Annotated in this window: 104 protein-coding genes; 28 read left to right on the forward strand and 76 right to left on the reverse strand. The window is 41.0% G+C overall.

Annotation, left to right across the window (positions count from 1 at the left end; translation table 11 throughout):
- The first annotated feature begins 928 nt into the window (after positions 1-928).
- Positions 929-2,653 carry an acetolactate synthase 3 large subunit gene (locus AN394_RS06665; RefSeq protein WP_055021062.1) on the forward strand — a complete coding sequence of 575 codons (1,725 nt, stop codon included), beginning with the start codon at positions 929-931 and terminating at the stop codon, positions 2,651-2,653.
- Positions 2,653-3,150, forward strand: a complete 498-nt coding sequence (ilvN, locus tag AN394_RS06670) for an acetolactate synthase small subunit (protein WP_054551998.1) — start codon at positions 2,653-2,655, stop codon at positions 3,148-3,150. Before AN394_RS06665 ends, ilvN begins: the two co-directional genes overlap by 1 nt.
- A gap of 82 nt (positions 3,151-3,232) precedes the next feature.
- Here the strand turns inward: ilvN and AN394_RS06675 are convergent, their stop codons facing one another.
- The 15 genes from AN394_RS06675 to AN394_RS06745 form a co-directional block, all read right to left on the reverse strand.
- Entirely contained in the window at positions 3,233-3,508 is a 276-nt protein-coding gene (locus AN394_RS06675) for an HU family DNA-binding protein (RefSeq protein WP_004586404.1), read from the reverse strand.
- A gap of 204 nt (positions 3,509-3,712) precedes the next feature.
- Positions 3,713-4,246 (reverse strand): DUF3833 domain-containing protein, encoded by a 534-nt coding sequence (locus AN394_RS06680; protein ID WP_054562353.1) that lies wholly within the window; start codon positions 4,244-4,246, stop codon positions 3,713-3,715.
- Positions 4,239-4,736, reverse strand: coding sequence for a chalcone isomerase family protein (locus AN394_RS06685; protein ID WP_054562354.1), 498 nt, complete (start codon positions 4,734-4,736; stop codon positions 4,239-4,241). The genes AN394_RS06680 and AN394_RS06685 overlap by 8 nt, the downstream gene beginning before the upstream one ends.
- 55 nt (positions 4,737-4,791) lie before the next feature.
- Positions 4,792-5,286, reverse strand: a complete 495-nt coding sequence (locus AN394_RS06690) for a DUF2878 family protein (RefSeq protein ID WP_055021063.1) — start codon at positions 5,284-5,286, stop codon at positions 4,792-4,794.
- Entirely contained in the window at positions 5,264-6,526 is a 1,263-nt protein-coding gene (locus AN394_RS06695) for a cyclopropane-fatty-acyl-phospholipid synthase family protein (RefSeq protein ID WP_055021064.1), read from the reverse strand. Before AN394_RS06695 ends, AN394_RS06690 begins: the two co-directional genes overlap by 23 nt.
- 4 nt (positions 6,527-6,530) lie before the next feature.
- The gene (locus tag AN394_RS06700; protein WP_055021065.1) at positions 6,531-7,280 is read right to left on the reverse strand and encodes a DUF1365 domain-containing protein; all 750 of its coding nucleotides are present in this window, start codon (positions 7,278-7,280) and stop codon (positions 6,531-6,533) included.
- Complete coding sequence (locus AN394_RS06705) at positions 7,273-8,529, reverse strand: NAD(P)/FAD-dependent oxidoreductase (RefSeq protein WP_055021066.1); 1,257 nt, start codon at positions 8,527-8,529, stop codon at positions 7,273-7,275. The genes AN394_RS06700 and AN394_RS06705 overlap by 8 nt, the downstream gene beginning before the upstream one ends.
- The gene (locus AN394_RS06710) at positions 8,526-9,236 is read right to left on the reverse strand and encodes an SDR family NAD(P)-dependent oxidoreductase (RefSeq protein ID WP_054562359.1); all 711 of its coding nucleotides are present in this window, start codon (positions 9,234-9,236) and stop codon (positions 8,526-8,528) included. Before AN394_RS06710 ends, AN394_RS06705 begins: the two co-directional genes overlap by 4 nt.
- The gene (locus AN394_RS06715; RefSeq protein WP_055021067.1) at positions 9,236-9,682 is read right to left on the reverse strand and encodes a nuclear transport factor 2 family protein; all 447 of its coding nucleotides are present in this window, start codon (positions 9,680-9,682) and stop codon (positions 9,236-9,238) included. Before AN394_RS06715 ends, AN394_RS06710 begins: the two co-directional genes overlap by 1 nt.
- Before the next feature lies 1 nt (position 9,683).
- Positions 9,684-11,075 (reverse strand): deoxyribodipyrimidine photo-lyase, encoded by a 1,392-nt coding sequence (phrB, locus tag AN394_RS06720; RefSeq protein ID WP_055021068.1) that lies wholly within the window; start codon positions 11,073-11,075, stop codon positions 9,684-9,686.
- Positions 11,075-12,028 (reverse strand): DUF523 and DUF1722 domain-containing protein, encoded by a 954-nt coding sequence (locus tag AN394_RS06725; RefSeq protein ID WP_054562362.1) that lies wholly within the window; start codon positions 12,026-12,028, stop codon positions 11,075-11,077. Before AN394_RS06725 ends, phrB begins: the two co-directional genes overlap by 1 nt.
- A gap of 10 nt (positions 12,029-12,038) precedes the next feature.
- The gene (locus AN394_RS06730) at positions 12,039-12,689 is read right to left on the reverse strand and encodes a ChrR family anti-sigma-E factor (protein WP_054562363.1); all 651 of its coding nucleotides are present in this window, start codon (positions 12,687-12,689) and stop codon (positions 12,039-12,041) included.
- Entirely contained in the window at positions 12,682-13,305 is a 624-nt protein-coding gene (locus tag AN394_RS06735) for a sigma-70 family RNA polymerase sigma factor (RefSeq protein ID WP_054562364.1), read from the reverse strand. Before AN394_RS06735 ends, AN394_RS06730 begins: the two co-directional genes overlap by 8 nt.
- A gap of 62 nt (positions 13,306-13,367) precedes the next feature.
- Positions 13,368-13,946, reverse strand: coding sequence for an LON peptidase substrate-binding domain-containing protein (locus tag AN394_RS06740; protein ID WP_055021069.1), 579 nt, complete (start codon positions 13,944-13,946; stop codon positions 13,368-13,370).
- Between the two features lie 220 nt (positions 13,947-14,166).
- Entirely contained in the window at positions 14,167-14,445 is a 279-nt protein-coding gene (locus AN394_RS06745) for a hypothetical protein (RefSeq protein WP_054562366.1), read from the reverse strand.
- A gap of 258 nt (positions 14,446-14,703) precedes the next feature.
- Here AN394_RS06745 and AN394_RS06750 point away from each other — a divergent pair, with 258 nt between their 5' ends.
- On the forward strand, positions 14,704-15,333 hold the full coding sequence (locus AN394_RS06750) for a hemolysin III family protein (protein WP_054562367.1): 630 nt from the start codon (positions 14,704-14,706) through the stop codon (positions 15,331-15,333).
- On the opposite strand, the gene AN394_RS06755 is transcribed toward AN394_RS06750, so the two are convergent.
- Together AN394_RS06755 and AN394_RS06760 are read right to left on the reverse strand one after the other, a co-directional pair.
- The gene (locus tag AN394_RS06755; RefSeq protein ID WP_054562368.1) at positions 15,330-15,638 is read right to left on the reverse strand and encodes an MGMT family protein; all 309 of its coding nucleotides are present in this window, start codon (positions 15,636-15,638) and stop codon (positions 15,330-15,332) included. The two genes, AN394_RS06750 and AN394_RS06755, sit on opposite strands and share 4 nt — an antisense overlap.
- Entirely contained in the window at positions 15,622-16,533 is a 912-nt protein-coding gene (locus tag AN394_RS06760; protein WP_055021070.1) for a LysR family transcriptional regulator, read from the reverse strand. Before AN394_RS06760 ends, AN394_RS06755 begins: the two co-directional genes overlap by 17 nt.
- A 117-nt stretch (positions 16,534-16,650) precedes the next feature.
- Here AN394_RS06760 and AN394_RS06765 point away from each other — a divergent pair, with 117 nt between their 5' ends.
- Positions 16,651-17,736, forward strand: coding sequence for an efflux RND transporter periplasmic adaptor subunit (locus tag AN394_RS06765; protein WP_054562370.1), 1,086 nt, complete (start codon positions 16,651-16,653; stop codon positions 17,734-17,736).
- Positions 17,736-20,807 (forward strand): efflux RND transporter permease subunit, encoded by a 3,072-nt coding sequence (locus AN394_RS06770; RefSeq protein ID WP_055021071.1) that lies wholly within the window; start codon positions 17,736-17,738, stop codon positions 20,805-20,807. The genes AN394_RS06765 and AN394_RS06770 overlap by 1 nt, the downstream gene beginning before the upstream one ends.
- Before the next feature lie 68 nt (positions 20,808-20,875).
- Here the strand turns inward: AN394_RS06770 and AN394_RS06775 are convergent, their stop codons facing one another.
- Positions 20,876-21,097, reverse strand: a complete 222-nt coding sequence (locus tag AN394_RS06775) for a hypothetical protein (RefSeq protein WP_054562372.1) — start codon at positions 21,095-21,097, stop codon at positions 20,876-20,878.
- 291 nt (positions 21,098-21,388) lie between these two features.
- On the opposite strand from AN394_RS06775, the gene AN394_RS22030 reads away from it, so the two are divergent.
- Positions 21,389-21,559, forward strand: coding sequence for a hypothetical protein (locus AN394_RS22030; protein ID WP_161805751.1), 171 nt, complete (start codon positions 21,389-21,391; stop codon positions 21,557-21,559).
- 182 nt (positions 21,560-21,741) lie between these two features.
- Positions 21,742-21,930, forward strand: a complete 189-nt coding sequence (locus tag AN394_RS06780; protein ID WP_055021072.1) for a hypothetical protein — start codon at positions 21,742-21,744, stop codon at positions 21,928-21,930.
- Positions 21,931-22,002: 72 nt separating this feature from the next.
- Here the strand turns inward: AN394_RS06780 and rluF are convergent, their stop codons facing one another.
- From rluF to AN394_RS06835, 11 genes are all read right to left on the reverse strand, one after another.
- A complete protein-coding gene (gene rluF, locus AN394_RS06785) occupies positions 22,003-22,947 on the reverse strand; it encodes a 23S rRNA pseudouridine(2604) synthase RluF (protein ID WP_055021073.1) in 945 nt (314 codons plus the stop codon).
- A gap of 89 nt (positions 22,948-23,036) precedes the next feature.
- Entirely contained in the window at positions 23,037-24,128 is a 1,092-nt protein-coding gene (locus tag AN394_RS06790) for an ABC transporter substrate-binding protein (RefSeq protein WP_054562377.1), read from the reverse strand.
- Between the two features lie 43 nt (positions 24,129-24,171).
- The gene (locus tag AN394_RS06795; RefSeq protein WP_082422953.1) at positions 24,172-25,254 is read right to left on the reverse strand and encodes a DUF418 domain-containing protein; all 1,083 of its coding nucleotides are present in this window, start codon (positions 25,252-25,254) and stop codon (positions 24,172-24,174) included.
- Between the two features lie 7 nt (positions 25,255-25,261).
- On the reverse strand, positions 25,262-26,476 hold the full coding sequence (locus AN394_RS06800) for an EAL and HDOD domain-containing protein (protein ID WP_054562379.1): 1,215 nt from the start codon (positions 26,474-26,476) through the stop codon (positions 25,262-25,264).
- 91 nt (positions 26,477-26,567) lie between these two features.
- Entirely contained in the window at positions 26,568-28,106 is a 1,539-nt protein-coding gene (locus AN394_RS06805; RefSeq protein ID WP_054562380.1) for a glycogen synthase, read from the reverse strand.
- Between the two features lie 123 nt (positions 28,107-28,229).
- Positions 28,230-29,531 (reverse strand): glucose-1-phosphate adenylyltransferase, encoded by a 1,302-nt coding sequence (gene glgC / locus AN394_RS06810; protein WP_054562381.1) that lies wholly within the window; start codon positions 29,529-29,531, stop codon positions 28,230-28,232.
- A gap of 18 nt (positions 29,532-29,549) precedes the next feature.
- The gene (locus AN394_RS06815) at positions 29,550-32,072 is read right to left on the reverse strand and encodes a glycogen/starch/alpha-glucan phosphorylase (RefSeq protein WP_055021075.1); all 2,523 of its coding nucleotides are present in this window, start codon (positions 32,070-32,072) and stop codon (positions 29,550-29,552) included.
- Positions 32,065-34,122 carry a glycogen debranching protein GlgX gene (gene glgX, locus AN394_RS06820; RefSeq protein WP_055021076.1) on the reverse strand — a complete coding sequence of 686 codons (2,058 nt, stop codon included), beginning with the start codon at positions 34,120-34,122 and terminating at the stop codon, positions 32,065-32,067. Before glgX ends, AN394_RS06815 begins: the two co-directional genes overlap by 8 nt.
- Positions 34,112-36,349 carry a 1,4-alpha-glucan branching protein GlgB gene (gene glgB, locus AN394_RS06825; protein ID WP_055021077.1) on the reverse strand — a complete coding sequence of 746 codons (2,238 nt, stop codon included), beginning with the start codon at positions 36,347-36,349 and terminating at the stop codon, positions 34,112-34,114. Before glgB ends, glgX begins: the two co-directional genes overlap by 11 nt.
- On the reverse strand, positions 36,349-38,325 hold the full coding sequence (gene malQ / locus AN394_RS06830; protein WP_054562385.1) for a 4-alpha-glucanotransferase: 1,977 nt from the start codon (positions 38,323-38,325) through the stop codon (positions 36,349-36,351). The genes glgB and malQ overlap by 1 nt, the downstream gene beginning before the upstream one ends.
- 8 nt (positions 38,326-38,333) lie before the next feature.
- Positions 38,334-38,633: an isoamylase early set domain-containing protein gene (locus tag AN394_RS06835; RefSeq protein WP_054562386.1), complete on the reverse strand. Its 300-nt coding sequence runs from the start codon at positions 38,631-38,633 to the stop codon at positions 38,334-38,336.
- Positions 38,634-39,843: 1,210 nt separating this feature from the next.
- Between AN394_RS06835 and AN394_RS06840 the strand changes: the two genes are divergently transcribed.
- Positions 39,844-41,766: a bifunctional diguanylate cyclase/phosphodiesterase gene (locus AN394_RS06840; protein ID WP_055021078.1), complete on the forward strand. Its 1,923-nt coding sequence runs from the start codon at positions 39,844-39,846 to the stop codon at positions 41,764-41,766.
- 42 nt (positions 41,767-41,808) lie between these two features.
- Positions 41,809-42,732, forward strand: a complete 924-nt coding sequence (locus tag AN394_RS06845; protein WP_055021079.1) for a hypothetical protein — start codon at positions 41,809-41,811, stop codon at positions 42,730-42,732.
- 9 nt (positions 42,733-42,741) lie between these two features.
- Here AN394_RS06845 and AN394_RS06850 read toward each other — a convergent pair whose 3' ends face one another.
- Positions 42,742-43,890: a hypothetical protein gene (locus AN394_RS06850; RefSeq protein WP_054562389.1), complete on the reverse strand. Its 1,149-nt coding sequence runs from the start codon at positions 43,888-43,890 to the stop codon at positions 42,742-42,744.
- Between the two features lie 71 nt (positions 43,891-43,961).
- A complete protein-coding gene (locus tag AN394_RS06855; RefSeq protein WP_055021113.1) occupies positions 43,962-44,390 on the reverse strand; it encodes an Lrp/AsnC family transcriptional regulator in 429 nt (142 codons plus the stop codon).
- 205 nt (positions 44,391-44,595) lie between these two features.
- Here AN394_RS06855 and AN394_RS06860 point away from each other — a divergent pair, with 205 nt between their 5' ends.
- The 6 genes from AN394_RS06860 (at position 44,596) to AN394_RS06885 (ending at position 51,581) form a co-directional block, all read left to right on the forward strand.
- Positions 44,596-45,801: an aspartate aminotransferase family protein gene (locus tag AN394_RS06860; RefSeq protein ID WP_054562390.1), complete on the forward strand. Its 1,206-nt coding sequence runs from the start codon at positions 44,596-44,598 to the stop codon at positions 45,799-45,801.
- Positions 45,802-45,846: 45 nt separating this feature from the next.
- Complete coding sequence (gene astA / locus AN394_RS06865; RefSeq protein ID WP_054562391.1) at positions 45,847-46,881, forward strand: arginine N-succinyltransferase; 1,035 nt, start codon at positions 45,847-45,849, stop codon at positions 46,879-46,881.
- 18 nt (positions 46,882-46,899) lie between these two features.
- Positions 46,900-48,372: a succinylglutamate-semialdehyde dehydrogenase gene (gene astD / locus AN394_RS06870; protein ID WP_054562392.1), complete on the forward strand. Its 1,473-nt coding sequence runs from the start codon at positions 46,900-46,902 to the stop codon at positions 48,370-48,372.
- A gap of 40 nt (positions 48,373-48,412) precedes the next feature.
- Positions 48,413-49,216 carry a DUF1338 domain-containing protein gene (locus AN394_RS06875; RefSeq protein ID WP_055021080.1) on the forward strand — a complete coding sequence of 268 codons (804 nt, stop codon included), beginning with the start codon at positions 48,413-48,415 and terminating at the stop codon, positions 49,214-49,216.
- Positions 49,217-49,272: 56 nt separating this feature from the next.
- Positions 49,273-50,103, forward strand: coding sequence for a hypothetical protein (locus AN394_RS06880; RefSeq protein WP_055021081.1), 831 nt, complete (start codon positions 49,273-49,275; stop codon positions 50,101-50,103).
- A gap of 260 nt (positions 50,104-50,363) precedes the next feature.
- Positions 50,364-51,581 (forward strand): type III PLP-dependent enzyme, encoded by a 1,218-nt coding sequence (locus AN394_RS06885; protein ID WP_055021082.1) that lies wholly within the window; start codon positions 50,364-50,366, stop codon positions 51,579-51,581.
- 89 nt (positions 51,582-51,670) lie between these two features.
- On the opposite strand, the gene AN394_RS06890 is transcribed toward AN394_RS06885, so the two are convergent.
- Together AN394_RS06890 and AN394_RS06895 are read right to left on the reverse strand one after the other, a co-directional pair.
- Positions 51,671-52,951, reverse strand: a complete 1,281-nt coding sequence (locus tag AN394_RS06890; RefSeq protein WP_055021083.1) for a flavohemoglobin expression-modulating QEGLA motif protein — start codon at positions 52,949-52,951, stop codon at positions 51,671-51,673.
- Between the two features lie 79 nt (positions 52,952-53,030).
- A complete protein-coding gene (locus AN394_RS06895) occupies positions 53,031-53,897 on the reverse strand; it encodes a thioredoxin family protein (protein ID WP_082422954.1) in 867 nt (288 codons plus the stop codon).
- 201 nt (positions 53,898-54,098) lie between these two features.
- On the opposite strand from AN394_RS06895, the gene AN394_RS06900 reads away from it, so the two are divergent.
- From AN394_RS06900 to AN394_RS06925, 6 genes are all read left to right on the forward strand, one after another.
- Entirely contained in the window at positions 54,099-54,359 is a 261-nt protein-coding gene (locus AN394_RS06900) for a DUF3081 domain-containing protein (RefSeq protein ID WP_054554528.1), read from the forward strand.
- 7 nt (positions 54,360-54,366) lie between these two features.
- On the forward strand, positions 54,367-54,666 hold the full coding sequence (locus tag AN394_RS06905) for a hypothetical protein (RefSeq protein WP_055021085.1): 300 nt from the start codon (positions 54,367-54,369) through the stop codon (positions 54,664-54,666).
- Positions 54,667-54,743: 77 nt separating this feature from the next.
- Positions 54,744-56,339: an AbgT family transporter gene (locus AN394_RS06910; RefSeq protein WP_054562399.1), complete on the forward strand. Its 1,596-nt coding sequence runs from the start codon at positions 54,744-54,746 to the stop codon at positions 56,337-56,339.
- Positions 56,340-56,451: 112 nt separating this feature from the next.
- Entirely contained in the window at positions 56,452-57,417 is a 966-nt protein-coding gene (locus tag AN394_RS06915; protein ID WP_055021086.1) for a Solitary outer membrane autotransporter beta-barrel domain, read from the forward strand.
- A 72-nt stretch (positions 57,418-57,489) separates the two neighbouring features.
- Positions 57,490-59,226, forward strand: coding sequence for an amidohydrolase (locus tag AN394_RS06920; RefSeq protein ID WP_055021087.1), 1,737 nt, complete (start codon positions 57,490-57,492; stop codon positions 59,224-59,226).
- A 19-nt stretch (positions 59,227-59,245) separates the two neighbouring features.
- Positions 59,246-59,764 (forward strand): protein tyrosine phosphatase family protein, encoded by a 519-nt coding sequence (locus AN394_RS06925; RefSeq protein WP_055021088.1) that lies wholly within the window; start codon positions 59,246-59,248, stop codon positions 59,762-59,764.
- A 19-nt stretch (positions 59,765-59,783) separates the two neighbouring features.
- Here the strand turns inward: AN394_RS06925 and AN394_RS06930 are convergent, their stop codons facing one another.
- The 25 genes from AN394_RS06930 to dapA form a co-directional block, all read right to left on the reverse strand.
- Entirely contained in the window at positions 59,784-60,290 is a 507-nt protein-coding gene (locus AN394_RS06930; protein ID WP_055021089.1) for an Sbal_3080 family lipoprotein, read from the reverse strand.
- Between the two features lie 25 nt (positions 60,291-60,315).
- Positions 60,316-62,562, reverse strand: coding sequence for a carbohydrate binding family 9 domain-containing protein (locus AN394_RS06935; RefSeq protein ID WP_054562404.1), 2,247 nt, complete (start codon positions 62,560-62,562; stop codon positions 60,316-60,318).
- Positions 62,563-62,771: 209 nt separating this feature from the next.
- Entirely contained in the window at positions 62,772-64,073 is a 1,302-nt protein-coding gene (locus AN394_RS06940) for a DEAD/DEAH box helicase (protein ID WP_054562405.1), read from the reverse strand.
- 67 nt (positions 64,074-64,140) lie between these two features.
- Positions 64,141-64,572 carry a hypothetical protein gene (locus AN394_RS06945; RefSeq protein WP_054562406.1) on the reverse strand — a complete coding sequence of 144 codons (432 nt, stop codon included), beginning with the start codon at positions 64,570-64,572 and terminating at the stop codon, positions 64,141-64,143.
- Positions 64,573-65,403, reverse strand: coding sequence for a MipA/OmpV family protein (locus tag AN394_RS06950; protein WP_054562407.1), 831 nt, complete (start codon positions 65,401-65,403; stop codon positions 64,573-64,575). It abuts the gene before it with no gap.
- Complete coding sequence (locus tag AN394_RS06955; protein ID WP_054562408.1) at positions 65,400-66,626, reverse strand: beta-ketoacyl-ACP synthase; 1,227 nt, start codon at positions 66,624-66,626, stop codon at positions 65,400-65,402. The genes AN394_RS06950 and AN394_RS06955 overlap by 4 nt, the downstream gene beginning before the upstream one ends.
- Positions 66,626-67,351 carry a 3-oxoacyl-ACP reductase FabG gene (fabG, locus tag AN394_RS06960; protein WP_054562409.1) on the reverse strand — a complete coding sequence of 242 codons (726 nt, stop codon included), beginning with the start codon at positions 67,349-67,351 and terminating at the stop codon, positions 66,626-66,628. Before fabG ends, AN394_RS06955 begins: the two co-directional genes overlap by 1 nt.
- Positions 67,348-67,803 (reverse strand): hotdog family protein, encoded by a 456-nt coding sequence (locus AN394_RS06965; protein WP_054554542.1) that lies wholly within the window; start codon positions 67,801-67,803, stop codon positions 67,348-67,350. The genes fabG and AN394_RS06965 overlap by 4 nt, the downstream gene beginning before the upstream one ends.
- On the reverse strand, positions 67,790-68,953 hold the full coding sequence (locus tag AN394_RS06970; protein WP_055021090.1) for a beta-ketoacyl-ACP synthase: 1,164 nt from the start codon (positions 68,951-68,953) through the stop codon (positions 67,790-67,792). The genes AN394_RS06965 and AN394_RS06970 overlap by 14 nt, the downstream gene beginning before the upstream one ends.
- 2 nt (positions 68,954-68,955) lie before the next feature.
- Complete coding sequence (locus AN394_RS06975; RefSeq protein WP_055021091.1) at positions 68,956-69,507, reverse strand: DUF3261 domain-containing protein; 552 nt, start codon at positions 69,505-69,507, stop codon at positions 68,956-68,958.
- Complete coding sequence (locus AN394_RS06980; RefSeq protein WP_055021092.1) at positions 69,495-70,736, reverse strand: NAD(P)/FAD-dependent oxidoreductase; 1,242 nt, start codon at positions 70,734-70,736, stop codon at positions 69,495-69,497. Before AN394_RS06980 ends, AN394_RS06975 begins: the two co-directional genes overlap by 13 nt.
- 3 nt (positions 70,737-70,739) lie before the next feature.
- Complete coding sequence (locus AN394_RS06985; RefSeq protein WP_055021093.1) at positions 70,740-72,959, reverse strand: MMPL family transporter; 2,220 nt, start codon at positions 72,957-72,959, stop codon at positions 70,740-70,742.
- The gene (locus AN394_RS06990; RefSeq protein WP_055021094.1) at positions 72,956-73,474 is read right to left on the reverse strand and encodes an outer membrane lipoprotein carrier protein LolA; all 519 of its coding nucleotides are present in this window, start codon (positions 73,472-73,474) and stop codon (positions 72,956-72,958) included. Before AN394_RS06990 ends, AN394_RS06985 begins: the two co-directional genes overlap by 4 nt.
- A complete protein-coding gene (locus AN394_RS06995) occupies positions 73,474-73,899 on the reverse strand; it encodes a thioesterase family protein (protein WP_054554548.1) in 426 nt (141 codons plus the stop codon). Before AN394_RS06995 ends, AN394_RS06990 begins: the two co-directional genes overlap by 1 nt.
- Positions 73,892-75,436: a histidine ammonia-lyase gene (gene hutH, locus AN394_RS07000; protein ID WP_200910010.1), complete on the reverse strand. Its 1,545-nt coding sequence runs from the start codon at positions 75,434-75,436 to the stop codon at positions 73,892-73,894. The genes AN394_RS06995 and hutH overlap by 8 nt, the downstream gene beginning before the upstream one ends.
- A gap of 1 nt (position 75,437) precedes the next feature.
- Positions 75,438-76,406, reverse strand: a complete 969-nt coding sequence (locus tag AN394_RS07005; protein WP_055021095.1) for an acyltransferase — start codon at positions 76,404-76,406, stop codon at positions 75,438-75,440.
- The gene (locus AN394_RS07010) at positions 76,406-77,143 is read right to left on the reverse strand and encodes a glycosyltransferase family 2 protein (protein WP_054562417.1); all 738 of its coding nucleotides are present in this window, start codon (positions 77,141-77,143) and stop codon (positions 76,406-76,408) included. Before AN394_RS07010 ends, AN394_RS07005 begins: the two co-directional genes overlap by 1 nt.
- A gap of 3 nt (positions 77,144-77,146) precedes the next feature.
- The gene (locus AN394_RS07015; RefSeq protein WP_054562418.1) at positions 77,147-77,500 is read right to left on the reverse strand and encodes a thioester dehydrase; all 354 of its coding nucleotides are present in this window, start codon (positions 77,498-77,500) and stop codon (positions 77,147-77,149) included.
- Positions 77,484-78,842, reverse strand: coding sequence for a class I adenylate-forming enzyme family protein (locus tag AN394_RS07020; protein ID WP_054562419.1), 1,359 nt, complete (start codon positions 78,840-78,842; stop codon positions 77,484-77,486). Before AN394_RS07020 ends, AN394_RS07015 begins: the two co-directional genes overlap by 17 nt.
- Positions 78,829-79,395, reverse strand: coding sequence for a hypothetical protein (locus tag AN394_RS07025; protein WP_055021096.1), 567 nt, complete (start codon positions 79,393-79,395; stop codon positions 78,829-78,831). The genes AN394_RS07020 and AN394_RS07025 overlap by 14 nt, the downstream gene beginning before the upstream one ends.
- Before the next feature lie 8 nt (positions 79,396-79,403).
- A complete protein-coding gene (locus AN394_RS07030; RefSeq protein ID WP_054554554.1) occupies positions 79,404-79,649 on the reverse strand; it encodes an acyl carrier protein in 246 nt (81 codons plus the stop codon).
- 25 nt (positions 79,650-79,674) lie between these two features.
- A complete protein-coding gene (locus AN394_RS07035; RefSeq protein WP_054554555.1) occupies positions 79,675-79,932 on the reverse strand; it encodes a phosphopantetheine-binding protein in 258 nt (85 codons plus the stop codon).
- Positions 79,929-80,714, reverse strand: a complete 786-nt coding sequence (locus AN394_RS07040) for a 1-acyl-sn-glycerol-3-phosphate acyltransferase (protein ID WP_054562421.1) — start codon at positions 80,712-80,714, stop codon at positions 79,929-79,931. The genes AN394_RS07035 and AN394_RS07040 overlap by 4 nt, the downstream gene beginning before the upstream one ends.
- Entirely contained in the window at positions 80,704-81,414 is a 711-nt protein-coding gene (locus AN394_RS07045) for a beta-ketoacyl synthase chain length factor (RefSeq protein WP_152968918.1), read from the reverse strand. Before AN394_RS07045 ends, AN394_RS07040 begins: the two co-directional genes overlap by 11 nt.
- A 106-nt stretch (positions 81,415-81,520) precedes the next feature.
- Positions 81,521-82,435, reverse strand: a complete 915-nt coding sequence (gene dapA, locus AN394_RS07050) for a 4-hydroxy-tetrahydrodipicolinate synthase (protein WP_055021116.1) — start codon at positions 82,433-82,435, stop codon at positions 81,521-81,523.
- A gap of 160 nt (positions 82,436-82,595) precedes the next feature.
- Between dapA and AN394_RS07055 the strand changes: the two genes are divergently transcribed.
- Complete coding sequence (locus tag AN394_RS07055; protein ID WP_054562423.1) at positions 82,596-83,249, forward strand: DUF6058 family natural product biosynthesis protein; 654 nt, start codon at positions 82,596-82,598, stop codon at positions 83,247-83,249.
- A 236-nt stretch (positions 83,250-83,485) separates the two neighbouring features.
- Positions 83,486-87,262: a S8 family serine peptidase gene (locus AN394_RS07060; protein WP_055021097.1), complete on the forward strand. Its 3,777-nt coding sequence runs from the start codon at positions 83,486-83,488 to the stop codon at positions 87,260-87,262.
- Between the two features lie 69 nt (positions 87,263-87,331).
- Here AN394_RS07060 and AN394_RS07065 read toward each other — a convergent pair whose 3' ends face one another.
- A complete protein-coding gene (locus AN394_RS07065) occupies positions 87,332-87,559 on the reverse strand; it encodes a hypothetical protein (protein ID WP_408002938.1) in 228 nt (75 codons plus the stop codon).
- A 249-nt stretch (positions 87,560-87,808) separates the two neighbouring features.
- Between AN394_RS07065 and AN394_RS07070 the strand changes: the two genes are divergently transcribed.
- Together AN394_RS07070 and ykgO are read left to right on the forward strand one after the other, a co-directional pair.
- The gene (locus tag AN394_RS07070; RefSeq protein ID WP_054562425.1) at positions 87,809-88,060 is read left to right on the forward strand and encodes a type B 50S ribosomal protein L31; all 252 of its coding nucleotides are present in this window, start codon (positions 87,809-87,811) and stop codon (positions 88,058-88,060) included.
- 19 nt (positions 88,061-88,079) lie between these two features.
- Positions 88,080-88,217, forward strand: coding sequence for a type B 50S ribosomal protein L36 (ykgO, locus tag AN394_RS07075; protein WP_054554561.1), 138 nt, complete (start codon positions 88,080-88,082; stop codon positions 88,215-88,217).
- Positions 88,218-88,268: 51 nt separating this feature from the next.
- On the opposite strand, the gene AN394_RS07080 is transcribed toward ykgO, so the two are convergent.
- Positions 88,269-88,655: a cytochrome b562 gene (locus AN394_RS07080; RefSeq protein WP_054562427.1), complete on the reverse strand. Its 387-nt coding sequence runs from the start codon at positions 88,653-88,655 to the stop codon at positions 88,269-88,271.
- Positions 88,656-89,001: 346 nt separating this feature from the next.
- Here AN394_RS07080 and AN394_RS07085 point away from each other — a divergent pair, with 346 nt between their 5' ends.
- Together AN394_RS07085 and AN394_RS07090 are read left to right on the forward strand one after the other, a co-directional pair.
- Positions 89,002-91,848 (forward strand): TonB-dependent receptor domain-containing protein, encoded by a 2,847-nt coding sequence (locus AN394_RS07085; protein ID WP_054562428.1) that lies wholly within the window; start codon positions 89,002-89,004, stop codon positions 91,846-91,848.
- Positions 91,849-91,994: 146 nt separating this feature from the next.
- Complete coding sequence (locus tag AN394_RS07090; protein ID WP_055021098.1) at positions 91,995-93,038, forward strand: ABC transporter substrate-binding protein; 1,044 nt, start codon at positions 91,995-91,997, stop codon at positions 93,036-93,038.
- Between the two features lie 36 nt (positions 93,039-93,074).
- On the opposite strand, the gene AN394_RS07095 is transcribed toward AN394_RS07090, so the two are convergent.
- From AN394_RS07095 to upp, 8 genes are all read right to left on the reverse strand, one after another.
- The gene (locus AN394_RS07095; protein WP_055021099.1) at positions 93,075-94,700 is read right to left on the reverse strand and encodes a di-heme oxidoredictase family protein; all 1,626 of its coding nucleotides are present in this window, start codon (positions 94,698-94,700) and stop codon (positions 93,075-93,077) included.
- 43 nt (positions 94,701-94,743) lie between these two features.
- On the reverse strand, positions 94,744-95,895 hold the full coding sequence (locus tag AN394_RS07100; protein WP_055021100.1) for an imelysin family protein: 1,152 nt from the start codon (positions 95,893-95,895) through the stop codon (positions 94,744-94,746).
- Between the two features lie 12 nt (positions 95,896-95,907).
- Positions 95,908-97,311 (reverse strand): hypothetical protein, encoded by a 1,404-nt coding sequence (locus AN394_RS07105; RefSeq protein ID WP_055021101.1) that lies wholly within the window; start codon positions 97,309-97,311, stop codon positions 95,908-95,910.
- Between the two features lie 270 nt (positions 97,312-97,581).
- Positions 97,582-99,351, reverse strand: a complete 1,770-nt coding sequence (locus AN394_RS07110) for a sugar phosphorylase (protein ID WP_055021102.1) — start codon at positions 99,349-99,351, stop codon at positions 97,582-97,584.
- Positions 99,352-99,363: 12 nt separating this feature from the next.
- Positions 99,364-100,584, reverse strand: a complete 1,221-nt coding sequence (locus AN394_RS07115) for a hypothetical protein (RefSeq protein WP_054562434.1) — start codon at positions 100,582-100,584, stop codon at positions 99,364-99,366.
- On the reverse strand, positions 100,577-102,319 hold the full coding sequence (locus AN394_RS07120) for an HAD-IIB family hydrolase (RefSeq protein WP_055021103.1): 1,743 nt from the start codon (positions 102,317-102,319) through the stop codon (positions 100,577-100,579). Before AN394_RS07120 ends, AN394_RS07115 begins: the two co-directional genes overlap by 8 nt.
- A 138-nt stretch (positions 102,320-102,457) precedes the next feature.
- Positions 102,458-103,687, reverse strand: a complete 1,230-nt coding sequence (locus AN394_RS07125) for a uracil-xanthine permease family protein (RefSeq protein ID WP_055021104.1) — start codon at positions 103,685-103,687, stop codon at positions 102,458-102,460.
- 9 nt (positions 103,688-103,696) lie between these two features.
- The gene (gene upp / locus AN394_RS07130) at positions 103,697-104,326 is read right to left on the reverse strand and encodes a uracil phosphoribosyltransferase (RefSeq protein WP_054562437.1); all 630 of its coding nucleotides are present in this window, start codon (positions 104,324-104,326) and stop codon (positions 103,697-103,699) included.
- Positions 104,327-104,518: 192 nt separating this feature from the next.
- On the opposite strand from upp, the gene AN394_RS07135 reads away from it, so the two are divergent.
- Positions 104,519-105,337, forward strand: coding sequence for a hypothetical protein (locus AN394_RS07135; protein WP_152968919.1), 819 nt, complete (start codon positions 104,519-104,521; stop codon positions 105,335-105,337).
- Here the strand turns inward: AN394_RS07135 and AN394_RS07140 are convergent.
- The 8 genes from AN394_RS07140 to AN394_RS07175 form a co-directional block, all read right to left on the reverse strand.
- Positions 105,334-106,305, reverse strand: coding sequence for a Gfo/Idh/MocA family protein (locus AN394_RS07140; protein ID WP_055021106.1), 972 nt, complete (start codon positions 106,303-106,305; stop codon positions 105,334-105,336). The genes AN394_RS07135 and AN394_RS07140 overlap by 4 nt on opposite strands.
- Positions 106,306-106,307: 2 nt before the next feature.
- Positions 106,308-107,255 (reverse strand): phosphotransferase, encoded by a 948-nt coding sequence (locus tag AN394_RS07145; protein WP_055021107.1) that lies wholly within the window; start codon positions 107,253-107,255, stop codon positions 106,308-106,310.
- Between the two features lie 145 nt (positions 107,256-107,400).
- Positions 107,401-109,656, reverse strand: a complete 2,256-nt coding sequence (locus tag AN394_RS07150; RefSeq protein WP_055021108.1) for an acyl-CoA dehydrogenase — start codon at positions 109,654-109,656, stop codon at positions 107,401-107,403.
- Positions 109,657-109,909: 253 nt separating this feature from the next.
- Positions 109,910-111,442, reverse strand: coding sequence for a phospholipase D family protein (locus AN394_RS07155; protein ID WP_055021109.1), 1,533 nt, complete (start codon positions 111,440-111,442; stop codon positions 109,910-109,912).
- A 158-nt stretch (positions 111,443-111,600) separates the two neighbouring features.
- The gene (locus AN394_RS07160; RefSeq protein ID WP_054554573.1) at positions 111,601-111,795 is read right to left on the reverse strand and encodes a (2Fe-2S)-binding protein; all 195 of its coding nucleotides are present in this window, start codon (positions 111,793-111,795) and stop codon (positions 111,601-111,603) included.
- A 679-nt stretch (positions 111,796-112,474) separates the two neighbouring features.
- Positions 112,475-112,972 (reverse strand): CC0125/CC1285 family lipoprotein, encoded by a 498-nt coding sequence (locus AN394_RS07165; RefSeq protein ID WP_055021110.1) that lies wholly within the window; start codon positions 112,970-112,972, stop codon positions 112,475-112,477.
- 70 nt (positions 112,973-113,042) lie between these two features.
- Complete coding sequence (locus AN394_RS07170) at positions 113,043-113,882, reverse strand: hypothetical protein (RefSeq protein WP_055021111.1); 840 nt, start codon at positions 113,880-113,882, stop codon at positions 113,043-113,045.
- Complete coding sequence (locus AN394_RS07175) at positions 113,879-114,124, reverse strand: hypothetical protein (RefSeq protein ID WP_055021112.1); 246 nt, start codon at positions 114,122-114,124, stop codon at positions 113,879-113,881. The genes AN394_RS07170 and AN394_RS07175 overlap by 4 nt, the downstream gene beginning before the upstream one ends.
- Positions 114,125-114,642: the final 518 nt, after the last annotated feature.

The raw sequence follows: 114,642 nt of genomic DNA on the forward strand, positions 1-114,642 counted from the left end.
GAAAACTGGCTCACACTTACTACTTCCTTTACTCGCTCATTTAAAAATACTGCAGGTAAAGAACAAGCAATCACAGCTTATACAAATCACATGAAGCGAAAACGAAAAAGCTCTATAGCTAATAGCTTAGCCTTATTTACTTAGTTACACATTCGACACTAGAAATCAATTTTACAAATCCAATCCTTTTAATTCTAGAAGCATAACAACTATTGCAACTAGCACTGACCAGTGTGTAAAACTAAAAAAATAACTCAGCACATAAGACTGAAATTTAATTAATGACAATGAAAAATCACTATTTTTATAGCAATTCAACTTGTTCTGAATAATTCACATCTATCTTTAGCTGATTCTTATTAAAAATAAGTTGGGTGTCTGGTTAAATATTTAAGTTGGCTGTCTTTTTAAAATTAACCAAACCTTATGGTAGCGAGGTGTTAAAGTGGGTGTCTATTTATAAAAAGAAACCTATTCTGATAGTAGCTAAGTTATGCAAGGCAGTAACGTAAATGCATTATCTATTGGTATAGTTAGCAATTTGCCACACGAACAATTCAATGCATAGTTCCACCCAAAAACAATAACAATTAAGCATGTGGGTGCAACAAAAATATCAAAAAACTTAAATACTGAAAAATTAATGCAAAAAGCCACATTTGCGGTTGACATCAGTTTCCAAAACGCTTAAAAATACTCCTAACATTTTTTAAACAGCAGCCATCTAGTCGGCTGTGCATTTTTTAGAAGAAAATTAAAAAATAATGAATATTCGCCGTCACCTTTTAGTCGTCAACGTTCTCGTACTGGTCTTAGTTACAAGCCCAGCGGGAGGCTATTAAAAGGTGAAAGCACGCTTTTTAAAAAACCCCCGCCATATGCGGGGGTTTTTTTATGCATTTATGCTTGCACACACAGAGGAATGAGGATGAGTACAACTGAATATAATGGATCCGAACTAGTTGTTCGGGCACTTAAAGAATTGAATGTTAAGTATATTTTTGGCTACCCTGGCGGGTCTGTTCTTGATTTATATGACGCGTTATTTCAACAAGAAGATATTGAACATATCTTAGTACGTCACGAACAAGCCGCAACTCATATGGCTGATGGTTATGCCCGGGCTACTGGTGAAGTCGGTGTGGTGCTAGCCACTTCTGGCCCTGGCGCTACAAACTGTGTCACAGGTATCGCGACAGCGTACATGGATTCTATCCCAATGGTGGTGTTATCTGGCCAAGTTCCTACTGGTTTAATTGGTGATGATGCATTCCAAGAAACTGATATTGTTGGTTGTTCCCGCCCTATCGTAAAGCACAGCTATAACTGTCGTAGCGCAAAAGATATTCCAACAATCTTAGCTAAAGCATTCTACTTAGCCAGCACAGGCCGCCCTGGCCCGGTTGTGGTTGAATTACCTAAAGATATGCTTAACCCTGAGCTAAAGTTTCCATTCGAATTTCCAAAAACAACTGAGCTTCGAACTTATAACCCGAACACTAAAGGCCACTCAAAACAAATTCGCAAAGCAGTTAGCGCAATTTTAGAAGCTAAAAAACTGGTTATTTACTCAGGTGGCGGCATTATTCTATCAAATACCTCTGAGCAACTAACTCACTTGGTTGAATCATTAAATGCGCCAATCACTAACACCTTAATGGGCCTAGGTGGTATCAGCGGTACTCACCCTAACTTTATTGGTATGTTAGGTATGCATGGCAGCCTTGAGGCAAATAAAGCCATGGCAAATGCAGATGTTATTTTGGCTTTAGGCGCTCGATTCGATGATCGGGTAACGAATAACGTTAAAAAATTCTGCCCTAATGCCACGATTGTTCATGTTGATGTTGACCCAACCTCTATTTCTAAAACAATTAAAGCGCACATCCCGGTTGTTGGCTGCTTGAAAACAGTGCTTGAGCAGTTACAAACGGCGATTGATAAGAGCCCTATTTCAATTGATCGTTCGGCACAAGAAGACTGGTGGCGTCAAATTATTAGCTGGCGTGAACAAAAATGCCTAAGCTACAGCACTGATGGCGATAAAATCAAACCACAAGCCGTTATCGAAGCAATTTACAAAGCAACCGATGGAGATGCTTACATTAGCTCTGATGTAGGTCAGCATCAAATGTTTGCAGCTCAGTATTATCCGTTTAAACACCCTCGCCAATGGATCAACTCTGGTGGCTTAGGCACCATGGGCTTTGGATTACCTGCAGCAATGGGCGTTAAGCTTGCCTTCCCTGAAAAAGAATCTATCTGTGTAACGGGTGATGGTTCTATCCAAATGAACATTCAAGAGCTATCAACATGTTTACAATACAATTTAGCTGTGAAAGTTGTGTCGTTGAATAACCGCTCACTGGGCATGGTACGTCAATGGCAAGATATGATGTATTCAGGTCGTCACTCATCTTCTTACATGGAATCACTTCCTGATTTCGTAAAATTAGTAGAGAGCTATGGCCACGTAGGTATTCGCGTTGATCATATTGATGAGCTTCAACCTGCTATTGAAAAAGCCATGTCTATTAACGACAGACTGGTATTTTTAGATATCTGTGTAGATGAAAAAGAACATGTTTACCCTATGCAAATCAAGCTAGGGGCAGTCGATGATATGTGGTTACGTAAAGGAGTAAAAGCATAATGCGCCGTATTTTATCAATCTTATTAGAAAACGAACCTGGCTCGTTATCGCGCATTGTAGGCTTATTTTCACAGCGTGCTTACAACATCGATAGTCTGACTGTTGGCACAACTGACGATCATTCTCTTTCGCGTATTACCATTACAACCATGGGTGATGATCGCATCGTTGAGCAAATCACCAAACAAGTGAACAAGCTTGTAGATGTTCTAAAGATTATTGACTTAACCGAAATGGCACATATCGAGCGTGAGCTGTTATTAGTGAAAGTTTTTGCCCAAGATGAAACCACTCGAGCAGCAGTAACGCGTGTTGCTGATGTGTTCCAAGGTGCTATTTTAGATATGGGGCGCCACAGCTACACACTACAACTTGTAGCGAGCACAGAAAAGATTGAATCTTTCCTTGATACCCTGCGTCATGAATCAGACATTATTGAAGTTGTACGTTCAGGCGCGGTTGGTATTGGTCGTGGTGATAAAGCGTTAAAGGCATAAGCCTTTTTCGCTATCGCAACAAAACGCCAGTTACAAAAAAAGGGCTATAAGCCCTTTTTTCAATAATTAGTAAGTTACCCTATTAAGGATTAACTTGGTCTTTAAGACCTTTACCCGCTTTAAAGCTTGGGATAGTTGCTGCTGCGATTTGGATTTCTGCACCAGTTTGTGGGTTACGGCCAGTACGCGCTGCGCGCTCTTTTACTGAGAAAGTACCGAAACCAACTAATGCTACTGAGTTACCTTCTTTAAGAGAGCTAGTAACTGCGCCAGTGAATGCATCTAGTGCACGAGTTGCTGCCGCTTTTGAGATTTCTGCATCAGTAGCAATTTTTTCAACTAATTGAGCTTTATTCATTGTTAGATTCCTATTCGTTATTATTTTGCCTTCGCAAAACCTATCTTTATGCATTTTTGAGAAGTTAGCAACAGCAAATTGCTATTTTTACGTAATTTATTCAAAAATGACTACTATTTAACTATCAATCACAAGGTTAGTGACATCAGTATTAATAAAGACTTAATTTAACTTCCATCACAAAATTTTATGATAGCTAAACCATCATTCAATTTTCTCGATAACCAAGGTAACTTCCCCGACCTCAAAGCCAAACTTATCAATAGCGGTACGGTTTATCAAGCGTGATTGTGTTACCAAGTACATCCAATCATCGAAATTTACCACTAAAGTACTACCATCATATGGAAGCTCGACAGAATATGTCCAATGGAACACGCTTCCATTGCTCTCACCCTTTGCTTCGCCAATCACATCTGATGCTGTCCCTGTGATACTGCCATCATCATTAATGGTGATGTACCAAACACGGGTTTGCGTTTCGCCATCATCATAAACAAATTGCTCGTCAATCACTCCCTGATTGCCATTCCAAGATGCTTGCATGTCTACAACCAGCTTACGTGTTAACTCGCCCTTGTGGTCTTGCACAACGCCGTAGGCTTTGAGCTCACCACTAAAAAACTGCTTAAAGTCAAACTTAGGCTCTGTACCTTGATAATAATCAACATCTGGCGCAGAGCAGCTGGTAATTAACAGTACCATAGCGAAAATAAAGAGTGCTTTGAGCTTAATCATGTTTCCCTCCAATAAGCTGTTTACGAAGTGATGGTTCAGACGTGTCGGCGCTTAACCAAATTGCTAAGAAGTTGTCAGCGAATCTTTTATCATCGATTTGCCCTAGCTCTTTGTCATTAAAGTAAAAAGTACCAATTCCTTGTTCGTTTGTTTGAAACGACAACGAATCGTTTTTTTTGATATCAGGCCAAAGGGCTAGTAACTGTTTGTCATAAACACCTACCATGTCATTGAGCTTTAAATGTTGCCATTGCTCGTTGGTTGCTTTGACGATGTCTTTCGCATCAAAATCCCGCAAATAAGTAAGTGTAAGTTTGCTGGGGTGTTGGCCAAACTGATACGAGCCCGATGGAGTCTCTAATTTAGCGTTATAAACATCCCAAAACAGATACTCCATTTTCGCTTGGCCCACCGTTTTAAAGCCATTTGCATACACTCCCGCAGAGAACAATAACGCAGCAAATAAACTTAAATTAAGTGACTGTTTCATCAAATAATCCTTAAAGTTGTGTTATCAAACACTACGAAAAACCACCTAAAACTGATCATTTAGCCGCTAAAAATCGCCTATTAATAGCGATTATAGCCATAAACATACTTGCCCAACCCAAACCATAAACGAGCCAAAACTGCCACAGAACGAGCTCAGTATTAAGCACTCCAAAGCGCATTCCAGCGTAGTAACTAGCAGGAGCAAATAACGCGCAAACTCCCCAAGCAATATACCAAGGCAGCTTTTGTAAAAACTGCATCGAAGTATTAATGGTTAAAAGTAGTGCAGCCCAAAGTACAGCAAGCCATAAGGGAAAGGGGCTAACTTTAAAGGCAAGTAAGTTTAAGCTGCTGGCAAGCCATTCATAGCCCAGTGCGAGAGGCAAGCCACATAATAGTAGCCAACTATCTTGCTGGCGTTGCTTTGATAGGTAAATCATCAAAGCGACAACAGCTAAAGCGGGTATCAGAGAGTTATGCTCAAGGAGTAAGGCCATAAACCAGACTCCTTGAAACAAAGCAAAATTAATAATCGAGCGCGATATCATCGCCAGAATGGCCAAAACGAGGTTTACGGGCAACTAAATGAACTGTACTGATAGCACGGGTTCTAAACGCACCTTCACAGTAAGCTAAATAAAATAACCATAAACGATAGAATCGCTGGTCAAATTTGACTTTATCTATTTCAGGCCAGCTAGCGACAAAGCGCTCGCGCCAATCAGCCAGTGTTCTTGCATAGTGAACACCAATATCTTTTACACTATGCACAACCATGTCTGTTTGCTGCTTTATTTGCTTATTCATTTCGTCTAAGCAAGGCAAACAACCACCCGGGAAGATGTACTGCTGAATGAAATCGGAATTTTTAAGGTAGTGGCTGTAACGCTGATCAGCTATGGTGATTGCTTGAATAAGCATGGCACCACTGTCTTTTAGTAAAGACTGACATTTTGCAAAAAAGCCAGGCAAATACTCATGACCGACAGCTTCAATCATTTCGATTGATACAAGCTTATCGTACTTGCCCTCTAAGAGGCGGTAATCGTGCTTTAATAAAGTAATTTTATGGTCAAGGTTAAGCTCTTTAACCTTTTGTTCAACATAGGCATATTGCTCATCAGAAATGGTGGTCGTTGTTACATGGCAATCAAAATGTGTTGCTGCATAAATCGCAAAGGCGCCCCACCCTGTGCCAATCTCAATCACCGAATCACCTGGTTGTAAATCAACCTGCTCACAAATCAATGCTAGTTTGTGCTCTTGGGCCTGTTCAAGGCTAGCTTGTTTTGAAGGGTAAACAGCACATGAATACAACATTTCGTCACTTAGAAATGCACTATATAAGTCGTTGCCTAAATCATAGTGCGCCGCAATGTTCTTTTTTGAACCGCTTGCTGAGTTTTTATTTTTAATGTGATTAACTCGGTGCACAATGCCACTCAAAAAGGCGAATTTTTTCTCGAATGCATCTAGCTGATCTTGATTAAGGGCAAATATTTCAATAAGTTTAGTGAGGTTGTCACAATCCCAATAGCCAAGAATATAAGCCTCTCCGGCCCCCACACTGCCAGATAACGCAAATGACTTATACATAGCAGCATCATTTACCGTGACCGTTGCGTGTAAATCACTTGTAATGTCACCGAATTGCTCTTTGTGGTTACCCTCTTTAAGGGTAATGCAACCAACGTTGATACTATTGAATGCACCTATTACCAGTTTTTTATAAAGCTTTGTCATCCAGCCGGTCGTTTGGGCTTGTGTTAAATTTGATACTTTTTCCATCACATCACCTAGTTGAATTCTCTTGTTTGCCCGAGTGGCCAATAAATGGCACACGTTTGCAAAACAACTTCAAAGCATGAAGGTAAATACCTTTAAAAATACTTAACGTCATAGCCGGAAACTGTTTAAGCACGGCGCTAACCTGCTCTTTCGTGAGAGGCTGCTTTTGCAAACGCAGGGTTGCATCAAACAAAAGAGTGTCGTCTTTTTTATTTTCAATATGAATCATGGTGTTATCAGAATTCATTCTAATATGCCAATGATAGTTCATATCTAAGTTCATGAAAGGTGATACGGAGAAAACCTTTTTAAAGTTCACTTTTTTTTCAAGGGGTACGACATAATAATGACGCTCATTCCAAGGCGTATTGCTCACTTCAGCAAGCATGTGAGTGAAATCGCCATGACCAGTTTGAAAGAAGAAAAAATTAACCGGGCTAAAATAAATTCCTAAACAGCGCACCTGTCCGAGCATAAAAACATGGGTAAATTCATCGTCAATGCCAAGCTCTTTAATTTTGTTAAGTGCACGCTGCTTGAGTGGCAACTGCATATCGGTTTGATAATTAAAATAGTCGCTCTGACTAAATTTAAGTGCCTTAAAGCCACTTAAGCCAAGCCAAGGATGAACTCCATTAAGCTCGTCAGGCTTAGCTAAATCAACCCACATCATATAAAGCGGGTACTTAAAGTGATGCTCTTTGACGGCAAAGCGCCTGTGGCGAACATCACCTACATATATGGCGCTATTCAAACTCGACTCCGAGTTGCTTTGCCACATTTACAGCACTTCTTACACCGTCTTCGTGGAAGCCGTTGTACCAGTACGCTCCGCAAAAATAGCTGTTATTTTTACCGTCAATAAGAGACTTTTGCTGCTGAGCGGCAATCGACTGCTTATTAAATACCGGGTGATGATAGGTAAACTCGCGTAAAATTTTATCTTTATTAATGCCATCAAGGTGGTTAAGCGTGACACAAAATTGCGTGTCGCTCTTAATGCCTTGCAGAATATTCATCTGATAAGTCACCACTGCGGCTTTGTCTGTGTTGTTATTTAACAGATAATTCCAGCTCGCCCATGCGGCTTTGCGTTTTGGTAGCAGTGTAGTATCGGTGTGTAGTACCACTGAATTAGCCGTATAAGGTATCGCTGAGAGAACACTTTTTTCGTCTTCAGTCGGATCTAATAACAGTTTTAATGCTTGATCTGAGTGGCAAGCAAACACAACTTTATCGAATGATTCACTGTGACCATCATCGAAATGGACATGCACACTATCATCTTTTCGAGATACCGAGCTGATATTACTATTTAAACGAATTTTATCAGCAAAACCTTGGATCATAGGTTTAATGTATTCGCGAGAGCCACCCGGAATAACATACCACTGCGGGCGATTAGTGATATCCAACAAACCGTGGTTATAAAAAAACTTAACAAAAAACTCTACGCCAACTTGTGCCATCTCTTTAATGCTTGTAGACCAAATAGCAGCGCCCATCGGCAAGATATAATGAAAACGAAAGAACTCGTTAAAGTCATGCTCGTCTAAAAACTCGCCTAGAGTTTGATTTGCTTTATAATTTTTTTCAGCATGTAATGATTTACACACATCATTAAAGCGCACAATGTCTTTTAAAAGTTTCCAGAATTTAGGGCGAAAGATATTGCGCTTTTGTGCGAACAAACTCCAAAAAGTATGGCCGTTATATTCAAAGCCGGTTTGTTCGTTATGCACACTAAAGCTCATTTGGGTTTTCTGACGCTCAACACCCAAGCGCTTAAGTAGTTTTTCAAAATATGGGTAAGTTCGGTCGTTAAAGACAATAAAGCCTGTATCAACAGCGTACTCAACGCCATCAACTTTTACGTCTATGGTTGCAGTATGGCCACCTATGTAGTCGTTTTTCTCAAATACGGTTACATCGTAGTGTTTATGCAATAGGTGCGCACAGCTTAAACCCGCTATGCCAGATCCAATAACAGCCACTTTTTTCAACGTGATAATCCTTTTGCAAGCTTCAGCCAAAGTGGCGTAGGAAGCATTCTTAAAAATTTTAAAATGAAGGTAAAACGGTGCGGAAAGTGCACTTCTTTGCGCCTTTTCGCGACCCCTTTATAAATATAATTTGCCGCTTTTTCTGCACTCACCGCCATTGGCATTGGAAAGTCATTTTTGTCTGTAAGCGGCGTTTTAACAAAACCTGGGTGAACTAAAGTGACATCGATATCTTTTAAATCAACCGCCAAGCTATTGGCTAAATAACTTACACCGGCTTTAGACGCACCATATGCTTGGCTGCGTGGTAACGGTAAATAAGTCACACTAGAGCTTACGATTACAAGCTGACCACCGGGCTTTATTTTTGGTAATAACGCCTCCAGGCAATAGCCCATACTGAGCAAGTTGGTCGTGATCACCCGCTCAAACAAACTGCTGTCAAAATTGCGAGCATCATCAATGTATTCACAATTGCCAGCATTGAGAATAACCCGGTCAAATTGTGTATAAGCCACTGTGCTCGAACGAATATCTTGAAGGTCGGTTGCGTCAAACTGGCAAGACTCTATATTTTGATGCTGGCTCAATTTAGCAAGCTTTTCTGTATTTCTACCGCATGCAATGACCTGTTCATTATTGTCTGCATAAAGCTTTGCTAATGACTCGCCAATACCTGAGGTAGCACCTGTAATTAATGTCGTCATTATGCACTCGCTCTTTTATCGATGTATTTCACAGCCGAGCCAAGCACTGGAATATGCCTATAAAGCATAGCGCCTACATCAAAATAATCGCGGTGATTAATTATTTTATTGCTAGCAAATTTTAAACAGCTATGACCCGCAACCGAGATTGCTTTGCCTTTGTTTAGCTTTGGATGGCGATAATACATGGTCCAATAGATAAACGCAGTGTGGTCTTTGCTCTGAATATTTTCAGTAACATAGCTGTCTTCGATAGCAAATTCGCAAGAAAGCACATTGGCGTAGAGGTTTTTGAAATAGTCACGCAGATCCCCAAGACCATTTACCGCATGCAAGGGATCTGCAAACTGAATATCTGGGTGATAAATTTCATCCAGTAACTGTAAATTGTCTTTATTGAGTGATTGATAAACATCAATAAACCTATCAAGGATCGCCTTGTCCATGTCACACCTTAAATGCGTTTAGCGCTCGCTCTCGCGCGGCTTTATGATCAACAATTGCTGGCCAATAACTGCTCGACTTACCCTGTTTCGCTAAATAATCATGCGGAAAATGGATTTGTTTAGCAGGTATTTTTTCCAGCTCTGGTAAATATTTACGGATAAATTCACCATCTGGATCAAATCGCTCGCTTTGGGTGATAGGATTAAAAATTCGAAAATACGGCTGAGCATCACACCCCGTACTTGCAGCCCATTGCCAGCCACCGTTGTTAGATGCAAGGTCGCCGTCTATGAGATGCTGCATAAAAAAGCGTTCGCCTTTACGCCAATCAATTAATAAGTGCTTAGTTAAAAAGCTCGCGACCACCATGCGTAAACGGTTATGCATCCAGCCAGTTTGCAGTAGCTGCCTCATTGCTGCATCGACTAACGGGTAGCCTGTTTTACCTTCGCACCATGCTTTAAAGTCGCTTTCATCATCACGCCACTTCACGGCGTTGTATTTCTCATTAAAGTTATCGTATTTATTTAGATTTGGATAGATAGCGATAAGATGACGGTAAAACTCACGCCAAATCAGTTCGTTAACCCAACAAAACAAGTTACTTTTACTACTTCGTAGTACATCTGGGTGGCGCTGCTGGATCAGTGCCAATAGTTGATGAACGCTAATAATGCCAAGTGCTAAGTAAGGGCTTAAACCTGAAGTGCCTTTAATGCTTGGGATATCACGCTGGTCTTGATATGTTGCTAGCTTCTCTTCAATAAAGCGCGCGCAAACGTGGCTGAGCGTTTCATCATCGACAGGCCACTTTTCTGAGTTGCCGTCTGAGACTAATAACTCACTTGGCTGCCACTCAATGGGCTCGAACATCTCTGGCGGCTCAGCAAAATAAAAGTGGGTGTCTTGATAAACTTTTAGCCATGCATTTTTAAATGGCGTGAATACTTTAAACATTTCGCCGCTTTGATTCTTGATACTCCCTGGCGGCGCAATTACATCGCCGTCGTATGCGCAAAAAGCAATCCCTTTACTATCAGCGTACTGTAAAAAGGCATTATCTCGGTTTACTTCATTAAGCTCATATTCGTTGTTAGCGTATACATTTTTTACTTGGTGTTGCTCGCAAAATGACGCTAATTTTTCAACACAACCGGCGTAATCAGCTGCATCAATAATATGTAATTCAATACCTTTACTTGCTAAAAGCTTCCCCAAGAAGCTAAGCCTACGCTTTAATAAATCTAGCTGAATATCAGCCACATCATGCTTTTGCCATTGCTTTTCAGTAATAAAAAATACCGCATTTCTGCAACCATTTTCGATTGCCTGATACAAAGCGTCGTTATTAAAAAGGCGCAGATCGCGCCTAAACCAAAATAATGTATTCATTAAATTCCGTAGCGTAGTTTTAATTCGTTCGGATAGGGGTCAAGATACACTTGCTTAGCAAGATACTCGTTTGGGTGCACTTTTAAATGATGCTTAATTAACGTAAGAGGTACGTAAAGTGGCACTAACCCTTGGCGATATTCATCGATGGCATCACGTAGTTCTTGCTTTTCAATCTTAGAAAGCGATTTTTTAAAATAACCTTGCAAGTGCATTAATGTATTAGCGTTATTTTTACGTGAAGCTGGTTTTTTAAGGGCTGTCATTAACCCCAAAATATATTCATCAGCCAAAGTTTGGATATCTTCGCCATCAAAAGTGCCAAGCAGATTTCCTAAGCTACGGTAAGCTTCGTAGTTATGAGCCATCAATAAGTACTTATATTGGGCATGAAACTGAGTCAATCTATGTACTGTGAGTGGTTGTTCGCTTAATGTTTGCCAGTGCTTATAGGTATAAACACGCATTACAAAGTTTTCGCGAAGGTGCATATCATTTAAACGACCGTTTTCTTCGCAAGGTAACAATGGGTTATGTGCCATTATTTGCTCTGCAAAAAAGCCGATACCTTCTGAGGTATTGCCCGTTCCCGCTTCGTTATAAATTTTAATACGTTCCATTCCGCAACTTGGGCTTTTGGCACAAAATACAAAGCCGCTTAAATCTGCAGTTTGCTCTGTCGCAACACGTTTACCGTATTCTGTTAATTTAGGGCCAACATCGCCAGTGCCATCTGGGCGACACACTTTAATAGTATCGCCAACACGCACTTGACGAATAGTTGGTCGAGGGATTGGCAGGCCTACCGCTACTTCAGGACAAAACTTTTTATACTCAACATGGTTAGCCAACTCATCCATGCAAAAATTAGATTTTTTGTGCCCGCTGTCAAAGCGAACTTTGTCGCCTGCTAAGCAGGCGCTTAAACCAATTTTAATTGTCGATTGCTGCATATAAACTCTACTAATAGATAAGATTACCAATTGGGTTCAGTAATTTACTAATACCTTTATTGAAGTGTAGGGCACTACTAACAACTGTAAAGCACAAGCACCCTTCAATCGTTTTAGGTGTGTGATTGTGACGACCATCTAACATCATAAAGTCACCCGGTACATAGTGTCCGTCTTCATCACTAAACTCCCCATCTAATAATAAAGTGAGCTCAAATCCAGTATGAGTGTGCTCAGGTATTTCACCACCCGCATCAATATGAAGCAGGCTTGCTCGTAATGGGCCATCTTCTAAATCAATACGAGAGCGGGCAAGTTTGCCTATTTGCATAAAATTGCTGTGGCCAATGCGTGTAAGTGCTCTAGGTAAAGTGTAGGTTTTATCTTTAACATCAACTGACACCTGTTCTTGCTCGTACACTTCATCAATTGATTCATCAGCGGTGATGGCATCAAAAAGTGTTTTATCGAACATATCATCCAAGTCGGTAGCTGATTCAGTAAAAACATTATCAGCATTTTTCGCTTCAAGCGCAGCGAGTTCGTTTTGACACACAGGGCACATTTCAACATGAATAGCGACTGCAACACTCAAAGTGGCAGGTAGATTACCTTCACTGAACTTGGCAAGCAATTCGTTGCTAGGATGGTGCTTAATCATGGTGATCTCCCATTTCATTGCGTAACTTCTGCAAGGCTAAGCGAAGACGAGATTTCACTGTGCCTACGGGAATATTTAAATGTTCAGCAAGCTGCTCTTGCGACATATCTTGAAAGTACACCCCGCGCACAACTTCACGTTGCGCAAGCGGTAGTTTATCAAGGTACTGTTTGATCTGTTTATCTTCTAAGTGGTCACTGAATTCGTGCTGGCCCGGCTCGGCTTCATCTATCAATGGCCAGATATCTTCACTAATGCACTCTTCTTTGCTGCTCTTCATTTTTCTTAGCATATCGAAAGAGGCATTACGCATTACTGTGTATACCCAAGTTGTCGCTGCACCTTTTTCTTTGTGGTAAAGGTGTGCTTTACGCCAAACTGAGGTTAGTGTTTCTTGAACTAATTCCATCGCTTGTGCTTCAGAACCGAACTGCTTTATTCCAAAACGTTTAATTTTTGGTGAGAAATATTGGAAAAGTATTGCAAACGCACGTTTATCACGGTGCTCAGCAACAGCAAATAAAGCATCAGCAAGCTCTTTGCTTGGAGTATCTGGCATGGCAGAGTATTGACCTGTGTTAGGTTTACAACCTGTTTGAAGTTGTTGACTTACCATCTTTATGTCATCCAATTATTGTCGTTTAAAGTAATACGGCAAATAGTTGATGTTAGATCACATTAATCAGTAAATTCGTTGTTGATTAGAGTATGGAGGAAACTTAGCAAGTTTTCAAAGTTAGATTTATAAGCAAGTTGTTGTTTTTTAACTAACGATATTGGCAAAATTTCAAGCCAACGGGCAACAACCCATGCAAGGTTATCGAATTGTGGGGCTTTATATAGGCCTGCTAAATCCGGCTGATTTGCAAATACAGCACGAAGTGTGTCACTCAATAAAGTGTTTTCGTCATTAATTGGCGTGCTTACGTACCATGAAGGTGACGTAATTATTTCGATGTCAGCATGTCGAAGTTGCTGCTTATCCTGAAAAGCGTTATGCATAGACACTGCATGCTCAGCATAAACATCAATTAATAATTGACCATTATCATCTTGATTGAAGTCGGTTATTTGCACTAAACAACCAATTTCGGGCAAGTTAAGATCTGTATCGTGTTGGTAGGTGCACAGCACAAAACCAGTGTTATCTTGTACAGCTTCTTTGACCATCGTTAAGTAACGCTGCTCAAAAATTCTTAGCTTGGTGAACCCTTCAGGTAAAATAAAAACCGGTAAAGGAAAAATCGCACGCTTCATAAAGTCTACTATTCTAAAACCACATGCCTTTAATTACGTGCGCTTTTAATCCGCCGATCAATATTTCATGAAATCTTAATATCTACTTTGTACCTTAGAAGTTGAACCATTGTGCAACGTTACGAAATAATTCGATAGATGCATATGCACTGAGTAAACTCAAAACCGGTGCAACCATAAGTAAAAATAAGCTGATTTCACTACTCATTGTCTTGTTTCCTTACTGCTTGTTTGTTGCTTTAGGAGCTTGAGCAACTTTTAACTCTTCTTCTTTCGAAGCAATTGCATCTTCACTCATGTAAGTATCTAGTAACTTTTGAGCATCAAACTCAATGCTGTTCATTACGCTTTCCTTCAGCTCGTTACTCGCTTGTTGAACATAGCTTTTAACAGATTGTGTAATTGTGTTGCTGATATCTAATTCAAAGTCAGTAGCACTTGCTTGAGTTGACCCTAATACAAGTAACGCAGCAGTAGTTAATTTAAGTGAGTTATTCATAGTGGTATTCCTTGTCTCTTTAAGTAATTAGTCGTAATTACTTAATCAAAGGTTGTGCCACCCTGAAAATAAATTTTAAATTATTGATTTTTAATGTTTAAATTATTGATTGGTTTTTTAACCTTATTCAGGGTTGGTTAATAAAACCAATGTATTTAAATGTTTTGACCAACATTTAGTGAAAAAATAAGCATTGTAAATTTCAGCGCACACTTGTACACTGAAACTGTTTTATTCACTCATTTTTAGTAGATAGATATGACAGAGCAACTCCCTTATTCACGCCAAGAAGAACAACTTAACGTGCTTACTCACGGCATGGGAGTCCTGTTTGCGGTATATGTACTGTGGGACTTAGTTTCACAATCTAAAGCTGTGTCAGCTACGGTAAGTGCCATCGTGTATGGCTCAAGCCTACTGGTATTATTTTTAGCCTCGACCTTATATCACGCCAGTACCAGAGAGCGTATACGAGCCATTTATAAAAAATGTGACCACTGTGCGATTTACTTGCTTATTGCAGGTACCTACACGCCTTATTTGGTTATTTCGTTATCTGGGGCTTGGGCAATTGCTGCTTTGGTGTTTATTTGGACTTTAGCGCTTGGTGGTGTTGCATATAAATTACTGGTCAAAAACACGAATAAAAAGGTCTCACTCGCTACCTATTTATTAATGGGCTGGTTTGCATTAGCACTTGTTTATCCACTTTATTTGAACCTTGATTTAAGCGCTTTATGGTGGCTGCTAGCTGGCGGGATTGCCTACAGTTTAGGCACTGTGTTTTACAGCGCTAAAACCCGCCATTACAGCCATGCAATTTGGCATGTATTTGTGCTAGTTGGATGTGTTTGTCACTACTTATCAATTAGTTTGTATGTTTATTAGTCCCATTGATGCAGGCGCATATTAATTTTAGCCTTATTAAAAGTAACACCTTCACTGAGTAGTTTTTGTCGTTGCTCAAGGTGTTTATTGCTGCCTTCTGGAAACGATATTTTACCTTGGCTATTAACCACCCGATGCCATGGAATGCTTGAGCCCTCGGGCATCACTTTTAATAACCGCCCCACTAACCTTGAGTTATTAGGATATCCCGCAAGCTTTGCTACTTGCCCATAACTGGCAACTTTCCCCTCAGGAATGGCACAAATAATGGTATAAATTAAATCTTCTTTAGTTGCCTGCTGCACGACTCGACTCCAAATACTGTTTACTGACCTCGCTAAAATCCTGCCAAATGGCTCTTGCAACAGGGCCATGATGAACCGAGTGCTGTCGAAATACACGAATTTCTGCACCAAACTGGTGTTCACGATCGATAATTTTAATTTGTTGTAATAAACCAGCGTCAATTTCCGCTTGGCAATGTTGCAAACTGATCATTGCCCAGCCCGCACCAGAGAGCAAAAACGACTTAACACTGGTTATATCGTCAATTTTCATTAACGCAGAGCCTAGCGTATAAGAAAGCCTATCACTGTCAAAACTCAAGTCACTTTCAAACATGGCTAAACACGGGTAATTTTGAATATCTGCAAAACTGATTTCACTGGGCACTACATCAGGCGCGCTAACTATACCTATATCAAATTTACCAATCGGTAAACTTTCGAGATCCCCTGTTGCATGAAACAAATCAAACCAAGGGCCAATTCCTAAATCAGCCTGATGACTATTAACCTGCTCTAGAGATACAAAGCGCTTACCTGAAGAAATACTAAACTCAGTACTAGCAAAACGTTTGAAGGTTTGGCTGATCACTTGGTTATAACTATTTTGATGGCAAAGTTGCTCGTAACAAATTTTATAATTGGCTTCATTACCTAGTGCCAGCTCTTTAGCAAGTGAGCTTAACTCACTGTTTGCATTAAGTAATTGCTTGGCCTCACGATAAAAAATACGGCCCTTCTCAGTTAAATGTAACCTGTATTGGCTTCGGTCTAGTAACTCAAACCCTAGCTCTGATTCTAGCTTCTTAATAGCTAACGTGAGCGCTGGTTGAGTCTTATGCAATTTAAGTGCGGCTTGGCTCAAACTAGAGCTTTGCACAATAGCATCTAGAATGATTAATTGATTTAAATTCATTAATGGCAAACTATATAAATAAAATTTATGCTGTTTCTAAAATTTAATAATTTTTATTTTATATCTTTGCAGCGTATCCTGCAGCAAATTTATGCTTTCTTATCTATGGAGAAGACAATGAGATTGGCAACCGCCGCGTTAATGAGCAGCATGTTTTTGCTTCTTGCGGCATGTTCAGAGCAAGCACAGCAAGATGAAGCAGAGCCGGTAGTACGTCCTGTTAAACTTTTTAATATTGGCAATAATTCAGAACAAAGCATTCGCAGCTTTCCTGCTGAAGTTGTTGCTAACCAAGGTTCTTATCTCGCTTTTAGAGTAAATGGTGAGTTACTTGAGTTCCCTGCTCTTGCGGGCCAACACGTTGAAAAAGGAGAGCTTTTAGCAAAACTGGATCCTGAAGATTTTCAACTGCAGTATGAAGAGCGTAAAGCACGTTTTGAACTTGCAGCGTCTCAACTTGAGCGGGTGCAAAAGCTTTTTAATCGCTCCATTGCCAGTCAATCAGAGTTAGACCAAGCCCTTGCCAATAAACAGGTTGCTGAGTCAGCGCTAAAAATTGCCAAAACCAACCTAGATAATAGTGAATTACGCGCGCCGTTCGCTGGTACTGTGGCAAAGGTGTTTGTGAAAAACTTTGAAAATATTCAAGCAAAACAAAACATTCTTCGCCTTGAAACCCGCGACCTGATGGATGTGGTTATTCAAGTACCTGAAAAGCTCATTGCACGTATCGATAAAGACGTACATTACCAACCAGAAGTTGTATTTGATGGTTACCCAAACAAGTCATATCAATTAACCATTAAAGAGTTTGATACCCAAGCCGACCCAATTACTTTAACGTATAAAGTTGTGTTTTCATTACCTGTGCCAGAAGATTTTAATCTACTTGCCGGTATGACTGGCCGCGTTGATATAGACTTAAGCAAAATCACCAGCTCACAGTCACCTTATACATTACTGCCTGTTGAGGCGGTATTCTCAGAACCTACTGAGTCTGAAAACAACAACAGCTATGTGTGGCTTTATGACGAAAACACAGGTTTAGTGCACAAGCAAGCTGTTGAAGTTGGCCAATTACACCGTGATGGCATTGAAGTACTCTCAGGTATTAAAGAAGGCCAAATCGTTGTGGCTGCTGGTGTGCACTTTTTAGAAGAAGGCATGAAAGTGCGTCCATGGCAAAAAGAGCGAGGCTTATAATGAGCTTTGCAGCACTCGCTATTGAAAGAAAAGTCATTAGCTGGATGTTCGCGCTGTTTTTACTGATTGGTGGAACCGTCGCTTACTTTGGCTTAGGACAACTAGAAGATCCTGAATTCACCCTAAAAAAAGCCATGGTGATCACCCTTTATCCGGGCGCGTCACCACAGCAGGTTGAAGAAGAAGTCACCTTCCCTATTGAAAATGCAATTCAACAGCTACCGTATGTTGATTACGTAACCAGTATTTCATCACCGGGTAAATCGCAAATTACCGTCGAGATGAAAAGCAATTATCGTAAACAAGACTTACGCCAAATATGGGATGAGTTGCGTCGTAAAATCAATGATCAAGCATCGTCGATGCCCTCTGGTGTTTATCCTAGTAAAATTATGGATGACTTTGGTGATGTATACGGAGTGATGTATGCAGTCACTGGTGATGGTTATTCTTACGATGAGCTTAAAGATTACGTTGATTATTTAAAACGTGAACTGGTTTTAGTCGATGGCGTTAGTAAAGTAACCGTGGGTGGTGAGCAACAAGCACAAGTCATGGTTGAGATTTCAACCCGCAAACTTGCTCAGTTAGGTATTTCGCCTAATCGTATTTATCAGCTTTTACAAACTCAAAATAGCGTGTCGAACGCAGGTAAAGTCCGCGTTGGCGATGAATCAATTCGCTTACACCCAACCGGTGAATTTAAAGACGTAAAAGAGCTCGAAAACCTACTCATTTCAAAACCAGGTGAAAATGAGCTTATTTACTTGGGTGATGTTGCTACCGTTTTTCGTGAGTACGCCGAAGTCCCTAACAATATTATTCGCTATAACCAGCAACAAGCATTACTGGTTGGCGTGTCATTTAGCACAGGCGTTAACGTTGTTGATGTAGGTGCAAATATTGATGCCCATTTAGCGTCACTTGAATATCAACGACCACATGGTATGGAAATAAACAGCGTTTATAACCAACCTGCCGAAGTTGAAAAGTCAGTAAGTGGCTTTATTATCAGCCTGCTTGAAGCCGTTGCTATTGTTATAATCGTGCTTTTAGTCTTCATGGGCTTTAAGAGCGGCGTATTGATTGGTGTAATACTCCTGCTAACGGTATTAGGTACCTTCATTTTCATGAAGTTATTTGCCATTGATTTACAGCGAATTTCGCTTGGCGCCTTGATTATAGCCCTAGGGATGCTGGTTGATAATGCCATTGTCGTAACCGAAGGCATATTAATAAACCTCAAGCGCGGACAAACAAAACTGCAAGCGGCGACTAACATTGTTAATCAAACCAAGTGGCCATTACTGGGTGCTACGGTTATTGCTATTACTGCCTTTGCGCCGATTGGCTTGAGTTCAGATGCCAGTGGTGAGTTTGCTGGCAGCTTGTTCTGGGTGTTGTTTATTTCATTGTTACTAAGCTGGATCACAGCCATTACTTTAACGCCTTTCTTCGCTGATTTAATGTTTAAACAAGCCACTGAAAAACAGCCGCATCACGATGAAGACCCTTATCAAGGTGTTATTTTTAATGTTTATAAAGGCGTGTTGCATACAGCAATGCGGTACCGTAAAACTACGCTACTGCTGATGGTGATCCTGCTTGTTAGCTCAGTTTATGGCTTTAAATTTATCAAGCAATCGTTCTTCCCAGCATCGAATACCCCTATGTTTTATGTTGATTATTGGCATACGCAAGGCGCTGATATTCATACCACTATGGATGGTGTTGCAAAGCTCGAAAAATTCTTACAAGCCGACCCACTGGTTGAAGAAATAACCACAACGGTTGGTCAAGGTGCACCACGTTTCATGCTGACTTACGCACCTGAAAAATCATACCCAGCCTATGGGCAATTGATTATTCGAGTAAAAGACCGCGAAGCTGTTACAACCATGATAAAAAAGGTACGCGATTACCAACACGAACATGTACTTGATGCTCAGCTTAAAGTTAAACGTATGGAAATTGGTCCATCAACAGATGCAAAAATTGAAGCGCGTTTTTCTGGTGCTGATCCTGTGGTACTTCGCCAATTAGCAAAAGAGGCAAAAGACATTCTGCATCAAGATGCGGGGGCATTTAATATCCGTGACGATTGGCGTGCTCGCTCGAAGTTAATTCGTCCGCAATTTAACGAGCAAAAAGCCCGTCGTTTAGGGATTGCTAAATCTGACCTTGATCAACTGCTTTTAACTAGCTTATCGGGTAAACAAGTGGGCGTTTATAAAGACGGCACGCAAATGCTACCAATTATTGCTCGCTCACCTGCAGAAGAGCGCTTAAACGTTGAAAGCTTAAGTGACTTACAAATTTACAGCCCAGTGTTAGGTGTATTTGTACCGGTGACACAAGTGGTTGATGATTTTGTTGTTGAGTGGGAAGACAGCTTGATCATGCGACGTGACCGTAAGCGTACCATCACTGTAATGGCCGACCACGATGTTATTGGCGATGAAACTCCAGCGAAGCTGTTTGCACGTGTTCGCAAAGACATAGAAACTATTGAACTACCTCGTGGCTATGAATTGCAATGGGGCGGCGAGTATGAGTCATCAACAGATGCGCAAAAAGCTATTTTCGGCTCATTACCGCTAGGTTACTTAGCCATGTTCGCTATAACTGTATTGCTGTTCAATTCAGTTAAAAAGCCTTTAGTGATTTGGGCAACAGTGCCACTAGCCATTGTAGGTGTATCAGCTGGTTTATTACTAATGAATGCAGCATTTAGCTTTATGGCATTGCTTGGCTTACTGAGCTTAAGCGGTATGCTCATCAAAAACGGCATTGTATTAGTCGATCAAATTAACCTTGAACTCGATAGCGGCAAAGACCCTTACAAAGCAGTGTTTGACTCTGGTGTAAGCCGTGTTCGTCCTGTAGCGATGGCTGCAATTACCACCATCTTAGGCATGATCCCACTGCTATTTGACGTGTTCTTCCAGTCAATGGCGGTAACCATTATGTTCGGTCTTGGTTTTGCGACAGTGCTGACACTAATTGTTGTGCCTGTGCTCTATACCATGCTGTTTAAGATCAAAGTACCTAAACAGCGTCACGCTAATTAATACAGATTGACTCTCAACCTAAAGCCCTATCAGCAAACTGTTAGGGCTTTTCTTTATTACCTTTTATTTTAATAAGCAAAAAGGTAATAAAATCCGCCACAGCCAGCAAATAAAAATAAACAACACCAAAAATAAAAGCGCACTGGTTCTTGGTGCTTATAAATGGTGCTAATGCTCCCTGTATAACTTCGGCTACCTACACGAATTTTATTCGTTAATAACCCCAACACCCCATAACCAACAAACAATAGGGATGCAATAAAGATAAATGCATTCTGAAAGCTAGCCATTGATAACCCAGTTTATTAGTCGTGAAAATTGGTCAGCTATCAATTTTTAACTTATTTATTATTCTCGGTAAAGTCGGATGCCGAGAGCTCGCCTGTGTCTAGCATAAGTATTTTGTTATTTAAGGTGGGTGTCTAGTTACTTTTAAAGTTAAAGTGGATGTCCATTTAAAGTGGGTGTCCATTTATGGTGGTCTAGCTATGGTTGTGAATAAAGTGGGTGTCTATTTAATGATTAACCTATCTGCTTGTGTGCTAACCTATTGCTGCTGATTTAATACTTGAAGGGCTAAGATGCGTAGAAAAGTACTTTACTTATTGATTGCAATATTCAGTGGTACCTTAAGCGCCAATGAAAATACATACTATCAGCATGAGTCTAATGTAGCTTTTCACGTTGCCGTTGAAAGTTTATCTGATGCTGTTTTAGCAATTGAAGGACAAAATGGATTGATATTTAACTAAAGATGGATTTTTGGGGAAATAGGCACACCAATCGCAGATATTTGTGAAGGGCAACATCACCCGATTTAGAGCTCGGGTGTGATTCTGTTTCAAGCCCGACTGTTGAATCTCATTACGACTTTCCACAAAACAGTCAGGTTGCTCTTTATTTTAGACCTAAGCTAATTGTGAATGGATTCAAATTGATTGAAGCAAGTGTTAAAAACAATAATGTAACACTATTACTATTTGAAGATGACAATACAAAAGAGCTGTTCTTTGTAAGGAAACATCAACTTATCGATATTATTGTGAAAAAACTCGCTAAAAAAGGATTTAAACAGAAAAGAGACCGTCTTGAAGCTGATGCCATTGCCCCTAATAAAGGCTAGGGTTGAAATCAGTATCATTTAGAACCCTGAAGATTACGAGCAAATACTAGTCAGGGTTCTATACTCTGAAGCTTACTTTTTCAGACTTAGTGTGCCTGTGCGTTTAGTACTGCTACGCTTAGTTTGATTTGGTTTTGATGAGTGTGGATTGCCAGCTTTTGATCTTGATTGACCTTGCTTGGCATCATTGCGTGCTTTTTTCACGTATTTAGAAAAGTCGCGCTTTTTTTCTTCTTCATTACGTGGCTTTTGCTTAGCACGAGCTTGCGTTGGCTGTTTGTTTTCATCAATTGAACGCTCTTGTGTTTTACCTGAGTCGGCAATTGAGTTATTGATCTCAGCCATTTCTTGTTCGGTTAAGTGACGCCACTGCCCTACTTTTAAACCCTTTAGGGTCACGTTCATAATTCGTGTGCGCTTTAAAGTCACCACTTCATAGCCTAAATATTCGCACATACGACGTATTTGGCGGTTTAAGCCTTGTGTTAGTACAATGGTAAATTGCTGTGGGCCAGTTTGCTTGACCTTACACTTTTTAGTAACAGTATCGAGGATAGGAATACCGTTTGCCATCTTATTCACGAACTGGCGATTAAGTGGCTTATCAACGGTCACTACGTATTCTTTTTCATGATTATTACCAGCGCGAAGAATTTTATTAACGATGTCGCCTTCGTTAGTTAAGAAAATTAAGCCTTCTGAAGGTCTATCTAAGCGTCCGATTGGGAAAATACGTTCTGGGTAATTAACTGCTTTAACAATATTGCTTTGGATTTTTCGCTCAGTCGTACAAGTAATACCAACTGGTTTGTTATAGGCAATATAAACCAGCTTAGGCTTTGCTTTTAAAGGTTTGCCATCTATAAGTACATCATCGGCGTCACTAACTTTTACGCCCATTTCTGGCAAGTTGCCGTTAACAGTAACACGACCTTCTTCAATATATTTATCTGCCTCACGGCGTGAACAAAAACCTGTTTCACTGATAAATTTATTTAATCGCTTTAACTCTGTCATGGCACACTTCTGTCTGGATTTTAAAGCCGCTAGTTTATACCAGAAGCCTTTACCAAGCTAGGTAGAATCTAGGCTCTTTCACTGCACTTTTAGTGTAGTGCTGCGTTTTTGGGCTTTTCGCTCAATAAACTATGTAGTGTATCAAAATCGAAAGCGTACTCAGTGCTTTTGCTGTTTTGCAGTAAGAAGGTTTCAAAAGGGATAACCGACCAGTCTTTGATGTTTCTTAGCCAGCTGTAACTTTGAATATTGTGCTTTGTGATCACCCCAAGCTGAAACTTAATCGCATCGTGATTTTGCCAATAAGGGTTACCATTATGATGATCGATAACGCTAATTAGTGCCCACGCTCCCATCATAAAATGCCCGCCAACACTGGCTGTGAGTTTTTGTTGTTCTATTAAGTCTAAATTATCATCAAGCCAATCAATGCCACCAATGAAATAGGCTTTATCTTTTTTACCTTTTACTGCTTCTAGGGCACCTTGCGCCATCAAATCAGACGCACACCAAATCACATTCGTATCTGGGTATCGTTGTAATAATCGGCTCACTTTATTCTCGGCTTCTTGCTTATTCCAACTGGCATACACAACTTGCTCAAGCTCAACATCTTGTTTTCGTAAATAATGAACAAGGCCGTCACTACGGGTGTCAGATTCAGTGCCATAATGGCCATTGATAGCGACAAAGTGAGGCGTTTGCTTTGTATTTATTGCCTCATCAAGTAAGGCTTTGCCAAGTTGTTCACCCGCTTTGAAGTTATCGTGAAATACTTCACCTAACCAATACTTAAAGCGCTGACGGGGTTTACCGACTTCGTCTCGCTCTACGCCAACAATCGTTTCTTCGAGAGTGATAAAATTTACTTTGTGTTGTTCAAGCAAGCTCATTGACTGCTCTGCGCCACCTGGGTAATTGATTAAAATTGCGTAATCAGGTTTAGGGTTATATTGCAGGTATTGTTTTAGTTCGGCTAATTGAATGTGGCGATTTCCACCACCATAAATTGTTGTGAGGGAAACATTATTTTGCTTGGCAGCAACCTGCATCACATCAGTCACTTTTTGCCAAAATACATCGCTTTTAACAGAGGGATTAACTAACAGCACAGAGAATTGCTCGCCAGCATAAAGTGGTGAACAGCAAAGCAATGTAAAAACCAACAAGCAAACTCGCATTACCACTCCGCTTTGTTTTTCTTTGATTGTAGTATACGAGGAATTATCTAGACAATTTCCGCCAAATTAATTCACACGGACCATGTGTAAAGTACTGACTATACACTTTACAAAAAAACAATTGAAAAACAAGCACAACAGCAATAACCAACCAATAATCTATGCGATCAAAATTAAGTGCTGCGCTTGGGTATGCGACTTTAAAAAACAGGATAAAAATCACTGTTTGCAGTAGATATAGCGTTAATGACATGCGTCCAGCTTGCTGTAGCAGTAACCAGTTACTGGGGGAATTTTTAACTATTTTCACAATGATGTGGCAATAACAAATGGCCATAGCTAAAGCAGCAAGCCAATTAATCGGTTCAGCAATCGCGTACATGAATACACTTTGGTCAGGCTCTATCATCAACCTTAGAGCCGTAAAACTTATCGCTGCAGCAGTAATCAACTTAAGCTGAGAGTGTGTTAAACCTTTAACAAATACCCCTTGTTTATATAAATAAACGCCCACCAGCATTAACCCTGCAGCCATCCACATAGTGGTAAGCGGCACAGCAATAAGCATTATTATAAAAATCAGAAAGTTACTGACGAATCCTGCAAAATAAGAAGAGTAAGCTCCGTCATACGCCATTAAAAAACTCTCAGAGCTTCTCGTTACAGGGCTAAACTCTGGCTCTATAAAGGAGAGTAAAAATGAAATGAAGGCACCAAGAAGTAAAAACAGCATGCCCATACGCAGTATTTTTTCGTCATCTTGCTGACTAAATTTAAGCGTTAACCAGCCTGCACAAGCATAAATAAACAAAATATCGCCAGCCCAAAATAAAAAACCATGGGCAAGGCCTATACATGCCAAAACTTTTAGCCGCTTATGTTGCTTCTCGACGCTTTGCCAAAGTTGCCATTGAATAACTAAAGACGCACCGAATAACAGGCAAAAAAGGCTTCTAAAACGCCCATCAATAAACACTGTATTTATGGTGTGAATGAGTGAATCTGAAAATGGTGGCGTAGCACTTGGGGTATAGTCATACTCAAACACAGCAAAGGTGTAGATGTTCATAAACATCAAGCCGAGTACCGCAATACCCCGTAAAACATCCATATTTATATTGCGCATAAATCCCTTATAGGTTTTGCCTGCAGCTATCGCTCCAATTTACCGCATTTTCGTATATCTTGGGAAGGTCAGCACTTTCAATACTTAAATAGGCAACAGCCTGTTCAAGTGCCCACCAACTGCCAGTTTCGTAAGCTTTGACAGTTTCTAGTATGTAATAGAGGATATTTTTTTCTTGCATGAGAGCAGCATGAATTTCGTCAGGAAACGGCAATCGATCCAATAGCTTTTCCATTGGCTGATCTAATATGGCATCGAGCAACGAAAACAGTCCCGTTAAAAATGCCTCACCTGTTTGTTGCTTAGCAACACGCTGCGCTATTAATTCGCAAAAGCGCGCTCTAACAACACAAAGCCGAGTAAGCTCGGCTGGTTTTGACTGGGCACTGTGGGCAGTAATAATTAGGCTAACAAACTTTTTCAGTCGTTCATGGCCTAAATATACAAGCGCTTGTTTTAGAGAGCCAATTTTGCTTTTAATAGGAAACACGCCGCTATTAATTAAGCGCAGCAATTTATAAGCAAGTGCGGTATCTAACGAGAACAAGCCCGCAATTTCACTTATATTTGGATCTGGGCGCATGACTTCAGCATAAATTGATAATACCAGCGCGTAGTTGTAATCAATATCGCGATGCTGAATCATTTTGGGTTTAGCAAAGAAATAACCTTGAAAGAAATCAAAGCCCATTTTATAGGCTTTGTCGTAATCATCGGCTGTTTCAAGCTTTTCTGCCAAAAGCTTTATTTTTTTATGTTTTTTAAGCTTATTTACAACAGGGGCAATTTCTTCAAAGGGTGTTTGTTGAACATCAAACTTGATAAGACGAATAAGTTTTAAAAAGCGATCCCACTCAGGTTGGTAGACAAAATCATCCAGTGCCAACTTGTAGTTGTTGTGAAAAAGCTCGCGACAATATTCGTAATTTTCGTCGGTAGGTTCCATAGTTTCGAGTAACTCAATCACCACATCTTGAGTTGGCAAAAACGCGCAAAGGTCCAGCTTCAAAGACTCTGGACCTATGTTAATTAATGCTTTTTTGCCCGACGTAATATGACGGGTACCTAAATTGAGCTGGTTTTCCATAATGAGTCGAGCCGTTGCCGTACTCTCTGACACATCAGGAAAACTATTTTTTAAACTATCTCTAAATAGTAGCTCATAGGCGACAACTTGTTGACGACGATTAAAGACCGCTTGCCTAGCAACAAATACAGCCACTTTACCTACTTTTTATATTTTATCTCACACTAAGTAATTAATAGCTGAAATTGACAAAAAAGTCACTTAATTACCATGAATCACGCATTTTTTATTGATATAAGCCTGATAAATAGCCTTCTGCAACAGATTGCCACGTAAAACGGGCATTTTCAGCCTGTTCACATATTGCACACCATTGTTCTGGTTGTGATTTTTTAAGCTCAAGCGCATCGCTAAAACTAGTAACAAGTTCGTAGCTTTGTGATGCTAAACTCTCACCTTGGAAACTAAAACCACTCACATGATGCTCTACCGTATCACGCAAACCGCCAACACCGTGGACTAAACATGGCTGACCTGCTCGCATTGCTAACATCTGACTGATACCACATGGCTCAAACGAACTTGGCATTAAAAATAAATCGCCTAAGTGATACATATATTCGCCAACAAAATGTGCGTACCCTTTTAAAAATAGCAGGTTTTCTTGGCGAGCCATAACCGATGTCATAATTTGCTCAAGTTCAGCATCCCCTGAGCCTAAAATAATCATATAGCCGTTATGTTGTTTTAAGCGCTGACACAACTCATCTAACACCAGTCCTTTATCAAAAGGCTGGCGAAGTAACAGTGCTTTTTGGTCCGTTAAACGGCCCACACTGGTTACTAATGGCCCAGAAAACGGCTGAGTTTTAAATTTAAGTAAGCGTTGATGCGCTATGTAATAGCTTGAATCTAAAACCGGACTTTTTGCCATCCATTGAAATAATGCATTTTCGGCATGTTGATAAAGGCTCGCTAAACTAATGTCCTCAAGCTTCATTCCAGGGTATTCGCAACCATTAAGAATGCCCACTACGCGGCCTTGTTCATAAGCAGCTTGTAGGTCAGCTTCAAGCCCCTCACCACCAAAGAAGCCTTTTTCTGCATCACTAGGGCGCAATACTTCTTGGCAATACGTTGGCGAAACGAGGTGTACTTTATCAACCAGATTAATTGCTGTACGCATTGGATTAAAGCAATCAAAATAACGCGGATCGCATAATCGTTCGCCGTTATAACCTAAGCTTGGGAACCACGCTTCTAGGCTTGAGCTATCGCCTTTAAAAGGACGTATCCCTTGCAATGCAAGGTTATGTACTGTGTAAGCTAAAAATAAGTGCGATAGTTTCTTATAACGGCTGTCTGTTTTTAGTAATAGAGCAACACAGGCACTGTGCCAGTCATGTAAATGCACAACATCCGGCGTGCGGATAAGCCCTTGTAATAAGGCCTCGCAAACTGCAGCGTTGAAAAGAGCAAACTTACTTGCATCGGTTGCAAATGGGCGGCCTGGTTCATCATTACAATAAACAGCACCATTATGGCGGCTAAATTCCCAATGAGATATAAGTAGTTGCGTTACACCTTCATCACTTTGAGCGAGCTTCCACACATCCAGTTTTTGCATTTGACCTGCAAATGGCACATGTACTACACCTATGTGATGACGCTCTAAATAATCAAAGCCATAATCAGGGATCACCACATCAACAGTAAGGCCTTTTTCTACTAACGCTTTAGGACAATCTCTAACAACATCCGCTACACCACCGACTTTTGCATTCGGTAATGCATCATTCTCTGCAGCTACCATCAATACATGCATGCTTTGCAGTACTCCATAAAACTGTTATACCAATCAGCAATAATACTTAATTAAGCGAATTGGTATTATTCAAATATAAATAAGGGAGGGACATGCCCTCCCTTTTTCATTTAACGCGATTGCTTAAGCAAGTCGTTTATTATCTTGTTCTTGTTGTTTTAACTTTTTTGCAAGTTCATTCAACATATCACGAGTTACCAACACAATCCCTTTTTTCGAGACTCTAAAGCCATTTTCTTTGTCAGCTTTGTGATCGTAGCCAATTTCTAGACCTGCTGGGATCTCACAATTACGGTCAATAATAGCACGCCTAATTCGGCAATTTCGCTGTATTTTCGCACCAGGTAAAATCACAGACTCTTCAATTTCACAGAATGAGTGAACATATACATTCGAGAACAGCAGTGACTTTTTAACTTTAGAGCCAGAAATAATACAGCCACCCGAAACTGTTGAATCAACAGCCATTCCACGTCTGTCATCATCATCAAAAATAAACTTAGCAGGTGGTAACTGCTCCTGATAAGTCCAGATTGGCCATTTTGGATCATAAAGGTCAAGCTGAGGCTCTGGCATTACCAGCTCCATGTTAGCTTCCCAGAATGAATCAAGCGTACCCACATCGCGCCAGTATGGTTGACCATCTGTGTTAGAGTCTCTAAACGGATATGCAAACACGTTATGCTCTTCGATGATAGCTGGGATGATATCGTGACCGAAATCACGGCCTGAGCCTTCCGTTTCTGCGTCTTTTTTCAATTGTTCAAATAAGAACTCAGTATTGAAAATATAGTTACCCATTGATGCTAAGCAGGTTCCTGGTTTACCCGGTACAGACGTTGGCTCAGCAGGCTTTTCATCAAAACGACGGACACGATTACTTTCATCAACCGTCATTACACCAAATGTATCTGCAGCTTCTTCGCAAGGTACTTCAATACAACAAACCGTCATATCAGCACCTGTCTCAACATGTTTTGCCAACAAACCGCCGTAGTCCATACAATATACGTGGTCACCAGAGAGGATCATGACATACTTAGGCAGTTCATGACGGATGATATCCATATTTTGGAATACTGCATCAGCTGTACCGCAATACCACTCGTCACCATATCGCTGAGATGCAGGTAAAATCTCTACAGATTCACCCAATTCTTTCTTAAAGTGACCCCATGCACGGTTTACGTGACGAATTAACGAGTGCGACTTATATTGAGTAGCAATACCAACTCGACGAATACCTGAATTAATACAATTCGACAATGGAAAGTCGATTATTCGGTGTTTACCACCAAAATAGACAGCTGGTTTAGCACGCCAGTCTGTTAATTCATGTAAACGTGAGCCACGTCCACCGGCAAGAATTAGGGCATACGTTTCTCTGGTTAAACTACTTATGTATCGGTTTGCATAACTTGGCATAACTCTCTCCGTCTTAAGCTAGCTGCTTTTCTTCTGTGTGTTTTGCTGTGCACTAGTGTCCAGTAATGGCTCCAAATGCCAGATATCTTCACTGTATTGACTAATGGTTCTATCGCTCGAAAACATGCCACTGGCTGCAGTATTCAAAATACTCATTTTGGTCCAGTGAGCTGTGTCTAAGTAGGCTTGTTCAACTTGCTCTTGTGCTTCTACAAAGCTGGCAAAATCATGAGCAACTAACCATGGATCGTGCGGGCTCTTAATCGCCGCAATAATGTCGTCAAATAAATTAGGCTCAAACAAATTGAAGTGACCGCTCTCAAGTAATTGCATTACTTTATAGAGGCTGTCAGTTTGGTGAATAATCTGCTCAGGATTATAGTGCGCTTTGATATCATCAATTTGCTCTGCACGTGCACCAAATAAGAAGAAGTTGTCAGCACCCACAGCATCACGAATTTCGATGTTAGCGCCATCTAACGTACCTATAGTCAATGCGCCGTTCATCATGAACTTCATGTTACCTGTGCCAGATGCTTCTTTACCTGCTGTAGAAATTTGCTCAGATAAATCCGTCGCTGGGCAAATAGTTTCCATTGCTGTCACGTTGTAATTAGGTAAAAAAGCAACTCTTAAATACGGTTTAGCAAGCGGATCCTTGTTGATCACTTCTGCTACGTTATTAATTAATTTAATAATTTTCTTCGCCATGTAGTAACCTGGTGCAGCTTTGCCGCCCAATAGCACACAACGAGGAACAATGTTTGCTGTATCGCCTTGGCGAATACGGTCGTAAAGGTGAATAACGTGCAATACGTTTAATAGCTGACGTTTATATTCGTGAATACGTTTCACTTGCACGTCAAACATCATTTCGGCATCAAACTCAACACCACAGCGGTTTTTCACTAACTCAACAAGGCGTTGCTTATTGCTGTGTTTTACAGCTTGCCATTGTTTATGGAATTTAGGGTCGTCATATAAACGACGTACCTGACTAACTTTACTAAAGTCTGCAACCCATTCATCACCAATATGTTGATTAAGCAGTTTAGTCAACTCAGGATTACAATGTGCTAACCAACGACGAGGTGTTACACCATTGGTTTTGTTGTTAAACTTCTCTGGCCATAGCTGATAAAACTCATTGAATAGGCCTGCTTTAAGTAGCTCAGTGTGAAGTGCAGCCACACCATTCACCGAATAGCTACCAACAATCGCTAAATACGCCATGCGAATTTGTGGATCAGGGCCTTCTTCGATAAGCGATAGCGCACGTTGTTTTTCAACATCACCTGGCCATGCTAACGCAACTTCAGCGAGGAAACGTGCATTGATTTCGTAGATAATTTCTAAAATACGCGGTAATAATCGGGCAAATAAAGATACTGACCACTTCTCTAATGCTTCAGGAAGTAAAGTGTGGTTTGTATAGGCCATGGTCTTAGTCGTGATAGACCACGCTTCTTGCCAATCTAGCTCATACTCATCAACCAAAATACGCATAAGCTCAGCGACAGCAATACTTGGGTGCGTATCGTTTAATTGAAAAACATGGTAATCAGCAAAATCAGAGAAGTCTTCGCCATGTTTGCTAACCCAAGTGTCAATAATGTCTTGTAAGCTCGCTGATGATAAGAAGTACTGCTGACGTAAACGCAGTTCTTTACCGTTCTCACTGCTGTCATTCGGGTAAAGAACCATGGTAATTTGTTCAGCTAAGTTTTTACGCGCTACTGCTTCTGAGTAACTACCCGCATTAAATTCGCTCAAATCAAATTCGTCTGTTGCTTCTGATTTCCATAAACGTAAAGTATTTACAATATCATTCTTGTAACCCGGAATTGGCACATCATAAGGCACAGCTAAAACATCATGAGTATCTAGCCATTGACGGTGCTCACGACCATATTTATCAGTATAACTTTCAACATGACCAAAGAATTTTACGCGCTTTGATTGCTCTGGTGCACTTAGTTCCCACGGGTGTCCTTCACGTAGCCAGTTATCAGGTTGTTCAATTTGATGACCATTTTCAATAGCTTGATTAAACATGCCGTATTCATAGCGAATACCATAACCAACCACAGGTAATGCAAGGCTTGCACAGCTATCTAAGAAGCATGCAGCTAAGCGCCCTAAACCACCATTACCAAGACCTGCATCATGCTCAGCCTCAGCAACTTGCTCGAGCTCTGTGCAGTATTCTTGTAACGCTTTAGCGACTTGCTCATCTAAGTCTAAGTTCAAAATCGCATTGCCAAGTGCACGCCCCATTAAAAACTCAAGTGATAAGTAAGCTGTTTTACGGCGTTTTTGTTCATGGATTTGCTGTTTGGTCACACGGCAACGAGCAACTAATCGGTCACGAATAGTTAATGCTAATGCATGGTATAAATACAGCTGTGATTTACCCACTTTGTCACGCCCAAGGGTGTAATAAAAATGGCGTGATAAGTCATCATCTAGCGTACTTTCATCAACTGTAGGCGCATCCTGCCAGCCCTTTACAATACATACTTGATCGGCATTTTTAGCCATGATTTAGATCCTCTGAATTGGCGGTAAAAACCCAGCTGCTCATTGCAGCAATCTGGTGTTCCTTATCAACAAATTGTGTTGACATAGGATGAATGCTGGTCAGTGCTAACTGCCACTTTCCTTTTTCTAAACTAGGAAGTTGGCAAGTTACCGGCTCTGCTCCTGCATTTAATATGATCAATAAAGCTTGATTTGTATGCTTGTCGGTCAGGCTGTATATCAACACTTGGCGATCACCTTGATGCCAATCGTCTTGTTGCATATTGGAGCCTGATTCGGTGAACCACGCGACTTCATATCGTGGGTCATTATCGTGAACAAAAAAGCGGTGTTTAAAAATGCTGAACTGCTTACGAATGCGCAGTACATCGTCAATAAATCGAGTTAGAGGATGACTGAATTGTGAGTCTTTCCATGCAAGCCAGCTTGTGCGATTGTTTTGACAATAGGCGTTATTGTTACCGCCTTGTGAGTGTGCCATTTCGCTTCCTAATGAAAGCATAGGCACGCCTTTAGAAAGTAACAAAGTTAACAGCATATTTTTTTGTTGTTGTAAGCGTAATTTGCTCACTTGTGGATCGTTGGTAAATCCTTCGACACCACAATTGAATGAATGATTACCACTGTGGCCATCACGATTTTGCTCACCATTAGCTTCGTTGTGTTTATGCTCGTAGCTAACTAAATCAGCCAGCGTGAAGCCATCATGGCTGGTGATAAAGTTAATACTGTTAAGTGGCCCACGTAGGTTGTGCTCAAACAAGTCAAACGAACCATGTAAACGTTTTGCAAGCTCGCCAATTACGCCCTGCTCTTGTTTCCAAAAGCGTCTTATCGTATCGCGATACTTATCATTCCATTCACGCCAAGGCGCAGGAAAAGCCCCTAATTGGTATCCACCGGGGCCAATATCCCACGGCTCTGCAATCAGTTTAACTTGGCTTAGTACTGGGTCTTGATTAATCGCTTGGAAAAACGCATGTGCCTGATTAAAGCCATTAGGGTTACGCGCTAAAATGGTCGCTAAGTCAAAACGAAAGCCATCGACTCCCATCACTTCAACCCAATAACGCAAGCTATCAAGTACCAGCTGTAAAGAGCGAGGCGAATCAATATTTACGGTGTTACCACAGCCGGTATCATTAATATAATGCTGGGGTTTATCAGCAACGGTGCGGTAGTAACCTAGATTGTCTAAGCCACGTAGCGACAAGATAGGTCCATCTGTGCCCGCCTCTGCTGTGTGGTTATAGACCACGTCGAGTATTACTTCGATATCTGCTTTGTGAAGCGCCGCCACCATTTCTTGAAACTCGCTAATATCATCATTAACCAGATACTCTTTATGCGGTGTAAATAAATTAAGTGTGTTATAGCCCCAGTAGTTTTGTAAGCCTTTGGCTGTTAAAAACTGCTCACTGATAAAAGCATGAACGGGTAATAACTCTAAGCAAGTCACACCAATAGTACGTAAATGTTCTATAAAACTAGGGTGGCTTAAACCTAAAAACTTACCTTGTAACGGTTTTGGGATCTCAGGGTGGCGGCAGGTTGCACCAACCACATGACACTCATAAATTACCGTTTTTCCCCAGCAGTGATTCGGTTTTTTACCTGTGTAAGGTGCCAGTTCACGGACTCGTGATTTTGGCATATCAATGGCATTATTAACCTGACTTAACTTTCCTACAGGCATTTGCCCATAGTGACGTTCACTCCAAGTAAACTCACCATACAAATCTCGGGCATACGGGTCTAACAGCAATTTGTGATTATTAAAAAATAGTCCTTTTTCGGGTGCGTACTCACCATCAGCGCGAAAGCCATACAAGGCGCCACTTTTCAAAGGGCTCACTTTCAGTGTCCAGATGCCACCTTCGTTCATATGCATCGCAAGGGTAAGAACTTCTGAATGACCGCTGCTATCAAATAAGCACAGAGACATATGTTGTGCTTGTGGTGCGTACACAGCAAAGTTTACGCCCTCACCAACAACAGACGCCCCTAAAGGTGAGCTCACACCGACTTCTAGTTCGACACTATGACTCATCGCTCACCTTCTTAAGGTAAATTGTCGCAAGGCCAGGCAAAGAAACACTAATACTTTGATTAAAGCCATGACTTTCTTTCGCTTGGCTTACAATTATTTGCTCTGCATGATTAGTTGCTTCAACGTCGGAACCAAAATAGTCCGCTTTATCGGTATTCAAAATAACTTGATAGGTACCAGCTTTTGGCACACCAATCACGTAGTCGTGATACACCTGCGGCGTTAAATTACAGATCACCACCACAAAGTCTTCAGCTTTTTTTGCATAGCGAATAAAGCTAAACATACTTTGCTCAGCATTATTGCTATCAAGCCACGCAAAACCCGCAGGGCTTGTATCCTGCTCGTATAAAGCTGGCGTGCTAGTGTATACAGCATTTAAATCTTTAATCGTTTGCTGCATACCACTGTGGCTAATATGCTCAAGTAAATGCCAATCAAGCGATTGGTCGTGATTCCACTCTTTACGCTGGGCGATTTCTGCACCCATAAACAATAATTTTTTACCTGGATGCGCCCACATAAAGGCATAGTATGCACGTAAATTTGCAAACTTTTGCCAGTCATCCCCTGGCATTTTTTCAATTAATGAGCCTTTACCATGCACCACTTCATCGTGGCTAAGCGGTAGAATGTAGTTCTCGCTGTAGGCGTAAACCATTGAAAACGTCATTTCATGGTGGTGATGCGAACGGTAAATTGAATCGCGCTGCATATAATGCAAACTGTCGTTCATCCAGCCCATGTTCCACTTATAACCAAAACCTAAACCATCATGGTCAACTTGGCGCGTAACACCTGGCCATGCTGTTGACTCTTCGGCCACCATCATAATGCCCGGATTTTTTGCATAGCAGCGCATATTGACTTGTTTTAAGCACTCAATGGCGCCTAAGTTTTCTCTGCCACCGAATTGATTTGCAACCCATTGCCCTTCTTCACGGCTATAGTCTAGATAAAGCATTGAGGCAACCGCATCCACGCGCAAACCATCAATGCCAAATTCATGCAGCCAGTACATTGCATTCGCAATTAGGAAGCTACGAACCTCTGCGCGGTCATAATTGTAGATATAGGTATTCCAATCAGGGTGAAAACCTTGTCTAACATCGGCATGTTCGTATAAATGGGTGCCATCAAAGCGATGTAAACCGTGAGGATCACTTGGGAAATGACCAGGTACCCAGTCCAGTATGAGACCAATATCTGCTTCGTGACATTGCTCGACAAAGTAAACAAAATCTTCAAAGCTGCCATAGCGACTGGTTGGGGCAAACAATCCAACAGGTTGATAACCCCAAGAACCATCAAATGGGTACTCGCTGATTGGCATTAATTGTAGGTGCGTAAAACCGAGCTCTTTTGTGTAAGGAATAAGATTATCAGCAAGTTCACGCCAAGTGAGATAGCGCTCGCCATCATCTCGTCTTTGCCAAGAACCCGCATGCACTTCATAAATACTAACAGGCGCATCAATACTGTTTCGTTTTGCACGATTTGCTAACGCCTTTTCAGAAAGCTGAATACCTGTTTTTAGCTTTTGTAGCACTGACGCCGTACCCGGTGCTTGTTGCATCTTAAACGCAAATGGATCGGCTTTATCAAGCACTTCTCCTGTTAGAGTGGTGATAGCAAATTTATAGCATTGATGCTCTTTAAGCCCAGGAATAAATAACTCCCATACCCCACTGGCAGGATGAAAACGCATAAAATGACGATTACGCTGCCAATAGTTAAATTCACCAATAACCGATACACTACTGGCATTCGGCGCCCACACTGTAAAGCGAACACCATCAACGCCTTGTTGAGTCACAAAATGTGCACCAAAATGTTGATACGCATGCTCTAAACTGCCTTCATTAAACAGATACATTGCCTGTTCATCTAAGCTGCTTTCAAAGCTGTACTCATCGTATTGTTGATGAGTAAATTCATTGCTATAGCTAACATCTAGCTGGTAGTCAGGCTTAGTTTTTGATTTGATATTTGCGATAAATAAATGACTATCACCTTGTTGCTGCGCAACGATTTTTTCTGTGCCAAGCAGAATCGAAACACTGCATGCGCCAGGCAAAAAGCAACGAATTTCATAGCTGGTAGGGCCACTTTTATGCGCCCCAAGAAAGCTGAAAGGATCTCTAAAACAACCACTGGCTAATGCATCGATTTGTTTTTGATAAATAACAGGTTGTGCACTTTGCTCTTGACGAACACGACTTCGCATTATTGATTCCTTATCGAAATTAAATTGGCTAAGAATGACTGTTGCGCTTCGATAATCTGCGCCGCTGGACGCGACAATAAACGCCGCCAATTTGGGTACTCTTTATCAGTACCGGGGATATTTACAGGCAGTATTTGCTGATCTAAGTCATCTATTTGAATAGTAAATAGCTTTGCTGGTGCTGCCGCTAATGAGGATGCCAACGCTTCATAAACCGTAAAGGCATCTGTTTCTAACGATAAATGCTGATTTGACTCTCGTGCTATAAAATTAAGCATACGATGCTTTTCAATGTTTCTCGCATCGAATTGAGCCCGAGTTTGCTCATCATCAAGCAAACCATATTGTTGTTTAATCGTAATATCATGGCCAATCCACCAGCCTTTGAATGGTGGTACGTCATGGTTGGCTATCATTAAAAGACTATGAGGAGCAAAATGCTCAGCCGCTAAAAACTCACCTTGGTGATCCTTTTCAAAGTAGAACAACCCGTTTGAATAGATTGCACTTGCTTTTAATGCTTCACGCACTTCATTAGGTACCACGCCTAAATCTTCGCCAATAACCACACATTGATTGAGGTGAGATTCAATCTTTAGAATTGCTAATAGTTGTTCAAAGGGATAATAGACATAACAACCATCTTGCTGGGAATTATTTTCAAAACACCACCAAAGTCGGCGTATCGCCATAACGTGGTCAATTCTAAGTCCACCAACATCTTCCATATTGGCGCGGATAAGTGAGCGATAAAACGCAAAATTGTCTTTACTTAACTTCTGTGGATTAAGTGCCGGCAAGCCCCAATTCTGACCATGTTCAGCCCAAGGGTCTGGCGGAGCTCCAACATGTGCATTTTCGGCAAATAATTCATTTTGGCTCTTGAACTCACTGCCATCACCTGCACAGCCAACGGCTAAGTCATTAATAAGGCCAATTGCCATACCACTGTCACGGGCAGCTTGCTGGCAGATATTTAATTGAAGATGAGCTTGCCATTGTAAATAGCTAGCATAATCACGGTCCCCAACCAACATGGTCGACAGGCTGTGTTTATGGGTTTCACAAAAACGAGTGAACTGCTGTTTTCGCTCTGCTGAGCCAAATTCACAAAAGTGTTGATATAAACAGCTAAACACTTGATATTTAAAGTCACTAACTGATGTATAATCAATGTAAGTCGCATCGGTTTGCGGTTTATCCGCTAACAATTTAATAAGTGCATTATTATTTTTTGCGTCTTCGCATAATGACACTGCAATATACAGCGGGTTCAATAACGCTCGGCTATTTGGACTATAGGGACTCGCCCTCTCAGGGCTGTGTTCAAACAGTAAATGCAGTGGATTAAGCAACACATAATCCATGTTTTTAGTCGCGGCTGCTTTAATAAGCTTTGTTAAGTCAGCGAAGTCACCAATTCCTAACCCCTCTTCATTGCATAAGCTATAAAGCTGAATAGATAAGCCCAAACGCTTTTTGTCATCAATAGAGAAGCTTTCTTTAGGTGTGATCCATAGCTGACTGTGAGATTGCTGATCTGCCACAGTAATGAGTGCATCATGATAACCAATTGGCATTTCAGGAACTGGCAATGCAAGCTCAAGATAACGAATACCGTTTAGACCATAATCACCAAGAATAGCTAAACCTTGTAAGTTTTCACAAGTAAAGTGAATATCAAGCGAAGGCACGCTTAGAGTACATGAGCGTGATAATAAACGCTCATCAACGCGTACTTTCAAAATTGGGTGGTGTGCCTCAATAATGCTTGTATGAGGCAACAAATTCAGCCATGTACCTGCATCTAATGCAAAATTAAGTTGGTTAATTGCATCAGTATCCTGAGTATCTACACCACAACAACTAAGTGCCTGCATGCGTGTACTTTCATCGAAAATAACATGCTCACCAGTGTATTTAGTATATTCATAGCCTATGCCATGCAGGTAATATAACTGCGAAAGTGACTGCATCAAAACACCTAAGCGCGTTGGGTATTAACAATGCTGTTATCAGTACCAAAACCGTTAGGAATATAACCATCTGCTTGGTGGTCATTGTCCCATGTTTCGCCATTGATTAAGTAACGGAAGTGAAATTCTTGATCTAGCGGTAAGCGCTGCTTGCATTTGAATACTTGTTCTTTTTTATTAAACTTCATTGGCACTGGCTGCCAATCTGTAAACTCTGCAACTAATTGCACATCATCAGCGTCAGGGTGTTGGAATTCAAAGGTAACTTCTGTTTCGTCTTTAGTTTTAAAAAAACGTTTACTTAGCATAGTGGGCTCCAATTCAACCAATTGGTAAATTAATCCTTGCCACAGTACCGCATTCGACGACTCATTCAGCGGAAGCTGTGCGTTTCAGGTTTCTTAACTTGCTTACTAAAACATCAAGTTTGTATCTAGTAAACCAAACCTATATTTACGCATTATGACAGTGCATCTGTATGTTTTTCGCACCACCATAGTGCATAAAACACACAAAAACTACAACAATCATATTGCTGTATTATTACGAGCAATAACTGAACCAAGTTGATAATAAAATATACTTTATTTTCAGTACCTTTTTTATCAACCTTATTCGCAACTTATAAAAAAGTAGATAACAATTTAGATTGGGTAAAGTGAATAAAATTGAAGTGGAAAGTTAGAGCAATCATACTAAAATAAACACTACTTCTTTCGTCAAAAATAAACTGCCAACTATTTATAAAAACAAGACAAAACAGATTTACATCGTATAGCCCTGTTAAATAAATTAACAAACATGATGGTAATAAAATCTTTATTTTTTGACTGGTTATTAATTTTTTATCACAGGAAAACTTATAAAACGCAACGAAAATTTAATTTTATAAACCAGACGCTAATCCCGCACTACCCAATTAACTTTTTTAAAAATTATCTCAGTGCATATACAAACACAATAAGTAGAAAAGCGTAAATTCGAACGGACTACCAATCCCTGAAAGCATTAACAGTGCTGCTTTTCAGCAATGTTATAACCACTTTTTCTGACCACAAGAATAGCTAGCTTAAAACCTGTTTCGGATAAAACTAGCAAGCCACAGCAAAAGTTGGTATATAACATTTAAAAATTAACAATTAACCGAAAAAATAATAAATTCCACACACAGCCATCAGAGATAATAAAATAAATACAAAGTAGTGACTTATTGTTTAGCTAAACAATAACCATAAACACTATTAGTATGAAAGTATCTAAGCATTTTTGTCGGAAACAGTGCTAAAGTTTGCTCGATGAATAGCAATAATGCAGTATAAAAGTAAGGCTTCAATTAATTAGCATAAGAAAAACATTTTAGAGCATTAACACTAATGACTATGAATTTTCACATTCTATACTCATCCATGCCCCAAAGTATGAGAAAGGTTTTGTCTAATCTAGATACAAACAATATACTCGATGTATTAACTGGTGAGGTTTTATTGTAAAACAAAGACACCACAATGGTAGTAATGTATGGCCAATGCTCTTCGAACTTTATCAATAAGTATTATAACTTTAATAGCTTTTATATACGGCTTAAATATCTTCTTGACTAAACAGGTCAATGATTTGATGTACGCGCCAAAAGGCTTAGAACTACATACCTTTCAAGGTACAGATATTACAGTGGTAACAGCTCCTTGGTACAACCTCGTATTAAGTGGCCAGCATTTAGTTTACGATAATAATATTTCTTATATTGTTATTAATACAACAAATGAGTCAGTCGTAACAGCTGCGACTTCTGATCTTATACTCACTACATTATTCTCACCGGTAAACATTATCATTTTAATCTTGTTAGCATTAGCCATCAGTTGGTTAGTTAACTTAAGATTTCAAAATAATCATGAGAAATACGCTCTCAAGATGCTCAATACTAAATCAATTGAATTACTCAATAGTCTAAACTTAGCCAGTGAATCAGGTCTAAACAAGCATACACAACTTGAACAGTTACAAGTAAATTTTCAAACACTTACAACCCATATAACTAATTACACACGTGAATCTGAAGTCAGTATTTATCAAGATAAGTTAACCCACCTTATTGACCGACATGCCTATATAGAACACCTTGCCAAACAATTGAGACTTGCTGAGATGGATAAATTCAGCTGTGCATTACTATTTATAGATTTAGATGGATTCAAACAGGTAAATGACTCTTTTGGTCACAGTTTTGGTGACGATGTGTTAATTCAAGTAGCAACACGCTTGAGCAGTGTTTTACGCCACCATAAAATAAGTAATATTTCCCCAATTAGTCAACTAGAACAAAACTTAGCGCGCCTTGGTGGTGATGAGTTCTCTATTTTCATTAACTTAAAAGATGATAAAGACAAAGCACTAGAGGTTGCACAAAATGTACTGCACGAAATCGAACGTGATTTTGTTTTAGGTAACAAGCTAATCAAAATTAGCGCTAGTATAGGTATTGCGGTTTACCCAGATAGTGCATCCACCCCACAAGCATTACTGCAAATGGCTGATGTAGCAATGTATCGAGCCAAAACAGATGGTCGTGGTATTTTTAAAGTCTATTCTCCTGAAATGGGTAAAAAGATTAGGCGCTATCATTACTTGCTAGAAGAGATGCGTCTTGCTATTGCTAGCAGCAGTTTTCATTTGTCTTTTCAACCTATTGTACATGTAGATGATTGTGCAATTGACTACTTTGAAGCATTAGTTCGCTGGGATCACCCTGTTGAAGGCTCAATCACGCCTGACGAGTTTATCCCCATTGCTGAAGAGTCTAATCTGATACTAGAACTTGGTGATTGGATCATGCTGGAATCATGTAGACAAATGTCTGCTTGGTATAATGCGGGGATGAAGAAAGTGTCTATTTCTGTGAATATATCTGGCGTGCAATTAAAACATTACGATATTTATGAGTGGATCATGGAGAAGCTTGCCAAAACAGGGCTGCCTGCAAAAGCGCTGATGCTTGAAATAACCGAATCAACCTTAATCAAAGCAAGCAACAAGATTATTCAATCGTTAGAAAAACTCAGAAGCGAAGGGATCACTATTGCGATTGATGACTTTGGTACTGGTTTTAGCTCGTTAAGTACCCTTGCAGATTTACCTATCGATGTGATCAAACTCGATAAACTGTTTGTTGCGCAAGCTAACGATAACCTTAAATATAATGAAATCATGCACTCTGTCAGCGAGCTTGGCCGAAAACTCGGTCTTAAAGTTGTCGCCGAAGGAGTTGAAGAACTCGCTCAATTTGAACTAGTTAAATCGATGGGCATAAACAGTGTTCAAGGCTACCTAGTGAGCCACCCTGAGTCGTCTGTTAATGTTGGCCACAAAGTATTGCAAGATAACATTAACTTTATGTCTGTTACTGGAACAGGGGTTTGGAATATACAGCAACCGCTTTAGTAAGTTATACTAAACACATTATTCAAAGCCATTCCCTTGTTAATGTTAAAAAAAAGCTTACTTACAGTTTTTATCTTGTCAGTCGCCATCATTGGAATACTGGTTGGCTCTTCTATTTATACCCTTTACAGCAAAAAACGTTTAACTGTGGACCCAAAACTGAGAGAAATCTCCGGTATTGAATTTGATAAGTTCAATCGACTTTGGGCCATTAATGACAGCGGTGACCAACCAAAACTATACCGTCTTAATGAAGATGGCTCTATAGCAAAAGAAATTTTAGTAACCAATGCTAAAAACATTGACTGGGAAGATATGACACAAAACAAATTTGGTCACTTCTTTTTGGGGGACTTTGGCAATAATAAAAACGATAGAAAATGGTTAACCATTTATAAAATAGAAAACCCTATCGATATCAAAAGCGACACCACAGAAGCAGAGATAATCAAGTTCACTTATCCTGAAATGGATGGCAGCCCTATTCAACCAGAACAACGTAATTTTGATTTAGAAGCCTTTGTAGCCCTTGGCCGACACCTCTATTTATTTACTAAAAATCGCACTGAGCCATTTGATGGTATTACAAAAGTGTATAAAGTTGGCGATCATGCTGCTAACTTTGATGCACAATTAATAGATTCGTTTCAAACTTGCACCACAATGGAAAAACTTTGTTGGATCACTTCTGCGGCTCTGAGCCCTGATAGAACCAAGTTAGTTCTACTAGATTCAACCAGCATTTGGTTATTTGAAAATTATCAAGGCGATAAGTTTTTTTCAGGGGATGTATCGCGCATTGACTTAGGCATTGTTACGCAAAAAGAAGCAATCACTTTTTACGATGACAACACAATTGTTTTTACAGATGAAGAATTTAAAGGCATTGGCGGTAATGCCTATGTCATTAAGCTCGATGAAGTCGAAAAGAAAGTCATTCGCAAAGCGCCCAAAACCAATCAATGACTAAGTGCGTTATTTAGAGAGCGCTTTTTCGACATCTACACCTAAAATCAGCACTCCCATGTGCTGATTTTCCTTATCAAATATGGGCACGCTAAACTGCACCTGAAAGTGTTTGGTCGACTCATCAAATTCCACTGTATCAATGTAATAGTCATCATCTTGCTGGTACATATTTAAAAATTTGGCTTCATCACCCTGCCAATAGTCTGTTGTGACTTCACTAATAATGACATTTTTACCTTGTTTATCAGTGACAATTATTTCTGTAATGACACCTTGCATCTGCTTTTGCCATACTTGTAAGAATTGTGAACCTTCAAGTTTTAGGTAGCGCTCTGCCAGTATAGATGTATTGTCACGGACTTGTTGCGCCCACTGATGATCAAGCTGTTCGAGATCTTGCTGCGCGAGTGGTTGCTGATTACTTTTAATTACTGCTTGCTGCACCTGTTCTGAATTCGCTAATTGCTGTATTTTTTCTAAAAGCCCTTGCACTAAAGTAAGTTTTTCAATTTTTGACAATACAAAGGGACTTTGTGAGCAACTACTTATGTGACTGTTAAAGGCATTTAAAAAGTCAGGAAACTCCTCGAGTGTTTTATTTGCTGCAAATAAACCCAAAGGCACATAACGATAGAATGTTTGCGTGTATTCATCTGGCTTAATCTGTAACTGCACAGCATTGAACTCAAACTCTTCTAAATCAAGCAAGATTCTATCTACCCGTTGCTTTTTAAATACTTTTATAAGCTCTTGCGTGGTGTTAACTTCGACTTCAATTTTCCGATTTGTTAATTGATACCAATCAGCCTGATGACTCCCTCTTACGACGCCATAACGAAGTTCGTGTTCAGCTATTGAAGCCGAATCTGCGTGGGTAAACCAGTACCAGTTTTCTAAAAACATCGGGGCAGAAAGCTCACCATACTCTTGCATTTGCGATAACAGGTTTGCAGTAAAGTAACCATCGAGCCGATTCAGCTGCACTTCCCTTTTAGCCCTTAACCAAGGTAACTTCTGCAAGTGAAATGGCACATTGATTTGCTTGAAAATACATTCAACATGCGTAATTGCGTTGTGTGGTGCGTTAATTGGTAAGTTAGTACCTAACTGAAAAGGCTGAGCTACAGTGAGTGACAGCAATAATGAAGCAAGCATCAATACAAGCCTAAATAACTAACGAGTAATAGTTATTATAGACAAAAGAAGCGGTTTTACCTGATTAAGGATTAACGCTTAAACTTTGTCTCTAAAATCACAGACGACGTTGTTCGCTCTACGCCATCTAAGTTACCAATGTCATCTAATAGGTGACTCAGCTTTTCAAGGTTTTGTGCTTGCACAACAGCAATCAAATCAAATTCACCACTAATTGCGTAGAGCTGTGAAATAGCATCAATTTGCTTTAGTTCAAGATTCGTTTTGGTGGTCAGTTTTTGCTTCACTTTAATCGAAACGTGGGCAGATACCATTTGGCTCAAATAGGCATCACCATAGTCAACGCTATAGCCTTTGATCACCCCTGTATCTTCTAATTTTAACATTCGGCTTTGAACAGTTGAGCGCGATAAATTAAGCGCTCTCGCTAGGTCAGAAATACTCGCACGCGCGTTGGTTCTTAAGATAGCTAATAGTTTTTCATCTTGTGAAGTTATCACTTTGACTACTCTTTTCGTTAATTTGCTTTTTATTTTAGTCATTTTTCACAAAATAGCACTGCAAATTTAAGTCCCTAACCCAGATAATAAGAAAAAATAGATAAGAAAAATAATCTCATCGTGCTTAATTAGGCAGGAACGGCTTAACTGACCTATTTTTTGCAATTTAACTTTTTTCATACTAAGCCAGATTTAGGTGCAATAAATGCAAGTAACAAGAGAACTTTTTAACGACGTAATGGTACCAAACTACAACCCATCAGAGGTAATTCCTGTTCGCGGTGAAGGCTCACGTGTTTGGGATCAAAACGGTAAAGAATTTATCGATTTTGCAGGTGGTATTGCCGTTAATTGTTTAGGCCATTGTCACCCAGCTCTTGTCAATGCCCTAAAAGAGCAAGGCGAAAAAATTTGGCACTTATCAAACGTAATGACAAACGAGCCTGCACTTCGCTTAGCTAAAAAGTTAACTGACGCTACATTTGCAGATAAAGTGTATTTTGCAAACTCAGGTGCAGAAGCTAACGAAGCGGCATTAAAATTAGCGCGTCGTTGGGCATTAGATGTACACGGCGAGCAAAAGAACCAAATCATCGCGTTTAACAAAGGTTTCCACGGTCGTACATTCTTCACTGTTACCGTAGGTGGTCAAGCTGCTTACTCAGATGGTTTCGGCCCTAAACCTGCTGCTGTTGATCACTGTGATTATAACGATTTAGCTGCTTTTGAAGCGCTTATCAGTGACAACACATGTGCCGTAATGATGGAACCACTACAAGGTGAAGGCGGTATCATTTCGCCAACGAGCGATTTTATCAAAGGTGTTCGCGCATTATGTGATAAACACAATGCTTTACTTATTTTTGATGAAGTACAAACAGGTGTTGGCCGTACAGGTGATTTATACGCATACCAAGGCTTAGATGTAACACCAGATATCCTAACAACAGCAAAAGCGTTAGGTGGTGGTTTCCCAATTGGTGCGATGATCACAACAGCTAGCATTGCAGAGCATTTAAAAGTAGGCACACATGGTTCTACTTACGGCGGTAACCCACTTGCATGTGCTGTAGCAGAAGCGGCTTTTGATACTGTTAATAGTGAAGAAGTACTTGCAGGTGTTAAAGAGCGTGAACAGCTTTTACGCGATGGCTTTGCAGCAATCAACGAAAAATACGACGTATTTAGTGAAGTACGTGGTAAAGGTCTATTATTAGGTGCAGTTCTTAACAGCAAATTTGAAGGCCGTGCACGGGATTTCCTAGTAGCAAGCACTAAACACGGTTTAATGAGCCTTGTTGCTGGTACAAACGTTGTGCGCTTTACGCCATCTTTAGTGATTCCATTAGAGGATATCAAAGAAGGTTTAGCTCGCTTTGAAAAAGCGGTTGCAGACGTTGTAAACGGTTAATCCTAGTTGGCGCATGCTTTAGCATGCGCCATTGGAGTGCACTTAATGCAAGTATTACGTCCTATAACAGCAAATGATTTTGCTGCGTTAAAACAAATTGCTGTTGAATCTGGTCATGGCTTTACCTCTTTACCGGTTGACGACAATTTACTACAAGAAAAAATTGAACGCGCTGAACGCAGTTTTGCAAAAGATATTAATAAACCACAAGACGAAACCTATTTATTTGTATTAGAAGACAGTGAAACGGGTGACGTTATCGGCACAACAGCTATCGAAGCTGCTGTAGGAATGTCGGTTCCTTTGTATCATTACCACCAAGGTAAAACTGTTCACCATTCACCTACTCTCAACGTATATAACACGGTTGATATTCTGAGTATGTGTAATGACTATACGGGTTGCTCTGAAATTTGTACCTTGTTCTTACGTGAGCAAAACCGCAAAGGCTTAACGGGTCGCTTTTTATCACGTTCTCGCTTTTTATTTATGGCCCAGCACAGCGAACGTTTTGCTGACACCATTATTGCAGAAATGCGCGGTGTAAGTGATGAAGACGGTCACTCACCTTTTTGGCAGTGGTTACAAGAACACTTTTTTAGCATTGAGTTTCCGCAAGCTGATCACTTAGTGGGTTTAGGCGATAAAGTTTTTATCAGCGAGTTAATGCCTAAGTACCCTATCTATGCCAACTTACTGAGCAAAAAAGCACAAGCTGTGATTGGTAAGGTTCATGAAAAAACCAAGCCTGCGCTAAAACTTCTAGAAAAAGAAGGGTTTGAGCACCGTGGTTATGTTGACCTATTCGATGCAGGGCCAACTGTTGAAGCAAAGCTTGGCAATATTCGTAGTGTTCGTGAGTCACAAGTGTGCCCTATCACGATTGGTGAGCTTGCGCATATCAATGAGCAAAGCTCAGATACATTAGCTATCTGCAACCATGGTGTGAATGACTTTAGAGCCACATTTACCAAACATGCTCATTATAACCACGCCAAGCACACCTTAATCATCAGCCAAGAAGTGGCAGATGCACTTAAATTAAAACAAGGGGATGCAGCACGGTTCTTCCGTTTGTAACCACTTAAGGAGTTTAAAATGAGTGTCACAACTCAACTTATCGATAATCAATGGCAAGCTGGCCTTGGTCATGATTTTAGTTCAATCAACCCAAGTAATGGCGAGGTTGTTTGGCAAGGTAAAACAGCCACGGCTGAACAAGTCGCTGATGCAATAAAAGCAGCTCGTAGTGCGCAGCTGGGCTGGGCTGATATGACTCTTGAAGAGCGTATCGTTATTCTTGAAAACTTTGCTGCAGAGCTTAAAGAGCACAGCGAAGAGTTTGCAACGATCATCGCCCGTGAAACAGGTAAACCGCTTTGGGAAACACGTACTGAAGTAGGTGCAATGACGGGTAAAATCGCCATTTCAATTAGAGCCTATAACGAACGTACTGGGACCACAGAAAACCCAATGCCTGGCGCTAAAGCGTTTATTCGTCATAAGCCACATGGTGTTGTTGCGGTGTTTGGTCCTTATAACTTCCCTGGTCACTTACCAAATGGCCATATTGTGCCAGCTATTTTAGCGGGTAATACAGTTGTATTTAAGCCATCAGAACTTACGCCTCATGTTGCTGAGTTCACCTTAAAGCTTTGGCTAAAAGCAGGCTTACCAGCTGGTGTCATCAACCTTGTTCAAGGTGAAGTAGACACAGGTATTGCTCTTGCATCTCACCAAGATATTGATGGCTTATTCTTTACGGGTAGCTCAAATACAGGTCACCTATTACATAAGCAATTTGCAGGTCACCCAGGTAAGATTTTAGCGCTGGAAATGGGTGGTAATAACCCACTGATCGTAAAAGATGTCGCAGATGTAAGTGCGGCTGTTCACGACATTATCCAGTCTGGTTTCATTACTTCTGGCCAACGTTGTACCTGTTCTCGTCGCTTATTCATTGAGAACTCGGCAAATGGCGATGCAATTTTAGAAAAATTAATTGCTGCAACAAAAAATATCAAAGTAGCCGACAGCTTCAGCGAAAATCAACCGTTCATGGGTGCAATGATCAGCGAAAAAGCGGCTTTAGGTATGGTTGCAGCTCAGCAGCAGTTACTTGATATGGGAGCAACCTCTCTTGTCGAACTTAAGCTTCTTGAACCGGGTACTGGTTTTGTAAGCCCTGGTATTATTGATGTAACGGCTGTTAAAGATATGCCTGATGAAGAGCACTTTGGTCCTCTTATCAAGGTTTATCGCTACACAGATTTCGATAGCGCGATTAATGAAGCAAATAACACCTCATTTGGTTTATCTGCTGGTTTATTAAGTGATGATAGCGATGACTACCAGCATTTCTTAAAACGTATTCGTGCCGGTATCGTTAACTGGAACCGACCAATTACAGGCGCATCAAGCGCTGCACCATTTGGTGGTATTGGTGCCAGTGGTAACCACAGAGCAAGTGCCTATTACGCTGCTGACTACTGTGCATACCCTGTTGCTTCTGTTGAAGCCGAAAAAGTTAACTTACCACAGACCCTTGCGCCGGGCTTAATTATTGAATAATTGTTTGGCGGCCTCGCCGCCTTAATTGAAGGAATTAAACATGCACACAGATGTAAACGCCCTATTTGAAAACTTATGGGACAACTATTTATCAGTTACGCCATCGGCGGTAAAAGTACATGAGTTACTTGGCTCAACACAAAAAGATGACGTGATTAACGATCACATCGCACTGCGTACTTTTAACCATGAAAAAATCGGTTTAGAAAAACTAGCTGCGCACTTTTTAGCAGTAGGCTACAAAGAATGCGGCGAGTATCACTTCGAAGCGAAAAAACTATACGCAAAGCACTTCGAACATTCAGATCCTAAGCAACCTAAAGTTTTCATTTCTGAATTACTTGTTGAGCAATGCTCAGAAGAATTACAAGCTATCGTTAACGACATGGTTGAACAGATTGACGAAGACGCTGTAACAGCGGATAATTTCCTATATTCAGGTACACACTGGCAAGTAAGTTCAGACACTTACAAAAAGCTGCTAGCAGAAAGCGAATACGCTGCATGGATGTCAGCATGGGGTTACCGTGCTAATCACTTTACTGTGAGCATCAATGAATTGGCTAAATTCGATGATATCGAAAGTGTAAACCAAGCACTTAAAGATGCAGGTTTTGCGCTAAATACATCTGGCGGCGAGATCAAAGGTTCACCAGAAGTATTACTTGAGCAATCTTCGACTCTTGCTGATGACAGCGAAGTTGAATTTAGCGATGGTGTTGTTGCCGTACCGAGTTGTTTTTATGAGTTCGCTCTGCGTTATGCAAAACCAGATGGTGAGCTATACACAGGTTTTGTGGCAGCATCAGCTGACAAAATTTTTGAGAGCACCAATGCTCGATAATTAGCACATACCAATTCGCTAAGTACAAATAAGCGAGTTGGTATACAAGGATATGTATGAGACTAATTGCGTTTATCGTAATTCTATTTACCCTAAACACAGCAAAGGCAACAGAAAAACCCAAGCTTACAATTTTGTCTCATGCATATTTTGCCAGCGAAGCAGATAAACTCAGTATTAACCTCCACCTTGCTGCGGTTATCAATCCAGCCCTTGCTGATGAATTCGATTTAGACGTCGACTTTACTAATCATGCGCGCTTAATGAAGCGCTTATCTAGTGATGAAGCCAGTTGCACCTTCAACGCAATCAAAACCCCTGAACGGGCAGAGTCCATGGTATTTTCTAAAATACCCACCTATATGCATATGCAGCGTCAAGTCTATGCACTTAAGAGCACCTTAAAGTCAGGTTCTGCGCCTATTTCTGTCAATAAGCTTCTCAAAAACAAAGGTAATTTTGGCATTATTGGCTCCACCAGCTACCGTGAACTCGATGATGTTTTTGCTAATAAACAATACAACGTTGCGGCTATTTATGGCGAAAATGCATTTTTACAATTAAGTCGACTATTACTCAATAAGCGTATTGATTACATTGTTGCTTACAAACAAGCACTTGAAGCGCACATACCTGCTCATGAACTAAGTCAACTCACATCAAGACGTATTGCTGAATACCCTGAATTTATTAATGGCTTTTTTACCTGCAGTAAAACCACGGCGGGTTATCGTGCCATTGCACTTATCGATGATTATATGAAAAGCGCAGAAATGGCAGCCTATATTCAGCAATTACACAGCCAAAGTAATCACCCTGATGACGCAAATGCCATGCTTGATATTTATTCAAAACGTTATGGAATACGCTTTGAAAACAGTAACTAAGTGACTATTAATTACTGTACAAAATTAATTCAAAAAATATTTAAAAAATACTTGCGCAAATAAAAAAGCAGATCTATTATCTCGCCGCTTCTTGATGATAGCCAATCCGAGTACATTACAAACCCAGTTTGTAGCAAGGCGATAGAGCAACTATCCAAGAGTGTATTTGATTGCACAGAACATACTGTGCGCTTAATAACACTCAACTGACTCGGACTTCCATTTTTTTCCGAGCAGTTGCTTAATTGCCGGAGAGTAAAATGGCTATTTCAACACTTACACAAGACTTAACAATCAAAGTACCTGCAGCATCGGTTGCTGCAAACGAACCAGTAGCACAACCATCAAACCAATTTATTGAACAGCTCGTTGCACAACATGGCGCGCCATTAATGGTGCTAGATTGTGAATCAGTTCGTCATCAATACCGTGCATTAAGCCGTGCGTTACCAGGTGTTGTTTTACACTTTGCATTAAAGCCACTTCCTCATCCTGCGGTTGTTCGTACGCTTTTAGAAGAAGGTGCCAGCTTTGATTTAGCAACCAGCGGTGAAGTTGACTTAGTCGCCAGCCAAGGCGTACCAAGTGACCGTACGATTCACACGCACCCAATCAAACGTGATCGTGATATTCGTGATGCACTTGAATACGGTTGCAATGTGTTTGTGGTAGATAACATCAACGAACTAGAAAAGTTCATTGCATACAAAAACCAGGTTGAGTTACTTGTTCGCTTAAGTTTTCGTAATGCGGAAGCATTCGCTGATTTATCGAAAAAATTTGGTTGTAGTCCAGCAATGGCCGTTGAAATCATTAGCTATGCGCAACAATTAGGTATTCGTATCAAAGGGTTGTCGTTCCATGTTGGCTCGCAAACAGCAAGCCCAGCTAAATATGTCACTGCCATTGCTGCATGTAATCAAGTGATTAACGACGTAGCCGCATTAGGATTACCTGCGCTTAGTACGCTTGATATTGGCGGTGGTTTCCCTGTGCCTTACAACAAAGACGTGCTGCCAATTGAGGAATTTTGTGCGCCAATCAATGATGCCTTAGCACAGTTACCAGAGACAGTTCGCGTAATTGCTGAACCAGGTCGCTTTATTGTAGCCAGTGCTGTAACCAGTGTTGCATCAGTAATGGGTCAAGCAGAACGTGATGGCAAGCCTTGGTACTATTTAGATGATGGAATTTACGGCTCATTCAGTGGTTTATTGTTCGATGAAGCCTCGTACCCTATCGACTCGTTCAAACAATCAAACGAACGTGTTGAGTCAGTGTTAGCAGGCCCGACTTGCGATAGCATCGACGTAGTAAGTGAGTCAATCATGCTACCAAAATTAAACAATGGTGATTTAATCATCAGCCGTATGATGGGTGCTTACACATTAGCAACCGCAACAGATTTTAACTTCTTCAAACGTGCAAAAGTTATCGTACTGAATGATGTAGTTCATGTTGACGCACTCACCGGTTAATCGTTTCCTCGACTAAAAGCATGTAAGGCAACATGCCTTAACTCTTAAAATGCAGCTGCTCATTCCAGCTGCATTTTTTTATTTCTTTGTTAAAGAAAGAGTGGTTTGTAATCGTTTTCTAATTGTTCAAACGACAAGTTACCAATAAAACGGCCAAAGCTTAGCCAGGTTGCTAGGCCTCGTAAGTCTTTAAAGTGTGGTGGAATAAATTTAGGGTCTTCAATCACACCTAAATCATGTAATTGCGATATCAGTCTAAAATCATCAATTGAGATTTTACCGACCAATAACAAGTGCAATTGATCAATTCGACCTAACTGAATGGCAACTCGTATAAGGTTATACACCAACACAAAACCTTTGATGTAGGCGATGTCTTTAGTAAATGGTAAGCCTGTTGCTGTGCTTCCTCTAAACACCCGTTGAGTAAGCGTATAACTGTCGTCTTTACTCAAACCTTGCGCTACATATTCACGATAAATATCAACGAACTCCGCGCCATCAATAACCTTAGTAATACCTTGAATACGGTTCACTAATTTTGCTAAACGTCGTGGCGTTGACTTTAAAGTAATAATTTCGGTCAATACCGCAAGGCCCTCTTGGGTCACTGTAGAGCTCGGTGTGCCTTTACTTAAACAAGTTAAATATGGCTGAGCAAGACCGTTTTGCGTGGTTCCGACATGGATCCAGCCTTCATGCACCTCAAGAATATCTAGCTCACGCTGAGAAAACTTAACATCTTGATTAAGTTTAATATTATTTGCACCTGCCGCAGCATCACTCACAATACCGTCACTCAGAATAACCTCAACATCGATGCCCGGCATCGTTTGAGTCACTTGCGATGCTAAAATTTTCACTGCATCTTGCGCATCTATGTTTTTTGGATCATCCGGTAAAATATCCGCATCAAGCATATTTTTTAGCGGCTGCTCAAGCATAGTTGCAAGCTCAGAAAGTGAAGGCTCCCCAGCATGGAATAAATCTTTTGGATGACCGAACAGCTCAACAGACAAATCATGAAATTCAGGAGTACCACGATACTCAATCATACTGAGTACTGTTTTATATTCAGTGCACATCTTGCTCATGTATTGGGCAATTGGGTTTAGCTGCCCTAACTGGCTGATGATATCGCGATTTAAATCAGAAAACGCGCGGCGCAACTCGCTTGGTACAAAACCAAGATCACGCTGTTGGTAATAGGCTTGATCAACCGATGGGTTCTTTTGGCATTTATGCTTAAAAAACTCTTCTTTGATTTGTTTATCCCAGTTGATCGCATCAAGGATACGAATGGGTGTTTGCAATGCGATTAATCGGTCAGATAACTCGCGTGTTTTTGCTAATAATGCCTTATCTATCATGCTCTAGGCTCACTGTAAAATGAGCCTTGAGCATAGGCTAAATTTGCATAATTACAAAGCAAAATTAAGCGGTTTTGAGCTAAAATTTAGCATGCTTAGAAACTATTTTTCCATCGTTGTAGAGAAGTAAACTGGGTACTGAATTAATGCCATTTTCGATAAATAAATCATTACCATAATCGATAGAAACCGGCATAGTTGCAGCGAATTTATCAACATATTCTTGCACTGCACTTTGATCAGTCCACAGCTGACTCACTTTAACCTCGACATCAATTCCTTGCTCTGCCAGCTTATTAACATGTTGCTGCGCTAGTACACACTGTTTTGCCATTGCAGGGCGCGTGTCGGCTAAGTACCAGTCGCACCACGTAGCGGTGAACAGCACGGCTTTTTTACCTTTGTTCGGAATTACCAAAGGAGTCGCTTGGCCTTGCTTTTCGCCTAGTAAACGCGCTTTATCAACTTTGCCATTGTGTGATAACAAACGTAATGTGTTATCAAGCGGTTTATCTGCTTCGTGGCCTTGAAAAATCACCTTTTTATCACTATCAATCAACACATGAAACGGGGTGCCCATAAATTCATAATGTTTAGCAACTTGGGCTGTGTGATCAGTAAATAGTGGCATAGTGAGTGAAAAACGCTCTTTAACCTTAGCAACAGCGTCTGCGTCATCATTAAGGTCAATATTAATAGCCACAAATTGAATTTTATCGCCATATTGCTCATATGCATGCTGAAAATGTGGCATTTGCTCCATACATGGCTTGCACCAAGTCGCCCAAAACTTTAAGTAAACGGGCTTCTTGCCTAAGTAACTGTCAAGTTTAACTATTTTCCCCGCTTCATTTTCTAACATCAGGGGAGCTGTATTTGCTGATATGCTTTTGCTTACAAGCAACAAGCTTGTTAGTAGTATCAGGGGTATAAACTTATATTTCATTGTGTGTCCCTCAAATAAAATCTATCTTAAGTTTAAGGTAAGAGAAAATATTGTAAATTTTCGACATCTGCTATCTAAATATGATTTTAGTGATTTATCGCAAAGTAAGGTTTTAAAAACACACAGCACGTTTAATACCTGCATAAAATAGCACTAAACTTTTTATAGATCTGAAACGTATTACTTCAAAAAGGAGTCATCATGAAAAATGAGCTAGACGGTAAATTAATTCTATCTGTGTATGAAAAAATCATTCAACACGGTGAAGATCATGAAGATGGAAAGCTTTATGAGGGTATTTGCGCTTTTTCGGATATCGATGGTTATACGGTATATCTAAAAGGCAGTGGTGTGTTACTGCGCTTTGGCTTTCATAATACCTATCACCTTGACTATCAACATGAAAAGAACAAAGAAGACTTTTTAAAGAAAGTGCTTTATATCGCAGAACAGGAACTGTAAAGAAGCAATGAAACGACGGGTGAAAGCTGAGTCAAAGCAACAGCAGGCATTTATCAACCAAGTTATTAATGAACTAAAATCTAACCCAGGTAAGTTAGATATTATTCGCGAAAACCTTAGCTACTATCGCGAACAACAGTTCCTCAAGCGTGGCTTTTTGCTTGCTATTGAGCGCTTTGATTGGGTATTTGAAGCAAGTAACGATGTAGAGCAAATCTGTGCGCAAATTTTAGCCGATGATTACATTGGCAAACGTTTGCGCCGCTACCCCTTGCTATATAAGGGCGTATTGGAACGTACCTATTAGATATCCCACCGCTAAAACATGATCTGTTCGGTAAAAAATGCTAGGTTAGCGCCATTTTGAAATAATGAGAACTGGACATGTCAAAAACTATAAACTCTCACAACACTCATGAGGGTGGCAATAATGGGTTGTTTAACCGATTTTTAGCCACCGTTGAATTTTTGGGTAATATGCTACCCCACCCTATCACTTTATTTGCAATGTTCTGCGTTGCCATTATAGTTTTTAGTGGCATTGCCGATTGGTATGGTTTAAGTGCTATCGACCCACGCCCAGAAGGTGCTGCTGGTCGCGATCCTGATGGTGTTATTGAAGTTGTCAGCCTACTCAGTGCTGAAGGCCTTCAGCGCATCGTTACTGGCCTTGTTACAAACTTCACTAGCTTTGCACCACTTGGGACGGTACTGGTTGCTTTATTAGGTGTGAGTGTTGCAGAGCACTCAGGTTTACTCTCTGCAGCTATGCGCGGCATGGTAATGGGCGCATCAAAGCGTTTAGTTACTTTTATGGTGGTGTTTGCTGCGATTTTATCAAATACGGCATCAGAACTTGGCTACGTCGTACTAATCCCATTAGCAGCCATGATATTCCACAGTCTTGGTCGTCACCCTCTTGCCGGTCTTGCTGCGGCATTTGCCGGCGTTTCAGGTGGTTACAGTGCCAACTTATTACTCGGCACCATTGACCCGCTACTTGCAGGTATCACTACACCTGCAGCACAAATGATTGATCCGAACTACCAAGTTGGCGCTGAAGCAAACTGGTATTTCATGATGATTTCAGTATTTCTAATCGCTACTCTAGGTACGTTAGTTACAGAGAAAATCGTTGAACCTCGTCTTGGCAAGTACAACCCAGATGAAGCAAGCAATGATTTGCCAAAGAACGACATTGCAGGGCTAACCGATAAAGAAAAGTCAGGTCTAAAATGGGCGGGCGTTTCTCTGTTAGTGGTTTCATTATTACTTGCTTGGACAATTGTTCCTGAAGATGGCATTTTGCGTAACCCAGAAACAGGCCTTGTTGCACACTCGCCATTTTTAAAAGGCATTGTGGTATTTATCTTTGTAACTTTCGGTATTCCAGGCTTTGTTTACGGCCGAGTTGTTGGCACCATGAAAAACGATAAAGATGTCATCGATGCCATGAGTAAAAGCATGAGCTCGATGGGGATGTACATTGTGCTAGTTTTCTTTGCAGCACAGTTCGTTGCCTTTTTTAAATGGACCAACCTAGGAACGATTTTAGCCATTAACGGTGCAGCTCTTTTGCAAGCATTAAACCTAACAGGCCCTGAAGTATTCGTGCTATTCATTTTAATGTGTGCATTAGTAAACTTAAGCTTAGGCTCTTCATCTGCACAATGGGCTGTCACAGCACCAATCTTTGTGCCAATGTTAATGCTAATAGGCTACGCACCAGAAACCATTCAAGCGGCGTATCGAATTGGTGACTCGGTTACTAACCTTATCACCCCAATGATGAGTTATTTTGGCTTGATACTGGCTGTTGCCACTAAGTATAAGAAAGACATGGGTATTGGTACATTGGTTGCGACCATGCTTCCTTACAGCATGATCTTCTTTGTTGGTTGGGTTGCGTTATTCTATTTATGGGTATTTGTTCTGGGCTTCCCAGTTGGCCCTGAATCACCAATTTATTATCAGCCTTAATCTTCTTAGAGAGGTAAAAAGCCAAGCATTAGCTTGGCTTTTTTGTACCTGAGATTGTTGGAAGCTAACTTTATGACTATTATTAAGACATTAATTTTTATTGTTATTTTATATGAAAAAGCTATTAAAGCTGTGGTTTCTATTGCACGCATTAAGTGTATTTAATTTATATGCTAATCCAACTAAGCAACTTGAAACAGCATTTGCAACATCGTTGGTTTTAACGGATGGGGACAGTATAACCTTAGGTATGGGTGATTTTGACCCACAAACACTGTTTGACCCACAACATAGCAGTAAAGATGAAGACAGTATCGCGCTTAGAAAAAAGCTCAGACTCTACAGTATTCCTTATACTTGGCAGCTTGATGAGCCTATTTATCAACACAAACTAAGTTTGACCAGCAGGGTAAGCTATTTGAATCAATCAGATTTCATTTCGCTATTTGATAATGTGGCTGACGACTATATTTCAGAAACTGTATATAACGGCATGATCGGTTTTAATGCCGAAAAAGCACTAGGCTCTAAATGGTCATATCAATTTGGCTTTAACACTCACTACTTACATTACAACAATGACTATGAGTATAACTCTCCCGAGTCTAGACGTAATTTTAAGCCTTTAGCTGAAAATCTTTACACCAACCTCAATAGTAATGCACTGGTGTTAAACCCAAATGCGACCATGATCTATCGCTTACCTAGGCATTGGGGCTATTACGAGTACAAACTTAACTTTAATTATTACTATGGATGGGCACTCTCTCACCCTGATGGGATAAGTAATGCAGCACCCGAAACATGGCGCACACTTAATGGTATAAAAGCTAAATTTAACATGTTCAAAATTGGGCTTTTTGAGCAAGCTTTTTACATTAAAGGACAGCGAATCGATTTAGGCGGCGATAGTCGCGTAGCGTTTGGGACCGATCACTTTTATGAATACGGTATCGGCTTTTTATGGGATAGTAGCAAGTGGACCTCGTGGTTTGACAACTTTGGTATCGGCATCAATATTCACAACGGTAGTAGCCTCGATGGTGCTGCTATTGTCTTGTACTTTAACGAAATTTAATACTATTTTTTAAAGACAAAACTTTTAAACAGACTATATTCTTAGACATAATAAAATTCATGGAAGATTTATATGAAACATCACCTCGCAATCGCTTGTTCATTACTTGCCTTAACGGCTTGTGATAAAACCCCAGAGCAAACAGCTAAAACGCTACCACTGCAAGTAAGTGCAGCAGATACCATTTATTTTGGTGGTGATATTCTTACAATGACTGGCGACAAACCCGAGTATGCACAGGCAATCGCTACCCAAGGTGAAAAAATCATTTTTGTGGGTGATAAAAACAAAGCGCTTGAGCATAAGTTTGGCAAAACAAAGCTGATTGATTTGCAAGGCAAAACCTTAATGCCAGGCTTTGTTGATGGCCATAGCCATGTCTATGGTGTTGGTTTGCAAGCCATGGTAGCCAATGTATTACCTAGTCCAGATGGTGATGCCAATAGTGTTGAGCAAATCGTTAATATTCTCACAGCCGCACAAAATAACCCTGACTACACCACATTTATTAAAAAAACGGGTGCTATTTTAGGCTTTGGTTACGATGATGCTGAGCTTGATAGATACCCAACTAAAATGGACTTAGACCGCGTTAGCACCGAAAAGCCAGTGATCATCATTCATACTTCGGGGCACTTAAGTGTTGCAAACAGTAAAGCCTTAGCCATGGCCGGCATCGACGAAAACACAGACAATCCTGACGGTGGGCTAATTCGTCGTATGGCCAACTCACAAGAACCCAATGGGGTGCTCGAAGAAAACGCGCACTTTGGTTTACTGTTTAAACTCATGCAGTCGTTTGATCCTGACTTACAAGATTTAATGCTGCAAGAAGGGCAAAAACTCTACACAAAATACGGCTACACCACAGCACAAGAAGGCCGAGCAACTCAAGAAGCTTATGATTCGATGGTAAGAGCATCCAAAGCGGATAAGTTTGTCATTGATGTGGTAGCCTATGCCGATATGGCTACCAGCAGCAGTTTTATGGACTCACCCTATAACAGTAAAAACTACACAAATCATTTTCGTATTGGTGGTGTAAAACTTAACTTTGATGGCTCACCACAAGGAAAAACCGCTTGGTTATCTCACCCATACTTAAAAGCACCTGAAGGCCAAGAGCAAGGCTATGCAGGCTACCCTACTTTTAATGATGAACAAGCCTATCAGTATATTGAAACTGCCTTTGTTAATGACTGGCAAGTGATGACTCATGCAAATGGTGATGCCGCTATTGAGCAATTTTTAAATGCTGTTGAAAATGCTAATAACAAGCTTGGTAAAAAAGACCGCCGCCCCATACTTATTCATGGGCAAACAATTCGTCAAGATCAGGTAAACCGTCTTAAAGAATTAGGCATATTTCCATCGCTCTTCCCAATGCATACCTTTTATTGGGGCGACTGGCATGTAAATTCGGTGCTTGGTCATCCCCGCGCCGATTTTATTTCGCCCACCCATGCAGTTCGCAAACAAGGATTAATGTTCAGTACCCATCATGATGCGCCTGTAGCTCTGCCCAATGCACTGCGTGTATTAGATGCAACGGTTAACCGTACAACTCGTACAGATCAAGTATTAGGCCCAGATCAACGTGTTTCTGTGTATACTGCACTACAAGCAATGACAACATGGCCTGCGTATCAACACTTTGAAGAAAGCTCAAAAGGGCAATTAAAACAAGGGATGCAAGCAGATTTAATTATCCTTGATAACAACCCGTTGAAAATAAAGCCCGCAGAGCTACATAACTTACAAGTGATAGAAACCATTAGCCGTGGTGAAACCGTCTACAGCAAAAATTAAACACTTTTCAAGGAGTAACATGAATAAGTTTATACAATTAGCCTGTGCTGCGCTGCTGTCATTTTCAGCATTAGCAGCACAAACAGCTGCTACGAAACTGGATATTTTGAATCTTAAGGCCCAATCTGAGCATGTGCTAACTTCAGGTCAGCCAAGTCAAACCGATTTTGCCAAGCTAAAACAACTTGGTGTTAAAAACATCATCAACCTTCGCGGTGATAATGAAACGAATTGGTCTGAGCAAGAGTTAGTCACTGAGCTTGGTATGAACTATTACCATATCCCTGTGCAATCTAAAGCTGATATTACCATTGAAAATGCTACGAAACTTCAGGCTTTGCTCAATGAGCACCAACAGCAAACCACCTTACTTCACTGCGCGAGCAGCAACCGTGTTGGCGCTCTTGTTGCGCTATACAATGCCATAACCTTGAAAAAGCCAGTTGATGAAGCTGTTGAGATTGGTAAGCAATGGGGCTTAAAAAGCCTTGAAGGAGTGGTAAGAAGTAAAGTAAACGAAGAAGTTGGTCAGCCATAAGCTGACCAACATACTTGCTTTATATTGCCTTTTTCTGGCTTTCTTGTTGTTTCTTGGCTTCAACTTGCTGGAACATTGAATCAACTAATTCGATGATTTTATCGTTTGCATCAATAAACTTATCTAAACCACCACCCGTACGATAGCTTGCCTGAGCAATTGTTTTAGTTTGGTCAACATTAGTGACCCAAATATTGGCATATGCCATATATAGGGCTAAATCCCAATGCCAGTTAGCAACATAAAATGCAATCGCATCACAACCATCTGTGTTAGCAGCTGAAATGTCTGTTTGATACGCTTGGTGTTTCATTACATAATTGGCAGGGATAACACGCGTTTGCACATTATGTTTTGCAAAACCAGATTGTAGTGATGTTACAACACCTTCTTTAACTGCTTGGTGCTCTGCAATACACACGGTTTTTGGTTTTTCCGCTTCAAAACGACTTACATCTTGTTTCGCTGCACAACCCGCAAGTACGGTCGCTGCAACTGCAACAGCTGATATTTTTGCAATATTCATTATGATTTTCCTTTTTATAATTTTTTTAAAGCTGCCATGCATAGCTTAGCTTAGTGAAGAAGGTACGTTGATCACGCTCAAGGTTCTTCAATGAATCATCTTGATAACCTTTATCAGAATACCCTAAATAAAACAGTGTCTGCGAGTTAATCTTGTACGAATACACTAACTGACTGCCATAATCGCGGTTAGTTTGGCTTACATCAAATCGATAAGCTTCATTGTTTCGATCGACATCTTCAAACTGCAAAACGAGTTTCAGCATCGAGCGCATATTAAATTTATAATAAACACGCAGATCCGTTAAATTTGCAGTATAAACACGTTCATTTTGCTCGTTATCTAAATAGCTGTAGCTGTGCTCTAGTTGCACCTGCCAATGATCGTTTATATCCCATGTCATCTCAGGTTCAATGCGAACCATAGTACCTAAAGCTGCATTACTATAATCAATTTTGCTGCCATATTGAGCATACAATAAAAAGCTAATGTCACGAATGGGTCTAAAACCGCCATAGATATAACCTATGTTTTGATTAAAAAACTCGCCGGCATAAAACTCATTACGATGAATAAAGCCAATTTCTGTTTGCGACTGCATCTTACCTTTAAAGGTAAAAAAGCCATCGTATTCTTCTTCGAGTAGGTCGCCATTTTGCGCCCATGTTTTATCCCACTCAACATTGTAGCTGTACTCTGTGATTGCATCATCAGCATCGCGATACCATGTTTGTCCACCGCCTAGTTGTACTTGCTCGTAATCAACTTTAGCTTGATAACCCAAATCTGAGCGGTATTCTTTACCTATATTTTCGTAGCTAGCATAGACTTCGTAATCACGCTTAGTTCTTGTAAATTCAATGGCATAAGCTTGATCTGATTGATTTTTATCAATGCCATAATAATCAACTAAAAATTCTGAGTTAGTGGTATCTGTGCTTGCTACTTGATACTGCAAACTATCTGATTGATTAAACCAGTAGCTGCCATCTAAAGATAACACCGTATTATGATAATCATCATTTTCACGGTGAGTGCTCATCACACCAATTGTGCCTTTTTGGCCAATATCAAACTGATAACGCCCCGCTACTGCTTGCGTTTTATCTGCTAGATTAGCAAAGCCAGAACCTTGATTCGTCGGAAGTAAGACACTGGTATTCTGATCGTCAGCGTACATAAAGCCATAGCTGTGCGCGCCGGTTTTACCTGTTAACTTTAAACCCACATCAGGTTCAGCAATCATTCGCGTATATAAAAGCTCTAGTTGGCTGGTATCAAAATAAGAGGCGCCATCTAAAAAGAATGGACGCTTTTCAGCATAATAAATTGAGTAAGTAGTATTTACATCAAGTTCAAGTGAATCTGCCTCGACCTGCGAAAAGTCAGGATTAATGGTGGCATTAATAACCGCATCTTGCGTCACCCCCCAACGTAAGTCCAAGCCCGCTTCAGTATCAATATCACCATTTTGCCAATCACCCGGCACTGTATCTTTGGTATCATGGCGAAGCGCCGTTAAAGTGGGCGTAAGCTGAATGTTTTGGCTCTCTGTCATGTTGGCAAAGCCTGTGAGTTTATCAAACTGGCAAAAGCTACATTTTACATCTCGGTCAAAACCAACATTCGACATTTGATAATACACATCACGCGGATAATTTCGCCAAACGGCAAAACTCCAGGTTAACTCTGTTTGATCTTTTGGAAAGCGTAGTGCAGTGAATGGAATACGCATTTCAACCACATAACCGTCGTCGGTAATTTGCCCTGCACTGTCCCAAATGGCATCCCATGATGGATCTTCCACCCAATCATCAATATCCGTCATGCGCATATCGCCTTGCGCACCAAGAGGGTTTACATAAAACTCATAGCCGGTTCGTTCATCATTGAAGGTATCAATCATCAAAGCAACATTGTCGTCTTGCCAAAGCGTATCACGATCTCGAAGGGCGGCACGAATTTGCGAAGGGTCATTATCTTTTGCAATAAAACCAACATACAAGTATTTACCATCTTCATACATGTAGGCATCGGTTTGTACGAGCGGCGTGCCTTTTTCGGTTGGCTCATTCTGATATTTTAATGGTACTTTTGTGGCGTATTGCCAATGCGACTCATCCATCACACCATCAACGCTAATAGACTCTTTAATATGGGCAAGGGAGAACTCTGCTTTATCAAATGCATTAGCAGAAAAAGGCATACAGGCAACACTAAGTAAAAAAGTAGGGGCGACTATTTTATTTATTATTCTTTTTATGTACTGCATAAACATCCATTTAGACACTGACGCGTTAGAAACGCTACTTGACTGATTTCAAAGCGATTGTAATTCAGTAAGGTACATTTGTTAATCTAATTTTCGGTTTTATGTCATAAAATTTAACAAAATACTCCATTTGTACTACTAACAGGGCCAAAAAAGCCCCATTGCCAAACAGCAATGGGGCTTTTTTATACGTTTGTTATCGGAATTTATTACTTTTTAAGGCTTAATTTATTGCCTTTCAAAGATTTGCGAACATTTGCGATTCGTGAACGGTTCTTTGCACGCGCTTCACCCGTTGCCTGACCCGAAGCCTTATTTGTACGGCTACGACGTAAATGCGACGGCTTTTTACCAATTTTATCAATTAGTACTTCACGGCTGCTTACTTCGTAACCTGGTAAAACAACACGCTTGATGCGCTGTCCGATTAGCTTTTCGATATCGAATAAAGTGTTTTCTTCCTCACGGCTCACAAACGAAATTGCTTGACCCGGCTTACCAGCACGACCTGTACGGCCGATACGATGCACGTAGTCTTCTGCAAGCCAAGGTAGATCGATGTTGATCACACGTGGCAACCCTTCAATATCAATACCACGAGCAGCTACTTCAGTTGCGACCAGCACGCGAACTTTACCTTCTTTAAACTCGCGTAAAGCGCGGCGGCGGTTACCTTGGGTTTTATCACCATGACAAACAACAGCAGGAATCCCGTCAAGATTAAGCTCTTTTACAAGCTCATCAGCGGTTTCTTTCATGTTTACGAAAACAAGTACCTGCTGCCAGTTTTTCTTACCAATCAATTCAGATAAAAGCTCTTGCTTACGGCGCTCTTCAACTGGATAAACAACATGTTGCACTGTTTCTGCAGTACTGTTTGTTTGATCAACACGAATGATTTCAGGCTGCTTTAGTACTTTACTCGCAAATTGTTTAATTGCCGCCGGGAAAGTGGCAGAGAACAATAAGATTTGACGCGCTTCATCACAACCATTAATAACAATTTGCATATCGTTGATAAAGCCCATGTCTAGCATACGGTCAGCTTCATCAAGCACTAAATGCTTAACATTAGCTAAGCTGATGTTACCTAAACGCAGATGATCAAGTAAGCGCCCTGGCGTTGCAACCACGATGTCGACACCTGCTTTCAAATCGTTAGCTTGACCCGCTAGATTGATACCACCAAACAAGCACACTGTTTTGAGTTCGGTGTATTTTGCAAACGCTTTAAAATTATTAGCAATTTGCTCAGCTAATTCGCGGGTAGGTGCAAGCACTAATGCACTTGGTGCATTATTTTCACTAACCGCTGACTCTGATAATTTTTGGATAAGTGGTAAAGCAAATGCAGCGGTTTTACCCGTGCCTGTTTGCGCACTAACAAGTACGTCTTTGCCTTTTCTTACCGCAGGAATTGCACTACGTTGAACGGGAGTAAGCGTTTCGAAATTAAGCTCTTCTAATGCCTGTAAAAGCTCAGAAGAAAAACTAAATGATTTAAAATTCATGCTGTATAACCTGCGGCCATCATATCAAGGGTCGCAAATTATACAGAAAAAAAATGACTTTAGTTAGTTATAACTTAACTAAAGTGCCTTTTAATGCCACGCCAGCAACAAATGTGCCCGCACCACATTGATATTCGGTTTGGCTAACGAACTCACGTTTTTTGTAATACGACTGAATATTTACAACTGCATTCATGCCTTCACGAACAGCACGCTCTTGTAATGCTTTTAAAGCACTAAGCATTACCCACTCACACGCTTCTCGGTCAGTTTTATTAAATGCGTTGGTTTTCTTGTTGGTGATCACTTCACCATAATTGGTTTTAATGCTGTTATGACTTTGATCAGCGAAATACAGCGGAATATCTAACAGCGCTTGTTTCGCTTTGGTGGTTTCAAGTAATGCTTGTACAGGTAGCGTTTGTATATCATCACGTGCAAAACTGTTTGTTGAAAACAAACAAGCCGCTAAAACACATGCAAGGGTCAATAACTTCATTTAAAAATTCCTTCTATAAAATTTCCATGCAACACCAAAACCAACCGAAACATTATAATCTTGCTTCACGAGTGGGCTTGCATCTTGTTGACTGTTAGCAAGGTGATGATATTTAACAAAACCACCTAACCAATACTTTGGTGTGTCAAAATGTACCCCAATTGATACATCAGCGCCAGAAAAACCTGAACGACTTGAGTATGCTTGGCGAGTTTCATTGCTATGTAAGTCACTCACTCCATAGTAGTAATCAAGGTATTTATCGCTAGCAAAGTTGATATTGCCACGAAACGCTAATGAAAATTGTGAATCCGCTTTTTCGATGATCGGCACTCGATAATACACACTTGGCCCATAACGCCAGCCAATATCATCAATACCTGAGAAATCTGTCGCAATGGCTTTGCGTGCAAACAGGCTTAAATACAAATGCTGTTTAGCGTTTGGTTCACCTATTAGGTAGTAATTAAGTGAAGGCCCTAATTCAAACACCCAATCTAGATCATCCATACCTTCTCGGGCTTTGTTGTCTTCACTGTCAACTGCAAGACCTACGTTGGCAGATAAATCTAAATGGAGATTTTCTTGCTGCCACAAAAAGCCAGTGAAGTTATTACGGTCGATGGCCATTTTATCGCTTTGATAACGAAAATAAGGCACAGGCAATAGGTATTGCTCACTTTCATCTGAACCTAAATAATGCGGGATATCTGCATAAAAAAGGCCTGCACCGAACTCCATTTTTGCAGTGCCCTTTTCTACACTGTCTTGTGCAGCATAAGCATTAAAAGTTAGAATAAATAAAATACTTATGATGCAGCGCTTGATCATGCTTGCCACTTTTTAAAAATTAACGAGGTATTTATGCCACCAAACGCAAAGTTATTGCTCATAATGTAATCTGTTTGCATTTCACGGCCATTGCCCTTGATATAGTCTAAATCAGCACACTCAGGATCGACATCCGTTAAATTGATAGTAGGTGCAAACCAACCATCATTCATCATATTGATACTTGCCCATGCCTCAATGGCGCCACACGCTCCTAAGGTATGACCTAAATAACTCTTTAATGAGCTAATAGGTTTCTTGCCAAGGGCATTGAAAGTCGCCAGAGACTCCGCAATATCACCCCGATCTGTTGACGTACCATGAGCATTCACATAGCCAATTTGGTCGGCAGTAAGCTGTGCATCATTAAGTGCCATTTCGATAGCCACTTGCATAGTTTCTGCGGTAGGTTGCGTCACATGTTGACCATCTGAGTTACAACCAAAACCGACCAGCTCCGCATAAATGGTCGCGCCACGGGCTAGGGCATGCTCATACTCTTCTAAAATGAGCGTGCCTGCACCTTCACCAATAACCAGACCATCACGATTTTGATCGAATGGTCGTGGCGTGCTTTTCGCAGCATCATTTTTTGTGCTCGTCGCGTATAAGGTGTCAAATACCGCAGCTTCTGTGATGCATAACTCTTCTGCGCCACCAGCCACCATGGCTTTTTGGCGACCATACTTAATCGCTTCATAAGCATAACCAATACCTTGCGAGCCTGATGTGCACGCAGAGCTGGTAGTGATCACCCGACCTTTTAAGCCAAAAAAGACACCCACATTCACAGGCGCTGTATGCGCCATCATCTGGATGTAACTGGTGGCCGTTACGCCTGTCATTTCGCCGGTTTCCATCATTTTTGCAAAAGCCAATAATGGTGGCGTTGACCCCGTTGATGAGCCAAAAGCAATACCAGTAGAGCCGTCGGTTAGACTTGAGTGCTCTAATAGCCCAGCTTCTTCTAGAGCAAGCTCTGTAGTACGGGTCGACATCATAGCAACACGCCCCATTGAGCGAACTTGTTTACGCTTATAGTGGCTTGGTTTACTAAAATGAGTAACAGGTGCTGCTAGTCGAGTGTTTAGTTCTGGCGCCACATCCCAGTCAGTCATGTACTGGACGGCATTTTCACCTTTTTGCAAAGCGGTTTTAAATTCACCCCAGGTATCACCTAATGCAGTAATGGCAGACATGCCTGTAACAACAACGCGCTTCATTACACCATACCGCCATTCACAGAAATAACTTGGCGAGTGATATACGCGGCGTCATCTGAACATAAAAACGACACAGTACCCGCGACTTCACTAACCGAACCCATACGTTTTAATGGGATCATTTTTAGCATTTCATCAACCGGTAAATCGTCTGTCATTTCGGTTTCGATTAGCCCTGGAGCTACGCAGTTAACGGTGATCTTACGTTTTGCAAGCTCAAGCGAAAGCGCTTTGGTCGCACCAATAATGCCCGCTTTAGCGGCACTGTAGTTAACTTGCCCGCGATTACCGGCAATCCCTGACACTGACGCCATAGTGACAATACGGCCACCTTTACGACCTTGCACCATTGGCATCACCGTTGGATGAACCACATTATAAAAACCGTCAAGGCCAGTACGGATCACTTTATCCCAATCATCACCTTGCATCGCTGGGAACGCCATATCATTCGTGATACCTGCATTACAGATCACCCCATAATACGCACCGTGCTCGGCAATATCAGCTTCAATTTGTTGTTTTGCAAGCTCTCTATCGCAAACATCAAATTGCAATAAGCTAGCATGACGACCAAGCGCACTGATTTCTTCACAGGTTTGCTCTGCTTCAGCCACACCACTGCGACAATGAACAGCAATATCAAAGCCATCGTTAGCTAATCTAAGTGCGATTGCTTTGCCAATACCACGGCTTGAGCCGGTGACTAAAATACGTTTTGTCATTGATTTTCTCTTATAAACTGCATTGGGTCTTGTGGTTGAAACACATTAATTTTTGCTTCTGCTAAGCATGTTTCATCGCTATGTATTTGACACTCAAATACACTTAACCCTGATTCTTCTTGATATAATTTTGTCACCGAGACTTTAAGCGTTTGCTCGTTTTTAAATACCGGTGCATAGGTTTTATATTTGCGCGTACCAATTAAAAAACCGATTTGTACTTCATTTCCTTTGTCTTTTGCCAGCGCACCCGCATAAGCTGCGATAGTTTGCGCCATATATTCACAACCAATATAACTGGCAACCCCATTTAAGCTCTCGTCATAAAACGGGCTTTGTGAACTAATATCCACTTCACAGCAACCTGACTCTTCGCTGTAACTAGATAGGCGATTGAGCAATATCATTGGCTCACTATGAGGGACTACTTGCTCAATTTTATAGTGATTCATTTAGATGTCCTAGTACTACACTGACATTATTGCCGCCAAAGGCAAACGAATTTGATAAACAGGTGTTAATTTCTGCCGTTTCTGGTTGTGTTATTAAGCCAATTTCAGCCAATGATTCGTCTTTTGCAACCTGATTGCATACTAATTGATTAAACTCTGGGTAAGCCAAATAAAGCCAACATAAGCCCGCTTCTAAGGCACCTGCAGCGCCTAGAGTGTGGCCGGTCAAATGTTTAGAAGAGCTCACTTTAGTATCTTTGCCAAATACCTCACTGATTGCCAGAGATTCCATCGCATCATTTTGCGGTGTGGCTGTTCCATGGGCATTAATGTAGTCGATATCTGAAGGCGTTAAATTCGCGTCTTGCAACGCCGTTGTCATAGCAGCAATTGCGCCAGAACCGTCTGCAATCGGTGCTGAAATATGGTGGGCGTCGGAGCTTTCACCACCACCTAAAAAGGCAATGCTCTGTTTTGTATGCTGCTCTTTACTCATAACAAATAATGCTGCGGCTTCACCAATATTGATGCCTGCTCTGTCGCCACTAAACGGCTTACAAATTTCATCGCTGATAGACGATAACGAATCAAAGCCATTAATAGTGAGTTGGCACAAGCTATCTACCCCACCACAAATTACCACATCGGCTAAATCGGCACTGAGTAAGGCGCGCGCACTAATAAGCGCCTTGGCACTTGAACTACACGCAGTTGAAATGCTGTAACTTGGCCCCTTCGCAGCGAGTTTTTTGGCAATATAATTGGCAGGTGCGACGAGCGCTTGGTCGTAATAATCAAACTCCTCTGGCCACTTTCCCTTAGCTGCATGGGCAATTCGACCTCTTTCACCTTCTTGAATTGCAGCAGTACTAGTACCAATCACCACAGCAATACGGCTGCTCGGAATGTCTATGTTTGCTAATGTGTCAGCAATTTGCCCCAGCGCTAAATCGATTAGCTGATAAAATCGCATTGATGCTGTTAATGGCAGTTCATTAACCAACCCCACAAAAGTTGGGCGCTGCTCAAATGCAAGCGACGTCACCTCTGTGAGTGTTTGTTTAGGTTGTAAGCTGATACTTTGCATTGTTTGTTGATGACCAACCCCCAATGCACTAACAATACCTAAGTCGTTAAGCCAAAATGGCATAATCAATTAACCCTTTGAAATTTAATTTTGTAATCTCGCTGAAAGTTTACAAGTTCTGTTGCACCGTCTAAATAGCGAATTTCACTAATTAACTGTTCACCTTGATATAAACGCCGTGTCGAGCCTTGTTCAACCAAGTTCAAACCATAAAGTTGCGAGTTCAGCACAGTAACCGGCCAGTGTACTAGCATGATATCAGCAAGAATATAGCGAGGATCAACCGCGTTGATAGGGAGCATTTTTTCGCTTTTAATCGGCCCTAGTGGCGCTTTTTCTAACTGAAAGATTGGCATACCTTGAGCCGTCATAACAGCCAAGTTAATACCCGTTTCACTGTTTAAACTCAGCTGCGCTAGTAATGTATGCTGCTCATCGCCATGGTGTACTTCCAGTACTTGCTGCCAATTATCGGCAACTAATGACGGCGGTGGATCAAGCAAATAAATCCCTGCATTTGGCGCTAAATCAACACCCGTTTTTACTGCAAATTCACTGGCGCAACTTACCACTAATATGCTCAAAGATAAGAGCAAAGAGCGTGTTAGTCGCGACATAATTCAACCAGTGTATTTAAGCGTTTGTTGCTTTGTTTTACAAATGGGTTTTGTAAATCCCATGCATAACCAGCAAGAATAGCACTGATCATCTCGCGCACTTGTTGGTTTTTCTCACTGTAAAAAATCACGTCCTGAAATGAGCCATCATACCAAGCACTGACGTAGGTTCTAAAGCAATTAACCCCTTGTTGCAAAGGCTCACTGTAATCGTTTTTGAAATCAACTTGCTCACCACGTAAGTAGCTATCAACTAAAGGAGCGACCAATGAGGCTGATTTTAATGCAATCGTCACCCCAGATGAAAATACCGGATCTAAAAACTCACCAGCATTACCAAGTAGTGCAAAATGCTCACCATACAAGCTCGACACATTAGCCGAATAGCCTTTAATAGCACGCGCTTCACCAATAGCTTCTCGATTGGCTAATAACTCACTTAAATAGCTATCTTGTTCAATAAATTCATTTAAACCAGCGAGTGGTTGTTTATCCTCAAGCTGCTCTGGTTTACCAACGACACCAATGCTTGCCGTACCATCACTAAATGGGATCAGCCAATACCAAATATCTTTTTGCTCTGGGTGAACATTAATTAAGATTTTTTCGCGGTCAAACTGTGTATCGCTAATATTATCTTTAAAATGGCTGAAAAAAGCCCAACGTACTGGGAAATTTGATGCTGACTCTAAATCAAGTAAGCGAGGTAATACCCTGCCAAAACCACTGGCATCAAGTACAAAACGCCCTTTAATTTGATAGCCTTGCTGGTTTTCATCCGTAACATCAAGTAAAGCGCCATCCTCACAATCGGTGAACGCTAACACGCTATGTTGGTAACGAATTTCAGCCCCTTGCTGCATGGCACCATCGGCTAAGCATTTATCAAAGTCAGCGCGTTTTACCTGAAAAGTCGTGCCAGGGCCTTCGCTAAATTTCTCGGTAAAATCGATTGTGGTGTGGTCGCCCCGACGCTGAAACGCCGCACCATTTTTAAACTGAAACCCAAGTGATTGTGCCTGTGCTTGCACCGCTTGCTCAAGGCCTGCTTCTGCTAAAAAGCTCATGCACTGGGGTAATAAACTTTCACCAATCGAAAAACGCGGAAAGGTTTGCTGCTCTAACACCACCACATGCCAACCTTTTTTCACCAGTAAACTGGCAGCCACGGCACCTGAAGGGCCAGCACCAATAATAACAACATCAGCCTGTTGAACTTGATTATTCACCTATTATTTTTCCTTATTTTTAGGTAATGCAATACTGAGCGGCGCCAGGATATAGATACAAACTAGCCCCACTAATACCGTTAATCCGAAACTGAAAATGGCCGGCGTTTTCGAAACGGCCAACATGCCAAATACCCACATCGATGATGCCGCTGACAAGCTAATTGCGAGTACATTGCTCGAGCTTAAATTATTGACCTGATAAAACACCAAGTAATCGATTGCCAACGCTAATATCAATAAACAGCCTAATAAATTAAAAATCGACAGCTGAGATTGCAGCGCACTGCATAGTAGCAGTACAGCCGCGGTTGTTAGTACAAGCACTAACGTTTGTTTACACGCCGTTTTAAAACCAAATTTAACGCTAAAGAGTAATAACGCAAAGGTCATCGCAATGGCCAGTGTCACCAGTAACGAATTTGAGTAATGACTTAAACCTTCGCTTATCATCGCGACTTTATCGTAAACAACTAAATCTGGGTAAGCGTTGGCTAAATCCATCAGCTCGGATTTATTTACACCTGTTACCATAAACCAGCTTGCGGTTAGTGTGTTGTTTGAGATCACTTGGTTAGCGATTAACGGCGCTAACGGTGAATTAAGTGCCGCGTTTAAATCAAGCATTGATGTTGGGAGCTCAACGGGCGTCCCTGTCATTTGGCTAACCACACTCATCGCTTGCTGGGCCGAATGCAGTTGATCGTAGTTTTGCTGTTGTAATTGTTTACTAGGCACTAAGTCACTAAGCATCAAGGCACGGCCATTAAGACCGCGAATAGTTGCTTTTAATGCTTCTTGCTCTACTAATAACTGCTGCGCATTATCAGCAAATAAAATCATGATTTGGCCATTATCTTGACCTAATAAAGACATATGCAACGCTTCGTTTTGCATTAAATCAGCAGGACTTGCATTTAACAGCTTTACATCATCATTAATCACAGGGGGTTTTAGTAAGGCAAAAGCACTCAATAACACTAACGTCAGCATACTGAGTGCGACGCGATAATGCGTTAATCGTTTTAAATAACCACTTAAGCAGTTAGCTAATTGATGCGCAGCAGTGTTAATGGTTAAACCAGCTTGCCAATAAGGCAGTAAAATTCGTGTGCAAAGCCAAGCTGTAACTAGCCCTGCAACAACGAACACGCCCACTTGACTGAGTAACTTCACGGGTGAGAAAAACAAACTCGCGTAACCGAGTGTGGTGGTTAGTAACGACAACAACAGTGCCAGTTTAAGCCCTTGGCTAAAACCTTGTGGCTGCTCAGTTAAATCAAGCATGCCATGAAATGCATAATCAATGGCGATACCAATCAGCGTCACTGCAAACACCATGGTTAATACATGGACTTGACTAAAAATACTGATCAGCGCAATGGTGCCACCAATAGCGGCGCTTATCACGGTTACAGAGGCCAGCCACAATGCATTTATCGAGCGAAACACCCACACCACCATCACAATAAGCGCCAGCAAGCTCACCGAACCAAACAAGGTCATTTCAAATTTGGCTTGCTGCGCATTTGCTGCGGTGTGAAATAAAGCACCGGCATAGCGAATTTGTGTATCTGGATAGCGGCCTTCAAGCTCAGCGATATAGGCAACTATCTCATTGCTCAACGCTATTGATTGATTTATTGAAAAGGCATTGTCAGCACTTTGCACAAATAACATTAAATACTCATCACCTTGATAGTTAATGTTAATTCGGCCATCTTGCAGCTCAAATTGCTGCATGTGTGTCATTGCCTCAGATAAGAACCCTGCTGTAGCAAGTGTTGGGTCTTGGTTGATAGTACTTGAAACAAAAGGATCAGCGACTTTACTCAACTGACTAAAGTAATACTGTTGAAAGCGATTAGCATCGCCAATAGCTTGTTTATATTCCTCGGAGACTAAATGCCCGGCGTACTGACCGTAAAATGCTGCCAATTGGGAGATTTCAGGTAACTTAAAACGAGGCTCAATGTGTTTACTCGCCAGCCACTGATGTAAATCATCATAAGCTTTTACTGCATTCTCACCCCGAAAAGAAAAGCTCAACTGCTGTTTATTAGCTGAAAAAAAGTGTTCTTCGACTTGCTGTAAACGCGGTTCTGACTTTGGCAACAAAGCCAAAATATCATTATTCAACGACGGCTGTTTTAGAATAAAAACAACCACTAAGGCGCTAACTAATAGGCTCAGCCAAGCAAGCGTTAGGCCCCATGCTTTCACTGTTTTTGCTCTTTATGAGGGTAAGCAAAGCGTAACACAGTAAAGTTACCATTTGCTTCTTGAAGACGCACACGGCTCACTTGCTCTGCTGCTTCACATAATTCGAACAGACTAAATAGCTGCTTTAGCAAGTCATCTTTAGGCAATAAAGTCTGACAACCGGGCTCTGCATGCTCTGTCATCGTAAATTGCTCAGCAAGTGCCACTTCATCATGCTTTAAAATTGCTTGCAGTAAATTAACGTAAGGCTCTGCACCTTTTTGTAGCTGCGGCTTATCTTGGTCATCCAGGGTATATACTTGCCCTTGCTTGATTAATAGCGTGCTTTTAACCGGAGATTCAACTTGCCAAGTGAGGCCATCTTCAGCAAGTTCAAACGAACCTGATGAAATAAAAGGCTTACTAAACCCTTTAAAATGCTTTTCTTGGCTAAATGTGCCTTGCTCTGTTACTGCGCTTGATGCAAACACAGGAAAAAAAACGAGCATACTCAGTAACAACACGCTTAATCGCATTAAATCACCTTTTGAAGTTTTTCATGGAGTACAGGCGGCGAAACAAACTGCATTTCTTTTTTCTCTATATCAACCGCAACTTGGATAGTCGTTGCTTTGGTTAACTTTTTACCTGTAGCGCAATCAGTGATTACGTAATCGATACGTAATCGTGTTTCATATTCTTTTAAGTAGGCATCAACGCGGATTTTTTGTGTAAACAATGCTGAGCCGACGTACTTAATATGCATGTCAATAATCGGCCACGCATAGCCAGACTCTTGCATTTGCACATAATCATAATCAAACAAACGCAGTAATTCGCAGCGCGCGACTTCTAAATAGCGCGGGTAATTACCATGCCATACCACATTCATTGGATCGCAATCATGAAAAGGAATTTCAATCTCAACATGAGTACTCAACAACGAGCCACGACTATGCATATAAACTCCAACGTTTTGTTTGAATAGCGTCTACCGTAAAGCGAAGAACAGCCTCTAGAGGACGGTCTTCATCAAGCAGCGGGAAAAACTCGCTAATGTCTTGATACATACTTTGTACATCACTAGTTAAACTAGCGAATTCAAGCTCACCGCTATTAATACGTAAACGCAAACCTTGAATACTCGCAAGCAAAGTACTTGCAACCACTTGCTCAGTTAGCTGTAAGATACGCAAACAATCTCGTGCAGCGATAGTTCCCATGCTCACTTTATCTTGGTTGTGACACTCGGTTGAACGAGAAAACACACTTGCTGGCATGGTCAGTTTTAATGCTTCGGCCGTGTATGCACTGGCGCCAATTTGGACCGCTTTAAAACCATGGTTAATGTAGCGACGCTCATCATTACTCGCCGATAGATTAGAAGGCAAACCATTGTTATAGCGCGTATCAACTAAGGATGCGATTTGTCTGTCTGCTAAGTCGGCTAAATTAGCAACAGCGGTTTTCATGCTATCCATTACCATTGCAATATGACCACCATAGAAGTGACCACCATGCAATACGTGCTCACCTTCGCCATCGATGATTGGATTATCATTTGCCGAATTTAGTTCATTTTCAATCATTTGCCTAAACCACGGCAAACTATCTTGCAGCACACCAATAACATGTGGAGCACAGCGAATTGAATACCTATCTTGTAAGCGGTCAGCATTACGAGGGTGTTCTACATGGTTTAGATCACCACGGATCCATGCAGCTACTTGCTGTTGCCCTGGATGTGGCTTCACTGAAAACAAAATATCATCAAAGTGATGACTGTTACCTTTTAATGCAAGGCTTGCAAGGGCTGTTATACGGCTGGTCAATTTAGCTAAGTAATCTGCTCTATCATAAGCAAGACATGCCAAAGCTGTCATCACGGCAGTGCCATTCATGACTGCCAGCCCTTCTTTCGGGCGCAGTTTTAATGGCTTTAAGCCAAGTTCTTGCATCACCTCTAGACTGTTTTTAATTTCGCCTTTGTAATACACATCTCGCTCACCAACCATAGCACCGGCTACATACGAAAGCGGCGTTAAATCACCACTGGCTCCCACTGACCCTTCTTGCGGGATCACCGGTACGATATTGTGATTTAAAAAGTCACGTAATAAATTCAACATCTCCCAGCTAACGCCAGAATACCCTTGTGAAAGCGAAGTTAAACGAGTCGCTAAAATAGCGCGCCCTTGGGCTTGATTAAACACATCGCCAAGGCCGCAACCATGAAAACGAGTAAGATGCAGTGGTAACTCATTGACTAAATCAAGTGGCACTTTTACGGTTACTGAATCGCCATAACCTGTGGTAACGCCATATATCACGCCATCATCTTCAAGCAACTTATCTAAAAACGCCACGGCGCTGTCTATTTTATTAGCAAATTGACGGTCTGATGTTAACGCAACAGCACCTTGCTCTAATGCAATATGAACAATATCTTCGATTGATAAACGCTGTTTGCCAAAAACGGTAGTCGAGTGCTCTGACACCTTAGTTCTCCTTGTTTTGACTACGAGACACTTGCTCGTCATTTTGCCAAAAATCATAAAAATTAAACCATTGATACGGATAGGCCGCAGCATAAAAACTGAGCCTTTGCGCATAATCGCTAACAATTTGTTGTAATGTTTGTTGCCTCGTTTTACGCGGTAAAACGAGTTTGTCGGCGTATTTTTCAAAAATCACGCGGTAAAATGTTTCGCCATTGGGCTTTTTATCTTTTATACAAAACAGATGAAACACCGGGCAATCTAACAGCGCAGCTAAAATAAATGGCCCTTGTGAAAAGGGGGCTGGCTTACCTAAAAAGTCAGCTTCGATAACTCTTCCTGCGGTGGTGGTACTGGTTCTATCACCGACTATCACCACAATTTCACCCTGCTCGACTTTCTCTTTGAGCATAATTGCCATATCTGGGCCAAGATCGGTTACTTGAATGAGGTTTACTGCAACATCCGGATTAATACTTTTCAGTAATTTATTAAATTCTACAGCATGATGCGTAAACACCAATACATTGATTTTTTTACTGTTTCGGTGTTGGCTAAGGGCTCTACATACCTCTAAGTTACCAAGGTGTGAGCCGATAAAAATAGCCCCTTGCTGTTGCTCATCAAGTTGTTTAAACAGCGCTTCGTTGGTGTAAAGAATATTATGTTGCTGAATTCGTCCAAGCCATGCATCTATTTTGTCAAAGGCGCTGTCAGCGAAGCAGCGAAAATGACGAAAGCTATCGCGCCAAGTAACTGCTTTACTATTGCCATTCACTTTACGCGCTTGGGTTAAGAATGCATGTGACGCTTGGCGGGCAGTTTTGCCAGTTAAAAACAAATAAAACACCACCGGAAACAACACCAACCACAAGCCTTTTCGACCAAATACGCGATAACATACGAGCAATATTTGCATGCCTAAGCGATTGCCACGTTCTTGCATTTTTGACCAATGTTTTACAGCCATTAGCCTGCCACCTTACGCCAAAGCAGCTTAGGTGAGCGTAGCAACATGCCAAAGAATAAACGCGTATGCAGCCACGAAATTCCCACGTTATCGTGTAAGGCTCGAAAATGAGATACGCCATTTTCAGGGTAAATGACCTGGGTTGGCAAAAACGTGACTTTAACACCTTGCCAATAAAGCCTGACTAAAATTTCAATATCAAAGTCCATGCGCTTGCCAAGCGTTTGCTTAGCCATTAATTGTTCAACGGCTGCTAAGGGGTAAACCCGAAAACCACACATTGAATCAACAATATCAAAGCTGAGCGTTTCTACCCAAACCCAAAAATGGGTGATGTAACGACTTAAATAACGGTGCTTAGGCACTGAGCTATCATAAATAGGACAACCACTGATCACCTTGTTAGGTGATGCATTACTTAGTTCAATCAACTTACTAATATCTGCTAACGAATGCTGGCCGTCAGCATCAACCTGAATGGCATGGCTGAACCCTTGCTGATAGGCAGCCATCAACCCAGTTTGAACTGCCCCACCCTTACCTTGATTTTGAGCATGGCTTATCAAGGTTAAAAAATCGTACTTAGCGTTAAGCGTTGCAAATACTTGTTTGGCATCAGCGTCACTGCCATCATCAACCATGATTATCGGCAGCTGTAGCTCTTTTAGCTCATCGAGTACAGCAGCAATAGCATGGGTGTGATTGTAATTAGGAATAACAATACAAAACTGGTTCATGGCTTAATCACAAAATACAATTCGACCAGACGCATGCTGGCCTTTTTCTGATTGATAGCTAAACAAACATTTGCCTTTTGCATTGCGCTCAAGGGTGAGGTTTACCGTCATATCAGGGGTTGTTACTACCTGAAACTTTAACACTTCTAAATCTTGTACTAGTTTGCCAAAACCCAAATATTGCTGAGCATATTTTACTGCCCAATCCAGCTGTACTACGCCTGCTAAAATTGGCGCATCTGGAAAGTGGCCGCGAAAATAATCTAAATCAGCCGCAATGGTTAACGCTAAACTCACGCTAGTTTCTGTTTGTGATAAAACGGCCACCTCTGGGGTCACGTTATTCAGGCTTGGCAAAATACTGCTCCAATGTTTTTAAACTTAATTTAGCTTGGCTGTTAAAAGGAAGTGCATCGATGTAGCGCCATTTACGTGGTAAGCAAATACGTTCAAAGCGGTTTGAGAGGTGTGCTTGTAAAGCGCGGTTAATTGCCAATTTACCCTGTTGTTCAAGCTCTTTATTAGCTTCTTCACTGAGTACAACCACCGCACCAATTTGCACGCGCTTAGCTGGAATAACCACCACTTTTGCTTCTTTTATCCAGTCGTGACTTTGCAGATAACTCTCAAGCTCATCTAGGTTTAAACGTTTTTCTTCAATTTTTATCGTTCTGTCTATACGGCCCAACAGTTTAAATTGACCATTTTTATGAACGAGTGCTCTATCGTCTAAAGGGAAATTCGATTGCTCTAAAATCGCAGAATCTAGCATCAAGCGCCCTTCATGATTCAGCGATAAAAAATTACCATTAAACGGCTGCCATGGTACATCAACCGCCGCCTGTGTAACTTGTCGATAAGCAATACCGCCGGTTTCGGTACTACCAAATACTTGGGTAGCCGGGCGAGCTAACTGGTTAAATAAAGTTTCGGCATGTTCATTGTTGAGTGGTCCGCCAGAGGAAAATAACCACTTAATTTTGTCGCGTTCAGGAATTAACACATTATCAGCACATAAACGACCAAGTTGCGCAGGGCTTGAAACGAGCGCTGCATAACGAATATTTTTTAGTCTTTGCGCAATATGTTCAGGATACTGAATTTGTTCACTATCAATTATATGGCCTTTCGCCAACGGCCAAAGTAAACGAAATAATAAGCCGTAAATATGTTGATGCGAAACGGTTGCTAAAAACGTAAACTGGCTGGGTAAGTCAAATGACATTGAAAGTACTGCAAGCTCTCGATTTAATACCCGCCACGGTTTCACTATCGGTTTAGATTGTCCTGATGAGCCTGAAGTATAAAATATAACCGCTGTGTTTGTTGGCCATTGTAAACGGTTAGTTTGCAAAGGCGTGTGACCAAGACTTTGCTCAAGGTTAGTAAATAGCACATCATCATTGATATTGGTCGCATCGCCGGCAAAAAAAGCAGACTGTGCTAGCAATAAACTTAAGGTTTCGTGCTGACCATTAGGTGGCAAAATAACATTATAACCACTACACGCTAAAGCAAATAAGCGCACTGCAAATTGGTAGGTATCAGGGTGGAATAACACCACATGGCTGCCAGCTTTAAGCGCTGTGAGCTTACTTTGATAAGCCGCAATATCAGCAAAAAACTGTGTTTGTGTTATTGGCTGCCCTGCAACAACAAATGCAGCGTCTGGGTGAAATTTCAGGTTACTCGCTACCATTACTTTTAACCTTTTGTCTTACAAGCCATTCCACAAGGCCTAAGAGAGCTATCAAAATATAGGCTATTAATCCGTTGTACAGAGTCCATGTCTGTAACGAAGTAAATAGGCTAGTGTATAACGCAATACTGCCATTAATAATAAAAAACGCGCACCATACTTTAGTAACTTGGCGCGTGTAATTAACCCCTTTCTCATCAAGATCAGGCTCTTTAATTCGAGCAAAACTTTCAATGACTGTTGGGCCACTTTTCAACGAATAAGCAAAGGTTATGGCCATTACTGTATTTATAATGACTGGGTAAAGCTTTAAGCCCAGATCACTGTTAAAAAACTGCGTTGTTGCTAAAGCGATAATAGCCAAAATAGAGGCTGGCTTTATCCATGGCATAGATGTCAGTAACTTCTTGCTAAGTAAAAGCCTTAAACCTAACAATACCATCAATACCAAGCTCACTTGCCTTAATGAGATATGCTGTAATCCAAAATACACAATAAATGGGTATAAAGATAAGCATACGAAGAGCAATGTTGTGGTTATCGCTTTGAGCATAGTAATGTTTATGAAACGAGTTTTTCTACTTCGTTTACAACATCTTGCACAGTACGCACTTGCTTAAATGCATCTGGCTCAATTTTCTTACCAGTGATTTCGCGTAGTTTTACAACTAAGTCAACAGCATCAATGCTATCAAGATCTAGGTCTTGATACAGGTGCGCATCTAGGCTGATATCATCAGCATCGATCTCAAATTCATCTACTAAAATGCCCTGTAAAACGTTGTAAATGTCAGCAGCGGTTTTCATGCTTATTCCTACTTCTAAGTCTGTATTATGATTGGTGTTGGTTAATAAATTCTGCCAGTGCATCTACCGATGCAAAATGGGCTTTTGTTTGTTCTGAGTTTGCGTCAATCTTAACGTTAAACTCTTTTTTAATGGCTAAGCCAAGCTCAAGCGCATCGATGCTATCTAGGCCTAAACCATCAACAAACAAAGGTTGGTCATTTTCAATATCATCCACGGTAATATCTTCAAGATCTAAGCTGCTAATGATTAATTGTTTTATTTTGTTCTTTAGTTCAGTCATAGGTGCCTGAGTTCCTCTGAAAAGTAATGTTGCAAATCACGGGTTAATTGTCGTGCTTGCATGGCGGGTTGTTCATTATTAAATGTGTCGTTAAACGTAAATGGGTCAGTGGCAAAGCGCATCTCAAAATGCGCTTTTGTTGCAGCAACGCAATACCATGGTGTGCCTTTGGTCAAAGTGCTGGGCTTCATACTAATCAGCACTGAGGTAATTGGAGCTTTACAACGCGCAGCAATATTCGCAGCGCCACGCTTAAATTTTAGCTGTTCACCTGGGGTTGTGCGGGTGCCTTCAGGAAAGATTATCAGATTATTTCCAGCAGCGAGAGATGCTTCACAATCATTCAGTAACTCTTGCGGGTCTTCATTACTAATATAACCTGTGCCTTTAATTACACCGCGCATAAACGGATTTTTAAATAAGTGTGCTTTGACCACGCAGTCAGCATTTTTAATCACAGATATCAGCACCACAACATCAATTAATGAAGGGTGATTGGCAAGAACTAATTGCCCTCTCAGGTCATGAAATTTCTGTTTATCTTGCACAGAAAAATGGATAGCACCGGTGTAATGCATTAAGGCAACAAAGAATTTAAAACTATAGTGAACCGTTAAACGGGCTTTTTGCTTACGTTTCGCTTGGCAAGGTTCAAATAAACGTTGTAGAGGCAAAACCAACAAGGTGAGTACAATACCGCCAAAACCAAATACAGAAAAACAAAACCCGGTTGCCAGTACCCGCCAAATTTTATTCAACTTAATGTAAACGTTAGTCGCCATGGTACTGTAGCATCCAAGCTGATTGTTGATGCGAAAGCAGCGATTGTGATCCTTTGCTTGTTAAAGCAGCTGCTAATTGCAAACTCAGTGGTAAACACGAGTCACTTTGAGTATGTTCTGATTCAGGTAGTTTTGTTAATTCAAAATACGGCTTACCGGTCTGCGCTGTTGATAATACGAACGATACACTATGAGCAATTTGTTGCTCGTCGCTAAATGGTAAGTACTCATCTGGTAATACACTTTCGGCATGAGCAATCAAAATCTGCTGTTCAATACCACTATGAACACGCGCAAAACCATCTATCATGGCAGAAATAATGCTGTCTTGGTCACCAGCAATAGCATTCATCGGGGCTTTATTTTTTGCAATAATCGAAAATAATCCGGTTGCAGCATTATGTACACTCAGACCAAATGCGGTCGGAGAAAGAGGCTCTTGTTCGACAAGTGAATGTAACAGTTGCGATGTTTTTGGTAAGTCGCCATGACGCGATGAAAAATTAACAGCTAGCTGCTGATACTCACCTTGCGCTTGATGCATAGTATGAAGCGCCATTTTCATAAATGGGCTTAAGCGGCGGCGCTGCATCGGTGCAACCCAGCTTAAATCAAGGTCAGCAAGATTGAGATGGCTTAATTCTGCTATTTGTTGCTCGGGTGCAACCCATAAACTCAAATTCTCAACAACAAATTTCACAAATATTATTCTTATAACGCCAAACGATTGCTAATTTTACCTATTAGCTACAAAAAAGTAAAACAATGGTGCTTAATTACAGCCGCAATTAAGCACTCATTCATTTTTATCGTAAAATAACGTCTTTTTCGGTTAAAAGTTGTGCTTTTTCACCTACTATATCAGCAACATCGAGTTCGTTAATGTAACCTAAACCGATTTCTTGCTGAGCACTTGTTAGTGGCACATAAGGAAGACGGAACACAGGATTTACCGCGCCTGTCATCATAAGTGCCGTATTGATTGCAATTGGATTAGGCTCGCAGAATAACCAGCCCATAAGTGGCTGTAGTTTTGCATTAAGTGCATCATTTTGCTCATCCATTAACTGACGGAATAAGCCTGGAATAATATTAGATGTAACCGAGATAACACCGTGCGCGTTATGAATGTGTCTTGCATCATGCGCTTCATCGTCATTACCTGACCAACAAGCAATACCTTGCTGTTCATAATGAGCAATACGCTCATTGCCACCGCACTCTTTTACACCGATAAAGTTTTCGTGCTTCGCGAGTGGCTCAATGATATCGGGTGTTAAGTCTTGGCCTGTACGACCTGCTACGTTGTAGATAAACGCAGGACCAATATCAAGTAAACGATTAAAGTGCTCTTTCACACCCGCCAGCGACGTACGTCCGTAATAAGGGTTAATTTGTAGCGCTGCATCCATACCGGTGGCAAAACCATACTCGGTTGCTTTAATCGCTTCTCGCGTATTGTTGCTACCTGTATTACCGACAATTAATAAACGGTCAGAGAATTTGCTAACACTGTGAGCAATTAGCATTAAGTGTTCTTCCCAATTCATTAATTGCCCTTCACCTGTGGTACCACCGACAATAATGCCATCAACACCAGCTGCAATTTGCTGTTCAACAAGGTCGTCATAACATGCAAGATCAATTTCACCATTGGTTAAATAAGGTGTTTTTATAGCGGTGATCAAACTTGCTTGTTTAATTGTTTCTAGGTTGCGCATAACTTTTTTAATGTTTGGAAAATTTGCGCTAGTTGTATCACAAACACAGGCATTTTCCGAGTAGTGTGCTGCAATAAATAAAAATACTTGAGAAAAAATCAAAGTTAAGCCAAAATAAAATACTGTATAAATTAACAGTGTTTATTGTGAGTATTTGATAATGCAACTTTCAAAATTTTTGGCAACCTACTTTTATACCACCGAAGAGCTGTGCCATACCCTCTCAATTGATGAGGAAACGCTATCGGCATGGCAACAAAGTAGTTTATTTCCAAAGCCGAGTTACTGTTTGCAGAGTCAATTAGAATGCAGTTCATATTCGGGCATTTATCAATGCGAAGAATATCAAGACTATTACCCTCGTGGTGCCACTAGTTGGGGGCAATTAATTATCAAACATGACATAAGCTCATCCTGCCAAGCGTTTAATTATTTTGCTCAGCAATATTCAAATCAACTCAGTAAGCTTGCTGAGCAAGGCTTTGCTATCGATGAAGAATTATTTGGCAGTGAAATTGACGAGCACTTACAGCAAGTTTGGCAGCAGTTTTTATGCAGTAAATACGGTGTGCTAACACAAAATGGCTTAGTTGAAGAAGCCGTACAGCTCGATGTGGCTAAGTTATTGATTGATGATATTACTGAACTACGCACTAAAACAGGTTTAAGCGTGGAAGAGCGCCAAAGCTTACATAAAGCGCTCAAATTAATGAACCGCGCGTTAAGTCATGGAACGGGCAACGAAGGTAAAAACACCTTACGCCATCGTTATATTGATGACGTAGTGGCAAAGTACGATCTATCGGTAAAATAACCTCTCATTTTTGCGCTTAAAATGAAGCGAAACTGAATGACCGCACAAAGTTACAACAGTGTTTATTTTGTTATAAATAGGTTAATACAATTTGCTACCTTTGTTTTGTAGGTTTTCATCTGCTTGATCGATAGATTGGTCTGGTTGAGTTATTGCTCTTGTCATATTTGTTATTTTAACAGCTAGCAATAACTCCTTTCTTCCAAACTAATTACATCAAAATAAAGGATGAAAAGATGAAACCTTTTCCAAGGCTTGGTCGCTTAAAGGCGACCTACTTAGCCATGCTCGGCTTATCGATTGCCCAACCAGCAACCGCAGAAGAATCATTTGTTACACAACAAAGTAAAGCGGATGCCCTTACATTCACTTTGATCACTGGGGACAAAGTATCGGCTGTTGTCAATAAAGACGGCAAGCTAGGCGGCATTCGATTAGTGAATGCAGATAGTTCAGATACATTCACCAGTATCTTTAAACGTGGTAACAACACCTATGTTGTTCCAAACCATGCTCAAGCCTTAGTTGATTCAAATGCGATCGATTTAGAGTTATTTAACATTAATAAGTTATATGAATCGGGTTACGATGATGCATCAACCGACGCGCTCCCCGTCATTGTTGAATACCGCGACGGCACCCTTGCAGGATCTGCAGTCCCAGCAACGCTTGCTGGTATGTCATTAACCGGTGAAATTGAGCTAATCGACAGCGCCGCATTTGCAATCAACAAAGACAAAGCAGCGCAAACTTGGCAAACCCTGGTTGCACAAGCTGACGTTGAAGGTATTTGGCTTGATGCTGTCGTTCATGCTCACAAGGTTACCCAGTCAGAAACACTGACTCCAACAGTCTCACTAACCGGCGCATATGGTGAGTCAGCGATTAACTATAATGGCGAAGGTATTAAAGTTGCCGTACTTGATACAGGCTACGACACCGAGCACCCAGACTTACTAGGTCGTGTCATTGCATCACGTGATTTTACGTATTCGAGCAACGGTGTAGATGACTTAAATGGTCATGGAACTCATACAGCCTCAACCGTTGCAGGCAATGGCCATGAGTCAGCAGGCAAATGGGTCGGTGTGGCACCAGCCGCCGATTTAATTATCGGTAAAGTACTTGGTAATACTGGAGGAGGATCAACCTACGGTATTTTAAATGGCATGCAATGGGCGGTGCTTTCAGAACAAGCTGACATTGTAAATATGTCATTGGGTGGCACAGCAACAACCTGTAGTGGCCCATTGGTTGAGATGGTTGAAGCGCTTAGCGATAAGGCTTTATTTGTTATCTCTGCGGGCAATAGCTTTACCCGTGAAACGATTGGTTCACCGGGCTGCGCGCCAAGTGCATTAACCGTGGGTGCTATTGATCGTGATGGCAATACGGCGTCGTTCTCTTCACGCGGTCCATCGCCAGATGGCCACTCAGCAAAACCAGATATTGCCTCGCAAGGTGTCTCTGTGGTTGCCGCGGCTTCTGGTGGCTTAGGTGATACGGCCTACCGCGTGTATTCAGGTACATCAATGGCTGCCCCGCATGTTGCCGGTGGTGCTGCAATTGTAATGCAAGCTCGCCAAAACCTTACGCCAAAAGAAATTAAAGACGTGCTTACATCATCTGTATTTAGTAGTGATTCTCACGTCCTTGAGCAAGGTGCCGGTGCCATGAATATCGACCGTGCCATTGACCAAGCTATTGTGGCCCCTGCAAACCGTGAACTTGACTACTTTGATAATGCCAATAGTGCATTTACCGAAACACAGATCACGTTAACAAACACCTCTGATGAAAATATTAAATTAAAATTGAAATTAGATTTAATCGGTGAAGATGGCAAAACACAATTACCGGCGACCTTGGCAGGGTTAGATGTTAAATCTGTGACAATCCCAGCCAAAGGTGTTGCTCAAGTCCCTATGTGGATTGACCCTAGTGTGGCACTTAATAACAGTGCTTATGGTGCAATTACAGGTCGTATCACAGGCAAAACCGTTGGCAATACCGACCAACAAGTGACTGTGCCAGTGTCATTTTGGATTGACCAACCTCATTTTAATTTAACTGTTAACCTGACTGATCGCTGGGGTAATCAAGCAGGCTCTCCATCTAAGCTTTACTTAATAAATGAAGAAGATGATTGGGGCAGTCTTGTTAGGCTCACTGGCGGTAAAGCCAATATCGATGTACCTGCTGGTTACTATACGTTGATTGCTAACATTATGACTTACGATAATCCGCAAACCAGCTCTGGTTTAGTAGAATCAGCGGCACAAATGGCTGTATTAAATCGTAAGATTGATGGCAAAACAGAGATTAACTTTGATGCACGTAACGCTCAGCCTGTTACCTTTAAAGCTGACCAGCCTCTTGATCCACAAGGTTATTCGTTTGGCTTTACTTACGCGATTGACGATCAAGAAGTTGCGAAGCTTGCAGCTATCGAAATGGCTCCTGATTACGTAAATGATATGTATGCATGGTCACAAGGTCATGACGATCGCTTTCGCTCATTTATCACCACCCGCGCGGTAGCTCCAGAAACAACCGTCACTATGCAAAACGGAGTTGAACTTGATTACATCAAACAAGGTTTAGCACTGTCTTTTCATGGTGAAGGCTCTGCAGAAGTCGTGCCTGTCGGTGATGCTGGCTACAGCACTGATTGGAGTCAATTTGAGTTAGACGGCAAAATTGCGCTTATTACTAATCCTAATTACCTCACGTCTTACATGGTCGGTAATGCGATGAAAAATGGCGCCAGTGGTGTGATCTTTTATCGTCCTGGTCGTGGCGGTCGATATAAAGGGACAATCACAGGCACACCAAAAGTCCCCGTGATTGGTATTAGTACCGAACAAGGTGAAGCCTTAATGGCAGAAATCGAGGCTGGCAACAATATCGTTAGCTGGTCTGGTATTGCGGCTGAACGCTCACCTTATGCTTATTCAATAAACCATATTGTTGATGGCCGAATTCAATCTGGGCAAATCAATATTGCTGAACATAAAATGCATAAAATAAGTGCGTCTTATCACTCGCAAAATGATGAGCGCCCTGCATGGACTGATGTTATGGCAATGACCAACAGTACCGGGGAGTTCTACTCAACAGGTAGCTCACAGTTAATTATGTTACCTCATCAGCGTGATGAATATTACACAGCAAGTACAAAAAATGCATGGACGAATGTCGTTATGCCAAACTATCAAATTCAAAGTGGTGGCGCTTATTTTGATGGTCCACGCGCAATGACTGAAGGTGCTGAGCAAAACACCACTTGGTTTAAAGGTCCACGTGCTGGTAGCTTGGGCAGCAGTGGCTCGGCGATTATTAGCCGCGATACCAATGTTCTTTACTTTAACCTTGCCTCGTTTGGCGATGCCGCAAACCATGATGGTATTTTTGGCTTTATGGGTAGCTCAGCCTTTGGTTTAAAAGTAAATGGTGAGCCAGCATCTCCGTATCAAGGTACGTTAACTCTTGAGCCGGGCTCTCATCAAATTACCTTAGAAATGCGTTCTTATGCCCGTGGTGTTGGTGAGCGCTCTCCAATAAATGATAAGCTAGGTTCTCTTTACCAAGGTTTCTATACATTTACGGCTGACGAGCAACAACAAGGTGTTCAGCCAATTTTAGTGCCTATGGTTGATTTACCGGTTGATATTAATAACAGCATGAAAGCGGGTGAAGCGGCTCAAGTTAAGTTAACGGGTTTACTAGACGGTGTAGGTGAAGTGGCGCTGGCAGGTGTACAGTTCCAATATGCATACGGCCAAGAATGTACGATTGCTAACGTGCCTGCTTATATCTATTGCCCTGTATCAACGAAGTTCTCAAGCGAAAACTGGTTAGATGCACAAGTTGAACACATTGACGGTGAATGGGTAGCTACGATCCCTAATACTGGAAACGTCGGTGACTTTGTCCATATTCGAACGATTGTTTCAGATTATGGTTCAAGCCAAGCAGAGCAAATTACCATGCGAGCTTACATGTTAGATTAATTAGTTAGCGCTAATCAGCAAAGCCGCCTTCGGGTGGCTTTTTTAATGTAAAAACAACTTGATCAAGTATTAAGAATCTAAATGCTCGTACTGACCACGATACACTTCGAAAGTCTTCACAACGGTGTGTTGCTCTTTACTTAGATTATCAAACCAGGTATCGAAACGCTCATCATCATCTTGTTCACTCAGTGCTAAATACTGTGCTAACAACTCAATAATATCGTTGTGAGTACACGACAAGGTGTCTACATGACTAGCTAAAACAGAGTGGTCTTTATCGCGAAGCGTGTTCATTACATTTTGATCTAGTTCTTCACGGCTAGTTTTATCATTCACTTCCATATCCCTCTTTAAAATAAGCACGCATACCTAGTTATAACAGCCTTATCGACAATATCCAGCTTTTTAAATCTAACTGCTTATTGATTGCTCAGCTTGTACAAAATTAAGACAAACCAATATAAATAAGAATCATTTTTATCTTGACCCAAACAGTCAATCACCCTATGATTGCTACATTATCACATAACAAACAGGTACATTATGAAGCCAAATATCCACCCTGATTACCAGCAAGTCGCGTTTCATGATACAGCGGCAGACAGCTACTTTATTATTGGTTCGACAATTAAAACTTCGCGCACGATTGAACTTGAGGGAAGAACCTACCCTTATGTGCCAATTGACGTATCAAGCGATTCACACCCGTTTTATACCGGTAAGCAAAAAGCCGTTGCAAGCGATGGCCGTGTTGCTGCGTTTAATCGTCGTTTCAAAAACTTAGCTAGCAAGTAGTTGCTATTAAGGAAAGAACATGAAAGTGTTAAGTTCATTAAAAAGCGCGAAGAACCGCCCGGGCTGCCAAATCGTAAAGCGTAAAGGTCGTGTCTATGTTATTAATAAAGACAATCCGCGCTTTAAAGCCGTTCAAGGTAAAAAGAAAAAGCGTTAAAAAAGGTGCCTAGGCACCTTTTTTAAATTAAAGTAATTTTAACTCAATAACTTACTTACCAAATAGCAATTCCCAAAAACCTGGCGGCTCATGTAGCTCATGGTATTTCTTACGTAGCTCATCAATAGATTTAAGCGGCGCTTTTGCAGCTTCAAGGCCACGGGTCGTTGCAAGTTGCTTAGCTTGCTTTGCTTGATTTATGACTTTATCAAGCCCTTCTAAAGACGCCGTTTTATGCTGTTTAAAATCAGCTGTTTTGGCAGTCTCTAACAACTCAATAAATTCATCGATAGCGGTATTAAAGGTAGCTAAATCAGTTGCTCGCACTGAGTTTTTATAAGCAAGCCCCATGTTTTTCATATTGGCCTCAAGATCAATATCGGAGGCGGCACTCAAACTAGAAAAAAACAGCAAAAAAATGACAAGAATTAATTTCATAAGATACTCATGTGTAAAACCTTGTCGCCATTATAAACCGAAAAATGTCACTGGCCTAATACATGAGCTTCTCTTAATTTTCACTAAAATAGTACTATCTAGAAAGCGCATCAAAGAACAATAATTATCATTTATATTACATCAATAATAAATGGTGACAGCACTAACTTAAAACCATATAAATTCATAAGATATTGTAATAGAAAAGCTTATTTATACTACAAATTGCTACGAAGTTTTTATTTGCATAAAATAGGAACAATGATAAAGTGCATCACGTTAACAATTAGAACACTTAGTTAACACCCCAACTCAGGGATAAAACAATAAAGTAACAGGTGAAACAATGATAAAAAATAATTATTTAGGTGCTAGCATAAAGCTTGCTCTATGCTCATCGGCACTTGCCATTTCTAGCCAATCGTTAGCTGCTGAAGAAGAAGGCGCAAAATCAATTGACCGTATCGAAGTAACAGGGTCACGCATTTTACGTGAAGGTGCTATTGCCCCTGCTCCAGTTACAGTGATAAGCGGTGAAGACTTAGTTAATACTGGCGCGGTTAATATTGGTGAGGCACTAAATAAATTACCAGCACTTGGTAATACTTATTCACTATCAAACTCAGGCCGTTTTATCGGTACTGCGGGCCTTAACATTCTTGATTTGCGTAATATGGGCACAGCTCGTACACTTGTTCTTGTCGATGGCAAACGCCATGTTTCAAGTTCTGCTGGTACTCAATCAGTTGACACCAATACAATTCCAAGTGTTTGGGTAGAGCGTGTTGAAATTATCACCGGTGGTGCATCAGCTGTATACGGTGCCGATGCTGTAACAGGCGTAGTTAACTTTATTCTTAAAAAGAATATCGAAGGCTTAAGTGTTAGTGTTACCAAAGGTGCCTCTGAACTAAGTGATTACAAAAACGAAAAAGCAACGTTTTCATACGGTACAAACTTTGATAATGACCGCGGTAATGTTGCCTTTGCTGTTGAATACTCAGGCCAAAATACATTAAATGCGCTTGATCACCCGTGGACTGATGGCTCTTTCTTTAGCTTGCGTAACCCAGCTCAAAATGAAGAGAACAAAGACGATCCAAATTTCCCTGATAAAATTTACACACCAAATGCTGGCTATTATGCGATTAATAATGCAGGTGTTTTTGCATCAAGCAATGGCTATGTTAACTCATTCAACCCAGATGGCAGCCTTCGTGACATTTATATAGGTGACCGAGTAGATGGTCTTGCATGTGCTGACTGTGATTCATTTAACCTTGCTCAATTCAATGAAATTCAGCCAGAATTTGAGCGCTACAACGTAAACTTTAAAGTAAACTATGACGTTGCTGAAGATATGAATGCTTATTTCGAAGCAAAATATGTAAACAGCGAAGGCGAAAGCATTGGCCAGCCAGCATTTTTCTTCTTTAACCCTAATAACAGCATCAAGATTGACAACCCATACCTTGACTCAAGCGTTAAAGATCTAATGGAACAAGAAGGTGTTAGCTCAATCATGGTTAACCGTATGATGACAGATTTAGGTCGTCGTATTGAAAACAACACACGTGAAACAACCCGCTTTGTTGCAGGCTTAAGAGGCACAGTATTCAATGACTGGGAATTAGATGCATCAGTTGTTCATGGCCAAACTGACTTAGAGCGTATTAATGGCGCTAACATGATTATGGCAAACTACTACAATGCTCTTGACGCAGTTGATGATGGCGAAGGTAATGTTGTTTGTCGTAGTGAAGAAGCGCGCGCTGAAGGTTGCGTACCAGTAAACATCATGGGCTTTGGCGCACCAAGTCAAGAAGCGATTGATTACATTAATACAGTATCAACAGGTACTTCTGAAATTACTCAAACAGTAGTAACAGCATCACTTGCAAACTCAGCAATTTATGAATTACCAGCAGGCTATGTTGGTTTTGCTGCCGGTGTTGAATACCGTAAAGAAGAAAGTGAAACTAAAGAGCCTGATAACGCAGTAGGAACGTTCTTTAACGCACTTGGTGAAGACAAAGGTGATTTTGATGTAAACGAGATTTACTTTGAAGCATCAATCCCGCTACTAGCTGACTTGCCACTTGTTCAAGACTTAGTACTAGATACAGCGGTACGTTATGCTGACTATAGCACTATTGGCGATGCAACAAGCTGGAAAGTTGGTTTAGATTGGACTGTGAACGATCAATTACGTGTTCGTGCAACACAATCTGAAGCACTACGTGCGCCAAACATTGGCGAAATTTTCGGTGCAGCGAGCCAAACATTCTACAACGTTGATGACCCTTGTTTAGCAGATAACCTAGATGATTTACAAAACTCAGAAGTTCGCCGTGCAAACTGTGCAGCATTAGGTGTTCCTGCTGGTTTTGAATCAGATTACGATTCACAAACGCTTGAAGGTTTAGTAAGCGGTAACAAAGATGTTAAAGGTGAAGAGTCAACCAGTACTACAATTGGTTTAGTTTACCAGCCATCATTCCTAGAAAACTCAGTTGTTACAATCGACTATTGGAAAATTGAATTAGAAGACGCTATTACAACGATTGCTTCTCAAGAAATTCTTGACCGTTGTGTTGACGCTGAAGGCGGTATTAATAACCAATACTGTAATCTAATCACACGTGATAGCAGCTCACATGAAATTACACTTATCCAAAACTCGGTATTAAACGTTTCTGGACAAGAAGTATCAGGTGTTGACTTTGAGTTAGGTTATGACTTTGATGCTCTAGAAGGCAACTTCTCTACACGCTTAATTGGTACTTACCTAATTGAACGTAAAGAGTTCCCATTCCAAGACGAACCTGAAGATTACATCGAGTACGCAGGTACAACGGGTGAAGCTAAATGGCAAGCTAACTTAACTATCTCTTATAAGCGTGATGGTTTCTTTGCAACCTTTGATACACGTTACCTAGATGAAGTAAGCCTTTACACAGACCAAGAATTAGAAGATAACCCGAATCCAAACAGCTTAATGAAGTTTGGTAGCTATGTTATTTCTGACGCAACCGTTGGTTATAACTTCGAAAGCGGCTTTGGTGTGAAAGTAGGTGTTGATAACATCTTTAACCGAGAGCTTCCATTCGGTACAAGAGGCACAGGTTCAGGTAGTGCAAGTTACGACAACATCGGTCGTTTCGGCTACTTAAGACTATCTTACGATTTCTAATCGTTAAAATTTGATTCTCTTGGGGCTGCACTTTTGTGCAGCCCTTTTTCTATCAGATATAAAAACTATCCTATTCCAATCATTTACTTAAAACCCACCAATTCACGCTATACTCTACCCTATCGGCCTTTTAACTTAATAAGACTATGCTCAAAACGGTATTTTTCATTATCTGTCTATTTTGCTTACCGAGTGTTGTTGCCAAGCAAAGTATTATTTTTATAAATCCAGGTCATGCTGATACCAATGTCACAGGCCCTTTTTGGTTTGAAGTATCGCAGTTGATGCGGGACGCTTCCAAAGACTTTGATCTCGATTTAACGATTCATTATGCCAACCGAAATCATATTGAAATGAAGTCATTAGTGGCTAATGCGATTAAAGCAAAGCCAGATATGCTGATTTTAGTTGATGAGAAAAGTGTGCTTACCCAACAACTTTTAAGCTTAAAGCACATCTCTACGCCCATCTATTTTTTACTTAACCGCCCATCAGAACAAGAACTAAACCGTTTGATTGATCATGGTATTAATATCGCAGGTAGCGTTGTGCCCGATAACAAACAAGCGGGTCAATTATTAGCTGAAAAACTGATTGAAAAAGCTCAGCACACGGCGAATATTCTCGCGATTAATGGTGATTACACCACCCATGCAGCACTTAATAGAGAGCAAGGTTTAGAGCAAAGTGTTCAAACGCATGATAATGCTAATATCACCGCTAAAACAGTTGCCAACTGGTCAGCAACACAAGCGTATCGCCAGAGTCTTGGCTACTTTAGCCATCAATCTAACATCAATATGGTTTGGGCTGCCAATGATGCCATGGCATTAGGGGCGATTGCTGCGCTTGATGAGTTAAATAAACGCAAAGATGTATTGGTTGGCGCAATAAATTGGCCACTCAGAGTTGTGGCAGAAAAAATAGACGTCACTATCGGCGGTCATGTCACACTAGGAGCTTTAGCTATAGTAAATGTTCATGATCTACTCAATAATTACGCAACCGGAACTATGCATCATGAAGTGGCCATTTTCAGCCAACATAGCGAACAAACGCTTAAGCTAGTTGAACAAATTCACAGTGATAACTTAGCAATTAACTTTCGCGTTTTCAGTAATGCGAATAAAAATGCCCTTCCCTTCAGTGTTGAATCACTTATTTTAGAGGCAACAAAAAGCGCACTGTAAAGGGCGTTGACAGTGCGCTTTTAAAGAGTTTTAAGGTTATAGTGATTGTAAAAAGCTAATTAACTGAGCTCTTTTTTCACTGCTAAGCTCTGTAAATTCACGCTTACTTTTTTCAGCTTCACCACCGTGCCATAGAATCGCTTCTTCTAGTGTGGCTGCGCGCCCATCATGTAAGAAACCTGCGGCTGGGTTGACTGTTTTCGTTAAACCAATCCCCCAAAGCGGACGCGTTTTCCACTCACGGCCTGTTGCCATAAAATCACGACGGTTATCTGCAAGCTCTTCACCCATGTCATGTAACAACATGTCGGTAAATGGCCAAATTTCTTGCCCTTTTACAGCCGCAGGCGCTGCAATACCGCCCAACAATAAAGCGGCACCATTTGCGGTTACAAAACGGGGCGTATGACAACCAGTACAGTTTAATTCGTTGAATAAACGTGCACCGGCTTTAACATCTTCGTCGGCAACATTACGACGAGCTGGCACAGCAAGCGTTTCTGCGTAAAACACGACCGTATCAGAAAACTCATCACTGGCTTCTGGCAATCCTTGCTCATCAGAACCGGTATCTTGATAGTTAGTACGAGATAAATAACTTTCGTGCATTAATGTATTAGCAATGCTTTCTTCAGGGAACAATGAGTTGGTTACCCCCATGTCACCACGCAGTGCACCTAGTGATTGCTGTCTGACTGATGGTGTACTGGCTTTCCAACCAAATCGTCCAAGTGATACAGGGTTTTCATCACCCGCTTTAGCCTTAACAGCATCAAATACCCAGTTTGCTTTACCTGAAATTCCATCGTTGTCGGCATCATCAACATCTTCAAGCGCTAGAATATCTTGCTCTTCAATCGCTTCAAGCAATCCAAGACCAAAGACAGGCATGCCATTACGGGCACTAAAACGTACATCTTCATTGGCAAGGGCACTTAAACTGAAATTTTCAGGTGAGTCCCATGCATTGTCGATAGTAAATACCGGCTTTTTCAACGTGACAGTACTTCCATCCGGGTAGCTAAACTCCGTGTAATCATAGCTTAGATATACATCAGCTTGGCCACCAAAATTATGCGTTTGCCAGTCTTCACGGGCTTGTAAAATCCCCCGGTGAAAGAGTTGATCCCCAAACCCTTCAACGCCTGTAACCTGACAAAAATCATTGATACTACTTGGCACTTCACATACGCCATCAGCTAAGCTAACGCGTAAAAAGATCCCTGCATCATTCGCTAACTTCACAGTTTGCTGTTCAGCGGTTGGAACAATAGTGCTTGGGCGACCATCTCGTTGGTGACAAGCATTACAGTTATTATTATTAAAAACAGGTCCTAAACCATCGAGTTCCGGGTGTGCATCATTCGGGGCTGTCGTAAAGGATGTTTCAAAATTAGCATCGCCAGTTAAGTGAATATCGAGTTCTGAATCACTTAAATTAGGCATAGGTGTAGAGAAACCATGGCCTGAATTATTGGTATCGAGGGCTGTCGCTTCACCAGCCAAGGCAACGACATCAATATAATTTGGATCAGTTTCGCTGCTTGTTGGTGGTGGTGTTGTCGTTTCGGTCGCGCTTTTATCGCTGGTTTTACTTCCACATGCCACTATAGATATGGCTGTGAAAACAAATAGAATTGGTTTAATTGCTTTTACATTCATGACGGTATCTTGTAAAGAGGGGAAGCAGGTGCTTCCCCAGCGATTATAAATTCCACTCTTTGATAAGTGGCACAACTTCTTCTTCAAGGGTCGCTTGTAATTCACCTAGCGCATCAATCGCTGTTTGAATTCGAACGCGACCAGCATCATCCTTAATCGCTTGTCTAAATGGCATATCATCTGCACCTGCAATGGCATCAATCGCTGCAATCGCTGCTGAAATTTGAGTTTCAACTTTCGCTGCTAGTTCAGCGTCACCGGCATTGATAAATGCTTTAAGACCTGGGCTGTCGTTTTCATCGCTGAATGTGCCTAAAAACACATTTTGTACACCAACAATGTTGTTGCTAAAGTCAGTTAATGAGTTCCAGCTATATTGTGATTCAACCAATGATGTATCAGCTGTGTCTTTGCTAGTACCGAATGGTTCTGCAATTTTACCGTTACCTACCTCATCAACAATACCGATAACACCATTGACTAACTCTTCAATAACACCTAACTCAGATGAGTATTTATCATTGCCCGGTGTTAATAAATAATCTTTATAAGCAGGTTCATCATCCGCATTTGCAGAGATAACCCATGCATCAACAAGGCTTTGTGTATGAATATTAAATACTTCAGCACATGCAATTAAGTATTCCATTTCACGCACAGTCATTTCGTCAATTGACTTATCGTTATCTTCAACGCCATTACCGAATAATAAAAACTCCATGGTGTGGAAACCTTGTACACCATCGTCAAAGTTCTTCACATTATCAGCCGAGAACGTTGTGTTACTTGCAAGTAGTGCTTCTAAATCAGCGGTATTCAGTGGCCAAGTATCAAGATGTGGATCAATTGATAAACTATCAACAGGACCAAAGATATGCGACTCACCTTGCTCCCAGAATACACGTGCATCTTTCCAAGCTTGTTGAGCAGCAGCCAGCGCAGCTTCGTTTTTGTTTTCTAATAATGTGAGTGTCGCGTTATGTAGAACCGTCGCCTTGCTGTTTAGCATTTCGTAACCATCCACAATCACTTGCTCAGTTACGTTTTCAATTAAATCAGTTGCATCATAGCTAAAGCCTGTTACTTCAGTAACGGGTGTGCTTGTGTCTGAAGAATCATCCGAAGAAGACGAACAACATGCAACAAGTGTTGACGCTAAAATGACAGCTGTGATGCTGTTTAATACTGTTTTCATCCCAAGGTTCCTTTATAGTTCTGTTGAAAATTTATAGCCAAGAGAGGCGCTAAAGTGAGTCGTGTCATCGATATCGTCTTGTGCGTAATAACGTTGACCACCCTGAAGTTTTAGAATTAAGTTTTTGTTTGGAAGGTAATTTAAACCAAAGTTAAGCTCACGAATGTCGTAACGATGGATAGCCGCACCACTGGCCACTTCAAGCATTGGGTTGGCATAATCAAACGAGGTAAATACATACAGCGGCGAAGATAAATCAAACAGCCCCTGCATATTATATGCAGCTTCTACAAATGCAGATTCAGCTTTACTACCAAGCTGTGCAAAGCTTCCTGGACGTAGACCCGGCGTTGTTTTATTCGCGGCAGTGATAGCAACTGAGTCCTCTAACTCGCCATATAAGTACTGACCACGGAACACAAGATCATCTAACGTCCATGCACCATGTAATCCGAGAATAGACACGTTTCCATCCGCATCAAGTTTGCTCTGATTGCGACGGTTATCTGATGTATTTGCCGTATAGTAACTAACACCAAAGCCTTTACCAGCTTTAACATTGCCATAATCAAGGCGTAATGTGAGCGCTAAATCATCTGCGGTGTTTTCTTCAAAGCGTTGCTGTGCACCACCCGCGACCCAATTAGTCGAACGGAAGTATTCAGAGTTAAGACCCGTCGTCACCAATGTTTGCAGTGTAAAGTCAGACCAACGAGAAATTAAGTTAACCCCAGTTTCATGCCAAACTTGCGGGATCATAGTTGCCTCACCCCAATGGCGAGTCGTGGTAAAGTATTGATCTGGCTTATTTAAGTCTGTGCCTAAGCCTACCGGAACATATATATGACCAAACTTGACTGTAAAGTTAGGGTTATATTCATATTCTAGCTGTAGCTTTTCGACAATAACTTCACCACCCGCTTCAACTTCTGATTCAAATTCGCCAAATTCTTCAAAGCCGTCGTATTCAAGCGTGGTACCTGTACCACCATGTTCATACTCAAGTTCAAATTCGACTTTCCATTTATCATCAATTTCATATTCGAACTCAGTAACAACACGCTCTAAATCTGTTGTGGCGCGGCGCTCTGGAGAAGTATCTTGAACGTTGTCAAACACTTCGTCACTTTTGTAAAGCAAAGTACCATAGCTTTTGAAAGTAAGTTTTGACTCTTTTTTGCTTACCGCTGTAGCAACGGGTGCTGCCTGCTCAGTAACAATTGGGGCTTTTTGTTGCACTACAACTTGCTGGGTGTTTTTTGCTTCTAATTGACTTTTTAAATAATCAATCGCTTTTTGTTGTTCAAGGAGTTGTTGTTGAAGTTTTTCGAGTTGAGCTTGCATGTCATCATTTGCAACACTGTAAAGTGGAGTCAAAACCAATGACACAGCGAGAGAGAGTACTGCTTTCTTCATTGTAAAACGCACCTAAAATTAAAAGCAGAATGATAATAGTTGCCTTTTACATTGTAAATGTTGTTAACTATATTTTTTTGAGAAAAAAGGTAATTTAGATCAAATAAGTCTTATTTACTAAGATAATTTCACTAAAAATTAGGATGGAGTGATAGATTGGCACCCAAAAAGGTAGTATTGTACTACAATTGAAAATAACCTGTTAACAAGTAAGCCGAACTGATGTGCTTACTTGTTAACGACAGGATTTGCACTATCTAAATGATAGGTTTATTTATTACTGAGCCAAACTGCTTGATATGGGGTTAGCGAAATTGTTTGTGTTTGCTCAGTAATTTGCTCACCGCTAATTAAATCTCGCCATTGCTCGGTACCAATCAAATTTAAGTCGGCAAGCGTAAGCGTTTGCGGCTCGTCACTAATGTTATAAACACAAAACATACTTTGCGAACGGTTGATACTTTGTCGCCAAAAACCAAAGAGCCCTTCGCTTAAATGTAACGTATATTGCGTCGCATTAGGGTGAAATGCACTTTGCGCCTTACGAATAGCCATTAGGTTTTTCATCGCTTTAAACACAGTACGATGATGGGCATTTTCATTACTCAGCTTTGCTAGTAAATCTGACTCTTGCCAGCGGTGACGGTTAATCGCTCGGTTATGTTGGCTATTTTCAAAGCGTTCATAATCATTGGTGGTACCGAGTAAGCTATGAATATACAAACCTGGAATACCTTCAAGCGCAAACATAATGGCATGCGCACATAAAAAGCGCGCAACACCCCATTTATCTGGGCCTTTATGGGTACCTTGCAACGCATCAAATAAGGCAATGTTTAACTCATAAGGGGTATTAGTGCCATCTGGGGCGGTACGTAATGAGACTTTACCGCCATATTTAGCCGTAGTATTGACCATTTCGGCAATTTCACTTTGCTCCAACAAGCCTTCAACGGGGCGCAAGCCAATACCATCATGTGAAGCTATAAAGTTAAAGTATGCCGTCCCTTCTTGAGGAGGTGGCATACTCATCATCCAATGTTTTAATGCGGTACTGTCGCCACTGAGTAAGGTATGTAATAACAGCGGTGGTAATGAAAAGTTGTAAATACAATGCGCTTCGTTGGCATTACCAAAGTACGATAGGTTTTCGCGGTTCGGGATATTTGTTTCTGTGATAATAATCACATTAGGCTCAAAATGCTCAATAAGGGTGCGAAGCAGCCTGATCACTTCGTGTGTCTCAGGCAGGTTAATGCAGCGGGTATTGAGTTTTTTCCATAAAAAAGCCACCGCATCAAGGCGGAATATACGCACACCGTTATCTAAATAATGACGAATAATGCTGACAAATTCATTGAGTACATCTGGGTTAGCAAAATCAAAGTCGACTTGGTCATGACTAAAGGTACACCACACATGTTGCAAACCGTCTTTAGTTTCAACCGCCTGTAAAAGGGGTGATGTTCTCGGGCGAACAACTTGCACAAGGTCATCACTCTGGCTTGCCGTTTTAAAATACCCTTTTCCCGGCTCTTTGCCCTGAATAAAGTTTTCAAACCAAACGCTGCGGCTAGAGCAATGGTTGATCACCAAATCTGCCATCAACCTAACATCCGCTGAAATATCACGGATATGTTGCCAACTACCTAACGCTTCATTCACTTGCACATAATTCATTACCGCGAAGCCTTCATCTGAGCTATATGGGTAAAACGGCAAGATGTGCAGTGCATTAAGTTCAGGTAAGCATTGGTTTTTTACAAAGCGATGTAATGTTTGCAAAGGCGGCTCTTCAGGCTTAGCAACGGCTTCATCCGTATTAGCATGACGAATAATCGAATCACCATAGGCAATTAAAATCATGTCTTGCTCATCCCAACGGTTTTTATGCGGCGTTGGGTCTCGAACAGGATCATCACCTAACATGGTATCGATTAATCTATCTGCGAGTTGTTCAAGCGTTGTTGATAGCTCAACCTCGCCGTAGATGCAGCTTAAATGCTGAATAACCCTTTGTTGCAAAAGCTCTAAAGTCACGTGCCTTCCCCGTTAAATATATTCTTTGTTATCAAGCTCTACGGCTTCTTCTAAGCGAGCAAACACCTCTGGCATTGCCGAAGCTACTCGGTTCCAACTCGGCACAAAGGGTGCTTCCATTGGATTTTCTAAAAAGTGCTGACCTGCATTCATAATATTTTGAGCAAACATTTCAACGGCTTTTTCTTCATGATGAATATCAAGTGTTAAGCCATTCATTAACGCATCGTTGTGATAAGTTTCAATAAAATCGAGTGCAATACGGTAATAGGTTGCCTTTAATGAGCGAATCGTTTCTGTCGTAAAAGTCACCCCTTGGGTAGCCAGCTTCCTAAATAAAGCTTTGGTGATATCAATCGACATTTTCGACAAGCCCGCCGCTTGGTTTTCTAGCGATAAGTCTTGGTGTTTGTGATCATAGTTATCAGCAATATCTACCTGACATAAACGGTTATGCGAGTAATTACGATACATCTCTGATAGCACGCCAATTTCTAAGCCCCAGTCACTTGGAATACGAATATCATTAAGTACATCGCGACGGAATGAAAACTCACCCGCTAGCGGGTAACGAAACGAATCCATATATTCTAAATAATCGTTGCTGCCTAATATTGTTTTGAATGAACGCAATAACGGCGTTACTAGCAAACGTGACACGCGACCATTAATTTTGCCCTCAGCGGTTCGCGGGTAAAACCCTTTACAAAATTCATAGTTAAAACGAGGATGAGCAACAGGGTAAATTAAACGTGCTAATAGCGCTCTGTCGTAAGTCAAAATATCACAGTCATGCAGTGCAATTGACTCTACTTTTGAGGTTGCCAACTTATAGCCCATGCAATACCAAACATTGCGACCTTTACCTAGCTCTCGTGGCGCAACGCCCAATTTTTGTAGTTCTTTATCAAGAGCTTGTAAACGCGGGCCATCATTCCAAAGTACCTTATGAGGCTGATCAAGCTCCGCAAAAAACTGCAGTGCATGGCGATATTGGCTTTCATCAGCGCGATCAAGGCCTATGGTAATTTGCGATAAATAAGGCACATGTTTCAGCTCAGCAATAATATTTTGCAGAGCGGGTCCTTCTAACTCACTGTAAAGCGAAGGCAAAATCAGGCCCATTGGGCGTTGTTTTGAAAAGCCCAACAACTCTTTTTCTAGTTCTTCTACTGGGCGGTCAGCAATATTGTGTAAGGTCGTGATAATGCCATTTTGATAAAAATCAGCCATGAGATTGCTCCTGTTTTGCTGCAAAACGCGCTTTGATGATAGTTAACGCAGAAACTTCTTGAACCCAACCTGCTGGGGCTGGTTTTTCGCTGAGCTGCCATGCTTTTTGTAATATTTGTGATTGTACTTGGCTGCCAGGGTTATTGATTAAAATAGCGGTGTCGGCCGCTTTTAGCATGGCTACATCGTTTTGACTGTCGCCAAGCGCTATCACAGTAAATGGATTGCGATAGGCTTTTTTGAACTGATTTAACAGCCACTTTTGTGCAAGTCCTTTATTGTTACCTTTGGTTAAATGGATAAAACGCCCGCCAACAAGCACTTCGTAGCCTGCTTGGCTCATTGCATCTATCAAGACCTGCTTTTCTTCATCACTGCCCGAAAAACAAACCGGATCTGAGTACTGTCTTTGTAGCGCCAATTCACTTTTATCGACGGGGAGTCCTGTTAACTCGGCTATTTCTTGTGCACTAAATTGGCTAAATAAGCGTACACAATGACTAAATTGGCTCGCATATTGTTTAAGATCTTCATGCAATTTATCGGTACTTTGCGTCATGGCAAAGCGCCAATAACCTTTATATTCATCACAGCCAATCGGCTTTACTTTGAAATAGTCTTTCGGGATATAAACAGCCGCACCATTTTCCACAATAAAGGGCTGGTGATGATCCAAACCTTTTTGAATATCAGTGACTTCAGCAAAGGTTTTGCTGGTGTTAAAAATGACATTGACACCGGTATCATTCAACTTTGCCAAAAATGGTTTGATCACCTCACATTCGTAACTATCGTGATCGAGCAATGTGCCGTCTAAGTCAGTAAAAATAAGTGGCTGAGCAATCTGGTCAGCGAGAAGTTCCATCTTGGTGATATCACGCTCAGTATCGAGCAATAATAACGCATCCACACTGTGCGCAAGAGTGGCTAAATTTTCCCGCGTAATACGTTCAAAATGAGAGATAAAACGCTTTAAACTCACTTCATCAAACGTGCCCTGCCCCTGGCCTTTTTTGGCAATTAGTTTACGCTCTTGCTCTAAGCGCCACGTATACACATCTTCAAATGAAGGCGCTTTTAACATAATGGTGTAATCGGCCATTGCGAATACATTTTGATATTCATTCGCTAAGCAACTATTTACGCAGCGACGCCAAATGCCGTCGGCATCTTCTAGTTGCTCTAATTCATTTACCGGAGTTTGCAGTTGATAAGGCTGCTGAGGAGTACTGGCTACACACCAGCCTTCAAAAAACACGATATCAATCGGCTTTTGATTACTAGACCACTGGTCTTTTGGCACCGGATCATCAGTTAGTTTATCAAATTGAGGTAATGGCACATCTACTTTACCTGCCAACAAAGCTGATAAGGTTTGTTCCATTAATTGCGTATCATGCGTACCCGGTACACCACGACTCGCAAACAAAGGATGAACATCTTTAGCAAGCTCATTGCGTGCATCACGACTTAAATAAAAGTCATCGATTGATAATGACACGCTATTAAATTCGGTATTGCTATTAACCCAGGTCACTAAGAAATCAGCGAGGGTCGTTTTACCTGAGCCTTGGCAGCCGTTAATCGCCACCAGCATAGATTGGCCGGTCATTTTTGCGCTTAAGATATCGTGCGCGAGGGGTATAAAAAACTGCTCACTTAAGTATTGATACTTGAGTGGTAACTGATGCTTCGCTAAAAACGGGGTAATATCCACAACATTTGCCTCTTGCATAATCGCTCCTACCAGTATGACATAGAGATAAATGCAGTTAGTAGACCAGTTTTATAATTCCTTATTTTTTAAATGGTTACAAAAAAAGCGCATATTTAATGCGCTTTTTTGGTGCAATATTCAAGCAGTTTTTAAGTTCTAATCAGCTTGTTGCACTGCTTTGGGGAGAACAGCATTTAAGATAATCCCCAAAATTGCGCATAAGCTCACACCTTGCAAACTAAACTCATCACCACCGATATGCATGCCACCAATACCAAACACTAAAATCAGTGCGATGATAGTCAAGTTGCGAGGCGCGGTAAGATCTTCACCTGATTTAACTAAGGTATTTAAACCAACAACGGCGATAGAGCCAAATAGTAAAATCATGATGCCGCCCATCACAGGAACCGGAATAGTTTGTAAACCCGCGCCCATTTTTGCCACAAACGCCAGCACAATTGCGATGATTGCGGTCCAAAGCATCACGCGAGGGTTGAAGTTACGTGTAAGCATTACCGCCCCCGTTACCTCAGAGTACGTTGTATTCGGTGGACCACCAAAAACCGATGCCGCAGAGGTTGCTAAGCCATCTCCCAGTAAAGTGCGGTGTAAACCCGGTTTCTTTAAATAGTCTTTACCTGTTACTTGGCTAATAGCCATCATGTCGCCAATATGTTCAATTGCTGGCGCAATGGCCACAGGCACCATAAATAAAATAGCCTGCCATTTAAACTCAGGATAAGTAAATGCAGGTACCGCAAACCAGTTTGCTTCGGTGACCGCATTAAATTCAACAATACCTATAAATAACGAAGCAAGGTAACCTGCTACCACACCAGCAAGAATAGGAATAAGTTTAAATACACCTTTACCCCATACCGCAAAAATCAGCGTAACCAGTAATGATAAACCAGACACCCAAATTGCTTGCTCATAAGGAACTAATTGTGCACTGCCATCCCCTGCTTTACCCATTGCCATATTCACAGCGACGGGGGCTAAGGCTAAACCAATCACCATAATCACAGGGCCAACAACCACAGGAGGTAACACTTTATGCAGTGCATTCACGCCTTTAAATTTTACAATTAAGCTAAGCGCAACATAGCAAAAACCTGCCACCATTAAACCGCCCATTGTTGCGGGAATGCCCCACATTTGTACCGAGGCGATAATAGGTGCAATGAAAGCAAAAGACGATGCTAAAAAGATAGGAACTTGGCCTTTAGTAACCACATGAAACAGCAAGGTTCCTAGGCCTGCGGTAAATAAAGCCACATTGGGATCAAGGCCTGTTAGTAACGGCACAAGTACCAGTGCGACAAACAGCATTTGCGCGCCAGTTAGAATAGTTTTTAACGAAAATGTTTGATGATTTTCCACGTGAGCGCCTTACACTGTGCCAAAAATCTTGTCACCGGCATCTCCTAAGCCTGGAATGATATATCCTTTTTCGTTTAAGTGACTGTCTAAAGAAGCTGTGAAAATTTCAACATCTGGGTGGGCTGCAAGGGTTTTTTCTACGCCCTCTGGTGCTGCCACTAATACAATCACTTTAATATCTTTACAACCTGCTTTTTTAAGCATGTCGATAGTTGCAATCATTGAACCACCGGTTGCAAGCATTGGGTCAATAACAAGGCTTAAGCGCTCATCAATTTTACCAACCAGTTTTTCAAAATAAGGCACTGGCTCCAATGTTTCTTCGTTACGCTGAAGACCAACAACACTTACTTTTGCAGCAGGTAATAACTGCATTACGCCATCCATCATACCAAGGCCGGCACGAAGAATAGGCACAACAGTAATTTTTTTACCTTTGATATGTTCTACATCTAATGTTGAACCATCCCACCCTGTGATTTGAACACTTTCTAATGGGAGGTTTTTTGTTGCTTCGTAAGTAAGCAAAGTACCTACTTCAGACGACAGCTCACGAAAACTCTTAGTACTAATACCTTCTGCACGCATAAGGCCAAGTTTGTGTTGAACTAACGGATGAGTAATTACATGGATAGACATAAGTAGAACCTAAATGAGATAAATTACGCCTATTTTAGCGCAAAATAGTCTTCTCGACTGCAAAAAATGCATGTTCACCGCATTAATTCTTTGAATTGGTCTAAAATAATACTAACAGTTGCAAATATTAATTTTTTTGCAACAACACGCACCGGCAATATTTAACATTTTATTTATTTTGGGCCTGCAGTAATGAAAACGTTTATCTTCACCTCGATACTACTTTTGTGTATTTGCCTACCGGTCCACAGTGAAACTCTCGATATTCAAGTTATGGCAGACTTTGTTCCCCAAGATGGCGGTAACCCTGAAAATGAGGCCACCACGTTTTTGCTGGCTGCCGCAGCTGAATTAGGCGATGAAATCAGCCTGCATTTTATACCTGCAAGCCGCTTAAGAGAGTGGCAGCAATTAAGCAAAATGAACAATGTTTGCTTGTACAATAAATTAAAAACCCCAGAGCGTGAAGCTCATTCTGTGTTTAGTCAGTACCCTCTGATGGCATTTCCTTCAAATAAACTGGTGGTATTTAATAAGCCCACCATTCCAGACGCTATTACCCTACTACAAGCTATCTATTACTATGACTTAACAATTGGCGTCACCAAAGGCCGTTCATACTCAGAAGAGATTGATAAGTTTGTCCGTTTAAATGATGAGCACTTTTTTATACTCGATGGGGCAACAAATGCACCAAGGCTCGGACAAATGTTATTTCAAAATAAAATTGATGCCGTTTTAGAATACCAAACTGTATTTAGCAACCGTTATAAACGAGCTCCGGGACTGAGTAGTATTCGTTATATCAGCCTTAAACCAGAAAAAGCCGCGGTGTTTGGTTATATTGCATGCTCACCAACAGAGGTCGGAAAACAAGCAATTGCGCTGTTCGACAAAGCGCTTAAAACAGAAAAGGTACGCACTTTAGTTAGTGAGCGCCTAATGGCGCTATTTCATGAAGGTGAAAACACACAAATTGTAAATGCCTTCAATGCAGCGTTTGAGCACTAAGCTGATAAAATCTGCTCCATAACCCAACTTGTGTGTAGTGCGCTCTCACCGGTTGATGGGTGTGGTTGCTGAGCATGAAAATAGTTCGCCATATTTTCAACATGATATTGTTGAATATGCGCAGGGTTATCAATTACGAGCTGTTGTTTGCCCTGTGCGTTGTTAAGCACAATCGGCTTTTCATCAAACACACTAAAGCTAAGCTCGCCTTCACTGCCGTAAATCATCACATCATCAAAACGGTTTGCTGAAGCAAAGTTCCAGCTCCCGGTGCCTGTAACACCAGATTGATGCTGCCAGTGCCCAGTAATAGCATCGAATGCTGAATATAAGCCTTGTTGATTAGCACATAAACCATGCACCTTACTAAAGTCACCTAAAAGGTAGGCAAGTAAATCAAGACCATGGCTGGCTAAATCGTCAAAGTAACCTCCTCGTGCCACGTTTTGCTCTGTACGCCAGTTGTACTCACCCGATAAATCAAGGGCGTTAGGAGCTTTACTTAAATGCCAACTAACATGACGAGGCTTACCAATGGCACCTTGCTCAAGTAATTGTTTAACGTGATTAAAGCGTGGTAATGAACGGCGATAATAAGCCACAAATAACGGCTGTTTAGCCTCTTTAAACGCTGCGACAATGTCAAGGCTGTCTTGATAACTTGGCGCCAGTGGCTTTTCAATACAACATGGTTTACCTGCCGCAGCAACCTCAAGAGCATACGCTTTATGGCTATCTGGCGGCGTGGCAATATACACTGCATCAACACTGGTATCGTTAATGAGTTCGCTTGGCGATGCGAACACCTTTGCGACATTATGGCGTTTAGCGTAATCATGGGCTTTTTCTAGGTCGCGGCGTGTCACCCCAATAAGCGCAATACCTTCTGCTTGTTGATAAGCAGGGCCGCTTTTCACTTCGGTTACAGCACCACAGCCAATAATGGCAAATCGCATTGGCTTATTCATTGCTAATCCTTTATTTTTAAGTACGTTACAAATTGCTGCTGCATGTAGCCGTTTATTTTTGCATGTTCAGGGCACCAACCTGCTAAAAAACGATAAAAATCGCTCCATGCGTAACACCAAAGCGCTCGCCAACTGCTAACAACATGCGCTGGGTTTACATTCGGTTGATAACGTTTTAGTGCCTGTGTGAGGGTGTCAAAATAGCGATTTAAATAGTCATCGGCAACTGATTTTAATGCCATATCATCTAAGCAACTGCCTAAAAAATACATCACATCAATCACCCCAACTCCCTTGCCAACATATTGAAAATCATAGCCAAGAACATGCTGGTTTTTTGGCGCAATCGCAAAATTGGCAAGCTTAGCATCACCATGAATTAATGTTTGGTAAGGTGACTCATTCAACACAGTATCAATAGCGTGTGCCTGCGCTTTTAAGCTTAAATCGCTCATACGCTTTAGCTCATCGGGCCGCGTTGCTAAATGCCAATAACTACCTCGCGGCCAAAGGCCATCGGCAGAGCTTGCTAAATGAAAAGCATGAAAGTGTGCAAGCCAGTTTATAATTGCTTCAATGTCGTTGTGTCTAGCACTTGCTTGCTGGTAGCCAAGCGCACTGAAGTCACTAAATAACAGCGCTTGCTTACTGCCCTCTTGTATTGCATCAATACAGTGGATAGCCGCAGCTTCATGGGGTAGTTGCTTAGCGTAATGCCGATACCAATTAAATTCGACTAAGTAAGATTGGCGCTTTCTGGCAAGCGCAAAATCACTTTGTTTTATACGACTATGATTGATCTGGCTAGGCACTTCAATCGCTTTAATTACCCTAGCAGCACCATTCATTTGGCAACGAATAATCTCACCGCATCCACTCCATACTGATGCAGCTTGCTGTAGCTCTGTAATATTTGAAAAGTGACAAGTAACAAATTGCCTAAGATCCATAACGCTCTGTAATTTATATAAACCGATGGCAATGGTAGGTGATATTGATTTGTTGTACAACGGCCTATAGGCAATAAAAAACCCGTGCTAAGCACGGGTTTTCGAAGATAAAGTCCTAATACTGCTCAGGACTTGCATTGTTGAATTACTCGTTTACCACACTCTTAAATGGGTTTACTGGCTTTGCATTGTCATCTAGTAAGTTCATATCAAAGTCAAACTCATCAACACGAATCGCTTTTTCACGTTTCTTGTTGTAATCAATTAGTTTTGCATACTCTTCTTCGTTGATAACACTTGCAACAAGTGCATTATCTAGCGTTTCTGCAAAACGAACGCCCGGCTTAATAGTTTTAGCACGCAGTGCTTTTTTAACTTTCTTAAGTAAGTCAAGGCACGCCATTTTCGCTTTGTACGCTTGCTCATTGATGTAATGACCATCACCTTCAATTGGGTTGACCAAGTGAGTGATTTGCGCTTTAAATGCGGTATCCATTTGCGCTTGAGTCGCAAGTTCACGAATTAAATCATCACTGATCTTAGGCATCTTCATTGAATAGTTCATCGTAATGAAACGCATAAACTTACGAGTACCACTTGCAGGGAAGTTATCTAAGAACTTATGCAATGCTTCTTCAGCGCTTTGTAGTGCAAAGCGAGTCGCATAGTGGAAGTAAGGCGCAGCTTGCTCACGTTCACTGCTTGCTACTTTTTGCTCGTAGTATTTAATTGATGCCATCGCCGCATACAAGAAACTCATTACGTCGCCTAAACGTGCAGATAACATTTCTGCTTGCTTAAGTTTGCCGCCCAGTACCAATAACGAGAAGTCAGCGTAAACTGCAAGTTTTGCAGATAGTTTGTGCGCTGCTTTTTCGTAAGCACGTACTTCTGGTAGTGATGATTTAGCACCCGCAGTAAACGGTAATACACCTAAACGGAAAGCACGTAAGCTGTTAGCTACGCTGTAACCCACTGTTTTGCGTAAAATGCTGTTGAATTCTTTATCTGCACTTTTGTCTTCGCTGTGGATAGACTCAACCATAGATTGCAGGTAAGGGTGACAACGCATTACACCTTGACCAAAAATCATTAGGTTACGAGTAAGAATGTTTGCACCTTCAACCGTGATTGCGATTGGTTGTGCAACATAACCACTTGCTAATGTATTTTGCGGACCATTTTGAATCGCTTTACCTGCTTGAATATCCATTGCTGAATCAAGCACGTTACGACCAATTTCTGTCATATGGTATTTAGCAATTGCAGTGACTACAGATGGTTTTAAGCCCATGCCTAAACCTTCTGTTGTTAATACACGCATCGCTTCTTGAAGGTAAGTTTTACCCGCAATATCAGCTAGCTTTTCTTGGATGCCTTCGAATTGACCAATCGCAAGACCAAACTGCTCACGTACTGCTGCGTACTCTGAAGCACCTTTAAATGCTACTTGTGATGAACTAACACCAAGCGCCGGTAACGAAATACCACGACCTGCACCTAAACAGCTAACCAGCATTTGCCAGCCACGACCGATGTTCTTTTGACCACCAATGATGAAGTCCATTGGTACAAATACTTTTTCACCGCGTGTCGTACCATTATAAAAACGGATACCCATAGGATCATGACGATTACCAAGTTCAACACCTGGGTGATCTTTAGGAATAAGCGCACAGGTAATACCTAGGTTTTCTTTGCCACCTAGTAAACCATCAGGGTCAACAACTTTAAATGCTAAACCTAACACTGTCGCAATTGGCGCAAGTGTGATGTAACGTTTGTCCCAGGTAATTTCTAAACCTAACACTTCTTCGCCATTGAACTGACCACGTTTAACAACACCAATATCTGGAATGCCACCAGCATCCGAACCCGCTTCTGGGCTAGTTAGTGCGAAACAAGGAATATCACGACCATTTGCAAGACGTGGTAAGTAGTGATCTTGTTGCTCTTTTGTACCAAAGTGAAGCAATAACTCACCTGGGCCTAATGAGTTAGGAACCATCACAGTTACCGCAACCGCAGAACTCTTCGTCGCGATAGTCGCAACGATTGTAGAGTTTGCATAAGGGCTGAATTCTAAACCGCCGAATGATTTAGGAATGATAAGCGAGAAAAAACGCTCTTTTTTCAAGAAATCAAGAATGTAGTCAGGAAGATGAACACCGTTTTGAATTTCAGAATCATCAATCATTGATAATAATTCTTTCACTGGGCCATCTAAGAATGCTTGCTCTTCAGCGCTCAGCTTAGCTGCTGGAACGTCACGAAGTGCATCGAAGTCAGGTTTACCTTGGTAGATTGAACCTTCTAACCAAACATCACCCGCATCTAACGCTTCTTGTTCTGTAATTGAAATACTAGGTAATACTTTTTTTAATTTTGTACGTAAGCTCATAATAAACTCATCCGACCAGATAGTAATACCTACATTACGTCATAAAACGAGCAATAGATCAATTGGTCCAACCAGTTTTTTTAACATTTTTTTATATTTATTTTTTCTTTGCACGCTAAGCACTTGAATACAATGGGTTTACACGTGTACGCTCAAACGCCTTTTTTTATACCGAAATGGTTAACAACTAAAGGCTGAAAACAAAAAGCCCAACTAAAAAGTTGGGCTTAGGTATAAATACTGAAGGAATGGCTTATAGCTCATCTTCGATAGGGAATAACGAAATAAACCACACTTGAAAGCGTCGCCACGAAGACGTTTGTGGTTCCTCATCAAACTGCTCATTACTCACGGTATCGAGCCAAACTAAGTCATTATCTTTAAGCTCGACTTTCCAGGCATATTCAGGCATTTGCGTATCAACCCAGTGGGCCAAAAAGCGGCTAAGTTTTTCGCTTTCAATTAATACGCCCATCTCGGTATTTAAATCAAGCGAGCGAGGGTCGAGGTTCATGGTGCCCACAAAAATCTTTTCATCATCAAAGGTCATGGTTTTTGCGTGTAAACTTGCTTGTGATGACCCGGTTACTTTACGCCCTGCTTTGCGCTTAATGGCCATTAAGTCACTGGGTTTTAACTCCCATAGCTTAACCCCACCCTTTATAAGATCTTCTCGGTACTTTTTATAACCAGCATGCACCGCAGATACATCGGTAGCAGCTAAAGAATTAGTCAGTACAGTGACATCAACGCCCTGCTTTGCCCAATTGGTTAGTAATTTAACGCCCTGCTCACGAGGAATAAAATACGGCGACACAATAATTGCTTTTTGTTTCGGCTCGCCCATTTCTTTAAACAACATTGGCGACATATTGGCCGATTTTTCACTGACGTCGTTCATCACCTTATCGGGGTGATCATAAAACAACACAGACTTTTGCCAATCGAATTCTATTTCATCGTGCAACAAGCGTTTTACAAAGGCGCTTTCGCGTAACTGCTCAACGTAATTACTCTGCTGATTTTGCTCAACATAGGTCGATAAGGTGTTAGTGATATCAATAAGTGATTGCTCATCACGTTCACCGTGCAAGTCTTCAACAGGGTAAGACAGCTGATGATTCCAATATAAATCAAATGCTTTTGATGCCTCTGGCACAATCTCGCCAACACTCATCACATCTAAATCAATAAATTCAGAATGATCTTCAGCCGAGAAATACGCATTACCTATGTTGCGCCCACCGGTGATAAAAATCCGATTATCAACAATAAAGCTCTTGTTATGCATACGTCTTGAAAGCTGGCTAAAGTTGGTAACAAAACCGAGCGCTCTAAAACGACGGTTAGGAAATGGATTAAATAATCGAACTTCAATATTAGGGTGAACAGCCAGTGCAGCTAAATCAAGCTCACTGTCGGCTTGCGATAAGTCATCAAGCAACAAGCGAATTCTTACCCCCCTATCTGCGGCTTTTAATAAAAAGGCCGTAAATAAAATGGTGGTTTGCTGCCTGTGGTATAAATAGTACTGCACATCAATGGTGTGCTCTGCAGAATCAATGAGTGCCAACCTAGCTACAAAGGCATCGACCCCATCTGCTAAAGGATAAAACCCTGATAACCCAGGATGATTATTACCCACTGCATCTCCTATGGTACTGGGTGTATCCGCTGCAATGGCATAGCTTGGTTGAATTGACTCTCGTGAAGGTAACTGCGCACAACCCGCGGTGATTAAAATGAGTACTGCACAAAAAAGTGATTTTGAAGAGTCTATTATCATGGCTTCCTACCAATGACCGTGTGATACACGTATCTGCTTTGTTATAACCCTAATAAATGAAGGGGTTAAAAGCAAATAAAAACTCGTAAGTATGGGGGTAAATTAGAAGAATTAAACAAAGGAAAAATAGTTAAGCAAACATGCTTAAGAGCAAGTAATTACGCTACTTGCTCAGTGATATCTGCAATTTCGATCAGTTTGCGATTAAGAATTTTTTTACAACAACCACAACACTTGCCACACTGGCTACCCACTTGCAGTTCTTTTGATAAATCGCGCATCGTCATAGCGCCATCATCAATTGTTTGTTCGATTTTTTTATCAGTCACACCATGACATAAACAGATATACATGAATGCAAACCACTCTCATTTCTCTTGATGGTCTGCATATTAATCTAAACGGTAATAGTTCGCAATAGTGTTATAGGCAATATTTGCATAACTTTTATACCAAAATCTCATAATTAGCACACAGCTAAAAATTTTCCCTTATGATTTGGGCAGTTAGTTAAAGGCGAGCAAAGAAAAAATTTCTAACTTTTTTGAGGGGTGGTTTGGAGTTGAAAGAAGGGCTTACACACAAATACAACCCTTACCTTCTAAATTGATATAAAAGTAACTTTAATGAACCCACATATTATTGACTGCGGGAACATCTTAAGTACTACCCCCAAATAATGTGGTACTACATCCAGAACCATGAAATCCCACACGTTTGCCTGACGCATAAGCAAATAAAGCGAGTGATAACATTTCATCTTTTGCCGTTGCTGTAGGTGGAATGTATACCCTAAAAGTAGCTGTACAATTATCTAGATTATCCAAATCACCAGCGATGTAAATTGATATTGCACCACTTTCATGAACAAACACTCTTTCAATTAAAACGCCCTGACCGTTTAATGCCGTAATGTACTTTGCTTCTGCTGAGCATACAGTTAATAAAAGCGCTAAACATAATAATAAATTTCTTTATTAAAATATCCTTTTCTATTAAAACCACTATTTACAAGTTAAAAACTTCTTAAACTTAAATATATTTATCTGATAATTTATATTTAGTCTTTAACCTCGAGATACACTCACTCGGTTTAAAGGCAAAGTCACTACTCTGGTTTTTTATCGTTACATAATACGCAATGAAATCACATGAAACTAAAACAGCAGCTAAATCTTCATCATTCTTGAGCGATAAAGTTAACCTCGCCGTGGGTTTATAAATGTAAGGTAAATTTAAGTCTATTTTTACAGTTTCTATTGTAAGCAGTATCTCGTTAGCAATAGCAAATTCCGCTTGATTATTCATGGCAATTACGCTTGCTCGCAACATTGCAAAATCAAGGGCTTGAGTTGAACTTATATCGCCATTGCCTTGGTACGTAACGCGGTACTCACCATTAGCCAACACTTTATCGCTATAACCACCACGAAGGCCATCAGGTTGATATGAAACTGTATTACAGCCTGTTAAAAGCAAGCTAGAATGAATCACTAAACCAAGGGTTAAGCAATGAAATAATCGTATCATATACTAAATACTGCCCCTTAGTTTCCTAACTTTGGTCACATATCCCGACGTATACAAAACGTTAAATAAATCACTCTTGTATGCCACTAACAGGGTTAAACTCTTGCAGCAATGTAAAATCAGCATCATCTGTATGGGTTGAGTGACTAAATAACAGTTTACGTAACTTAATTTGTAGCTCTCGTTGTTCACCTTGATCACTATTGAACTCTGTGTCATACGCCTTTAAATGCACTACGCCATTAGCTAATTCATTCACTTCTAACCAAGGCACACCGTTTAAAGCAGACTTTTCAAGATTAACCGCTTTAAAAAATGCATCCCCTAGCCACATTTGCGCGGCTACCCCTTCTATATAACCGTGTTTAAATCGCCAATGACCTGGATTTACTCGGGTATCAATAATTGTTTCATCTAATGGCGGTGGCAGCCCATTGCCTATTTTAGGTAAATGCTCATGAGGCCAACCGCTTAACTCATAACCCCATACTGAATCATCATTTTGTTTCGCGTCATAATCTTGGTCCATCAAACGCGCCATTAAGAAATTAGGATGATTTAACAATGGCTCCCACCAAGAGTTTCGGGCCTCAATTAAGTTATCAAAACCCGTAATGATTAATTGATCTATGTGCCAATCAAAAAGGTGTCCAAAATTAATATAATGCGTTGCCTGTATATTTATATCTGGGCTCGGATGCGTAATTGAAAAAATATCAGAATTTTTAATATCTTTTGCTTTGCTTTTAATAAAGTTTTCAACTTTTATGGTTGTGCCTTTGTTGATATTAACTAACTTAGTTAACTGCTCATGCTGAATGAGGCCGTTGCTTAAATCAGCCAACTCCCAAAGCGCTAACGCTTTGGGAAAGCTCTGGGGCAAAAAGTTGATATTTAAATATAAACTCATTGACCTGTGTACTCCTTAATCACTATTTTGATACCTGCATCACTTGCGTACTCTTTAAGTATTCCTGTAGCAGCAAGGCCCCCGGGTTGTACCCGAACGTCTAAAGTTCTGTTAGCTAATGGAACTTCATTTCCGCTGCTACCTTTAATGCTTCTTCGTGCTAAATCATCAATATGGTCTGTTGTGCGGTTATACCAACTCGCACCATTGGTATTAATCGATTTTAAAACTTCATTCTCCATTCAGAAATCGTGAGCTCATAAACCTTTTATTTCAACCGACTCTACCAACGAGCTTAAAAACACTCAAACAACAAATTCTGTCTCGATTCATTTAATTAATAACAAACACCCGCCACGTAAATACACTTCATTAAGGGCAACTGAAACAAGTACCGTGTTCATACAAATCAAGTAAGCTGTGTCACTTAAAAACAGCAGAGCTAGCTATTTGAGCCAGCGCCACTAGGTAGTAGCACCGACATAAATTGCACAGTCTGCTGTTAGCAAATGTGCAGTTCTACTGGGATTAACAGCGCATTTGATAGCTTTTTATTGAGAAAGAAGGCCGAGGCGCCAATACTGTTTATTTACTTAAACTTTCATTTATCACCTTAAGCATATCTGAACTTATTGGTAAAAAAATTCCAATAAAAAAATATGTACAACAAAAGGTTAGTGCATCATTCTTTCTGTAATTTCGCCTGAGCTGGAAAAGGTGCAGGTCAAAGTTTATCCTTTTGATTTACCGACCAAAGTAA

Origin of the sequence: Pseudoalteromonas sp. P1-26, assembly GCF_001401795.1 — a bacterium.
In the GTDB taxonomy this organism is placed as follows: domain Bacteria; phylum Pseudomonadota; class Gammaproteobacteria; order Enterobacterales; family Alteromonadaceae; genus Pseudoalteromonas.

Excerpts from the sequence above, each read along its gene's own strand:
- AN394_RS06665 (WP_055021062.1), top strand. The coding sequence starts at position 929 with ATGAGTACAACTGAATATAATGGATCCGAACTAGTTGTTCGGGCACTT.
- ilvN (WP_054551998.1), top strand. The coding sequence starts at position 2,653 with ATGCGCCGTATTTTATCAATCTTATTAGAAAACGAACCTGGCTCGTTA.
- AN394_RS06675 (WP_004586404.1), bottom strand. The coding sequence starts at position 3,508 with ATGAATAAAGCTCAATTAGTTGAAAAAATTGCTACTGATGCAGAAATC.
- AN394_RS06680 (WP_054562353.1), bottom strand. The coding sequence starts at position 4,246 with ATGATTAAGCTCAAAGCACTCTTTATTTTCGCTATGGTACTGTTAATT.
- AN394_RS06685 (WP_054562354.1), bottom strand. The coding sequence starts at position 4,736 with ATGAAACAGTCACTTAATTTAAGTTTATTTGCTGCGTTATTGTTCTCT.
- AN394_RS06690 (WP_055021063.1), bottom strand. The coding sequence starts at position 5,286 with ATGATATCGCGCTCGATTATTAATTTTGCTTTGTTTCAAGGAGTCTGG.
- AN394_RS06695 (WP_055021064.1), bottom strand. The coding sequence starts at position 6,526 with ATGGAAAAAGTATCAAATTTAACACAAGCCCAAACGACCGGCTGGATG.
- AN394_RS06710 (WP_054562359.1), bottom strand. The coding sequence starts at position 9,236 with ATGACGACATTAATTACAGGTGCTACCTCAGGTATTGGCGAGTCATTA.
- AN394_RS06715 (WP_055021067.1), bottom strand. The coding sequence starts at position 9,682 with ATGGACAAGGCGATCCTTGATAGGTTTATTGATGTTTATCAATCACTC.
- phrB (WP_055021068.1), bottom strand. The coding sequence starts at position 11,075 with ATGAATACATTATTTTGGTTTAGGCGCGATCTGCGCCTTTTTAATAAC.
- AN394_RS06725 (WP_054562362.1), bottom strand. The coding sequence starts at position 12,028 with ATGCAGCAATCGACAATTAAAATTGGTTTAAGCGCCTGCTTAGCAGGC.
- AN394_RS06730 (WP_054562363.1), bottom strand. The coding sequence starts at position 12,689 with ATGATTAAGCACCATCCTAGCAACGAATTGCTTGCCAAGTTCAGTGAA.
- AN394_RS06735 (WP_054562364.1), bottom strand. The coding sequence starts at position 13,305 with ATGGTAAGTCAACAACTTCAAACAGGTTGTAAACCTAACACAGGTCAA.
- AN394_RS06740 (WP_055021069.1), bottom strand. The coding sequence starts at position 13,946 with ATGAAGCGTGCGATTTTTCCTTTACCGGTTTTTATTTTACCTGAAGGG.
- AN394_RS06745 (WP_054562366.1), bottom strand. The coding sequence starts at position 14,445 with ATGAATAACTCACTTAAATTAACTACTGCTGCGTTACTTGTATTAGGG.
- AN394_RS06750 (WP_054562367.1), top strand. The coding sequence starts at position 14,704 with ATGACAGAGCAACTCCCTTATTCACGCCAAGAAGAACAACTTAACGTG.
- AN394_RS06760 (WP_055021070.1), bottom strand. The coding sequence starts at position 16,533 with ATGAATTTAAATCAATTAATCATTCTAGATGCTATTGTGCAAAGCTCT.
- AN394_RS06765 (WP_054562370.1), top strand. The coding sequence starts at position 16,651 with ATGAGATTGGCAACCGCCGCGTTAATGAGCAGCATGTTTTTGCTTCTT.
- AN394_RS06770 (WP_055021071.1), top strand. The coding sequence starts at position 17,736 with ATGAGCTTTGCAGCACTCGCTATTGAAAGAAAAGTCATTAGCTGGATG.
- AN394_RS06775 (WP_054562372.1), bottom strand. The coding sequence starts at position 21,097 with ATGGCTAGCTTTCAGAATGCATTTATCTTTATTGCATCCCTATTGTTT.
- AN394_RS22030 (WP_161805751.1), top strand. The coding sequence starts at position 21,389 with ATGCGTAGAAAAGTACTTTACTTATTGATTGCAATATTCAGTGGTACC.
- rluF (WP_055021073.1), bottom strand. The coding sequence starts at position 22,947 with ATGACAGAGTTAAAGCGATTAAATAAATTTATCAGTGAAACAGGTTTT.
- AN394_RS06790 (WP_054562377.1), bottom strand. The coding sequence starts at position 24,128 with ATGCGAGTTTGCTTGTTGGTTTTTACATTGCTTTGCTGTTCACCACTT.
- AN394_RS06795 (WP_082422953.1), bottom strand. The coding sequence starts at position 25,254 with ATGCGCAATATAAATATGGATGTTTTACGGGGTATTGCGGTACTCGGC.
- AN394_RS06805 (WP_054562380.1), bottom strand. The coding sequence starts at position 28,106 with ATGCATGTATTGATGGTAGCTGCAGAGAATGATGCATTACCGAATGCA.
- glgC (WP_054562381.1), bottom strand. The coding sequence starts at position 29,531 with ATGCCAAGTTATGCAAACCGATACATAAGTAGTTTAACCAGAGAAACG.
- AN394_RS06815 (WP_055021075.1), bottom strand. The coding sequence starts at position 32,072 with ATGGCTAAAAATGCCGATCAAGTATGTATTGTAAAGGGCTGGCAGGAT.
- glgX (WP_055021076.1), bottom strand. The coding sequence starts at position 34,122 with ATGAGTCATAGTGTCGAACTAGAAGTCGGTGTGAGCTCACCTTTAGGG.
- glgB (WP_055021077.1), bottom strand. The coding sequence starts at position 36,349 with ATGCGAAGTCGTGTTCGTCAAGAGCAAAGTGCACAACCTGTTATTTAT.
- malQ (WP_054562385.1), bottom strand. The coding sequence starts at position 38,325 with ATGCAGTCACTTTCGCAGTTATATTACCTGCATGGCATAGGCTATGAA.
- AN394_RS06835 (WP_054562386.1), bottom strand. The coding sequence starts at position 38,633 with ATGCTAAGTAAACGTTTTTTTAAAACTAAAGACGAAACAGAAGTTACC.
- AN394_RS06840 (WP_055021078.1), top strand. The coding sequence starts at position 39,844 with ATGGCCAATGCTCTTCGAACTTTATCAATAAGTATTATAACTTTAATA.
- AN394_RS06845 (WP_055021079.1), top strand. The coding sequence starts at position 41,809 with ATGTTAAAAAAAAGCTTACTTACAGTTTTTATCTTGTCAGTCGCCATC.
- AN394_RS06850 (WP_054562389.1), bottom strand. The coding sequence starts at position 43,890 with ATGCTTGCTTCATTATTGCTGTCACTCACTGTAGCTCAGCCTTTTCAG.
- AN394_RS06860 (WP_054562390.1), top strand. The coding sequence starts at position 44,596 with ATGCAAGTAACAAGAGAACTTTTTAACGACGTAATGGTACCAAACTAC.
- astA (WP_054562391.1), top strand. The coding sequence starts at position 45,847 with ATGCAAGTATTACGTCCTATAACAGCAAATGATTTTGCTGCGTTAAAA.
- astD (WP_054562392.1), top strand. The coding sequence starts at position 46,900 with ATGAGTGTCACAACTCAACTTATCGATAATCAATGGCAAGCTGGCCTT.
- AN394_RS06875 (WP_055021080.1), top strand. The coding sequence starts at position 48,413 with ATGCACACAGATGTAAACGCCCTATTTGAAAACTTATGGGACAACTAT.
- AN394_RS06880 (WP_055021081.1), top strand. The coding sequence starts at position 49,273 with ATGAGACTAATTGCGTTTATCGTAATTCTATTTACCCTAAACACAGCA.
- AN394_RS06885 (WP_055021082.1), top strand. The coding sequence starts at position 50,364 with ATGGCTATTTCAACACTTACACAAGACTTAACAATCAAAGTACCTGCA.
- AN394_RS06890 (WP_055021083.1), bottom strand. The coding sequence starts at position 52,951 with ATGATAGATAAGGCATTATTAGCAAAAACACGCGAGTTATCTGACCGA.
- AN394_RS06895 (WP_082422954.1), bottom strand. The coding sequence starts at position 53,897 with ATGAAATATAAGTTTATACCCCTGATACTACTAACAAGCTTGTTGCTT.
- AN394_RS06900 (WP_054554528.1), top strand. The coding sequence starts at position 54,099 with ATGAAAAATGAGCTAGACGGTAAATTAATTCTATCTGTGTATGAAAAA.
- AN394_RS06905 (WP_055021085.1), top strand. The coding sequence starts at position 54,367 with ATGAAACGACGGGTGAAAGCTGAGTCAAAGCAACAGCAGGCATTTATC.
- AN394_RS06910 (WP_054562399.1), top strand. The coding sequence starts at position 54,744 with ATGTCAAAAACTATAAACTCTCACAACACTCATGAGGGTGGCAATAAT.
- AN394_RS06915 (WP_055021086.1), top strand. The coding sequence starts at position 56,452 with ATGAAAAAGCTATTAAAGCTGTGGTTTCTATTGCACGCATTAAGTGTA.
- AN394_RS06920 (WP_055021087.1), top strand. The coding sequence starts at position 57,490 with ATGAAACATCACCTCGCAATCGCTTGTTCATTACTTGCCTTAACGGCT.
- AN394_RS06925 (WP_055021088.1), top strand. The coding sequence starts at position 59,246 with ATGAATAAGTTTATACAATTAGCCTGTGCTGCGCTGCTGTCATTTTCA.
- AN394_RS06930 (WP_055021089.1), bottom strand. The coding sequence starts at position 60,290 with ATGAATATTGCAAAAATATCAGCTGTTGCAGTTGCAGCGACCGTACTT.
- AN394_RS06935 (WP_054562404.1), bottom strand. The coding sequence starts at position 62,562 with ATGCAGTACATAAAAAGAATAATAAATAAAATAGTCGCCCCTACTTTT.
- AN394_RS06940 (WP_054562405.1), bottom strand. The coding sequence starts at position 64,073 with ATGAATTTTAAATCATTTAGTTTTTCTTCTGAGCTTTTACAGGCATTA.
- AN394_RS06945 (WP_054562406.1), bottom strand. The coding sequence starts at position 64,572 with ATGAAGTTATTGACCCTTGCATGTGTTTTAGCGGCTTGTTTGTTTTCA.
- AN394_RS06950 (WP_054562407.1), bottom strand. The coding sequence starts at position 65,403 with ATGATCAAGCGCTGCATCATAAGTATTTTATTTATTCTAACTTTTAAT.
- AN394_RS06955 (WP_054562408.1), bottom strand. The coding sequence starts at position 66,626 with ATGAAGCGCGTTGTTGTTACAGGCATGTCTGCCATTACTGCATTAGGT.
- fabG (WP_054562409.1), bottom strand. The coding sequence starts at position 67,351 with ATGACAAAACGTATTTTAGTCACCGGCTCAAGCCGTGGTATTGGCAAA.
- AN394_RS06965 (WP_054554542.1), bottom strand. The coding sequence starts at position 67,803 with ATGAATCACTATAAAATTGAGCAAGTAGTCCCTCATAGTGAGCCAATG.
- AN394_RS06970 (WP_055021090.1), bottom strand. The coding sequence starts at position 68,953 with ATGCCATTTTGGCTTAACGACTTAGGTATTGTTAGTGCATTGGGGGTT.
- AN394_RS06975 (WP_055021091.1), bottom strand. The coding sequence starts at position 69,507 with ATGTCGCGACTAACACGCTCTTTGCTCTTATCTTTGAGCATATTAGTG.
- AN394_RS06990 (WP_055021094.1), bottom strand. The coding sequence starts at position 73,474 with ATGCGATTAAGCGTGTTGTTACTGAGTATGCTCGTTTTTTTTCCTGTG.
- AN394_RS06995 (WP_054554548.1), bottom strand. The coding sequence starts at position 73,899 with ATGCATAGTCGTGGCTCGTTGTTGAGTACTCATGTTGAGATTGAAATT.
- AN394_RS07005 (WP_055021095.1), bottom strand. The coding sequence starts at position 76,406 with ATGGCTGTAAAACATTGGTCAAAAATGCAAGAACGTGGCAATCGCTTA.
- AN394_RS07010 (WP_054562417.1), bottom strand. The coding sequence starts at position 77,143 with ATGAACCAGTTTTGTATTGTTATTCCTAATTACAATCACACCCATGCT.
- AN394_RS07020 (WP_054562419.1), bottom strand. The coding sequence starts at position 78,842 with ATGGTAGCGAGTAACCTGAAATTTCACCCAGACGCTGCATTTGTTGTT.
- AN394_RS07025 (WP_055021096.1), bottom strand. The coding sequence starts at position 79,395 with ATGCTCAAAGCGATAACCACAACATTGCTCTTCGTATGCTTATCTTTA.
- AN394_RS07030 (WP_054554554.1), bottom strand. The coding sequence starts at position 79,649 with ATGAAAACCGCTGCTGACATTTACAACGTTTTACAGGGCATTTTAGTA.
- AN394_RS07035 (WP_054554555.1), bottom strand. The coding sequence starts at position 79,932 with ATGACTGAACTAAAGAACAAAATAAAACAATTAATCATTAGCAGCTTA.
- AN394_RS07040 (WP_054562421.1), bottom strand. The coding sequence starts at position 80,714 with ATGGCGACTAACGTTTACATTAAGTTGAATAAAATTTGGCGGGTACTG.
- dapA (WP_055021116.1), bottom strand. The coding sequence starts at position 82,435 with ATGCGCAACCTAGAAACAATTAAACAAGCAAGTTTGATCACCGCTATA.
- AN394_RS07055 (WP_054562423.1), top strand. The coding sequence starts at position 82,596 with ATGCAACTTTCAAAATTTTTGGCAACCTACTTTTATACCACCGAAGAG.
- AN394_RS07060 (WP_055021097.1), top strand. The coding sequence starts at position 83,486 with ATGAAACCTTTTCCAAGGCTTGGTCGCTTAAAGGCGACCTACTTAGCC.
- AN394_RS07065 (WP_408002938.1), bottom strand. The coding sequence starts at position 87,559 with ATGAACACGCTTCGCGATAAAGACCACTCTGTTTTAGCTAGTCATGTA.
- AN394_RS07070 (WP_054562425.1), top strand. The coding sequence starts at position 87,809 with ATGAAGCCAAATATCCACCCTGATTACCAGCAAGTCGCGTTTCATGAT.
- ykgO (WP_054554561.1), top strand. The coding sequence starts at position 88,080 with ATGAAAGTGTTAAGTTCATTAAAAAGCGCGAAGAACCGCCCGGGCTGC.
- AN394_RS07080 (WP_054562427.1), bottom strand. The coding sequence starts at position 88,655 with ATGAAATTAATTCTTGTCATTTTTTTGCTGTTTTTTTCTAGTTTGAGT.
- AN394_RS07085 (WP_054562428.1), top strand. The coding sequence starts at position 89,002 with ATGATAAAAAATAATTATTTAGGTGCTAGCATAAAGCTTGCTCTATGC.
- AN394_RS07090 (WP_055021098.1), top strand. The coding sequence starts at position 91,995 with ATGCTCAAAACGGTATTTTTCATTATCTGTCTATTTTGCTTACCGAGT.
- AN394_RS07095 (WP_055021099.1), bottom strand. The coding sequence starts at position 94,700 with ATGAATGTAAAAGCAATTAAACCAATTCTATTTGTTTTCACAGCCATA.
- AN394_RS07100 (WP_055021100.1), bottom strand. The coding sequence starts at position 95,895 with ATGAAAACAGTATTAAACAGCATCACAGCTGTCATTTTAGCGTCAACA.
- AN394_RS07105 (WP_055021101.1), bottom strand. The coding sequence starts at position 97,311 with ATGAAGAAAGCAGTACTCTCTCTCGCTGTGTCATTGGTTTTGACTCCA.
- AN394_RS07115 (WP_054562434.1), bottom strand. The coding sequence starts at position 100,584 with ATGGCTGATTTTTATCAAAATGGCATTATCACGACCTTACACAATATT.
- AN394_RS07120 (WP_055021103.1), bottom strand. The coding sequence starts at position 102,319 with ATGCAAGAGGCAAATGTTGTGGATATTACCCCGTTTTTAGCGAAGCAT.
- upp (WP_054562437.1), bottom strand. The coding sequence starts at position 104,326 with ATGTCTATCCATGTAATTACTCATCCGTTAGTTCAACACAAACTTGGC.
- AN394_RS07135 (WP_152968919.1), top strand. The coding sequence starts at position 104,519 with ATGAAAACGTTTATCTTCACCTCGATACTACTTTTGTGTATTTGCCTA.
- AN394_RS07140 (WP_055021106.1), bottom strand. The coding sequence starts at position 106,305 with ATGAATAAGCCAATGCGATTTGCCATTATTGGCTGTGGTGCTGTAACC.
- AN394_RS07145 (WP_055021107.1), bottom strand. The coding sequence starts at position 107,255 with ATGGATCTTAGGCAATTTGTTACTTGTCACTTTTCAAATATTACAGAG.
- AN394_RS07150 (WP_055021108.1), bottom strand. The coding sequence starts at position 109,656 with ATGAGCTTACGTACAAAATTAAAAAAAGTATTACCTAGTATTTCAATT.
- AN394_RS07155 (WP_055021109.1), bottom strand. The coding sequence starts at position 111,442 with ATGATAATAGACTCTTCAAAATCACTTTTTTGTGCAGTACTCATTTTA.
- AN394_RS07160 (WP_054554573.1), bottom strand. The coding sequence starts at position 111,795 with ATGTATATCTGTTTATGTCATGGTGTGACTGATAAAAAAATCGAACAA.
- AN394_RS07165 (WP_055021110.1), bottom strand. The coding sequence starts at position 112,972 with ATGATACGATTATTTCATTGCTTAACCCTTGGTTTAGTGATTCATTCT.
- AN394_RS07170 (WP_055021111.1), bottom strand. The coding sequence starts at position 113,882 with ATGAGTTTATATTTAAATATCAACTTTTTGCCCCAGAGCTTTCCCAAA.
- AN394_RS07175 (WP_055021112.1), bottom strand. The coding sequence starts at position 114,124 with ATGGAGAATGAAGTTTTAAAATCGATTAATACCAATGGTGCGAGTTGG.